Genomic DNA, 115343 nt, shown 5'->3' on the forward strand with positions numbered 1-115343 from the left:
AACGAGAAGACATTCCGTTTCCTTTTCTCGTCATTCTCACCCTAGCTTAACCTTGCTTTGGCTATGGTTATTATGACAAGGATGTGGCTAATACTCCATAGCTTAAGGTGGATAGCGAGGTGGTGTCAGACCGCAATAAACATGCCTAGAAGAGAGATTTATGAGAAGACTCTTATTTTCCGGTGTAAATCAGAAAACACGACAAGTCAGAATGAGAACCACTATAAATAAAAATCAGAATTGGATGACATTAATTTGAGCTGTATCTGATAGAAAAATTGTTTCCATTATCTTAGCATACCCAAAATAATTCGAGTTGCATTGAGGCGGCAAGTGAACGAATCCCGATGAGCTTACGCCAGTAAGTGATTCGGGTGAGTAAATGTAGCCAACAAAAATGCAGCTTGAAGTATGAAGGGTATATAAGGTCTATTCAGCACAGGGAATGGTGGCGACTCAATGGATATATTGTTAGTCAGGCCGTGTTCAATATTAAAAAAGAATTTATCACAATGGTTAAATGGTTATTTTAATGCGCCAATAACAATTACTATAGTTAGCACATTGGCTCATGCCAGAGTAATAACGCAACAGAAGGGATTTGACTTAGTCATGGTGAAGGTTGGGCGAACCCCACGGACAAGTAAAGTATTGCAGACGTTGATTCAAGACTTAGCAACACAGAGTAAAGTGGTCGTCTATGCTGCCGATGACATTTCTGTCGTAGCAGAAAACCCATACCAGCTTCATGCCAATGGGTTTATTTCTATGTGGGAAATTCCTAGCTCATTAGTGCAATGTATTCAGAGAGTGATGCGAGGGTATAGCTACCAAAGCTCGTTGTTTTTATGACTATTTCGATAATGACTTCATCATGTTAACGTGGTGTTAATGGATGTGAGTGCGCGTAATTATCTGGTAAGTGGTGTTTATCAGAGCAGTAAAAATGAGGTATCACCGCCCTCGAATAAGTATCCTTCATGTGTCTATAGTTAAAGCGCTGAGTGTTCTGCACTCAGCGCTTTTTGTTGGTTAATGGAGCATTGAACCTGAGAAGTAAATCATTACACCTAAAGTTAATACCCAAAAAAGTATGCTGACAGTAAGAAAACCAAACCAAGTCAAAATAATTGATAAAAAATTAACATATCGGCGTTGCCATGGGGTGTAAAGCAGCATACTTATTCCATTATTAATTAAAGAGGAACTTATCCTCTGATGAATAACGCTTTTGGTACACCAAAATCTCATTCAAACTGGTAGCACCGGAGCGTTTTAATCCACTTTGCTTATAACGACTTACTGTACGATATGATATTCCCATACTTTTAGCAATCCGATGCGGGCTTTCTCCGTTGAGCAAAGCACTTAATACTGCACGTTCTTGCGGCGAATATACCGTGACGTTGTTTTCTTTCTGACTATTATCCCGAGGGAAGTACATAGTGTAATACAATAGGCTATCTAACGCATTCAATGAGAGTTGCTTACTGACAACGGCATCAAAACCCGCGGTTAAAAACATGTTACGCAGTACGTTTGATGAATTTTCGGTCAATAACACGCAACGACCGGCCTGGATGTGGGGTAGGTTCAGTAACTTGGATATTTCACCTGGATGGTGGTTAATGCCGCATAGCACCATATCTACAGGTTGCTGTATCAATTGACTTTTTAACTGGAAAAATGAGTGCGCAATGCCGACAATATTCCACTCGGCATGCCGCTGGCATAACAATGCCAATCCCTTAGATGAATACGGGCAGCTATCGAATATGATAATGCGTTTTTCTGATTCTTTAACCAATTTATCTAGTGCTGGGATAGGTTGCCTATTCGGACCCGCATCATTTTTTCTACTTGATGGATTCGTATCCATGGCCATGATTTTCCCCTCCTGAGGTTTCCACTGTGGAATGAAGGGTAAGATGCCATAAGATATAGGCATAAATATGCAAGACTGGTCTTTAATCTGGGGGGCAGCTTCCATGATTCTGATATCGAGCTTAAATAAGTAAAAAATGTCACGTTCGGTAGTAAATCAAGACCAGCCTTATATTACCTCCTTGGACTTTTCTGTCAGAATTTTCCCGCTATGACGACTTGGCATAATGAGTGCGGGAAAACCGCTGTTGTGTTGACACACTTTTCTTTTGCCAGCTGTCATTACTCACGATGATGCTAGGCATTTATCTTTTTGTTATGTATCGAAAATATTCTCTTACGTCGATGAAGTGTCTCGGCAGAAGAGAATGTTTGAGATTGATCTTTGACTTAAATCACAAGGCTTATTTTTATGTTCAAATCAGTATTTTTGGTCGCAGTAGTGGCATTGTTATCCGGATGTACAACCGCTAATGGCTCTAAACCAGCGTCTCAACACAAGGAAATGCAAGCCACGGCTAATGTTAGAGCTGCAGCTGACCAAACTGATGGTAAAAGTGTCCGCATCAAGCAGTGTCATAAAGAACTGGATGCGTTGAAGACTTTTAACCCACAATCTTATGCGAGCTTTAAAAATGAGTTCGAACAGGTAAGCAGCAAAACGCAAAAGTACCTGAGTGTGAAAGCCAATATCGGTGATGATGTGAATGATTTGGCAATGCCACATTATCAGTTTGCGATCCGCGATTTGTGCTTCCGTATCCGTACCGAACTGACTAAATCGATGGTAGAACGCGTTTAAGATTTTTATTAACCTCAATAAAAACAGGCCGCACGGATGCGGCCCGAGTTTTTACTCCAGTTCCAACCTTGCGCTTATTTGTGCAATTTCACTCAGCCATTGTTGCTGCAGTTCCAGCTTTTGATGTTTCGGTTTTCTGGCAAGATCTTCGCGCAGTTTATCCTCCAATTCACATAACGCTGCCAACCAGCAGTCTTCATCGTGATATGATTTGTCAGATGTGTTCGCACTAGGTTCAGACGGTGAAGAGGGTAAACGAGTGCCATTGCTCTGTTCCAGAATCTGATACACCCGCTCAAGATCATGATGCTCTTCCAAGCGTTGATTGTTGATCAGCCAATAGCGATTACAACTTTGCTCGATCAGCATGCGGTCGTGTGTCACTAACAACGTCGCACCAGAGAATTCTTGCAGAGTGACTGCCAGTTCCTCTTTGCCTTCCATGTCTAAATGGTTGGTGGGCTCATCCAGTAATAGTAATGAGTAATTCGCCAACGTCAGACCGACAAATAATAAACGTGAACGCTCGCCGCCACTTAAACTGCTTACCTGCTGTTGATGACGAAGATAGGGGAAACCGGCGCTAATTAACGCCATTTTGCGTTGATCTTCGGTCAATGGCGCAAAGTCAGCAATTGCCTGATTCAAAGTATGTTGATCATCCAGTTGTTGCAGGCTTTGATCGTAATACCCTAAACGCATACGGGGGTGGAAAACCATTCCCGGTGTATATGGCTGGGAATATTTTTCCCACAATAGGCGCAGCAGCGACGATTTCCCGCAACCATTACGGCCGATGATGGCAACACGATCGCCGCTTTTGACTTGCAAGTGGTCAAGATTAAACAGCACCGGCGCATTTTCTGACGGACGAACCGCCAGTTGCGACAACGCGAGTACTCGATCGGCTTCTAAGGCTTCGCCCTGTAAGCGCAATTGCCACTGACTCCCTGCGCTAAGTTGGGTTTGTTCCTCTTTTAGCCGGTCGATCTGTTTTTCCATTTGCTTGGCCTTGCGTGCCAAATCTTCGTTATCGTATTCACGCCCCCAAATAGCCAATCGCTTGGCGCTTTTCGCTACGCGATCAATTTCCTTTTGTTCGGCTTGACGGCGATGAGCATCCGCCAAATCTTTCTCTTCCAACGCTTGCCGTGCCTGTGAGCAAGGTAACCGGAAGGATTGCAGCGTTTTATCGCGCAAGATCCAGGTACAGTTGGTCACGTTATCCAGCAAATATTGGTCGTGAGAGACTAGAACGAAACTGCCGGACCAGTTTTTGAGAAACTGTTCTAGCCAGAGTAATGTCGGTAGATCCAGATGGTTACTGGGTTCATCCAGCAGTAACAGATCAGGCTGGCACATCAATGCGCGAGCCAACAACAAACGCGTATGTTGACCCCCGCTCAAGGTACCGGCGGTCAATGACCATGACCGTTCATCAAAACCTAAATCAGCCAACATCACCTCGGCTTGCCAGCGTTCAGCCTGAGGTTGGCTGGCGAGCAGGGCGTCTAATAAGGTGCAATGATGAAGTGACTCTGGCAGATGCTGTTCCACCCGGGCCATTAGACAGTTATGTGACAATGTCACTGAGCCGGAGCTGGCCGCAATATCGCCGCTGAGGATTTTTAGCAGGGTGCTTTTGCCACAGCCGTTATGGCCGATCAATCCGATGTGGTCGCCTTTTTTCAGGCCGAAGGAAACCCCAGCCAGTAAAGGGCCAAATGCATTATCAAAACCGATTGATTGTACAGAAAGTAAAGTGCTCATGTGCTTACTCAAGAGTTACAGGCATCAAAATGCCTATCGTCAAACATCGCTGACGATAACCCGGTAAGCCGGAGGGAAATTCCTAGATTGTCAGTAAACTCCGCTCAAGCTGGGTTATCGCAGCACGATACCGGTAATGCTTGAGCAGCGACGATCGCCAAGGGAATATGAAACAAAAATCATTTCACAAGTCGACATGGTGATCCTCCTTTGATTTCGTTGGTTAATCGGTAAGCGGAGTATATGTGGATTGACTGATTTTTGCCAGCCAACTCAGATTAATGCTCTTCCGAACAAAGAAGCCTTGTTATTATAATTACTATCAATTATTCAGCAGGCGGGTGACATCTATCAGCCCGCCTGTTTTGTTATGCCAAATCACGCCGAGCGCCGCATCTCATGATTAAATCGTTAAAGATTCTCTTTGTTATTTTTCTGCTGCTGGGCGCGCAATTGACGCCGACGTTAGTGATAGCAGCGCAGGGCGCTAGCGAAGAAAGTCAGCCAGATAATGCGACAATGCTGAAAAATTATCAAAAACAATTGGATACCATTAAGCAGCAGGTATCCAAGGCAAAAACAGATAATCAATTAAGCAAACTGTACGATAGCACCCAAATTTTGGCGACGACGGTGGATCAGATGGCGACGGCTTTGCTGCCACAACAAGAACAACTTCAGGCGCAGTTGGATGTTTTAGGACCACAACCGGCTCCTGGCGCGATGGCTGAAACGGGTGCCGTCGTTCAACAACGCAATGCTTTGAATAATAGTAAGAAACAGCTTGATGATGCAGTAACGCGGTCGCAAGCGATTAAAGCGGGTGCCTTGGATTTGGGGCAGCAAATCAGTGACTTGCGACGAGTGGCGTTTAAAGGTCAATTGGCGTTGAATTCAGGTAGCATTCTCGGTACGAAATTCTGGGCACCTGTGATAACCCCCGAAGGCGAAGATTTACAACGGCTCGATCAGTTTACCGGCGCGTTAAAATCAACGTGGGAGGCTAACTGGCAGGAAAATCTGCGTTACGGCACTTTGGGGTTGTTGTTGGCTGCATTGGCTATTTGGTCGTGGGGGCGTTATTTCTCCGAACAGTTCTTGGCATGGGTCAGCATCCGTTTCTTACCGGATGGCCGCTTGCGCCGTAGCTTTATGGCGATAATCACGGCATTTATCACCGTTTTTACCACCACATTAGCATTGAATTTGTTGTATCAGGCGTTTTCACGCGCCGAACCTTTATCGCAAATGTTGGAAGATTTTGCCGAAGGCTTTACCCGCTTGGGGATCTTCTGCGCGCTGATCGCCGGGTTAGGCCGCGCTTATCTTTCTATTAATCGTCCGTCCTGGCGTTTAGCGCCAATGGATGATGCTGTGGCGCGGGGTTTACGTTATTTTTCGCCGCTGTTGGCAGGGCTGGCGATGGCTTTTGGTACCATTGAACTAATCAATAACGTGATTGGTGCCAGTGTCGGAACGACGATTTTCGGCAACGGACTGGTTGCCGCACTGATGGCGTTGGTCGTATTGGCCATGCCACTGCGTGCCCATAAAATCCGTCGCAAGCTTGAAAAGCGGGGTGAGCATATCGAAACCCGCTCGACTCTTGGTGGTTTATTACATATCACGACAGTTGCCGCGTCGTTCGTGGTTTTACTGGCTCTTCTGATCGGTTACATCTCCTTTGCTCGCTTCCTGACCTACCAGATAATCTGGGTTGCACTGGTCGTGATGGCATTCTATTTCTTGGTGTTGTTCGCCACGGATTTGTGCGCTGCGATTTTCTCTTCTCATACCGCCAGTGGTAAGGCGATCAAGCGTTCGTTCAATTTCAACGATCGTCACTTGGAACAGATGTCGATCATCTTTATCGCCATTGCGAAATGCTCGCTGTTACTGCTGATGATTATCGCATTACTTAACGGGACTTTCGGCACCACAACGCCAAATTCACTATTGGAAAAAATCGTTGCCATTATGACCGGTGACGGCTTGAAGAAACTGAATATAGTCCCTGGCAATCTGATTAACGCGGTGATTTGTCTGGCGGTCGGGCTGTATATTCTGCGTGTTACTCAGCGTTGGTTGAGCACGGAATTACTACCAAAAACCATTTCAGATATTGGTATTCGCGCCTCGTTGGTGACGCTATTTAGCAACGTTGGCTATGTACTGTTGATTCTGATTACGTTGGCGGCACTGGGGATTCAGTGGAACAACCTCGCATGGATCGTCAGTGCGTTATCGGTCGGTATCGGTTTTGGTTTGCAGGAGATTGTGAAGAACTTTATCTCTGGTCTGATTTTGTTAACCGAACGCCCGGTAAAAGTCGGCGATATGATTGGTATTGGCGGCGTGGAAGGTGATGTACGCCGCATCAACGTGCGCGCGACCGAGATCCAACTGAGTGATCGCTCCACCATGATTGTGCCGAACTCGCAATTAATCTCGCAGAACGTGCGTAACGCCACAATGGGTAATGCGCAAGGCGTAGTGACGATCGTGCTAACGTTTCCTACCGATATTGATCCGGAGCAGGTGCGTAGTCTGTTGCTCAGTGCGTTTAATGAGCATGAAGCGATTCTGGAAACGCCGACGCCTTATGTTCGTTTCAGTCAATTGGGCCCAGACGGCATTATTCTCAGTGTGACGGGATATGTCACCAGTCCACGCGTGGTGGGGGTAACCAAAAGCGATTTGTTATTCAATATCCTCAAGTTACTACGGCAGGCACAGGTGAGCCTTTCCAGCCCACAAGAAGTGGTGTTTATGAAACAGCAGGCAACTAAACTGGCAGCCGATGAAGAGGCATCTTCTTAAGGACGCGGTGCGTGTTTGACCTTGGCTTGTAAAAAGTCGATAAACACGCGCACTTTTTCCGATACGTGGCGGGTATTCGGATAGAGCGCATAGATCCCTTGTGGTGGAAAACGATGTTCGGGCAACAGATGCATTAACCGACCGGCGGCGATCTCGGTTTGCACCAGCCAAGCGGGAAGTAACGCGACACCCGCACCATTTAGCGCGAAGGCCAATAGTGCCGCAGCGCTGTCTGCCTTACTGGGGTCAGTCTCGTCGCCATGCTTTATCTACAAAATCAATTAGCTATGACGGCGGCGCAGGTGGGCGTTTTAATGTTGCCTTGGTCGATAGCCTCATTTATCGCTATCAGTCTGACTGGGAAATACTTCAATCAATTAGGGCCTCGGCCACTGCTTATTATCGGCTGTCTCGTTCAGGGTATGGGAATGGGTTTACTGACTCAAATCAGCGGATCTATGGATATGAATCTGCAAATTATGGCCTTTGCATTGATGGGATTTGGTAGCAGCTTGTGTAGCAGCAGCGCGCAAAGTTGTGCTTTTATTCAAATCGATGATCGACAGTTAGCCGATGCGAGCGCGCTGTGGAATATCAATCGTCAGCTAAGCTTTTGCTTTGGCGTGACATTGCTTAGCTTGCTACTTAATTCTTTGCTGAGCATTCCGGGATTGTCCCCAACGCAGGCTTATCGCCTCTGTTTTGGACTGGCGGCGAGTAGCGTCGTGATACCTATTTTACTTTGCCTACGCATTGCCAATCGGCATGTGATTACTATGTTAAACAAGGAGATACTATGAACCGTTATTTTCAGGAAGTACTTGATGCCCATCAGCTAATCCGTGCTTGGCTGGGCGATGCCAGTACGCCATCCAGCGTATGTGATCAGCTATTGACCGGTTTCAGCTCTGAATATTCAATGATAACCTTAAGTGGACATCGGTTAGATTTCAATGGATTGAAAGCATTTTTCAGTTCGCAACGCGGCGCAAAACCGGGGTTGGAGATCGCCATTGAGCAGATGGAATTGATAGCTGAAGGTGGCAGCGGGGCGGTTGTCAGTTATCAGGAGCGTCAATGGTTTCCCGGTCAGTCAAACACATTACGCCATTCGACCGTGGTATTTGAAGTGAGCCAGGAAGGAAAAGTGCTATGGCGGCATTTACATGAAACTGCCATAGTGTAAGAAACTAATGCTGAGAGAGGCTAATGACCGCTTTACCCATCCCAACAGAAATTTCATTCCAGCTTACTGCTGCCTGTAAGATTATCAAACGCCATACTTCTAGTGATTTGATATCCATACATTTATTTGGCTCCGCGCTCAACGGTGGCCTAAAACCATATAGTGACATAGATCTGTTGGTTACGGTCAACACCTCGTTAGATGAAGCAAAGCGGCGGACGCTAATGACCGAGTTATTATCGACGTCGGCACCGCCAGGTTCGGAGGTAAAATGGCGTCCGCTCGAGGTAACTGTAATTATATACAGCAATGTAATACCTTGGCATTATCCGGCCAAACGTGAACTTCAGTTTGGTGAATGGTTGCGGGACGATATTCTCAACGGAGTTTTTGAACCGCCGATGTTGGATCACGATCTAGCGATATTGTTAACCAAAGTTAGGCAACACAACGTGGCGTTAGTCGGGCAACCCGCGGAAACATTGTTTGATCCCGTCCCGCAAGCCGATTTTTTGCAATCACTTGCCGATACCATTGTGAAATGGAATGACGCTGATGATTGGCGTGGCGATGAGCAGAATATTATTCTCGCACTCGCTCGTATCTGGTACAGCGCGACGACTGGGTTGATCGCACCAAAAGATGTGGCCGCCGATTGGTTGTTGGAACGCATATCACCGAATCACCGGTCGGTACTTCGTGCAGCGAGAAACAGATATCGAGGATTAACAGAAGATGATTTGGTTACTAATCCAGAACTGGTTACGGAGTTTATCCATTTCGCCAAGAGAGAAATAGGGGGGTTATTAGGCGCTCATGCTTGAAATCTGCAAGGCCATAACAGCCATTGTTCACCAGATTTCACGTAGCGCGAACAGTGGTATTTTAGAGATTTTGATACGTATTTTAATCATCAATAAAGACCACCAACAGATATACTGCGCGCTACTACAAAAGAGAAGGTATCTTCATGTCGGATTTATTTCAGGCCATCGGTTTGGGGCTAATGGTGTTATTACCACTAGCTAACCCATTGACAACAGTGGCATTATTCCTTGGCCTGGCTGGAAATATGAGCAGGCAAGCGCGGAATCATACCGCGATGATGGCATCAATTAACGTGTTCGTTATCATGATGGTGGCATATTACGCCGGTCAGGTGGTGATGAGTACCTTCGGCATCTCGATTCCAGGGCTACGAATCGCCGGTGGATTGATTGTAGCGTTCATCGGTTTCCGCATGTTGTTCCCACAGCAAAAAGCCCATGAATCTCCTGAAGCCACAAGCAAATCAGAAGAACTGAGGAAAGAACCCGAAGCCAATATTGCGTTTGTTCCATTGGCGATGCCAAGTACCGCCGGGCCGGGTACCATCGCGATGATCATCAGTTCTACATCAACCATCAAGCACGGCGTAACTTTTGCTCCGTGGATATTAACCGTCGCACCGCCGCTGATTTTCTTTCTGGTCAGCCTGATTTTGTGGGGAAGTTTACGCAGTTCTGGTGCCATCATGCGTGTAGTCGGCAAAAGCGGAATTGAAGCAATCTCTAGACTGATGGGGTTCTTATTGGTCTGTATGGGCGTCCAGTTCCTGATTAATGGCGTAGTAGAAATTATCAAAACCTGGCCAATGAGTTAATTAACGTTTGGGGTTATGTATGGACACATAACCTTGATGATATGTCCGTCCAATGGTTGTAGTGCCAAGAGAGTTATTTTCCACCTACTTTTAGCATGGTGCGCATAATGTATATTATGTTAAATAAGCGAGAGATAACAAAAGAGCCCTGAACCAACAGCCTCAACTACCCGATTTAATCACCCTCCTCAGTTTTTTGACTGGTTGCACTACGTGAAATCTGCAAACCTGCGGCAGGATTTGCCCACCAGATTTTGACAGGTGTAAAGCTCGGACAGTGTCCGGGCTCTACACTTCGTCAGCTTAATCAGGCATAAAACTATCATTCAGTGCTTCTTTAACCGACCAAGGGCAAACCAAAGGAAATACCTCCAGCTCGCGGCCCGTTTCACGCGCAGCACCATAGCGCGCATCACTATAGGCGTCTTCGGCCAATTCAGATAAAAGTGGTTTCAATGACGGCGATTTTTTAAGTCGGCGTGTAATTCTGTTACGTTGTTCTGCAATAGTCAGCATCCAAGATTGGCCTCGGTGTGTGGGCTGGTAATGCCATTTCAGCAAATGCAAAAACAATACGCCCAGACGTGATTCAAGTTCCCTTTTTTCACTGCCGCCCATATCTTCAATTTCCTCAGCCAAATTCATCACGTCCACCTCTGATAATTTACCTGCACGCAATAGCTCTGCTTGTTGCTGCGTCCACCCGAAAAAATCCTCCCTATAAAGGTCATTACGCATTTTCATTCCTCCTTTATTTTCTGGCCTTAATTGCGTTGAATGCTCTTACTCTGGCATAAAACTATTATCGAGTGCCTGCGCCAATGACCACGGCATATCTTGCGGGAACATGCTTTCATCAAAACCGGTTTCACGCGTAGCAGCAATGATGGCATCACCATAGGCTTCAACTGTCATCTCTGGTAACTCACGTTTCAATGATGGGTTCTTTTCTAGACGCCGGGTAATTTTGCGGCGCTGCTCCTTGATGGTTAATAGCCAGCTTTTGCCTTGGTGCGATGGCTGAAACTTCCATTTAAGCAGGTGAACAAAAAGCACTTCTAAACGTGATTCCAATTCACGGCGCTCGCTGCCTCCCATGCTTTCGATTTCCTCTATCATATTCATCGTATCAAGCTCCGATAATTTACCGGCTCGCAATAACTCTGCCTGCTTCTGCGTCCAGCCATAAAAATCAGTATGATATAAACTCATGATTAGGCCCTCCAGCCTTGGCCATATTTGAGCAACCCGCGCGATTACCCACTGCGCGAACTATACTCATGAATGCTTTAATTCCGGGGTCAATTCCCGGCGATAGCATGCGCATAATCGATTTTGAATTACGGCCTACATCATCAGAAATGGCAATATAGCCGCTCGTTGCTTTTATCATTGTGCGCAACATGCCTTTTGCCGTCTCTACATCCCCCGCTAATATATATTTACATATATCGTTAAAGACCTCTTTTCGGAGTTCTTCATTCTCACTTAATTGCTGTATGAAAAATTTCTCATTTTCCATCAGTGACATGATTATTACTCCCTTATTCTTCTGGTAGCACGTTCTACAACATCCTTTAACGGTAACGCATATGTTACCAGTGGTCAATTGGCATTAAAAAAACAGCGCGCCGGGTTTGGGTTGTATAGTCTAGTTTCGTAGGCTGTCCGCCTGCCTGATAGCATCAAATTGTCTATTATCATCATTGATGGGATCTGGTCTGTTCAGACAACCGATCCCCCAAATACCCCCCGCTTTCCCCTCCTTCTTAGCCGTTTGTCATGTACCTACTCAGGTTACAATTGGTGCTTATCTGTTCAGCAGTATGACAAAAGGTCTTTTGGGCGTGGCAAAACCATTTTTACGCAGCGGTAACTTGGACGACGTGATCGCATTGGGCGAAAATGGGCAACCAGTTTATAGTGTGGCGTTACAGTTACGAGAAACGTTGCGGATCAAACAACATCAGTCCATCGCTGATTGTCTGGCAATCCCCCAACTTAACGACGCGGGCAACCGCATCGACTGGTATTCCCCTATTGCCGGTAAAGTTACCTCGTGGTTGGCGGCCAGCGATGAGCAACGCTCCGCAGCATTACAACAGTTAGAAAACACTCAATCCGCCGCCAATCTCCTGAGTCAACAAGCGCTCGCAACGGCGCACGCTAGTCATAAATTATTTGGTGCGTTATTAGCGAAAGCATTTCAGTTCCCAGAGCAAAACACGGTTTATCTGGTCGATGGCAAACCGGTGCTGACTTTTTGGGGGTTTACCAAACCGAATCAGACAGCGCACGACGATGTTTTTGATTGCCTGCGTCCGGTTATTGAAGTCAAAATACCAGAACCAGAACCAGAACCAGAACCGGTTATACCGGAACCTATACCTGCAACTATAGATCCTGTTATTGCTGAGCCATTACCCCAAACGGCACCAGAACCAGAGCCTGTTGTAGCGCAACTTAACGGATTCCGTTGGTTATGGTTGCTACCGCTGGTCTTGGTCGTATCGCTTATCGCGTGGTTATTATTGCAAAAGCCAGAGCCCACTCCCACCCCAAAACCCGCTCCAGTTGCAGTTAAGCAAAAAGTGATACCTGATCCCACACTCCATTTACCGCTGGGTAAAGCGACATTGCTTCCAGCGCCGCCCATTACCGAAGTGGTGGTTCCTCCCACGGTTCCGATGACAGTCGATAAACGTTCCTTGGTGTTGCCTAGCGAAGCGGTAAAAGTAGGCTCTACTAAATTCCTTAATGGTAAATGGCGTGCCAGCGTGGCGGTCAAAGATCCGATCACTGGGCAATCGCCTAGCCTGCAATATCAACTGAATAACGGTAAAGGCAGCGTGAAAATCGTTTATGGCGACGCCGTGAGTTGTAAAGCCGAGGCTTCAGCCGGATTGATGCAGTCGGGAAATTTGGTGATCAACAGCCGAGGAAAAGCACGTTGTAGCGATAGTTCCCGTTATCAGATGCCAGAAATTGTCTGTAAACAAGGCGAAAACGGCGTGGCTGAATGCACCGCTCGTTACGGTGAAGACAAGCTGTACCCCATCTCTATCAAGCGCGAAGGGAAATAACCGATGCTGATTCCGATAACGGATTACAAACAAAAACTGACATTGATTCAGGACAGCGGCATTCAGTTTTTGGATTTTGCTCTCACTCCCCAATTTGATGAGCAGCGCCCCGCCAGCTTTGTGCGTCAGACGGCTAATGGCCCATTAATGCGTCTGACCTATGAACCACAAAGCGATAAATATTGGCTACCAGCCAACGCCAGTCATCCCGCCGAAGTGGTTAGGCCAGAGTTTAGTTTTGCCCTATCACAGTCGCTCAAACTGCTGGATAAAGTATGGTTACCATTGCCCTTCTTCCGCCTGAACTCATCAGGGAATTTCCTGAGTGGGCCCGACAATTGGGTGCGGATGCGAGTGACGAAGTTGGATCAACCGGATCAAGACGGCAACGAAATACGCGTTACACTGGTATTTGATACCCAAGTCTATCCAGCTGACCATGAACACGCGGCGCTAGCACCAAATATCAGTGATATTCAGTCTGGTTTGGGATTTGCCTTGGCCTATCACAGTAACGATCTGTCTGAGTTTCTCGATCAAACTTGGATCGACGGCTGGTTACGCGAAATCTTTACCCAACAGGCTGGTTTGCTGGAGCAACGCTCTGAAACTGGTATCAATACAGGCTTAAAAGAGTTTGAATATCAGGCACATTACCTGAATTTATTGGGAATGATCGGTAGCCAACTTTCGCTGCCAAGCATCAAAATCAGTTCGGCCACCGAACTAGAACCCGCGATCAATGTCGATTTGATTCTCGATGTTGGCAATTCTCATACCTGCGGTATTTTAGTTGAAGAACATACCGATGAGAGCAACGGTCTAAAACAGACCTATGAACTGCAATTACGCGATCTGGACGAGCCGCAATACCTTCATGACGCGCTGTTCGCCAGCCGTATGGAGTTCATGCCGGCGAACTTCGGTAAACAGAGTTTCTCGTTTGAAAGCGGACGTGATGATGCATTCATCTGGCCATCGATTGTTCGTGTGGGTGATGAAGCTAGCCGCATGGCGTTACTGCGCGAAGGTACGGAAGGTAGCACTGGGATCTCTGGTCCACGTCGCTATTTGTGGGATGACGAAAGTTATGCTCCAGGTTGGCGCTTTAACCGCCCCGGTGAGCCGATGGCCACCGCCGCCCCGCTGACAACCTTGATCAATGATGATGGGCAACCCCTCTCCAGTTTACCGCCAAGCGACCGATTGCCGGTGTTCGCCGCAAACTACAGTCGCAGCTCGTTAATGACATTGATGCTGACCGAGTTGTTGGCGCAGGCGCTGATGCAAATCAACAGCGCAGCGCAACGCCTGAAAATGCGCCACTCGGCGACCCCACGCCAATTACGTAGCATTATCTTGACCTTACCTTCCGCGATGCCGAAACCTGAACGTGAAATTTTCCGTCAGCGTATGCAACAAGCCATTGGTTTGGTCTGGCAAGCCAGAGGCTGGCACCCGATTGACGAGGCGTTCAGCCCAGAAAAAAGCGCTAAACTGGTCCCCGATGTCCAGATGGAATGGGATGAAGCCACTTGCGGACAAATGGTTTATTTGTACAACGAAACCCAAGTGAATTTTGCCGGTCGTACCGCGGATTTCTTCCGCAGTATGGCACGGCCGGATAGCACAGCTAATGCAGGTAAAACGCTGCGTATCGCGTCGATAGATATTGGTGGCGGCACTACCGATCTAGCGATCACTCAGTACTCACTGGATGATGGCATCGGCAATAACGTCAAGATTGTGCCACGCTTGCTGTTTCGTGAAGGGTTCAAAGTGGCAGGCGATGATATTTTGCTCGATATCATCCAGCTCTATCTGCTGCCTGCACTGCAAAACGCTTTGAAAAAGATTGGGTTGACTGATCCTACTTTGCTGCTGGAACATCTGTTCGGCGGTGAGGGACGCATTGATGGTTTTTCTACTCTGCGCCAACAGACAGCGCTGCAATTATTCATTCCATTGGCGCAGCGCATTTTGCAAGCATATGAACAATTCGATCCTCTTGATACCCGCACTGAACTGGCTGCCAGCTTTGGTGAATTGTTGGCGCAGCCGCCAACCGCTAAGGTATTGGCCTTTATCAATCACGCCATTCAACGTGAAGTGAAAGTGGAATTCGATATTCTACAAGTGCCGCTGATCCTGAGCCTCAACGCTCTGCACGGTGAGTTTTTGTCGAACCGAATGACCATCACGCGCAACCTGCGTTCGCTCTCGGAAATCGTGGCGCTTTATGATTGCGATGTTTTGTTGTTGACCGGTCGCCCGGCGCGCTTCCCCGGTATTCAGGCGTTATTCCGCCATCTACAACCTTTGCCGGCAAACCGAATTCTATCGTTGGAAGGCTATCACACCCACGATTGGTATCCGTTTAACCAGCAAGGACGAATTGAAAACCCGAAATCCACCGCCGCCGTCGGCGCGATGTTGTGCCTGTTGGCGACTAATTTGCGCCTCGCGAGTTTTTACTTCCAGGCTGGGGATTTCGAACCTTATTCCACTATCCGTTACTTCGGCATGTTGAGCAGTGACAACACCTTGGCTGACGATAATTTGTATTACCGCGATATCGATCTCGACAGCGCGGATTTCAGCCTACCGGTGGATAGTGGTTTCCAAATGCGAGGTTCATTGCGGCTCGGTTTCCGTCAGCTCGATAACGAACGCTGGCCGGCTTCGCCGTTGTATACCCTGTCGATCGTGGATGTGGAATCAGCGCGCAAAGTGGCGGCCAACGATGTGCTAAGCATTCGGTTAAAAATCGCCGATGCTGAACGTTTCGAACTGGTTGCCGCCACGCTATCTGATGGCACTCGCCTGCCACTGCATCATTTACAGTTTAAATTGAACACGTTAGCCGCCAGAAGCTCCGGGGCGAGCCATTACTGGATCGACAGCGGGAGCGTATTTAGCCAATGATATCCTTAATAAAAAGTATCGAACGCGCAATGGATTGGGTGACACTCACCCGCCCTACGGTTCCTCGTCTTGAAATGGAAGCCGAACGTCTGCTGATTAATCTGCGGCGCTGTCGTTACCGCGCCCAGCAATTGTCGACGGCGACAATGCGGCAAACAACGATCGGTTTTTATGGTCAATCCAGCGAGAGTAAAGCACTGTTAATCAGTTCCTTGGCAGAGAAACCACCGATGGCTATCGACCACGGCTTGGCAATCCGTTACAGCCCTGCGGTGAAAGCCAGTCATGTCGATTATCCGCTACAGCTAAAACTGCTCAATGAAACCGATATCGTCAAAATAATGATGCGACCTGCCGTCATTGACGAACAGGTACTGGCAGAACAGCTGCAAGCATTGCAACGCTTAAAACAACCGATTGAAATGCCGGGTATCAGCGGCGATGAGATGGTGACGCTGTGGGATTATGCTGCTCGTCACCTGAAAAATGCGCCTGCATCATTAAATACGCTGTTTTGGCCGCAGGCCGTGGCCTTAGCGCCCTATCTCAGTATTGACGATCGCGTCAGCCTGTTTTCTGTGCTGTGGGGCGGCGATGTCGAACTCAGTACCAGCTACCGCCAATTGGCGTACAACTTACAACTGTTGGGGAGCGATGAGGTTTTTGCGCAGGCAAGCTTGATGACTCAGGCTTCAGCGTCGGTACAACTGCTCACCGCGCAATCGCAACCACTGACTTTACCGTTAAACGAACTCTTGTTGTTGACCGCCGAGATGGTGGTTCATCTACCCTCGGCTCCGCTGGAATTAGTGGATATTCCCGGTTATCCGCAAGACATAGACGGTTCATTGTCACAAGCCAAACGAATCTATCTATTGGAGCGTTATAGCGAGCGACAGGAATTAGATATTTTGCTGGTCTGCTTGGCCGCCAATCAACGCCAAGCGGTGCTCCCGGTCGGTAATGCCCTAAATCATTGGGTTGAGCAAACACAGAGCGAAAACGAAAAACCTAAACTTATCTGGGCATTAACCCCATTTGATCAGCGAATCAGGCAGCATCAGCATTATGACGATGCAGTACAACGGCAAGTGGGTAGCCCCGGCAAATATTGGGGCAGTCTGCTGGTGATGGATGATAAAGATCGCCTGCGGATGGTGGAGTATTTGATGGCGGAGGCCGGCAGTTCACTCACGACTAATCGCATCAATACCCAGCGCGCAGAATTACAACGGGAACTAACACAACATCTGCTCGGTAATTGGCATCACGTTGTGACTGATCCTCAGCAAAAACAGACTATTGCCGAAACTTTGCTTAAAGCCTTGCAAACACGCGCCGGGATGCACGGTGAGTTACTGGAACGTTTGTTACCGCCAAGAGAAGCCCTACGTCGCCACTGTTTACGCCCTGTTGTCCAACCTCAGTCCTCTGCTTTTGGCATCGGTATTGAGATTGATCTCTTTGCGGATGCGCCAATTCCACAACCGGGCGAAGATAACGATCTCGCTTTGCAGATACAGAGTGATTGGATTAATCACCTGCGTGGCTTAGCCGATAATCGCAAACTGCGCGAACTGCTGGGTATCAGTAAACCGACGCTGACAATGCTTGCCGAAGAGTTGATCACCGCCAGTTTCCGTTTAGATATTGGCTCAACGTTGCGCGATGCTTTAGCAACCAACGACAGCGTGGATCAAAAAGTGACGCAGGTGCTCGCTTTATTGGGTGATTTTGTCGCCTGGTTGGGCTTCCAGCAAATGAACGAAGCCGAGCGCCCTGCCAGCCGCATTCATCCGGGACGTGCCATTTTTGCCAAACCCCCGGCTCCGACGGCTCGCTTAACGCAATTGAGCGCCACGCCCACCAATAATGCTGCCAGTTATATTTACGATTGGTTAGTTGGACTAAACAGTCTGATTGTGCAAAACGCGGGTTACAGCGCTGGGCATGAGCTTAGTGTGGAGCAACGTGCTGAACTTGGGAAAATATTGTCGCTGATGGAATAGACAGTTGGGGTGCAGTCCGATTGAACTGCACCTCATGCGTTGCATCTTTCTGATCAGTCACCAATCTTGATGACGATTTTACCGAACGCACCACGAGAAAGGTGCTTGAACGCTTCCACAGCGTCACTGAAGCTGTAAACCTGCTCAATGACTGGCTTGATATTATGTTTATTGAGGAAAGGATTCATACGATCAAATGACGAACGTGGTGCAACGGCAATGCCACGGATAGTCGTCTGACGGAAAATCAACGGCATCAGATCAAGTTGGGATGTCTGACTAGTCAGGAATCCTACTTGAGCAATAGTCCCGGCAACTTTTGTCGCGGCAACCGACTGGTTAATGCCGTTGCCACCGGCGACTTCCACTGTAATATCTGCTCCTTTACCCCCGGTCAACTCCAGGACTTTGTTCTGCCAGTCTGGACAGGTTTTATAGTTGATCCCGTCATCGGCACCCAAGGACTTAATTCGATCAAGGTTGGCATCATTACTGGACGTCGCAATAACACGCGCACCGTAAGCATGTGCAATTTGTGCAGCAAAAACGGACACGCCGCCCGTTCCTTGCACCAGAACTGTTTGCCCAGGTTGCAGATTGCCGATATCCATCAGTGAATACCACGCAGTTAGTGCTGCGATAGGGAGCGTTGAGGCTTCCTCATCGGTCATACTGTCAGGTGCTCTGACTGCGCTGTCCTCATGGATGATCATGTATTCTGCCAGGCCACCCGGCAGCGGCATACCTATACACCAGGCTGGCTCATCGGCAGCAGGCTCACCATCTAACCAACGGGAATAAAGATGAGAGTTGACGCGATCGCCCACTTCAAAGCGCCTTACGCCGTCACCAACGGCAACTACGCTGCCGGCTGCATCGGAGACAGGGATCAGGGGTTTTGGAACCAAGTGAGGTTCATAAAAACCCTCAACAATCGCCTTATCCCTGAAATTCAGGGAAACTGCGCCCACTTTAACCAACAATTCACCGGGGCCTGGTGTTGGTGTATCAACCTCTTCAAGCTGTAAATTTTCTAGGCCAAAATCTTTCAGTAACCATGCTTTCATTTCATTGAGTCCACTTGATATGCGTAAGAAGCATCAATGGTAAAGACATCGGTGCGTGGCAAAAAGTCACAAAAAAGGACTTCAGTGTTATTGCAGGGGAAACAATCCAGATGGGGTATAATCCGCACTACTTCTGTCTATGGATGCCGAGGCTAAAACTATGCGCTCTAACATGCTTGAATTAATGGGTATTTTCGTACAAGTTGTCGAGCTGCGTAGTTTCACTAAAGCTGCTGACACTTTACAATTGCATCGTCCTGCGGTCAGTAAATCCATACAGCAACTGGAAGATGATTTGGGCGTAAAGCTGCTACACCGCACGACGCGTAGCCTGAGTGTGACAGCTGAGGGTGATGAAATTTATCAGCGAGCCAAAACACTTCTGAGCGACGTTAACGAAATGATGGCTTCAGTTTCTCCGACTCAGCCGCCTCGCGGTCGTCTTCGCATTGATGCGCCGCTGGCACTGACCCACACTATCCTGGTCCCCTCTTTAAGTGAGTTTCAGGCTCTCTATCCCCAAATCGAAGTCGTACTCACAGCTTCTGACCGCTTAACGGATTTGATTTCGGAAGGAATTGACTGTGTTATTCGCTTGGGGGAACTTGCTGACTCCAGTTTTATCTCGCGTCATGTGGGTAACGTTCGTATGGCCACCTGCGCTGCTCCGTCATACCTTGAAAAATACGGTATCCCAATGACGCCGGATGATCTTATACATCACAAAGCCATTAATTTTTTCAGTGAGCATAGCCGTGAAGTGATGGAATGGAAGTTTGCCATGAACGGCGAAGTTATCTCCCGGCGCCCTGGAAGCAATATGCTGGTTAACAACTCAGATGTGCTGCTGTCCTGCGGGCTGGCGGGGCTGGGTATGCTTCATGCGTTACAAACTATGCTGAAACCACACATCCAGTCTGGCACGTTGAAGGAAGTATTAGCCGATTATGCAACCGTCACTAAACCCGTGTCCATTTTGTTCCCTGATCGACGTTACCTTTCACCTAAAGTTCGGGTATTTATAGACTGGTTCTCTGATGTATTTGAAAGGAAGTATCAGCCTTAAAGGCGACAAAAAACCCACAAAGATTAATATTACTTAGTTGACAATATTCCAGCTAAATATTTTTTGGCACAATCACTGGTGAATACTCATCAATTACCAGTTGGAGTCATTACATTTCATAACGCTTTTGAATGATCGTCGTTATTGCTCACATTAAAAAAGAACCTCACTAAAAATAGCAAGGTTCATCATTATTAACAGCGACTATTTCATTATCTCTGTCTAAAAATTAAAACTGATCCACTTTGACGACATTATCAATATCCAGTTTACCGATACGTGGATACGGTTGGCTGATGCCTTTGCCCACCGCAATCATCAACGCAATCTGGTAGTGATCAGGTTTATTGATGATTTTACCGACTTCGTCGAAGTCAAAACCATCCATTGGGCAAGAGTCATACCCCTGCGCTTTTGCCGCTAACATCAACGTTTGGGCGAAGATGCCGCTGCTGCGCATCACTTCATCGCGTTGGGTCTGTGGTTTGTTGCGGTAATAGCTATCAATCGCCGGTAAAATGAATTCTTGTACCGGTTCTGCCGCGTCGCCCCAAATGTTCTTGGCGTTCGACTCCCAACTGGACAGATCACCACATAATACCACCAACATCGAAGCATCTGTCACCTGAGCCTGATTCCAGGCCGCCTCACGCAGTTTGGCGCGTTGCTCTGGCGTTTCGATCAACAAAGGTCGCCAGTGTTGCAGGTTAAAAGCACTTGGCGCATTTTGCAGTGCGATGTTCAATAAGGCTTTTTTCTCATCCAGCGTCATTTTGTGATGAGTGTCGAATTGCTTGGTAGCGCGGCGTTGCTGGATAGCTTCAAGGGTATGCATGGCAAAATCCTTTCAATGTGGGAATCAGTTATTATTGTCAGGATTACCATCCTGTCCAAGTTCTACAGGGAAGGATCGCACAAACCCTTCCCTACAGAAAGCTTACATCTCAACTATCGGAACAAATCCACCGTAGATCATCCGTTTACCGTCAAACGGCATATTCTCGCCGAATTCTTTCATACGAGGATCTTCCATTACTTTTTTATTGGCGGCGTCACGAATTTCTCTTGATGGGTATTCGATCCAACTGAATACCACCGTTTCGTCCTCTGTGGCTTGCACCGCACCATAAAAATCGGTGACTTTGCCTTTAGGGACATCGTCTCCCCAGCATTCGGTGAAACGCGTCGCGCCAAATTCTTTAAATAGCACCGCCGCTTTGGAGGCCAGTTCGCGGTAGGCTGCTTTATTCGCCGTCGGAACGGCGACGACAAAACCATCTACGTAACTCATCGTCGTACTCCTCTAGAGTAAGTACAGCGATTGCTGCACAGGCTAAATTTTAGACGATGGAGTCAACTCCGTCAGGTTTCAACTGTCCTTATGACCCATTCGTGAAATGATGTTGAAGACTTCACCAAAACCGTAAATCACGCCAAGCAGCACGGCCACCATTACCGGTGCCATCACTAAGACGGTTGCCAAACTCGTTAATACTTCAGCCATGATACTCTCCTATTCAGCGGCTAAAACCAATCTGTAACTGTATAAGTCACAGATAAACTGAAGCAATGTAACTTACACAGTTACATAACAGAGTCGCAAAAAATGCTCAGTAAAAAACAGTAATGCCGTTCACTTAAGCCTCACGTGACTTATAGCTGAACGGATATTTAGGTGGAATATAAAGCACTGAACGAGAATATCGTCGGTGCTTTCTTTTTTCCGGAAGAATAAACGCTTTTACATTTTCCCTCATCCCTTTCAGATGCTTAGGGATATTTCCTGCAGCACCTTTACCACTCACCCGAGCCTGTGACACCAGAATGTTTAACGCAGCGACAAAGCTTATTCGTGTCGGTATGACCCCGGCTTCCCCGGCAATATCTACCATTTCTTTTCTCAGCAGATTGTAGGAGACCAGTATCCCCCATAATTCTTGCTTTACGCCCTCTGGAAAGCGGCTCCTCAGGGTGACTTCCCCTTTCAGTTGTCGCCGTTTCAGTTCGCCATAACCCAGTTCAATTTCCCAGCGCTCCCAATAAATACGCAATAAATCTTCTACCGGATAGGCCGCAGGATCGGTCATGGACGTGAGAAATCCGGTGATCTTTCCTTTACCGCCGCCGCTGACATAGCTCACCATTCTTGCCCGCCAGACATCCGGTAGATGCGGAGCCGCCTTACGTGCCTGTGGAGAAACCGGCATCTCAATTAGCATGTCGTAATCGCTGTATCGTTCGATGACCTGATAGCGAAGCTTGCTTTTTACGGGCGTCAGCCAGTGAGTACAGCGTCCCGCCTGTTGCCATTCGATGAAAAAAGCGGCGCTGAAATAGCAACGGTCAAACAGTGTCAGAGTATGGTCTGGAGCAGAAGAAATCAGACGATGAGCCAGCGTTAACTCGCCTTCGGCTACGCCTCCGAACGCGGCATCCAGCAACATATGAGAGTGGGTTGCCATCAGTGCGACCATACGTACTTGAGGGAATGTGCCCGCGGAGGGGTCAATAAAACCAAAAGCCGCTGCGTTATCCGGTGAGTCCGGTGTGCGAAAAAGCGTCCCATCAACACTCAACACACGGAGTCCATGGAAAGTAGCCGGTCCGAGAGCAGCAGGCTGCCATGCTTCATTGCAGGCATGAAAAAGATAGCGAAGCGGTGCTTCCCCCAGTCGTTGGCGTGCAGCGGTTAACACACTGGGTGCGAGGCTTTGGTAGGTGTCATCGGGTTGAAGAACGATATCCAGATGGTGACAGACGTCCTTGATGGATAAGTCTCGCAACAACCCCATCATAAGGATGAGCCATACGGCCTGTTCAGCAGGCAGGCGACGCCTGCGAATACTGGCCTTCTGGCAGGCGGTCAGCGCTTGGTGTATCCAAGCGGGGTCAAGCGAGCGTGAAAAAGCATCCAGCTCAGAAGAAAAAGCATCCAGCTCAGAAGAAAAAGCATCGACGACAAAATCCATATCATGTTCAGACATAAAAAATCCGGGAGCAGAGGGCTGATCCCGGATTGTCTCTTACTGGTAGGATCGTTCAAGTACTCTTAAACGATCGGCATTACAGTAAAAAACAGGGGGATTACAAAAGTTGAGGTGATGATGCACAAGGTGCGAAAGGATGGCCGGCGCAAGTTTCGACTTTAGTGACAATATCCGCAATGGTAGTTTCGGCTAGTGTGGTTTCCATAACTGAACTGATACGGGAAAACTCCTCGGCTAACACCGGAATAATCGCATGACCAACATAGCATTCATCATTAGGTTTTGAGCGATGCAACATAAAATGCGGTTGTTCTTCTACCGCCTTAAACACATCTAACAGCGTGATCTGCTCTGCGGGTTTGGCTAACAGTGCCCCGCCACCTTGCCCCATTTGCGAATGGGTCAGCCCTGCTTCTGCCAACGCACCCAAAATTCTGCGCACCACGGTGGGATTAGTGTTGACGCTTTTCGCAATATCTTCTGAACGCACCGTTTGTCCACGGAATAGCGTGATATTGGTAAGAATATGAATCGCCACAGCAAACCGAGTGGAAGTTGACACGTTGACACCTACTGAAAGTGTGTAATCAAGACGAGCACATACTGGATAGTAGGGGTGATGATGTCAATCGCCCCGCTTCACACTTTTGGTATTTATCGGAACGGTTAAATGGATAACATTTTTACCCGGGTAATATTGACAATTTATTTTACCCGGGTATTATTGGCGTAATTTCAACAAAAGGATGTTTTATGAACAAGATAAAGCTTGCGCCTTATAGCTGTTTCGATGGGCATCAATGCATTGTCAGCGGTGAGTTAGCCGAAGTGGTTTTAGCCTATAAACACGCATTAGAAACCGGGGCTCAAGGGCCCGTACTCATTTTTAATAATAGTAACGGTCGCTCGGTCGATTTCGATGTGCGCGGTAGCGATGAGGAAACTCTGGCTCGCCTGCCGACAGAGGAAACCGAAGGTGAAAACCCGGTACGTGGCCGAGGCCGGCCGAAGCTTGGCGTGGTCGCTCGTGAGGTGACTTTGTTACCCCGCCATTGGGATTGGTTAGCGGGACAACCGGGTGGTGCCTCAATCGCCTTGCGTAAACTGGTCGAAGAGGCTCGCAAAGCCGATGAAAACTCACCGCGCCGTCGTCAGGAGCGCTGTTATCACTTTATTGTTGCCATCGGCGGGGATTTGCCGGGGTTTGAAGAAGTCAGCCGTGCACTGTTTGCCAGTGATGAGAGCCGCTTCCGTGCGTTGAGTGCTCATTGGCCGGAGGATGTACGTCAACACGCGTTACGGCTGGCTTATGATGCCAAGTAAAAGTTAGGGCGGCGATTGTCTGCATTGCTTCATGTTTTCAACTACTCATTGCATTTAGGATTCTAGCAGGTTGTATTTCATGCTTATCCCAGTGCAAAATTCGCCGCAATGTATAAACAGGAGGTTTTTATGAGCACAATGGATAGTGTATTTGAACTTTACAAAGAGAGTATCAATCCAGAGTTAATTGAATCGTTAACTGAACGTTTGGATGATAATTCCGGCAATATTACGCGCTCCCTGTACGGAATGGGAGCTTTGATTTTAAAGCACAGTCGCGAGTATTTGCAGCACAATGACGATACCCGTCGTTTCCGACTACAAGTACGCCAAACACCTATGTTTGAGCTGAAATTCTTGGAAGAAGCTTTCAGCCAATATACTCCGGCACTGCTATCTATCGCATTAGGCAGCCAACAGGCCGACTATACCGAGCGATTTATCTCATCACTAGGGTTAAAAAAAGAGTCAGTTGACCGCCTGTTCTCTGTGGCATCAGCCATTATGTTCGGTCTGTTTGGCCAATACTTACGAGGTCGAACTAATCAATCCTTGTCATTGAAAGGTTGGCTGGATGAACAGGAAAATGATATCGCTGCGGTTCAACCTACATTCTTGTCATCAACGACTGTGTCGCCAGCAAAAAAACCGGCAGTAGGTCGTGTGGGTATGCGAGAGCCTAAAAAAAGTCGCGTCTGGCTGTGGTTACTTTTACTGTTGTTGTTGCTGGCTGCTCTGTTGTTACAACGTAGTTGCTCCAGCAATGCTCCATCGAACACAACGGTAGAAAGCCGTTGGTCACACTTAGGTAAACCGGTTTTCCATAAGTTGGCTGATGGTAAAGATCTGCGTATTCCACAATATGGTGTGGAAAATCGCCTGATTAAATACATTGAAAGTGATGATCTTATCAGTGACAAACTGTGGTTCACCTTTGACCGTCTGTTGTTTAAAACAAACAGTTCTGATCTGGAGCCTGAATCACAGGAACAACTGCAAAACATCGTTGATATTATGACCGCTTACCCGCATGTGAAATTGAAGTTGGGTGGCTATACCGACAATACCGGCCCGGAAGACCTTAATTTGCGTTTGTCACAAGAGCGAGCTGACTCGGTGCGCAATGTGTTGGTTGAACAGGGTGTTGCCCAAGAGCGTATCAGTGCTGAAGGTTACGGTTCCGCTTACCCAGTGGTGCCAAATGATAGTGATGAACACCGTGCACAGAACCGCCGGATTGATATCCGTATATTAGAAAAATAATCCCCTCAAGGCAGTAGCTTTTGCCCCTGTATTTATACAGGGGCCTTTTTTAGCCTTTAATTTTCGACACCACATCTAAGGGTTGGGCATCCGGCAAGATATTCATGTGCTCCAATACCTGCGCCATAATTTTGCCAAACACAGGGCCGGCAACGGAGCCACCGAAGTGTTTACCGGCTTTCGGGTTATTGACCATCACCACGAGTGCTACTTGAGGATCGCTCGCGGGCGCAACGCCTGCTGTGTAGTTGATGTAACCACCGTCATATTTCCCATCGTTCCCCATCTTTTCCGCTGTACCGGTTTTGATGGCTAAACGATATCCCGGTACCGCTGCGCTGACACCACTACCACCGGGCAAGGCATCACTTTCCATCATATGCACCACCGTTTTAACGATGTCAGCCGGCATGATCTGCTGCCCCATCACTGGTGGTGTGACCTTAGTGATCGACAATGGACGGTACACACCAAAGGCACCGATGGCGGCATATTCACGTGCCATTTGTAGCGGTGTTACGCGCAAACCATAACCGAATGAGAATGTCGCACGTTCGATATCAGCCCAACGACTACGATGTGCTGGCAGGTAGCCGCTACTTTCGTTACCAATGCCCAGATCGGTCGGTTGTCCTAGACCAAAACTTTGATACACCTTGGGTAATTCTGTCGCTGGTAGCGCGAGTGCAATGTGTGAAACCGCAATGTCGCTGGATTTTTGTAGCACCCCGGTAATGGACAGTTTTGACCAATGCCCTACGTCTTTGATCAAATGGCCGTTAACTCGATAAGGTGTGGTATCCAATACGGTATCGGGTTTGATCAGATGCTGTTGCAGGCCAACCATCACCACAATCGGTTTCACCGTTGAACCCGGTTCAAAACTGTCACTGCTGCAAATATTGCGGATATCTTTGCTGGGTGTATTTGAATAGTTGTTTGGGTTGAACGAGGGATAACTCGCCATGCCCAAGATCTCACCGGTATTTACTTTTACCAATACCGCGCAGCCCGAATCGGCCTGATTAGCCACTACACCGTCACGAATTTGCGCGTAAAGCACATATTGAATGAATTTATCGATGCTGAGAGTTACGTTCGGTGGTGGTACGGGATCGACATCTTTCAGTATGTTGATCACCGCCCCGCTGCCATCTTTTTGATAGACACGCAGGCCATTTTTACCTTGCAACAGATGGTTAAAGCCCAACTCAATCCCTTCCAAACCTTGATTGTCCTGCCCAACGATACCGATCAATCCGGCACTGTCTTGACCCATTGGATAAAAGCGGCTGAAATCCGGCTCATTGCTCACACCAGTTAGGTGCAATTTACTGATGTAGCTGGCATTATCATCTTCAACTTTACGTGCCAAATACACAAAGCGCTTATGGGCGTTGTCTTGAATCACGCGTTGGATATTCACCAACGGCATTTTCAACACGTTCGCCAGGCTCTGCCAGCGTTCGTTGTTGAGATCGGTTTGACTGTCCAGAATATGTTTGGGGTCTAACACGATATCTTTTGATGCCACGCTCACGGCCAGCGCTTCGTTATTACGGTCAGTGATCATTCCACGGTTGGTTGGCACCACCTGAGTACGTACCGATCGTTGATCGGCTTGATCCGCTAATTGGCGGTGCTCCATTAGCTGGATATAACCGACGCGAACCATCAGCAGCAGCAAACACACCAGGATACCAGCGCATAGCCAGACAAAGCGTGCCGATGAGTAATTGTTAATCTTTTTTTTAATGAGTGGCGCCACTTTAACCCTGCGTTTTTATTCGGATTATCTGATGTGATCAGTCTACTCGCACAAAAATTGCTATAAGATTGCTGTTTGTAACAAAGTAAAAACAAATAGCTCGATTATTGAACATCTGCACTGTCGGTTAACTCGGATTTAACCCCAGACTCAGTTTTTGATACCGCCGCAGGCTCAAAGATATGGTCGAGGATCGCCCTTGCTGTCGGCCCTGCAACCACACCATCACCCCCGCCGTTTTCCAGAATCAACGCCATCGCCACTTTCGGATTTTTATACGGTGCAAACAGTGTGTAGAAAATATGATCGCGCAACCGTACCGGGATCATCTTGGCGTTGTAGACCTGATTCTCTTTCAAGCTGAAGACCTGTGAAGTCCCTGATTTGGCGGCAATCTGGTATGGCGCAGTATGGAACAATTTATACCCAGTCCCATTGGGTAAGTTTGCCATGCCATACATGCCATTACGTACAATGCCCCAATAAGGCGAATTAGGATCGCCAACTTGCGAACTCGGCTGCAATTGTTGATAACGGCTGACATGATTGCCTTGCTGCATGGAATACAGCAGGTGCGGTGTTTTGACCTTGCCGTTATTGAGCAAAATGGTCAGCGCCTTCACCATTTGAATCGGCGTGGCGATCCAATACCCCTGCCCAATACCAACAGAAATGGTATCTCCCTGATACCAACCCTTTTTATGCACTCGCATTTTCCAATCTCGGCTTGGCAGTACACCGCTATATTCTTCATTCAAATCAATACCGGTCGATTGCCCATAACCGAATTTGCTTAACCAAGTATGAATACGATCGATCCCCATCTCATAGGCCACTTGGTAGAAGAAGGTATCGGCAGATTCTTCGATTGCTTTGGTCACATTCAATAGGCCGTGGCCAGTTTTCAGCCAGTCACGGTAATGGCGTTGAGTCCCTGGTAACGTCCACGTCGGCGCACCAAAGAAGGTAGTTTGCGGTGTGATCACCCCGGCGAATAACGCAGACAGCGCCATATAAGGTTTTACGGTTGAAGCGGGTGGATACAGTCCTTGGGTGACGCGGTTGATCAACGGCAGATCGGGATTGCTAAGCAACGATTTATAAGCCTGATAACCAATACCTTTAACGAACGGATTAGGATCATAACTGGGGCTGGATACCATCGCCAAAATACCGCCGTCACGCGGATCTTCTAACACTACCGCCGCTCGTTGCCCTTTCAGCACCGATTCAATGTACTGTTGCAGATGAAGATCGAGCGTGAGATAAATATTTTTACCGGCCTGCGGCGGTTGTTCTTTTAGTAGACGGATGATGCGTCCATGGTTGTCGACTTCAACTTCCTGATAGCCAGTTTTGCCGTGCAACTCAGACTCATAGAATCCCTCAATGCCCTGCTTACCGATGTTGTGGTCAGCGGCATAGTTCTCCGCCACGCCTTCTTTGCTCAGCCGTTTTAAGTCGCTATCGTTAATTTTAGAAACATAACCCACCACATGCGCCAACTGCGCACCATACGGATATTCACGCTGTTGATAGGTATCGACGGTGACTCCGCTAAAGCGATATTGATCGACGGCAAAGCGCGCCACTTCCTGATCGGTAAGTCCGGTTTTTAACGTGACCGGTTTATAGCGACTGTTATGGTACATATCGTCACGGAAACTGGTGATCTCTTCTGGTGTTAAATCGACGATCGGCGTGAGTTCCTGCAATAACGCTGACATATCGGCGATTTTGCTCGGTGTGACCTGAATTTGATACAAGGTGACGTTGCGCACCAACGGAATACCGTTGCGGTCGAATATCAACCCGCGCGTAGGGGCAATCGGCAACATTTTGATGTCGTTTTGATTGGAGCGCGTTTGGTAAAACTGATGTTGTTTGATCTGCAGGCGATACAGGTTAAAAACCAGTGCAGAAAACCCCGCTAACACTAATAACATCGCCACGCTAGCACGGCGGATAAACAACATTTCTTCGGCAGAATGGTCTCGGAGCGTTTCTTTTAATAGGGCCATGCGTGGCGATTTACCTGTCTGACGTCGCACTTCCCTAGGATAAACAAGGGCGTGAAAAAGCCGGCAAGCATAGCGTTATAAATTCACTAGCCAAATAGAAAGGTTGCTAATGATGTGACATAAATGTTTCAGCATGTTGAAATGTTTCCGCTGCGTAAAGGCTGCGGATTGACTCGCTGCTTATCCCCACGCCAGTGACACTAAGGTAAAGGACTGCGGAGCTCCGATTGCCGGAGTGAATGGCTCACCGTGCACCATACGAACTCGCACCGCGTTTGCCATCAGACCGTAATCCATAATTTTTTCACTCAGTCCACTGGTGGCGTCAACATCGATACGTACCAACTGCCCGGTTAAACCTTGCAACTGCCGGTTAACCAAGAAATTTGCCTGTTCGACATTTTCGGCTATCACCGGACCAATGGTGTAACCTTGCCCTGCGCGACGAACGCAGGTAAAGCCAATCGCTTCGCCTGCGCGTTCCAGCAATAACGTGCGTTCGCCGTTTGCCAGTAACTCTTGCCATAACGTTAATCGGTGCATCCCTTGTGCTGCCGTATCTAACGCCAGTAAACGTTCGGCGTCCTGCGCATTGGCTATTCTCAAACTTAATCCATCGGGCAACGGTAACGGCGCGATATCAGTCAAACTGCCGCAATAGTGTTGATTGATGTTGCCCACATCATGGAAACCTAATCTCAGATACAGTTCGCGGCCAGGAGGCGTGGCTACCAAATGTAGGTTGTAGCCCACTAATTCAGCCGCCGCTGCGTTCATCAACTTTTTACCTATTCCGTACCCTTGCCATTTAGGGTCAACAATCACCAATCCAACAGTGGCAATCTCATCGCCCCAACGCCAATACAACGTACTTCCCACCACTTGATTGGCAATTTCCGCGACGACACCAGAACCTAGACTCCAGATCTGCGACCAATCGGCAAGATTATGTGCCCAACCTACGGATTGCGATAATGCGACTCCCGCAGCCAGATCGCTTTCCTTCATCGGGCGCAGAGTAATGATTGAATCGTTTTGTGACAACGTAACCTCCAATGAGAAAAGCTTGTACCAAGTCTTTATATGAACTAAATTCAGTCCATTGTCGTAATAAGGAACAGCAATGAAAGTTGAAACTATCAGTTACGTGAAAAAACACGCCGCCTCTCTCGATCTGTCAGAGCCCATTGTGGTGACGCAAAATGGCGTTCCAGCCTATGTGATCGAATCTTATGAAGAGCGTAAACAACGGGATAATGCCATTATCTTGCTTAAACTTTTAACGTTATCAGAAAAAGATAAACAACAGGGTCAAGTTTATTCTCGCGAACAATTGCTTGCCAGCTTAGATAAGTAATTTGGCAGAAGAAAAATGGATCAGCAATATGAAGGAACCGGTTGATATTGAGTACACTGCCACCGCGAGAAGTACGCTGGAAGATATTATCTATCATCTCAAATCTAATGATATCCCGCCTGCGCCGATTCTTGAGGAGATCCTCAATGAGTTTGAAACTAAAGTTCGCACCTTCCCTATGGGTTGTCAGCTGTGCCCAGAACTATTAAAAATTGGTAGCGACAAATACCGTGAATGTAACACTAGTGGCGGCTACCGCATCCTTTACTCCTACCAAGAGCCACTGATTACGGTGCATGCTTTCCTTTCGCAAAAACAGAGTTTATTCCAGACATTATTCAAACGGCTGATTGAGGTCTAACTCTCTCTACGTCTAAAAGAAAAGGATTCTGTCATGTCGTCCAAAGATATGCTGTTGGCTCTGCTGGTTGTTGTCATCTGGGGTGTGAACTTCGTGATCATCAAAGTTGGCCTGCACGCTATGCCGCCTTTCTTACTGGCGGGTTTACGTTTTGCCTTGGTCGTACTCCCCGCCATTTTCTTTGTTCGCCCACCCCAAATGCCGCTACGTTGGTTACTAGCCTATGGCCTCAGCATCAGTTTTGGTCAGTTTGCATTCCTGTTTTTAGCCATCAATCTCGGTATGCCAGCCGGGTTGGCGTCGTTGGTTTTACAGGCTCAGGCCTTTTTCACCATCCTACTCGGCGCGATGTTGCTGTCTGAAAAACTGAAGTGGAATCATATACTCGGCATTGTGATTGCTGCGGTAGGTATGGCGTTATTAGCGATGTCCGGCATGACGGGACAATCCACCACCGGGATCACGCTGACCACGATGTTACTGACGCTGGCGGCGGCCTTCTGTTGGGGCGTGGGGAATCTCACCAATAAAGTGATCATGCGTGATAACAAAGTGCCGGTGATGTCATTGGTGATTTGGAGTGCGCTAGTGCCCATCATTCCCTTCTTCGCCTGTTCTTGGCTGTTCGAAGGACAAGCGGCGATCGTGCATAGCTTGCTAAACATCCAATTGCCAACGGTGTTAACACTGGTTTATTTGGCATTTATTTCCACCATCATCGGCTACGGCATTTGGGGAAATCTGCTCGGTCGCTACGAAACTTGGCGCGTTGCTCCACTGACATTGTTGGTGCCCGTGGTGGGCATTCTGAGTGCCGCACTGTTGCTGGGTGAAACCTTGTCCGCCCAGCAAGTGTTTGGTGCTGCGGTGGTGATTGTCGGTCTTTTGGTGAATATGTTTGGTGGATTACTTACGCAACCATGGCGTCAACGTCACACCCACTAATAACCCTTCGGGGCTGAGCAAGCGCGTAACGCTTTGCCCCCAAGGTTCTTCGCGATTGTTAATCAGCACCTGATAGCCTTGGTCAATAAGCTTCTGAGTGGCATCTTCCATGTTCCCAACATCAAATTCAATCCACGCTTGTGGAACCGGTAAATCGGTTGGCCATTGCGCCTTACCGAAACAAGACTCCGCCGCTTGTGCCAATGGCCACAGAGCAAAGTGTTTAACACCGTCCAACGCGCCGTGTTCGGTGAGCAGATAGTCGGTGTTACCTTCCATCGGTTTTAACGGTAATCCCAATCCATTTTGGTAGAAAGCCTGACTCGCAGCGGTATCTCGCGTAATCGGGCCAAAACCAGCGATAAACAATACGTCCAGATCGTCGAATTGCTTTTCCATATTCTTCTCCCTATTGACGCCCTTGGCGCATTTGCTGTGGCGTTACACCATAAGCGGCTTTGAAACGGTTGCTGAAATGACTGGCGGAGCTGAAACCGCAATCTAATGCGATTTGTATCAGCGGCAGTGAACTATGGCGCAGTAATCGCTCGGCCAGTCGCAGTCGTGCCTGCATCACAAACTGATGCGGAGCTAACCCGGTACTTTGTTTAAACATACGGGCAAAATGGAATTCACTTAATCCCACCTGATTCGCAAGATCGGCCAACAGCAACGGTTGATCGAGATGACTATCGATATAGTCACAGACCCGACGTAACACCGCTGGCGCTAAGCCACCACGAACCTGCGGTAAACGCCATTGCAATTGCGTGTAGTTCTGAATCAGGTGTGACATCAACAAGGTGCTGGCGCTACTCAACGTCAGTTGGTTGGCCTTCTCTTGCCAATCGCAATTCAGCAGGAAATGGCGGTAGAGCAGCGTAATTTGCGCATCTTCGGCAAACACCCGCTCTTCTATATTGATTGATGCCGGGCTGCGATCCCACGTCTGTTCGACGATTTGACGCAGATGTTGATCGGTGCAATACAAATGGACGAAAGAGAGATCGCTGCGCACATCCCAGGTTGATTCCTGCTGGCGCGGCATAATGCAAAAACGGTCTGGTCCACCGCCATTGCGCCAACCACCGGGAGTTTTGTGATAACACTCATAGCCATCGGCGATATACAGACTCAGCGTGTGGTGATCGGCGCTTTCTTGCGTCACGCGGTCATCGCGGTTAGACCACGCGGCAAGTTCCACGCCAGAGCTCAGCGCCACGTGATTGTGTAGCTGAGCCTTATGCTCCTGCAATGTATCAAACAGCTTGTATCTGGACATCCGTTGACCTGTATTGTTGCAAACTAATTCAGTGTAAATAGACACACAACACCATACCAGCTCACAACGTGAAAAAAAGCGCAAGAATATGCAATAACGCGCAAAGCGCCGCAAGCGGCTGTGCGGCAAATCCGCAATACTGCGTTAGGTCTTTTTTGCTGGAGTGAGATGATGAATGTGCTGTTGTACCTTGCCGTGGTGCTGATTTGGGGCACCACCTGGATTGCCATTACGTTGCAACAGGAAGGATCTGTCGCCATTACGGTGTCGATCGCCTATCGCTTTTTAATTTCGGCTCTAGTGATGTTGGTCGTCTTGCTGTTGGTGCGTCGTTTACGTCGTATTAGCCTACGCGACCATCTGTTTTGCGTGTTGCAGGGCTGCTGTGTATTTGGCTTCAACTTCTACTGTTTTTATCAGGCCGCTGCTTATATCAATAGCGGTCTGGAATCCGTGATTTTCTCGATGGCGGTGCTATTCAATGCTATCAACGGGTTGATTTTCTTCCGTCAGCGCCCTAGCCCGAATCTGTTACCCGCAGCAGCACTGGGTTTGACCGGTATCGTGGCGTTGTTTTGGCAAGATTTGGTCGCCACGCAAATGGCGCCAGAACTGCTGAAAGGCATTGGTTTGAGCGCCTTGGGCACTTTTGGGTTTTCATTGGGTAATATGATCAGTAGCCGCCATCAGCGCCGTGGTTTAGATGTGCTGTCTACCAACACTTATGCCATGAGCTACGGGGCGATATTGATGACGTTGATTGCCGTGGCGCAAGGTGCTTCGTTCCATATCGAATTCAACAGTCGTTACATTGGCTCGCTGTTATATCTGGCGATTTTCGGCTCGGTGATTGCTTTCGCTGCCTATTTCAGTCTGTTGGGTCGCATCGGTGCTGGCGCCGCCGCTTATAGCACCTTGCTGTTCCCACTGGTGGCGCTGAGTATTTCTACTATTTACGAAGGTTATCAGTGGCATTTGAATGCGGTGATCGGTTTATGTTTGATCTTGCTAGGTAATTTGGTGATGTTCTCCAAACCGGGGATGTTCTGGCGACGTCGCACCAGCGTTACGCTGTAACGTTATAAGTATCCATCTACGCAATTAACAACCCCAACACGGCTCCACCCGCCAGTACCCACAGCGGGTGGAGTTTTTTCACCATACCTAACCCTGCCGCGACCAGAATCAACACCGCTAAGCGCCAATGCGTCGCCGAAGCCTGAGCAATCAACAAACCGCTGGCAACCACCAAACCCACCGTCACCGGGATCAACCCAGCCTGTACCGCCCGCCGCCACGGCTTATCTTTAAAACGTTTCCATACGCCCATAACCAAAATGGTAATGATGGAAGATGGGCCGAATTTCGCCACCGAAGAAACCAATAGCCCCGCCCAACCCGCAACGTGCCAACCGATCAACGGCACGATCATCATATTCGGCCCCGGTGCTGCCTGCGCCATAGCGAACAAGGCACTGAATTCTTGTGCGCTCATCCAGTGATGAACCTCCACCACCTGACGCTGCATTTCCGGCAGGATGGTGAAGCCGCCGCCAAACGCCATTAGTGAAAGCTCGGTGAAGATAATCGCTAGTGAGATGAGTACCGCGATCATAGGGATTTTCTCCCAACCAGCAGAATACTCACTGGAGTCAACACCAACATGGTCGGTAACAACGGTAAACGCAGCCAAGCGATGGCTGCCAAGCAAAGAGCGGCAATCAGCAACGCTAACCACTTACCTCGCAATGGGATCAACATTTTCAAGCCGGTGGATAACAGCAAACCTGCCGCCGCTGCCGCTAAGCCGGCGAAAACGTGTTGCACATGCGGATCGTCCTGAAAACGGGCATAAATCACGCCAAGACCCACCACAATCGCCGTCGGCGCGCTGATTAAGCCTAACAAGGCACTGAGTGCCCCGCGTAAACCGCGAAACTCCATACCCACCGCGACCGACATATTGATAATGTTGCCGCCCGGCAGGAACTGACAAAGCCCGAGGAGCTCGGTGAACTGATCGCCACTCAGCCAACGACGGTCTTCAACCAGCATTCGACGCGCCAGTGGCAACACGCCACCGAAGCCCATCAATCCCAACATCAAAAAGCCATAGAACAATTCTCCATTGCTCGGCGGCGCGCTGATTTCCGTGGTTTTTACTGCTTTTAATTCCGACATTACGGCTTCCACATCACTTGTTTTGATGGCTGGTATGATGCGCGTCACCATGCCATGATGTCTAATGCATTTCCAAGTTAGTAACAATACTTTAAAGGTATGGATATGATTGAATTGCGCCGCCTACGGGCGTTTGTCACGGTGGTTGAAGAAGGCAATATCACCCGTGCTGCTGAACGATTGTTTATCCAACAACCGCCATTAACCCGGTTGTTACAAGGGCTGGAAGAGGAGTTTGGCATCCAGTTGTTACAACGCCTCCCTCGTGGCGTACGTACCACTGAAGCTGGCAACGTGCTATTTAACGAAGCGCGAGATTTGCTGGCTAGAGCGGATCATTTGAGCGAAACCATGCGTCGTGCCGGCCGTGGTGAACAAGGTCATTTGGCGATTGGTTTCACCAGTTCTGCCGCGTTGCATCCCTTTGTACCAAATCTTTTGCGTCGTTACCGCGAGATCTTACCGGGGATCACGACATTACTGGAGGAGGATGGCAGTAATGAACTGTTGGACGCGTTGGTCGATGAGCGTTTGGATGTGGCCTTTATCCGTTCGCCGGTCAGCGGTATTCCCGCGTTGACCATTGAGCCGGTGCTGCGTGAACCGATGCTGATTGCATTGCCACCCGGCCATCGCTTGGCGAATAACGACAGCTCGCCATTACCGTTGGCATCGTTAGCTAACGAGCTCTTCATTCTCTACCGCCGCCCAGCAGGACAAGGTTTGTATGACGCTATCTTGGCTGCCTGCCATCAAGCCGGTTTCAGCCCGCGCATTGTGCAAGAAGCTCCGCGCCTACCCGCAACGCTGAGTTTGGTCGGTGCTGGTTTAGGATTATCGATTGTGCCAGCTTCAATGCGCAGAATGGGCGGCGACGGTATTGTTTATCGGGTTATCGATGATCAAGTACAACTCAGTGCCCCGTTGTATCTGGCTTGGCGCACACAGCGCCAGTCAGCGATTATCAGTCGCTTTCGCGAATTACTTGCCGAGGCGGTTCAGGACGAACCCTAAACTGGATCAAAACGTTAAACTGGCACCATCTTCAGGCACGTTCACAACTTCAGCGATGTTCTTTTCACGCGCATAATCACGCAGCTCTTTCCAGTAGCGATGCCACGTTTACCGGTAACTCTACCAATGGGTTACGCAACTCTGCATTTGCCGTACCTTCAAAGCCCGGATAAGCTCCCTTTTTCGCCAACATCGGATCTATCAAAAAGGTTTTACCCGCATAGCGGATCTGTTGCGTCGCATTGCGAATATGCGTGATTTTCATCAGTGTACTCCTCATTAGATCACTGCTAAGCATAGTGATACTTTGGCCTTAAAGTACCGTTTTTGGTATTGCAGATGACTGCCAGTCAATGCCAATAAAGGGAATACTGAGCTCGTACCGCAGCAATGACGCTGCACGTTAATATCAATACGGGACGGTCATGTTATGAGAGGATTACTGATGAAAAGCACACTGATTTTGGCAATGATGGCTTCCGGTTCTGCATTGGCGGCGACCGACGAAAAGCAGGCTCCAACCATTCGTACCCTGAGCGGAGCCCCAGCGACCACTGAGCTTTCAGCTAAAGAAACAGCACTGGTGGTGATTGATATTCAGAATGAATATTTCAGTGGCAAAATGCCGATCCCTGATGGAATGAAAGCCCTGAAAAACAGTAAGAAATTGGTGAATTTCGCCCATCAGAACAATATGCCGGTGTTCTTTGTTCGCCACCTGGGGCCGAAAGATGGCCCACTGTTTGCCGAGGGTTCGGTGTTTGCCGAGTTCCATAAGGATCTGCAACCTGAAGCAAAAGACATTATCATCAGCAAAGCCACGCCGAGTTCGTTTGTGGGTACCGATCTGGATGCACAACTGAAAGCGCGTGGCATTAAGCAGCTAGTGGTCACCGGTTTGATGACTCATATGTGTGTATCATCCACCGCACGTGATGCGGTTCCTTTGGGCTACAATGTGATTATTCCAGAAGATGCGACCGCGACTCGCGATCTAGACGCTTGGGATGGTAGTGTGGTATCCCATCAGACATTGCAAAAAGCAGCACTAGCTGGCGTTGCGGACGTGTTTGCCGAAATCAAAACCACCGACGCTGTAATGAAAATGAAAGTCACACCATAAGTACTACTGGCTTGGCACGGAATAAGGGAGAAGGATGAAATCTTGTATCGCAATTGTGGTCTTTGACGGCATTATCCCTTTCCATCTTTCCGTGCCTTGCGCGGTGTTCGAAAAAGCGGTGACTCCTCAGGGGGAGCCGCTGTATGAATTACTCATCTGCTCAGTCACTCCCGGACCATTACGCACCAACGTGGGATTTTCCATCGTCGCTGATCATCAACTTGCCGATTTGGATCGCGCGGATATTGTTGTGGTGCCGAGTTGGAATGATCCCGATGTCGCCCCGCCAACGGAATTAGTTACCGCGCTGCTAAAAGCCCACCAACGTGGCGCAAAAATCGTGGGTCTGTGCATGGGGGCTTTTGTGCTCGCGGCCTGTGGATTATTAAATGGTCGCCCGGCTACCACGCACTGGCGCTGGACACCTGATTTTATGCAGCGCTATCCGGCGGTGCGAATCGATAAAGACGTACTGTATATCGATGATGGTGATGTAGTAACTTCGGCGGGTACCGCCGCCAGCATCGATTGTTGTCTGCATCTGGTGCGGGAAATGCACGGTGTTGATGTGGCGGTGGCTATCGCACGTCAACTGGTGGTGCCACCGCATCGCCAAGGCGGACAGGCGCAATTCATTGAACAGCCAGTGTATAACACCGCGGGCGGCGATCGTTTTGTCGATGCGCTAAATTGGGCGACGGAAAACCTGACGCAAGAACTCAGTCTCGATCTGTTGGCAGATAAAGCCTGTATGAGCCGCCGCAGCTTCACCCGCCGTTTTACTGCCTCGGTGGGCACCAATTTTTCACAGTGGTTGCTCAATCAGCGTTTGGGGGTGGCTCAACGTTTCTTGGAAAAAACCGATCAACCTATCGATTTGATCGCGGGATATGCTGGTTTTGCCTCATCAACTTCGTTACGCCGTCACTTCCTCAGTAAGTTGAATACCACTCCTTCCCGTTATCGCCGAGAGTTTCGTGGGAGCTAATGCTAACCGCGAGTAATACTTCATAAAAACTACACATCCAAGCCGAATTTTACCGTGAAATACCATTATTAAATACACGGTTAATCTTGTTTTTACATCGTAAAAAAGGCTTTTTACAGCCTAATCCTTGCGCATACTCACATCTAGACTATTTTTAAATCTCCATTCACTGCATAGAAATTGTTAAGGAGTTTTCATGGATAGGACTATTGTATTATCTCTCTTTTTGGGAATGATATCTTTTTCTAGCATAGCCGCTGCAAAAGAGTGCCCCAAACCGGAAAGCATCGTTGCAACGAAGGAAGAAGAAAGTGATGGGATTAAGAGTATGGCTTATTGCTCTCCTTCCGAACAAAGTTGTCAATGGAAAGGTTTTGATCCTATGGCTGATAAAGGAAGTAAAGTCAAAGAGTTATTAAATAAAGATGGTGTTCCTACGGAAAATAATAGCTTAACTTATTGTGATTATAAGTTAGAGACTGGCGACCAGATAAGAATGACGTTAACCCAATAATTGAAGTTGCATCAAGGTAGCAGCAAGCATCGATTTTAACCGTGCTTGCGCGCCCGGAGGTAACATCTTGAGGCTCATGGATGAGCCAATCAAAAATAAAGATCCAACTTCAAGGGTATCGAGTGTATTTCATTGTTTTAAATAATTAATTCACCTGTCCATGAACAGCAATCGCGGCGCTAATATCCAACGTTAACGCATCCAATTGCTCAGTCGTGACATTGGCCAAACTGATACGAATGGCTGGCGTGCTTTTCAAACGGAAAGGTTCACCACTTTGTACTAACCAACCGCGTTGCGCCATGATCTGGCTAGCGACAGCTTCGGAACGAATCGGCAACCAGATATGTAATCCTTCTCCCGCCGGTAAGCGTACGCCTGCCAGAGTAAACAGTTTCTCGACCAGCACTTGCCGCCGTTGTTGGTATTCTTGCCGTGCACGTTGCAACAACTCGACTGATTGTCGCCATAAGTTAGCGGTGATCTGCTGCAAGACATGGCTGACCCAGCGCTCACTGATGTATTGGTCGGCACGCATCGCCTGTAATAGTTCAGGTTTGCCGCAGCAGACCGCAATTCGCAGATCCGGCCCGAGGAATTTACTCACCGACAGCACATACACACCGTTATCGCCACTGAATGGCAGATTGAGCGGTTGTTGCGACAATGGCCCCCAAAAATCATCCACGATCGGCAAACAAGCCGGGTGTTGAGCAAAAAACTCACGCCATGCTTGCGCCCGTGCGGCACTCAGTGTCATGCCCGTGGGATTCTGAGCGCGTGGCGTTAAAATCACCGCGCCCGCTCGTTCGCTGTTCTCTGCCGGTAAGCGGCAACCCTGTTCGTCGATTGGCAATGGCAATGGTTTGAGGCGTAAATGACGTAACAACGTCAACAACGGTGGCCAACAAGGATCTTCTACCCATACTGTATCCCCCGGCTTTAAGTGACAGCGTAACGATTTTTCTATTGCGTCTAATGCGCCAGAGAATACCGCCATGGTCTGCGTATTAACGCCCTGCGTGGCGATCCACTCACTCGCAACTGCCCGCAACGCGGGTAAATCCCCCGCCACGTCGTAACCCGTTTGCTGTGGAAGTAATTCATCCATGCTCAGCGTCAGCCGTGGCAGTAATTTGGCATCTATATTGCCAGAGGCTAGATCGAGCATCCCTTCAGGGACATACAATGCACTGCACACACTGACCATCGGTTTTTCTAACACCACAGTGCCTGCTCGCCCACGAGTGGCAACCCATCCAGCATCACGCAATTTAGCATAAGCACTAGCGACGGTATTCGGGTTAACCCCGATTTCCTTAGCCAGTTGACGTACGGGCATCAATAACTCACCGGCCCTGATTTCACCGTTTTTAATCTGCGCGATGATTTTTTCAGCTATCTGGACAGCACTGCTTCCTTTTGCATACAATGAACTCATACATATCCTCATTTGAACTAATACAAATAAGGCTAGCAAATTTTGGCAACCAAGGTAAGGCCTAAAAATGGAAAAACATTACGTGCTCGATATCCAGTATGCCGGTAAAGCATTTGGCCAATTACATATGCTCACTCCTTGGGCCGCCAGCCAGTTACAACAAGCCCGGGAATTATTCCCTACGGAACAAGGTTATGATTTAAAAATCAATCAGGTAAAAGAACACCGGATTGTTTATCAAAGTGGTTCGCATGGCATTAGCGTGTTGGGTGACTCACTGGTGCTGGAACCCTGCCCAATCAATTCGGAGGTTTAGTCATGGTGAAAAAAGCGGTCGCTATCCGTCACGTAAATTTTGAAAATTTGGGTATTCTCGGCTCAATACTCTCTTTACGCGGCTACCAGCTCGATTATTACGATGCTGGGCGCGATGACATCAACGCAATCGATAATGACAGCACCGATCTGTTAGTGATGCTCGGTGGCCCCATCAGCGCCGCTCAGCATTTTGCTGGGCAGAAGGACTATCCATTTCTGGATGATGAGTTGGCATTAGTACAAAAGAGGCTCCAGCAGCGGCGACCTATTCTCGGCATCTGTTTAGGTGCGCAGGTGATCGCTCAAGCGCTGGGTGCAGAAGTGGTGTCGTTAGGTGTGAAAGAGATTGGTTTCGCTTCAATGCAACTTGCGCCGCTCGATAATAATCCATTAGCCGCGTTGTCAGATGCCGCAGTTCTGCATTGGCATGGTGATATGTTTATGATCCCACCGGGGGCGCAATGTTTGGCCAGTACCGAGATTTGCCACAATCAGGCATTTGAATATCAGGGTTTCGCCCTCGGTTTGCAATTTCATCTCGAAGCCGATCATCATGATATTGAACGTTGGTTAATTGGTCATGCCTGTGAATTGGAATTAGCCGGCATCGCTGCGCAAAAAATTCGTGATCAAGCAGCACGTTATGGCGCAGAATCGGAAAAACGGGCACAGCAAGTTTTTGCACAATGGCTCGATAAAATCGAAAAAAGGAATTAATCCATGCCGCATTCGACATTACGTCCACCGTTAATCGACGTCATTAGTATTCAGTCACAGGTGGTTTATGGCAGTGTGGGTAACGGTATTGCCTATCGTGCTTTGCTGAAAGGAGGGTTGGAAGTTTTGCAGGTTCCTAGCGTGTTATTCGGTTGCCCACCCTATTATGGCGCACTGAGCGGTGGCGTGATCCCTGCAACGTGGTTCCAAGGTTTTTTGACCGATTTGATTACACGCGGTGTGGTACAGCAAACGCGAGCGCTAATCATTGGCTATTTGGGCAATGCGGAACAGTGCCAGATTCTGGCGCAATGGCTGCCACAAGTTCGCGCACTCAATCCGGAGATCCAAATTTATATCGATCCGGTTATGGGCGATTATGGCGAAGGTGTGTATGTTCAGCCCGGCATTGTCGATTGTTATCGTTCCCCTTTTCTGCAAATCGCCAATGGCTTGACACCGAATGGATTTGAGTTGGAGCAACTGAGTGGTCAAACTTTGTCTACCCGCGAACAAACCCTCGATGCCGCACGGGCGTTATTGCACGGCCATACGCAATGGGTGTTAGTCACGAGCGCACCCGGTGTAGCGCAAGACAATGAAATCGGCATGTTATTGGTCAATAAAGAGGAAGCGCTGAGCTTTACTCATACCAAAGTTAAATCGGCAGTAAAAGGCACTGGCGATCTGTTTACCGCGCTACTGGTCAGCCATTTGCTGAAAGGAGAACAAATCGAACAAGCGATCGCGACAACCAGCGATGAGGTGTGTGCGGTATTGGTCGAAGCGGAGCAATGTGGCTGGCAAGAGATCGGCAGTTTGCGCAGATTGCAGTAATTAAATCAACCGGAGGCGCAAGATTGCGCCTTTCCGTTTAACGCTTTTTCTTTTTATTAAAATCCAACTCAAAAGCATATACTGCGCTTTGAATTTTACGCTCGGTAGCTAGGCTTAATTTCAGGAAACGACAAGATAGCCGGGTAAATAGTTGCATGTCTCCACTTTTTTCGTCGATCGTTTGATCGTCATTGATGGCGATTAATTCCATATTGACTTTAAAACAGCCGTAATCCCCTAAATCCAATATCGCCTTTTTGAACAAAAAACCCACCCCCATTGTTGCGGGTAGCGAACTATCGATGTGCAAACCTACACCGCCAGCAGAAAGATCGTGGATACGTAGTTGGTAAACCGAGCCATCAGCATATTCACCGCTGCAAAAAAACTCACGCCAATAGGGGGTTGTGATACGAAGTTGGCGACGGCGTTGAATATAGACCAGTTCTTGCGGTAAACGTGCAGAGTAAGCCGGGCTACCGTGATATTCGGTCAACTCCACAGTTTCAACTGAGAATTCGACTTTCGCATCATGACTTTCAATGACGACATCGAAACCACCCGGGCTATCAAGAGCGGCCTCACTACCATCAAACAGGATCTGATCGGCAGCAACACTCAGTAGCTGGCTGTGGAACTGTTGTTGCTGATTACCTACGCGCAGCGGCGTGCGTTGTTTACAGATATCACGTAATAAAGCCAAAACTTCAAAACGCTCCTGCTTGATAAACAGTCCGTTATCAACGTGCTCCATCGTCTCTCCTGACTTTTTCTATTGACGCAAACTATTTCCCAACAGATATAATCACTGGGACTAATCTTAATGTCAAATAGTAAGCGAATATGATCAGGAACTGACTGGCAATAATAATTAACAGCGATGAACGGCAATATAGCGTTGATAACGCAAAGGTTTAAGCTTTGTTAAATCCACTAAAACTAAGCCATCAATGCAATTATTGAAGGCCGGATCGGTGCCGAAATCGATAAATTGCACTCCACCGGGTTCACAAAGTTCGGTGTATTGTTTATACAATGTCGGGATTGAACACCCGATATTACTTAACAAACTTTTCAGGCGCGTCAAATCCTCTTGATAATCATTACCGATAAATTGCTCGAGTATTTGAGGTAATGAAACCGGGTAAGGTTGACGTGACTGTGCCATTGCATGATCGGGTGAAAAATACAGTCGATAGAAAGCGATTAATAAATCACGCGCGGCCACCGGCATCCCACCGGAGATCGAGACCGGGCCAAATAAGTAGCGATATTGCGGATATTTCGCTAAATAAGCACCGATGCCCAACCACAGATAATCGAGCCCACGTTTTCCCCAATAGGCGGGTTGAATAAAGCTGCGCCCCAGTTCAATACCCTGTTCCAAAATCGGTGCCATGTCACGATCGTAATGGAACAAGCTGTTGCTGTAGATGCTATCCAACCCTTTGTTCTGTATTTGTTTTTTCGTAGGGACAAAACGGTAGGCTCCGACAATATCCAGTTCGCTATCATCCCACAGAACTAGGTGATAATAGTCGTCGTCATAGCTGTCTAAATCGCGACGCCGACCAGAACCTTCGCCTACCGCACGGAAGGCGATTTCACGTAAACGGCCCAACTCACGCAAGATCGGTGAACGCGTTTCATCCCCACGTTGATAGAGATAGATCACCTTACCATCAGGTGTTTTACCTAATAATTCGCAGGCCGCCAGCGCCTTTTTCAGCTCCAAACGATCCTCGGGTAACGCGATCGGTGATTCGCTGGCAAACAGCCCGGTTTTACCCTGCCCCAAACGGTATACATGACGGCGAAAACGCTCAGCTAAATCTTTGGCGCTGGTGTGTCCGTCATGCCAATGGGTGAACGGAATACGCCCACCAACACGTAACTTAATCCGCCCGCCACGCTGTTGGAACATTTCACGTACTAGCAACAACGTCGACAGTGGCCGATAGAGCATAGACGCGCAGTAAAACAGGTTGCTGTTACGGGCGCTGATGTGGATCGGAACTATCGGCGCGCGTGCTTTGGCTGCTAATCTCAAGAAACCCGTATGCCAATGACCATCGCGAATTCCCTTGGCGCTCATACGCGAAACTTCACCGGCCGGGAACACGATAAGCACGCCCTGTTGGTTCAACTGTGCTTGCATGGCTTCAATCTGCTGGCGATTGGTTTTGTAGCCAATGTTATCCACTGGGATAAACAGACTACGCAGCGGTTCGATATAGCTCAGGAGTTGATTGGCGACCACTTTGACATCTGGGCGTACCGCCGCGACCGCTCGCAATAGCACTAATCCATCCAATGAACCGATCGGATGATTAGCCACTAATACCACCGGCCCTTGGCTAGGGATATTCTCCAGATCGCCATCCACCAGTTCACAACTCAGTTTGAAGTAATCCACTACCTGTTCGATCAGATCCAAACCCCGTAAATGTGGATATTCGGCGGCAAACTGTTTGAATTCTTTTTCGAAGAGTAGATTTCGCAGTAGGCTGCGCTGCCATGCGGGAGGATTACGGTGAGGAAAGGCGTCTTGTAGCAAGGTATCCAAGCTAAACATCGGGTTATCTCCTTGGCCTAGTCGTTGCAAACTTAGGCCAAAGTTATGACTGTGATGTGTCAGGTCGATGTCAGAAAAATTAAACCTTGTATTGTGGAAAGCCCGGAAAGAAAAATTAATATCTGGGCTTTCGAATTGAATATCGGGAAAAAAGATCGGCGGTCTGAATTATAACGAATTAACAGGTTTCGGTTTATCAATCGCCATCTTTCGGTTGTGGTTAAAGTGAAAGGTGAGCAATAAATAACTAACTGATAGATATAATTATTTTAAAAAATAAGTGATTGCGTTTCATTGTTTCGTTTGCTGTAATCTCTAACAGACAACGGGAAGTATCATTACCTATTTAGCTATGGCTCCACGCGCCGTGGCGGGGTCTCTATACATCTAAATAAAGAGAGCGCTATTAATGACTAGCACTAGGCATTAATAATCGACTAACTCGATCGGGAAGGTACTTTTAGTCCATTTTTCAAGGAGTTGTTACTATGAATGGTTATTTTTCCTATCAGACGGGTTGGTTGGAACAACATCACGCGTTGCACACCGCCCGCGAGATTTGGCAGCAGCCGGATTTATGGGCCGCACTGCATCAACAATTGCAAACGCAACAAGCACAATGGCAACCGTTTCTCGCCCCATTGCTGGCTAACCCACGCTTACAGATTGTGCTTTGCGGCGCAGGTAGTTCGGCCTTTGCCGGACGCGCCCTCGCCCCTTGGTTACGTGAAAAAACCGGGCGTGATGTGGTGGCTTATGGCACCACTGACATTGTCGCCACGCCGCTGCAATATCTCGATCGAACTCGCCCGACGTTATTGGTTTCTTTCGCTCGCTCCGGTAATAGCCCTGAAAGTGTGGCGACGGTGGAACTGGCGGATCAGTTACTGCCAGAGAGTTATCACCTGATGCTAGTGTGCAACCCGGATAGTCAACTGGCGCAATATGCCCACGGGCGTAGCAACGTCTGTTCGCTGGTGATGCCGCAAGGTTCTAACGATCAAAGCTTCGCGATGACCTCCAGTTTTAGCTGCATGATGTTGAGCGCTGCCCTGTTACTTGGTCCGTATGCTTTGGCCGAAACCCAACAACCGCTGACAGAAATGGTCGAACGGTGCCGTACCCTGCGTGAATCCTTGCAACCACAGGTAAAAGCGTTGGCTGCCAGCGGGTTCCGCCGTTATATCGTCCTCGGCGGTAGCTGCTTTAGCGGTTTGGCGGAAGAAGCCTCGCTGAAAATGCTGGAGCTCACCGCTGGGCAAATCGTCACTCGTTACGATTCATCGCTCGGTTTGCGTCATGGCCCGAAATTTATGGTCGATGGACAAACGCTGGTGCTGTTGATGTTTTCCAGCAATCCGTACACCCGCCAGTATGACCGCGATTTGTGGGTCGAACTGCAACGCGACGGACTGGCGATGCAGATGGTGGGGTTAGGCGATGAGCAACTCGCTTTACATCACGCCTGTGACGATATCTGGCTGTTGTTTCCTAACCTGCTATTCAGCCAAATGCTGGCTTTCGAAAGCTCGCTAGCGTTGGGGTTGACGCCTGATAACCCCTGTCCAACGGGTGAAGTTAACCGAGTGGTCAAGGGCGTCACGATTTACCCTTATCCTTCTTCTGTGCTGTAAGGAGTCTGTTATGTATTTGATATCCAACCGCGAAATGCTGCAAAAAGCGCAACGCCAAGGCTATGCCGTGCCAGCGTTTAACGTCCACAATCTGGAAACCGTGCAAGTGGTTGCTGAAACCGCCGCCGAATTGCGTTCTCCGGTGATTATGGCCGGTACGCCGGGTACTTTCAGCTATGCCGGCGTTGATTATTTGGTCGGTATTTGCCAAGCAGCTGCCCACCGTTACGATCTGCCGTTAGCATTACACTTAGATCATCACGAAGAAATGGATGATATTGAATATAAAGTAAAAAGTGGCATTCGTTCGGTGATGATCGATGGCTCTCATTTTCCCTTTGAGCAGAATATTGCCAAAGTTGCCGAAGCTGTGGCGTTGTGCCATCGCTACGGAGCCAGCGTGGAAGCCGAATTAGGACGTTTAGGTGGACAAGAAGATGATTTGATCGTCGATGCTGCCGACAGTTTCTATACCGACCCTGCCGCCGCCCGTGAGTTTGTTGAGCGTACTGGGATTGATTCGTTGGCGGTCGCTATTGGCTCTGCTCACGGCCTCTATCATGGTGAACCCAAGTTGGATTTTGACCGTTTAGCGTTGATCCGCGAGCAAGTCGATATTCCTCTGGTATTGCATGGCGCTTCTGGTATTCCTGAAGCGATGGTAAAGCGCGCTATCTCCCTTGGCGTATGCAAAGTTAACGTGGCTACCGAGCTAAAAATTGCCTTTGCCGATGCGGTTAAAAGTTATTTTTCCCAACATCCTGATGCCAACGACCCACGTAAATATATCGTACCGGGCAAACTAGCAATGAAAGAAGTGGTGGTGGAAAAAATTCGTATTTGTGGCAGCATCGGTCAGCTATAACCTTTTCAGGTCAAGTGGATATACGGAAGAGGTAGATGTCCGAAATCCGCCATCATTACGAACGATTTAGTGGCATAATCTCTCCATCAAACGTAAGGAGTGACCACTATGCAGACCTTTTTGATCGACCGAATGACAACCCCAGTGGGCGAATTGGTCATCATTGCCGACGAACAGGATCGCCTGCGCGCCGTCGATTGGACCGAGCATGAAGCCCGCTTGATGAAACTGCTAAACACCCACTATCGCGCCGACCGTTTCCAGTTGCAGGAAAAACACAATCCCGGTGGGCTGACTGAAATTATGCAGCGCTATTTTTCCGGTGAATTGGACATCATCAATCAAGTTCCGGTCATGACCGCAGGCACCGAATTCCAGCGCACAGTTTGGCAACAGTTGCGCCAAATCCCTTGCGGTGAAATCATCACTTATGGTGAGTTAGCAAAACGTATTGGTCGCCCTACTGCTTCACGAGCCGTGGGTATGGCGAACGGCTCAAACCCGATCAGTATCGTTGTGCCTTGTCATCGCGTGATTGGTTCGCAGGGCGCATTGACCGGTTACGCGGGCGGCGTTCAGCGCAAACAATGGTTGTTAACTCACGAAGGCTATTTGCCAAAAGAATTAATTTAAAGACAAGGCAGCCTACTGATCCGCAGGCTGCCCATTTCTCAGCGCAAAGCCTGCAAAATATGATATGCGGCTTCTACCCGGATTGGATTGGGGTAATTCTTGTTAGCCAACATCACAATGCCAATTTTCTTCTCTGGAATGAAAGCGATATAGGCACCAAAACCGTTAGTGCTACCGGTCTTATGCACCCAAGAGTTTGGCTGTGCTGGGCGCGGTGGTGTAATCGCCTCAACTTTCAGTGATTTCAACGCAATCTCATTGCCACTGGCAGCAATCACAGCCTGTGGGTTAATCGGCCAGTTATACATTTCCCAGCCCAGCCCTTGGAACATATTTTCAGCTTGGTAATAGCCGGCTTGAGAAGATTGAATCGCTTTTTTCAATACATCTTGAGAGGCAGGCAAGCCGCTCGGATCGATATTCGCCTGCATAAATTTCGCCATATCTTGCGTAGTCGATTTAACACCATAGGCTTGCGCATCTAACATGCCCGGCGTGACTCGCAGCGGCTTACCCTCTTTATATCCCCACGCATAATCCGACATATTCGCTTTTGGAACAGTAATAAACGTCTGCGTCAGTTTTAACGGCTGGAAGACATGCTGCTGCATATAGGATTCAAACGATTGGTTGCTGTTTTTTACTGCCAACAGGCCAAATAAACCAATGCTGGCATTTGAATAATTACGTACTTCTCCAGGTGCCCATTGGGGTTGCCATTGTTGGTAATATTCTAACAATGACTTTTGATTGGTGACCTGATCAGGAACTTGCAGTGGAAGCCCTCCGGCGGTGTAAGTGGCCAAGTTCAACAGGGTAATACCTTGCCACTGACGCCCGGTAAGTTCCGGCATATACCGTGTCGCGGGATCGTTAAGCTTCATGATCCCCGCTTGTGCCGCATATCCGCCAGCAACGCCGGTGAACGTTTTACTCACTGACCCCAACTCAAACAGCGTATTTTCCGTGACCGGGCGGCTGGTTTTTATATCCGCTACACCATAGTTAAAAAAATGGGGTTTCCCGTCATAAAACACCACGACGGCCATTCCAGGAATATCCTGCTTTTTGATCAGCAGCGTCATGGTGCTATCGACTAACGTTGTGAGTTGCTGTTGTGTCAGCGGCGTGGCGGCATAAAGGGGGGAGACAACGAACAGGGTAGACAATAAAATAGAAATCGCAGATTTTTCCATTGGTAAAAAATTTCCATCGGCAGGTGAATAACAAAGGCTTTTTTGCTAGTTTGCCCGAAATATCATGAGTATGCAGTATATCTGGTGACGTTTAGGCACAGAATTGGCTTAAATACCGTCTAATCTTCCTATTGCTACCCTTATCACTTGCGGGAAAAGATGTTAAAATTGACTCATATCAATTATTGCATGAGCGTAATTTATGATCCCGGAAAAGCGTGTGATTCGACGAATCCAGTCTGGTGGTTGTGCGATCCATTGCCAAGACTGCAGCATCAGCCAATTGTGCATTCCTTTCACTCTTAATAGCCACGAGCTAGATCAGCTCGATAATATTATCGAAAGGAAAAAGCCTATCCAGAAAGGACAGACACTGTTCAAGGCTGGCGATGAGTTGAAATCTCTCTACGCGATCCGTTCCGGCACCATCAAAAGTTACACCATTACCGAACAAGGCGATGAGCAAATCACTGGTTTCCATTTAGCTGGTGACTTAGTCGGTTTCGACGCCATTGGTGGTTTGAAACACCCAAGTTTTGCTCAGGCACTAGAAACTTCGATGGTGTGCGAAATTCCATTCGAAACTCTCGACGATCTCTCTGGCAAGATGCCTAACCTGCGTCAACAAATCATGCGTTTGATGAGCGGTGAGATCAAAGGCGATCAGGATATGATCCTGTTGCTGTCGAAGAAGAATGCCGAAGAACGTCTGGCGGCTTTCGTCTATAATCTGTCGCGTCGTTTCGCTCAACGCGGTTTCTCACCGCGTGAGTTCCGGTTGACCATGACGCGTGGTGATATCGGTAATTACCTCGGTTTAACGGTAGAAACCATCAGCCGTTTGCTGGGTCGCTTCCAGAAAAGCGAAATCCTTAGCGTGAAAGGCAAATACATCACTATCGAAAATGTCGACGCCCTATCACTACTGGCCGGCAATCCACGTATCAACGTGGCGGTTAACGCCTAATTTCATTCCGGGTCAATCATTCGCCTGAATTATTGACCCACATCTCCCTCTCGCGCTGTTCTGTTTTTCATTGTTGGGTTACTCTGTAAGTTAACAGACTGTTGATTTACATCTGTAGGAGGCCCTATGGCGAAGTATCAGAATCTTCTGGTGGCTATTGACCCCAATCAGGATGATCAACCGGCGCTGCGCCGGGCGGTATATCTGGTCAAACGAAATGGTGGGCGCATCAAGGCCTTCCTTCCTATCTACGATTTCTCTTACGAAATGACGACGTTGCTTTCGCCCGATGAACGGACGGCGATGCGACAAGGTGTCATCAGCCAACGTGCCGCCTGGATTAACGAACAATGTCGCTTTTATATAGAGGACGCCGTTCCGATCGAGATCAAAGTGATTTGGCATAATCGCCCGTTCGAGGCCATTATTCAGGAAGTCCTTAATGGTAAACACGACCTGCTATTGAAGATGGCTCACCAACACGATCGTTTGGAATCGGTGATTTTCACTCCGACCGATTGGCATTTACTGCGGAAATGCCCTTGCCCTGTGTGGATGGTGAAAGACCAAACTTGGCCTGAAGGGGGTAAAGCGCTGGTGGCGGTGAACCTTTCTAGCGAAGAGCCTTACCACGATCCGCTCAATATCAAATTGGTGCAAGAAACCGTTGAGTTGGCTAATAACGTCAATCAAACGGAGGTTCATTTGGTTGGCGCTTATCCAGTCACACCAATCAACATCGCCATCGAACTGCCCGATTTTGATCCTAGCGTGTATAACGATGCCATTCGTGGTCAGCACCTGATCGCTATGAAAGCATTGAGACAAAAATTCCACATCAATGAAGAATTTACTCACGTCGAAAAAGGCCTGCCGGAAGAAGTGATCCCCGATTTGGCAGAACATCTACAGGCGGGTGTGGTGGTGCTCGGTACGCTTGGTCGTACTGGTATTTCAGCCGCGTTTATCGGTAATACCGCCGAACATGTGATCGATCACCTAAAATGTGACCTACTGGTTATCAAGCCGGAAAACTTCAATTGCCCAATTGAGGCCGATGAAGATGACGAACACGACGACGAAGATTAATTAATGGGGTGCTTGAGAGCACAACACCTGACAGGTGATAGTTTTTAAGGCGGGGCAATATTTGTACCCCGCCTTAATTTTACCTCTCTAGATCACATGCTAATCGTGCCGCAAAATTGGTCTCCCCCTGATTGATATCGACCTCACAAACCCGATCTTTTATCATCCAAACGAATACCAAAATTGTAATACATACAATAACTAACATTGCTATTGCGTATACCTTCGACATGACTTGCCTCCTTGTGAAGAAGAGGCTACCATCACACTTGTCTAGGGTGTGGTGGTAGCCCCAATCTGATTTAAACGTCAGTTTGGGGCTTTAAACTATCCACCTTTTACACCCTTCTCGAGCTTAAGGCAGATAGCCTCAAGCACCCACACGAAATGTAACAGACTATTTCGATTTTAAATATCCCCTATTTTTCAATAGATAAGCATGGAATCATGCCCTTCAAGATATAATATTGAGCCTGTGGGCTGTTTGAATATTATTCATATGTGCAAATTAATTAATCAACAACAGGCAAGAAAGATCATCCTGCGCGTTGATTTTATCGACATAAGTATTCAGTTCTTTTGCCAATGCACCATTATGGTTGTAAATCACGTGGTAGCTGCCAAACAGACGCATCACCTCTTCCACCGTAATTTCTTGCGTGAGTGATCTCACCGACAGAGAGATTTTTAGGTAGAAGTAATCCGCAATCAGCAAATAGAATTTGCGCAGAACTTTGCTAATGTCGTCACCGGGGAATCCACTGTTATAGAGATGATAAAGCACATAATTTTTTAACACGTGTTCTTCAGCCAAACAGGAGTCTTTGGTCAATTCAGCCCAACGAACATTCAATGCGTCGAATTTTGCCGCTAACTCGGCTTCGTCAGCATTTTTCTCACCAAACAAATAACTGGCAATAGCCTGATGGTTTTCCACCATATAGCGTTTATTACGTCTGGTTTGTCGAATGGCATCACCAAAAATGCTCAATAATGCCACTTTAATCGAAGAAGAACCTTTCAACTGACTGCGGAACTCCCCAATTTCACCTTGTGCTAACTGGTTGTTTAGCGAGAGGTAAACGCTTTCTAGGTTCTCGACATTGCTCTCTATTTGATAATCTATCTGTTGCAGATAAATAATGAAGTTCGCCAAAGCAAACAAGTTATCTTCGATCGCCGTGCTATCCGCCATCGCTAAATGACGACAGAACAGGTTAACCAATTCACCAGCCTGATCTCGTGCTAATAGCCGACTTTGTTGGTTGATTTGTTTTGCTTTGTCGGTAACCAACGTAATTTTTTCATCAACCAACATACTGTCCGGTTGGAAAAGTACTTGATTCACCACCTCCGGGCAGGACATGGTCAGGCTGTGTAAGGTTTCGTTCTGGTAATTTTGTGAAAGGCGTGGGAAGGTTTTGCAAGTTACGCTCAGCGCATCGGCGCCCATATTCGCGTGCACCATGCAGAGCTTATCTTCGCTGAGCATTGGGCAAGTGCCGGTATTATCCAAACGGATCTTCGCGTAGCGGTCGTAACCTCGGCGGGTGATAAACAATGCATTCTTGGCTAAAGCTTTGATCTTTTCATCTTGGGTCGATTCGTATTTTTTATAGGTTTTTTTATCGATATAAATATCCCAGCTATGGCAACAGTGATCGATACAGGAGGGTCCAGTGCATTGAAAGCGGGAGTAAAAATTAGGGGTGGTTGTTTTATGTGTTTTCATTACGAAGCCATAGTGATGATTCATTAACCTATAAATTTATCACTTTTCGACCACTTTCAATTTGACGATTAACTGTGTAAAAAGTTGCTAAAAATACCTATAAAAAAACACGGCCATGTCGACCGTGTTTGTTAGCTCGACGGTGAATTACAGCGCGCGCAGAATAGCTTCCACGCTGGCTTTGGCATCACCAAACAGCATTTGAGTGTTCTCTTTAAAGAACAGCGGGTTCTGCACCCCGGCGTAACCGGTATTCATGGAGCGTTTGAAAGCAATAACGTTTTGCGCTTTCCACACTTCCAACACTGGCATACCGGCGATCGGGCTGCGTGGATCTTCCAATGCAGCTGGGTTGACCGTATCGTTGGCACCAATCACCAATACGGTGTCAGTGTCTGGGAAATCTTCGTTGATTTCGTCCATTTCCAACACCACGTCATAAGGTACACGGGCTTCTGCCAGCAATACGTTCATATGACCAGGCAAGCGCCCTGCCACCGGGTGAATACCAAAGCGTACTTTGATACCACGTGCGCGCAGTTTCTCGGTAATTTCGGCTACCGGATACTGAGCTTGTGCCACCGCCATGCCATAGCCTGGGGTGATGATCACTGAGGTCGAATTACGCAGTTGCTCTGCCACTTCTTCCGCTGTGGTTTCACGGTATTCGCCCATTTCTTCCGCATCACCGGTTGAAGAGCCGTCAGTACCAAAACCACCGGCAATCACGCTAATAAACGAACGGTTCATCGCTTTACACATGATGTACGACAGAATGGCACCGGAAGAGCCCACCAACGCACCGGTCACGATCAGCAAGTCGTTGCTCAACATGAAACCTGCTGCTGCCGCTGCCCAACCGGAGTAGGAGTTCAGCATCGACACCACGACTGGCATATCAGCACCGCCGATGGAAGCCACCAAGTGCCAGCCGAACGCCAAGGCAATGATAGTCATGATCAGCAGTGCGAAGACTTGCGTGCCCACATTATCGCTGCTCACGAACATCACCATCAGCAAGAACGATACCACCAACGCAGCCAAATTCAGCTTATGACGATGTGGCAACATCAACGGCTTAGACGAAATAATGCCGCGCAGTTTGCCAAATGCCACAATAGAACCCGTGAAGGTCACCGCACCGATAAAGATACCGAGGAACACTTCGGTCAGATGGATATTTTCCATTATCGCATCCATCGGAGCAGCGCCATGATCCAAGTAGCTGTTAAAGCCTACCAAGACCGCAGCCAGACCGACGAAGCTGTGCAGCACGGCGACCAGTTCTGGCATTTCGGTCATTTCGACTTTCTTCGCCAGATAGATACCGATAGCACCACCGATGACCATCGCAATGATGATCCAACCTACGTTGCCAGAATCTGGCCCGAGGATGGTGGCGATCAGAGCGATTGCCATCCCGGCGACACCGAACAGGTTGCCCTGCTTGGACGTTTCATGGCGTGACAAACCAGCCAAACTGAAAATAAACAGGATCGCGGCAACAATGTATGCAGCTGTAACTAATCCTCCAGACATTTGTTACCCCTTAGTTCTTGCGGAACATCTTCAGCATGCGCTGAGTGACGGTGAATCCACCAAAAATGTTGATGCTGGCGATCAGTACGGCGATAAAGGAGAGGAAACTCACCCAGCCGCCATGACCAATCTGTAATAACGCACCGACCACGATAATCCCTGAGATCGCGTTAGTGACCGACATCAATGGGGTATGCAATGCATGGCTGACGTTCCAAACGACGTAGTAACCCACCACGCAGGCCAGCGCAAACACGGTAAAGTGAGACAGGAACTCTTTTGGTGCCGCGTTTGCCAACCAGCCGAACAGAATAATTGCCAACGCAATTAAACCGTATTTCAGTAGTGGTGAAGTGGGCTTTTTCTCGACCGGAGCGATCGGTGCCGCTGCCGCCGCTTTCGGTTGGGCGGAAACCTGAATCGGTGGCGCAGGCCAAGTCACTTCGCCTTCGCGCACCACGGTAACACCACGGATCACGGTGTCTTCGAAATCGACGTCGATCTCGCCGTTTTTCTCTTTCGACAGCAGCTTCAGCAGGTTCACTAAGTTAGTGCCATACAACTGTGACGATTGCGTCGGCAAGCGACTTGGCAGATCGGTATAACCGATGATCTTCACGCCATTGTCAGTGATCGTCACTTTATCTGCGACCGTCAACTCACAGTTACCGCCAGTTTGTGCTGCCAAATCGACAATCACACTGCCCGGTTTCATGGAGGCCACCATCTCTTTGGTGATCAATTTCGGTGCAGGTTTACCTGGGATCAACGCGGTGGTGACGATGATGTCGACCTCTTGCGCTTGCGCGGCAAAAAGTTCCATTTCCGCCTTAATAAAGGCTTCAGACATCACTTTAGCGTAACCATCGCCACTGCCTGCTTCTTCCTCAAAATCTAGCTCGAGGAATTCAGCGCCCATACTTTGAACTTGTTCTTTTACTTCCGGGCGGGTATCGAAAGCACGCACAATCGCGCCTAGGCTACCTGCAGCACCGATGGCTGCTAACCCGGCAACACCCGCCCCGATAATCATCACTTTCGCTGGCGGTACTTTACCCGCGGCGGTGATTTGCCCCGTGAAGAAGCGGCCAAACTCATGGGCTGCTTCAACAATGGCGCGATAACCGGCGATGTTAGCCATCGAACTCAAAGCATCCAACGACTGAGCGCGAGAGATACGCGGAACAGAATCCATCGCCATCGCGGTCACGTTGCGAGTGGCCAGTTTTGCCATTAATTCTGGATTCTGTGCAGGCCAGATAAAGCTGACCAACGTACTCCCTTCGCGCATTAAGGCAATTTCATCGTCCTGTGGTGCATTAACCTTCAGGATTAGATCCGATTGCCAAACATCGGCAGTGTCAGTAATGGTCGCCCCAGCGGCTTCATAAGCGACATTGTCAAAACTTGCTAGTTTACCTGCATCGCTTTCTATCGCGACGCTGAAACCCAGTTTTAGCAGTTGTTCCACCGTTTTAGGGGTAGCTGCCACACGGGATTCATTGGCCAACCGTTCTCTTGGTACACCAATACGCATAATATTCCCTTCTCACCTGTTTTTGATGATGTTTATTATCTTTCTACCCATAGCAATAGCACTGGCTGACAAGATCAATACTCTCAGCCTGCAAACAAATTAAGGTGCCATCTATAACCTACTGAAAATGTGATCGATGATCCATATTTGCTTACAGCATTTAGGCAGTTTTCACATAAAAATTTACTTAAGGCTATGACAAATCGCAATTTTGCGTGGAAAAGTGGCTCAAGACAGCTATTTTAGCTGCGGTATTGTGGAGTACGGCACATTATCTATTGCAGTATTGATGCGGCTGATGGATATAAAAGTTATAAATATGTGAATAATTAACACTTATGTCATCAAACACTTTATTCTTTAAACTTATAGTGCAATTTATCAAGTCGCTAGAAATTCCAAAGCACGGATTTGTCTCATGGAATCACATAAAATGCTGAGACACTTGCCGAGGTTACATGTCATAATCCACGGCTGAATTACACCTCAACAGTTCAGCACGTTATAAACGTTAATGCGCTAGGCGAAAGGATTTTTTATGAAGCTGAAGACCACGATCATCGCATCAGCCTTGTTATCACTCACCGCGTTATCTGCTCATGCAGCGCAAGAGTTGACACCTGAGAAAGCAGCGGCCATCAAGCCGTTTGATCGCATTACCATTACCGGCCGCTTCAATGCCATCAATGAAGCATCCGAAGCAGTATCCCGCCGTGCAGACAAACTGGGTGCAGACTCCTACTACATTCAGGACATCAATAATAGCAACAATGGCGGCAACTGGCGTGTCACTGCAGACATCTATCATAAAGATGCGCCCGATGTGAGCAAAGATCAGAACTACCGCGTATTCAACGGCGTGAAAGAACTGCCGAAAGAAAGAGCCTATCTGCTGGAACCTTACGATACCGTGAGCGTCAGCGGTTTCTTCCGCAGCCAGCCAGATGTGAATGATGCCATCTCCAAAAAAGCGCAAGAAAAAGGTGCAGACTCCTTCTTCATCGTCCGTCAGGTGGATGCCAATAAAGGCGGCAACCAATATGTGACCGCATACGTTTATAAAGCCGACGCGCCAAAACGTATCGTTCAAAGCCCTGATGCCATCCCTGCTGACTCCGACGCAGGTCGTGCGGCTCTGGCAGCTGGTGGCGCAGAAGCGGCCAAGGTTGAGATCCCAGGCGTTGCCTCTTCCGGCTCACCAAGCCGTGACGTTGGCCGCTTCTTCGAAACTCAATCATCGACGGGTGAGCGTTACACTGTCACACTACCGGATGGCACCAAAATCCAGGAAGTGAACAACGTGACTGCCGCGCAGATGCAACCGTTCGATTCAGTGACCTTCACCGGCCACTACAACAGCATGACTGACGTTTCTACCGAAGTCGCGAAACGCGCAGCTGAGAAAGGGGCTAAGTACTATCACATCACGCGTCAGTGGCAGAACAAGAGCGGCGGCAACCTGACCGTCAGCGCTGATTTGTTCAAATAAGTTCCACGTATTGACTGACTAACGGGCAGCCTTTGAGCTGCCCATTTCTTTGGTTTTTATTGTTAAATCTCAATTGCCTGCTTATTGTGTGGCTATTGCATAGTTTTTTGGCATTTCCGCATATTCACTCATTGCATCTCCCTTCATCCCTCCGTAAAATCTGCGCCACTTTTTAGGTCTATTATTTTGTTACTGTGATGTTAAGCATCAAGTTACTACCGGATAATAGATGTTCAGCAGTTATTTATTCTGCCTTCAGGAACCTTCATTGGAAAAGAAATTAGGTCTTACCGCGCTAACCGCATTGGTACTCAGTTCCATGCTCGGAGCCGGGGTTTTCAGCCTGCCACAAAACATGGCACAGGTCGCAAGCCCGGCAGCGTTGTTACTCGGTTGGGCAATTACTGGCGTGGGGATTCTGTTTTTAGCCTTCGCGATGTTGCTACTTACCCGCCTACGCCCCGATCTGGACGGCGGGATCTTTACCTATGCCAAAGAAGGTTTTGGTGAACTCGTCGGTTTTTGTTCTGCTTGGGGTTACTGGTTGTGTGCGGTGATTGCCAACGTTTCTTATTTGGTGATTGTGTTTGCTGCGTTGAGCATTTTTACCGATCGTGGTGGCGATGTAATCCTCGGCGACGGTAATACTTGGCAGGCATTGATCTGTGAGTCGCTGTTGCTGTGGGTTGTTCATGCCTTAGTACTGCGCGGTGTGCAAACTGCGGCGAGTATTAACTTGGCGGCAACGTTAGCTAAATTGCTACCTTTGGGGTTGTTCGCGGTCTTGGCGGCCATCGCCTTCAAAATGGAGGTATTCACGCTGGATTTCACCGGCATCGCGCTGGGTAAACCGGTATGGCAGCAGGTGAAAGACACCATGCTGATCACCCTGTGGGTGTTTATCGGCGTAGAAGGTGCAGTAGTTCTGTCTGCACGGGCTAAACATCGTAAAGATGTCGGGTTAGCGACTATGTTGGCGGTAATTTCCGCGCTTGGCGTTTACCTGTTGATCACTCTATTGGCGATGGGCGTGGTACCACGCAGCGAATTGGCCGAGATGCGTAATCCATCAATGGCGGCACTGATGGTGAATTTGATTGGTCCTTGGGGGGATGTGATCATCGCCGCCGGGTTGATTATCTCCGTTTGTGGTGCGTATCTGAGCTGGACCATCATGGCGGCAGAAGTGCCTTTGCTAGCGGCACAACATGGCGCTTTCCCGAAAATTTTCTGTAAACAGAATAAAAACCATGCACCATCGGCTTCTCTGTGGCTGACTAACGCCGCGGTGCAGATTGCATTGGTGTTGATTTGGCTAACCGGCAGCGATTACAACTCGCTACTGACCATCGCTTCAGAAATGATCCTAGTGCCTTATTTACTCGTTGGGGCATTCTTGTTTAAGGTCGCGCGTCATCGACAGGATAAGCGTTTGATGTTCGCCGCGATCGGCGCTTGTCTGTACGGTGTTTGGTTGCTGTATGCATCGGGTTTGATGCACTTATTGATGTCGGTGTTGTTATATGCACCGGGTCTGTTGGTGTTTATCTATGCACGTAGTGGACATCATGATGTCAAATTGCTGAATAAACTGGAAAAAGGCAGTATTGCTTTGCTGCTATTGGCGACGATCCCCGCCGGTTGGTTTATGTTGCAGTAATTTAATGAAGAATGACTGGGTGATTTGCCACCCGGTCATTTTTTGCAGAACGTGACCGTCATCTTCTCGCCGTTTTGCGTGAGTGAGATTTTAGCCGCGCAGCGGTGCTGAATTGCCGCCAACTGCTCTTGTTCCAACGCGTAAGGCAGTTGGATATCAAATACCGCCAATCCTTGTCGCTGTGCCAAAGCAATCAAACGGACAATGTTGATTTCATCACTCACCTGAGTTGAAACCACCTGCAATGCCAATTCTTTCAAGTGCTCTTTACAGGTTTGCGTTGGAGCGACACGTGATTTCAATACCATGCCGAAAATTGGCATCACGCCATAAATTGCATCAACAAAACGCCAGTGTTTCTTGCACGATGCGGATAGAAAATCCATGTAATCAAAGCAGATTTTCTCACTGGTCGCAGCGGATGCAAGGTGACTGCTATTCATCGCCTTAACCCCCTAAATTGCCAGTGAATCGGATTCTTACCATTAAGCCGCCTTATAATGGCATAATTCACCCACTGTTTGCCAGTCTGCCCAGGAGCTTTGATTAATGGAACCTCACAACTCGCCCCCCGTGCTAATTACTGGCGGTGCTCGTCGCATTGGACTTGCACTCGCTAAGGCATTGTTACAGCGAGATATCCCCGTCATTATTGCTTATCGCAGCAATTATCCGGCATTGGCAGAATTAAAAGGACTGGGGGCTATTTGCATCCAAGGCGACTTTTCTACTCACGCCGGGATCTACCAGTTTGCAGAGCAGGTTCAACAGGTTGCCCCTAAACTCCGTGCAGTGGTTCATAACGCCAGCGCCTGGCAGGCTGAATCTGCCAATGTGCCGCCGGAACAGGTGATGGCCGCGATGCTGCAAATCCACGTTTACACGCCTTACCTGCTGAACCAGTTGCTGGAACCTAATTTACGTGGTCAAGGGCCAGCAGGCGCTGACATTATTCACATCACTGATTACGTGGTGGAAAAAGGTAGTGACAAACATATCGCCTATGCCGCGAGCAAAGCCGCGTTAGACAACATGACTCGCTCTTTCGCCCGAAAACTGGCACCTGAGGTTAAAGTTAACGCCATCGCCCCGGCATTGATCATTTTTAACCCCGGTGATGACGAAGCCTATCGCCAGCAAGCATTACAGAAATCGCTAATGCAGATTGCGCCTGGGGAAAGCGAAGTGGTCAACCTCGTGGATTATCTGATGGAAAGCCGCTACGTCACTGGCCGCACCCACGGCGTTGACGGTGGCCGACCGCTGCGTTAAGACTAGGTTACAGTTGATTGTGGCGCCGTTTAATTTGGCGCGCTATGCTGAATTCCGTTTACCGGAAAGCCACTGAAAATGCATAAAATTGTTTTTGTAGAAGATGACCCGGAAGTGGGCAAATTGATTGCCGCTTATCTGGGTAAACATGATATTGACGTGTTGATCGAGCCCCGTGGCGACAGTGCTCAGGCACGTATCGAACAAGAACAGCCAGATCTGGTGCTGCTCGACATTATGTTGCCCGGCAAAGATGGAATGACGCTGTGCCGCGATCTGCGCCCTACTTTCCCCGGCCCGATCGTGCTGCTAACTTCGCTCGATAGCGATATGAATCATATTCTGTCACTGGAAATGGGCGCGAATGACTACATATTAAAAACCACGCCGCCAGCGGTATTATTGGCGCGTTTGCGTTCGCATCTGCGCCAGCACAGTCACCAACCGAAAGATGAAACCAGCCAATCACTGACGCAACATAATGCGTTGCACTTTGGCTTGCTGTGCATCGATCCGGTCAACCGACAGGTCACGCTTGGGGAAGAAAACATTGTCCTCTCGACGTCGGATTTTGATTTGCTGTGGGAGTTAGCCACTCACGCCGGGCAGATTATGGATCGCGAAGCGCTGTTGAAAAACCTACGTGGTGTCAGCTACGACGGATTAGACCGCAGCATCGATGTCGCTATCTCCCGCCTACGCCGCAAGCTGTACGACAATGCATTAGAACCTTTCCGCATCAAAACCGTGCGTAATAAAGGCTATCTGTTCGCTCCCAATGCCTGGGAGCAGATACATCAATGAAAAAACTTTTCATTCAGTTCTTCCTCCTGCTGTTCGTCTGTTTTTTGGTGATGGCGATGCTGGTCGGGCTGGTGTACAAAGTCACCGCCGAACGCGCGGGTCGCCAATCGATGGACGATCTGATGAAAAGTTCGTTGTATCTGATGCGCAGTGAACTGCGTGAAATCCCGCTGCGGGACTGGAACAAAACCATCGCCACGCTGGATCTCAATTTGTCTTTCAAGCTGCATATTGAACCGCTCGGTAAACAGAACCTTTCAGCAGAACTGACACAACGGCTGCGTCAGGGAGAAATCATCGCGCTCGACGATCAATACACCTTCATGCAGCGCATCCCGCGCAGTCATTATGTGTTGGTGGTCGGCCCGATTCCTTATCTGTTTTACCTGCACCAGATGCGGATTCTCGATTTGGCGTTGCTGATCTTTATCGGCATGTCGCTGGCGCTGCCGGTATTCTTATGGATGCGCCCTCATTGGCAAGACCTTCTTAAATTGGAAAGCGCGGCACAACGTTTCGGTGCCGGGCATCTCGACGAACGTACCCATTTTGATCCCACATCTAGCCTGAGTCGGCTTGGCGTGGCATTTAACCAGATGGCGGATAACGTCAGCACTTTGATCGCCAGTAAGAAGCAGTTGATCGACGGGATCGCCCATGAACTCCGCACTCCGTTGGTACGTTTACGCTATCGTTTGGCAATGAGCGATAATTTGTCGGAAAGTGAACAACTGGCGCTGAACCGTGATATTGGGCAGCTTGAATCCCTGATTGACGAACTTTTAACTTACGCTCGTTTGGATCGACCACAGGTCGCATTGAATATTGAGCCGCTCGATCTACCCGGTTGGTTGCAAGACAAAGTAGACGATTTGCGACTGTTGCATCCAGAGCGTGAAATCCAGTTGGACATTCCGCATATCGGTGATTTTGGCGGTATCGATCTGCGCTTAATGGAGCGGGTACTGGATAACCTAGTAAATAATGCCCTACGCTATTGCGAGCACCGCCTGCGTATCGGTTTGTGGTTTGACGGTAACGGTGCTTGCCTGCAAGTGGAAGATGACGGTCCCGGCATTCCCCTTGAAGAACGAGAACGCGTATTCGAACCCTTCGTGCGACTGGACCCAAGTCGCGATCGCGCCACCGGTGGCTGTGGTTTAGGGCTGGCGATCGTGCATTCCATCGCTGTCGCTTATCAAGGACAGGTTTATGTGGATGGCAGTTCACTAGGCGGTGCGAGCTTCCGCTTCTGCTGGCCAGTCAAAAACGTATTTCATCATTTAAAAGCCGATCCAGTTTAAGGATCGAGATAATAAGGGAGCAACAATGACATCTGCATACCACGACTTACGCAATCTTTTCACCCGACTGTCGCGCTTCGGTCATCTCTCCGCCATCGCTGGCTGGGACATGCAAACCATGATGCCATCTGGCGGCAGCAAGGCGCGTTCCGAAGCATTGGCAGAACTGAGCGTACTGCAACACCAAATTCTGACGGCGAAAACGACTGGCGATCTCCTTAAACGTGCCGAACAAGAATCGTTGGAAGAAATGGACCGCGCTAACTTGCTAGAAATGCGTCGTCAGTACGACAACGCGGTGTTAGTACCGGAATCTTTGGTTGAAGCCAAATCACTGGCCGGCGCGCGCTGCGAACACGCTTGGCGCTCTCAACGTCCAGCTAACGATTGGGAAGGTTTTTCTGACAACCTGCGTGACGTGGTGAGGTTGAGCCGTGAAGAAGCGCAAATCCGTGCTCAGGCGGCTGGAACTAGCCGCTACGATGCCCTGCTCAATCTGTATGAACCTGGGATGAATAGCCAAGAATTGGATCGTATCTTCGGCGATTTAAAGACTTGGTTACCAGACTTACTGCAAAAAGTGGTTGCCAAGCAAGCTAACGAACCTTGTATCACGCCGCAAGGTCCGTTTGATGTCGAAACCCAGCGCAAACTCAGCCTGAGCGTAATGCAGTTACTGGGTTTCAACTTTGATCATGGCCGCGTAGACGTCAGCGCTCACCCATTCTGCGGCGGTGTGCCGGAAGATGTACGCATCACCACGCGCTACAACGATAAAGAATTCCTCACCGCATTACTCGGTATCGTTCATGAAACCGGCCATGCGCGTTACGAACAAAACCTGCCACGTGATTGGATCGGTCAACCGGTGGCGCAAGCGCGCTCCACCGCAATCCATGAATCACAAAGTCTGCTGTTTGAAATGCAACTGGCGCGGAGTGGTGACTTTATGAAAGTGCTGCGCCCATTGGTCACGGCTCAGTTTGGTGAGCAACCGGCATTGGAAGAAAACAACTTTATTCGCCTGAACCAACGCGTGAAGCCGGGGCTAATTCGTGTTGATGCCGATGAAGTGAGTTACCCGGCACACGTGATCCTGCGCTATGAGATTGAGAGAGCGTTGATCGAAGGTGAGATTGAAGTGGATGACATTCCAGCACTATGGAATGAAAAAATGCACAGCTATCTTGGTTTAGATACCGTGGGCAACTACCGCAACGGTTGTATGCAGGATATTCACTGGACCGACGGCGCATTTGGCTACTTCCCAACCTACACTTTGGGTGCCATGTATGCCGCGCAACTGTTCCAGAAAGTCCGCGCAGATATTCCCCATCTCAGTGAAAGCATTGCGCAAGGTGATCTCAGCGCCCTGTTCCATTGGCTGCAACAAAATATCTGGCGTCACGGTAGCCGCTATCCAACCGAGACGTTAATTGCCAACGCTACTGGCGAAGCGCTGAATCCGCGCTATTTCCGCCAGCATTTGGAAAGCCGTTACTTGTAATTCACCTCTGGCACGGTGTTCGCCGTGCCTTTATCGAATAATGCCACGTGCTGAACGCGAGAAAAAAGAATTAAAGGGATGGAGTGATGGATTCGATGCGCTTAGACTTTGAATTTCTTGCTTTACTTCTTCAATCGCCATTGCCTGGTGATACAACATATTATAAATAGTGCGAATAATGTGCTGTTGTGCCGTATTCATGGAGGTAAAGGCGGGGGCTAACTGGTTGACGCCGTTCGGGGTGGCATGATTACCACTGGCACAAACAAAAGGGGGTACATCCTGAGTGACACCTGATTGATCGGCAATATTGGCATAAGCACCTAGAAGACAAAATTGATGTACAGCACACATGAAACCGAGTTGTACGAAATCGTCCAGTTCAACATGCCCCGCTAATCCCGAGTTGTCACCAATAGTCGTGGCATTGCCAATGACACAATCATGTCCGATGTGGACATTATTTAAAAAATGGTTGTCATTTCCGATGGTTGTCCGTCGAGCCCCTTGAATTGTACCGCGGTGAATCGTCGCATGTTTCCCGATTTTGTTTCTGTCACCAATAACGACATCCGTAACTTCACCATTATATTTTAAGTCTTGGTTCACTTCACCGATCGTTGAAAATTGTCCAATCACGTTATCGCATCCAATGCGGCTGAGACCGTTAATGTGTACATGTGAAGCGACAACCGTGTCATCACCAATTTCAACACCTTCGGCGATGATGCAAAAAGGGCCAATGAACACACGTGCACCGATAACCGCTCCTGGATCGATGATACTGCTACTAGAAATCCGAGCAGAAGGAGAAACTGGCATTGTATTATCCTGAGGCTAGAACGTGATGTTGCAGGCTCGTTGGGTCAATAATGAGTGAATGATTAAGCCAACGTTTAGATTAATCAGAGAATAAAAATGGTGATGAGGTCGGTAAGAAAGAAGTCGAAGTTGGGGAGAATTTTCTTATAGACAGCGATGCAGCATAGAGCACCCTCTTCAAGATAACACTTCTTATTTACCAAAATGCTTCATTTAGGATTTAGAGAAGCGGGAATTTCACCATGTTAGGCATTTTTATACGGTATATGACTTGAATAGTTCCTTGTTACTGAAGGCGACACCCTATATTACTGCCCTTACAATGTATGTTGTAACTAAAATGGAAGAAGAGGCCTTAAAAGAGAATCGGTTTAACCATCATTCGTGGGTTAATGCGTGCCCAATTATCGTTATCATTCTGCAAAAGAAACTGGCTAAACGTTCTCATCTGTCAGCAATGTCACTCTAACCCGTCAGCCATGCGTACATTAGGTTACACGCCGAAACCAATCACTCACTGAACGCCAGCGAGCGTTACCTTAGGATGTCTCTCAACGGCCCCGCAGTGGGGTTGAAACATAAAACATCATTTGAGGATTCAATAATGAAAAAAGTATTAGCTCTGGTTGTTGCCGCTGCAATGGGTCTGTCTTCTGCTGCTTTCGCTGCTGAAACCACCACTACCGCGCCTGCGACCACCACAACTAAAACGGCTCCGGCTCACGTGAAAAAGCATCACGCGAAAAAAACAACGACCGAGCAAAAAGCGCAAGCAGCAAAGAAACACCAGAAAGCCAGCGCTAAAAAAGCCCCAGCTCAAAAGGCTCAGGCAGCTAAAAAACACACCAAGAAAACCAGCCATAAAAAAGCAGCAACTACCCCAGCGGCATAATTGCCACTGATGTGAGAAATCACTCACCGTTATGGTTTGTCCTATTCGACACCCGGTCCGCCGGGTGTTTTTTATCGGGGTGCTCACTATGCTGCGGCGCTATTTGTTCGAAATCATCCTGTTGAGCCTCATCATCTGTGGGATCATTACCGCTTTCTTTTTCCTGTGAAATTTATCGAAAAATCAATCAACACCATCTACAGCAGAGATAAATCAAGCTATAGTTAGCTCACTCTATTGGGTATATCGACGCCCCGTATTTGCCAGGCAAGAGACTTATGCGCATACCTATTTTGTTGCTGTTATGTTCATTTCCACTCGCGTTATCCTTCGCCGCTCGGGCCGACAGCCCTTCTGACGACACACTATCTAGTGAACAAACGCGCCTATTTTTTGGCAAAGATGACCGAATAAAAATAAGTAAAACAGATGAATGGCCTTGGCAGTCCATCGGCCAAATCGAAACCGTCAGCGGTAATTTGTGTACCGCCACCTTAATTTCACCGCATCTGGCGTTAACCGCTGGCCATTGCGTGCTGGCACCGCCGGGAAAGTTGGATAAAGCCATTGCGCTACGATTTATCGCCAACAAAAAAGGCTGGCAATATCAGACCGATAACATCGAAACGTTAGTCGATAAAAAACTGGGGAAAAAACTCAAACCAGATGGTGACGGTTGGATCGTCCCCCCTGCGGCGGCAGCCTATGATTTTGCTTTGATTCGTTTGAAAGATAAAAATCCGTTGCCGATTAAACCGTTACCGTTGTGGCAAGGCGATAGCAAGGCGTTGACAGTAGCGCTGAAGCAAGCCAACCGCTTGATTACACAGGCTGGCTATCCAGAAGATCATCTGGATGATTTATATAGTCACCAAGGTTGTAAAGTGACGGGTTGGGCGCAACAAGGCGTTCTCTCGCACCAATGTGACACTCTGCCGGGCGATAGTGGCTCTCCGCTGCTATTAAATACCGAGGACGGTTGGCGTTTGATTGCCATTCAAAGTTCAGCACCGGCAGCGGAAGATCGTGACCGTGCCGATAACCGAGCACTAGCAGTGCCAGCAATTCGTGATGCTTTGGCAACATTAGCCACTGGCAAATAAAATCTAGGCAGCCGGTTCCGGCTGCCTAAACACTTACCCCGCCAACTGCTCCATTGCCTGCAATATCCGCTTATCCGAGATCGGATACGGTGTGCCCAATTGTTGAGCAAACAGGCTAACGCGCAGCTCTTCGATCATCCAACGGATATCTTTTACATCCTCATCCTGCTGACGTTTAGGTGGCAGTTTGTTTAGCCACTGCTGCCATGCCTGCTGGATTTGATCGACACGAATCATTTGTGCTCGATCACGGTGCGGATCGCTTGCCAATTTCTCTAAGCGGCGTTCAATTGCCTGCAAATAACGCAGCGTATCTGGTAGCCGTTTCCAGCCGTTATTGGTGACAAACCCACGGTAAATCAATCCATTAATCTGGGTTTTAATATCCGACAGCGCTAACGCCAGCGACATATCCACCCGGCCTTTCAACCGTTTATTAATGCTGAATACCATTGTTAGGGTCTGCTCGACTTGCTTAGCAACATCAACTACTGTTTCGTTCAGCTCAGCACGCACCAATTCCTGCAAACGAGCGAAATTTTCCTCTTTCCACACCAAGCCGCCGTGCTCAGCAATCAACTTATCGATACCGCAGGAAATGCAGTCGTCGATCAGATCCAATACTTTGCCATAAGGGTTAAAGTACAACCCAAGTTTGGCTTTATTCGGCAGTTTTTCATGCAGATACTTGATTGGCGAAGGAATATTTAGCAACAGCAAACGCCGCGTTCCGCGCCACATTTCCTGTTGCTGTTCCTGTTCGCTATCAAACAAGCGGATCGCTACGCTGTCTTTTTCATCCACTAGCGCCGGATAGGCTTTGACCGAGTAACCGCCACGTTTCTGTTCGTAGAATTCGGGGAGTTGACCAAAGCTCCAGATATGCAAATTACTTTGTTCTAATCCATCGTCAGCTACCGCAGACAGCGTTTCCTGAACCTTTTCTTTCAGTTGCAGTTTTAACGCCGTCAGATCTTTACCTTCACGTAGGGTCTTGTGTTTTTCCCCAACGATACGGAAAGTGATTTTTAGGTGATCGGGTACCTGATCCCATTGCCAACTTTCACGTGACACCGTCACGCCTGTCATACGGCGTAGTTCACGCTCCAGCGAATCCAACAGCGGCATTTCCAACGCAGTGACTCGCCCAAGGAAAGCTTCGGCATAGTTAGGCGCAGGAACAAAGTTACGGCGAACCGGTTTTGGCAATGACTTAATCAATGCGATGATCAGTTCGCGGCGAACTCCGGGGATTTGCCACTCAAAACCGGCCTCTTCAACCTGATTGAGAATCGGCAGCGGAATATGCACCGTGACGCCATCAGCATCAGTACCTGGTTCAAACTGATAAGTCAGGCGCAGTTTGAGACTACCTTGATGCCAAAAGTTCGGGTAATCCAACGCACTGACTTTGTTGGCTCCGTCTTTAATCAGCATTTCTTTTTCGAAATTCAGCAGATCCGGCTGCTGTTTACTGGTTTTTTTCCACCAGTTATCAAAATGGCGTGCGGATACCACATCGTTTGGAATGCGTTGCTCGTAGAAACTGAACAGAGTTTCGTCGTCGACCAAAATATCGCGTCGACGTGATTTGTGTTCCAATTCTTCGACTTCTGCCCGCAGTTTGAGGTTGTCACGGAAGAACGCATGGCGCGTCTGCCAATCCCCCTCCACCAAGGCGTGGCGAATAAATAACTCACGACACAGCAGCGGATCGATAGTGCTGTAATTCACCGGACGCGCGTTAACGATCGGTAAACCGAATAGAGTCACTTTCTCGGTGGCCATCACCGCACCTTGCGATTTTGACCAGTGCGGCTCGCTATAACTTTGTTTGACCAAGTGCTGCGCCAACGGCTCAATCCATTCAGGATCGATGCGTGCAGCAATGCGTCCCCACAGGCGGCTGGTTTCCACTAACTCGGCTACCATGCCCCACTTCGGCGGTTTCTTGAATAAACCAGAACCGGGGAAAATAGAGAAACGGGCATTACGTGCGCCGGTATATTCTTGTTTATCAGCGTCTTTTTGACCAATATGCGACAGTAGACCGGTCAGCAAGGCGAGGTGAATACTGCGGTAATCCGAAGGCATACTGTTAACCGGAATGCCCAACTCTTTCACCACCTGACGCAGTTGGGTATAGATGTCTTGCCACTCACGTACCCGCAAGTAGTTGAGATAGTCGGTTTTGCACAGGCGACGGAATTGGCTGGAGGATAATGCTTTTTGCTGCTCTTGCAGATAGTCCCACAGATTAACGAATGCTAGAAAATCCGACTCTTTATCGGCAAACCGGCGATGCTTCTCATCCGAGGCTTGTTGTTTTTCCATCGGACGTTCACGCGGGTCTTGGATCGACAACGCCGCGGTGATAATCATCACTTCACGCACGCTACCACTGTTACGCGCTTCCAACACCATGCGAGCCAAACGTGGGTCGATCGGCAATTGCGCTAACTGGCGGCCTTGCGGTGTCAGTTGATAGTGGCCGTTATCGGCGGTGGTTATCGCCCCTAACTCCTCCAGTAGTCGCACGCCGTCTTGAATATTGCGTTTGTCTGGCGCTTCGACAAAGGGGAAGGCTTCGATATCGCCCAGCCCCAACGAAGTCATTTGCAGAATGACCGAAGCCAAGTTGGTGCGCAGAATTTCCGGGTCGGTAAACTCCGGGCGCGACAGGAAATCCTGCTCGGAATACAGACGGATACAGATCCCTTCCGACACACGGCCGCAACGCCCTTTACGCTGGTTGGCAGAGGCTTGCGATACTGGCTCGATCGGCAAGCGCTGTACCTTGGTGCGAAAACTGTAGCGACTAATACGCGCGGTACCCGGATCGATAACGTATTTAATGCCCGGTACGGTTAACGAGGTTTCCGCCACGTTGGTCGCCAACACGATGCGTCGCCCGTGGTGCGATTGGAACACTCGGTTCTGCTCGCTGTTCGAAAGCCGCGCATACAGCGGCAGCACTTCGGTATGCGGCAAGTTCAGTTTGGTTAGCGCGTCGGCGGTATCGCGAATTTCACGTTCACCGCTCATGAAGATCAAGATATCGCCCGGCCCTTCACGACCGAGTTCATCCACCGCGTCAAAAATTGCCTGTAACTGATCGCGATCGGTATCATCCGCGTCATCCACCACCGGGCGATAGCGCAGCTCTACCGGATAAGTGCGACCAGAGACTTCGATAATCGGTGCATCGTTGAAATGTCGTGAGAAGCGCTGCGGGTCAATGGTTGCCGACGTGATGATCACTTTCAGATCTGGGCGCTTCGGTAACAGTTCGCGCAGATAGCCCAGAATAAAATCAATGTTCAGGCTGCGTTCGTGCGCTTCATCGATGATCAGCGTGTCGTACTGCATCAACATGCGATCCTGTTGGATTTCTGCCAGAAGAATACCGTCGGTCATCAACTTCACTAACGTGTTTTCGCTAACTTGATCGTTAAAACGCACTTTATAGCCGACGCTACTACCGAGCGAGGTTTCCAACTCATCGGCGATACGGTTGGCGACAGTTCGCGCGGCCAAACGACGCGGCTGGGTATGGCCGATCAGCCCTTTTATCCCACGCCCCAATTCCAAGCAGATTTTTGGCAACTGAGTGGTTTTACCGGAACCCGTTTCCCCCGCCACAATCACCACCTGGTGATCGCGAATGGCATTCAGGATGTCCTGTTTCTTCTGGCTAACCGGCAGGCTTGCCGGGTAAGTGATGGCAGGCCGTGACGCCACTCGTGATTGCACTTTCTGCAATGCCGTGGCGATATCATTTTCTATTTCGCTTGCCACCGCTTGCTGGGCTTCTGGATTTTTGATTTTTCTGGCGCCCTGCAGCCGACGCTGAAGGCGCTGTTGATCACGGAGCATCAAGTCGCTCAATGGAGCTGACAGTGCCGCGAGCGGAGATTTCACGTTCGGTGTTCCTTGTATCTTCGCTGCCAAATCGAGCTATAGCAACGCTTTGCAATAGGGTTAGTCAATTTTTGACTTTAGCCGCGCAGAATAGCATAAGCCGGTTTTTCCTCATAATTCCTCAATTTAATGTGGAGTTGGTTGTTCAATAAAATCGAACAAGCGCCTCGAAATATTCCACTATCTCTCTTGGAAAAACACGAATAGAGTGTACTCCATGCGAAGGACGACCTGTCCTGATGTCACATTCATAGTGTAAGGAATTAACGATGAGCAAAGTATTGGTTCTTAAATCCAGCATCTTGGCAGGCTATTCCCAATCTAACCAATTGGCCGATTTTTTCGTTGAACAATGGGCTCAAACCCACGGCAACGATACCATCACCGTACGCGATTTGGCTGCGCAACCAATTCCGGTGCTGGATGGTGAACTGGTTGGTGCCCTGCGACCTTCAGACACCCCACTGACTCCACGTCAACAAGAAGCGCTGGCACTGTCTGACGAACTGATTGCTGAGTTGCAAGCCAATGACACCATCGTGATGGCTGCACCGATGTACAACTTTAACATTCCAACTCAGTTGAAAAACTATTTTGACCTGATCGCTCGTGCCGGTGTGACCTTCCGCTACACCGAGAATGGCCCGGAAGGTTTGGTGAAAGGTAAACGCGCTATCGTGTTGACCAGCCGTGGCGGTATTCATAAAGACACGCCAAGCGATCTGGTTGAGCCTTACCTGCGCCTGTTCTTGGGCTTTATCGGCATCACTGACGTTGAGTTCGTGTTCGCTGAAGGTATCGCTTATGGCCCAGATGTCGCCACTAAAGCACAAGCAGACGCTAAAGCCGCGCTGGCTCAAGTCGTTGCTGCTTAATACTCGTTACACCTGCAATAAAGCCTCAAAATAATCCAAGTGTCTGTATTTTGCGCGCCTTAATGGCGCGCTTTTTTACGGTCTTTTTACCCACTGGCCATTGATACCGCGAACATATTCACCGGTTGGCGCTCGTTGCACCAATTTCTGCCCGGCCATTTTCGCCACTTGGTCAAGAGCAAGATGGTTACTGTCCGCCAGCTTCTGGTACTGTTCGGTACGACCGGAGTTGATACGTTTTACCAACGCCAACGTTTCCGCATCCTGTTTAACCGGGGCAATGTAACCGCTCAGAGTTTCACCGACCCGCCCTTGCTGTTTGGCTTCGTCTAGTGTCAGTGCTATTGCTAGGTTGCTAAATAGCCACCCTGCACCGATCAACCATAGATAACGTTTTTTCATGTCGGCTCCTAGAACAAATCGCTACGATCTTTCATCAGGTTTTCCACGTCCTTATCGACTTTGATATTGATTTCGTGCTCGATTTTCACGTTCATATTGATAGTGATCGGGTCTTTTGGCGTCGCCACTTCAATACGCGGTACACATGCGCTCAGCAATAAAGTAGCCAAGACAGCCACGCATGGAGTTCTCATGGTGTTTCCTCTGGTTGAGAGAGGGCCTGTTCTAGCCACTCCTGTAAATTGTCACCGAAGCGCAAACTACGCCACAGTTGGAAGATGTTTTCCTGATGGCTATAGTTCAGGATGATTTCACGCTTAGAGCTTTTTTGCGGATTAACTCCGTCGATCCGCGCTTTCAGCGTCAGTTCGCCCAGATTATCCAGATCGACCGTGGCGCGAGAACGATTGATCTCCATATAGCGCAACCAGTCTATCGCCGCCTCACTCGCCAAATTGTTGCTGCCAATCGCATCGGCCATCTCTTTATCCAAACGTAAGGTCAGCATGCCGGCGTTGGCAATCCAACCGTTGCGCACCAACCATTGTGGATGATTGAGGAACAACGGCAATTCGCCATCAACCTTACCAGACATGGCAAACTGCTTCGGTTTCAACGCGGTAAATAATGCGCTGAGATCCACTTTATCCAATTTCAACACCGCCGCCTGATGTTGCGGCAATCGCAACGCAGATAGACTGATATGTCCGTTCAACGCGTCCATACCGACATTGCTCAACGTCAGCGGTTGTTTCTCACTATAAGGATAGGTGCCTTGTAAATCGGCGCTAATGTTTTGCATTTCAAACAAGTTACGTAGCGATTTAATCCGCAGCATCACCGGCTTTTTCGGGCCCAATTGCCACAAGTGATTTTTCAGACGAAAACCCAAAGCGAAATCCAACCCGCTCACTTCACCATCTTTCAGCCACATGCCACCATCCGTCACCACCCAATGACCGCCGGCTTCAAAACCTTGAACACGCGCGGCAGAGAACGCTGCCTGAGCGTAAAACTCGCCATCACGCAGTTTGATATTTAAATCTGGAGAAATTAGCGGTTGGAATACCGTCAATGGTTGTTTTGGCCACCAGCTTTGACCACGTAGCCGTTCTCCATCCCAGCGCCCACGTAGTGTGATCGGGCCAATCTGCTCAGCCTGTAATTTGCCTAGTATCTGAACGTTATTCGGCTCGGTTCCGTTCAACTGCAAATCCAGCACCGAAGGAGGTAAATAGCCCCCCTCCAGACTCACTTTTTGCGCCACCAGTCGGAGATTACCGTCAAACCGCGGTTTCTTGACGTCACGCTGCCAATGAATCGGTTGGCTTAGTGTCAGTCGCGGTGCGTCTACCTTCATCATGCCGTATTTCAGTTGATCGAACCCGGTAGAGAGACGATCAAGTACGATCAACGAATCCTGCCAATTGCCACTCCCCGCGACATCCCATTTAGCCTGTAATGGCGGCAAATTGCCGTTGCCCCAATAACGCCACTGCCAGTTGCCGTTATCCGGCCAGAAGTCTTGCGCGTTGCCGTCCAGATGCAGTTTGAACTGTCCCCAATAGCTGTCACTGACGTTGATAATCGCCTGTAGTCGTCCGGTGATCCCGGCAGCAGTGACTTTCACCCCAGCTAATGGTAAACGGGCTTCTTCCAGCTTCATTTCTGGTGAGGCACTGCCCCAAGCACGCAGTAGAGAACCCGGTTGTAATACCAATGTTGGGTTGAGGATCGAACCACTGATGATGCCGGGAATCGACGTCGTGACGGAGAAATCCGCCAGATTCGCTTGCCCAGTTAAGCGGAAACTAAGATCGCTTTGCGTTAAGCCCACCTTGCCCGGTCCCAGAACTAATACTGCATTGCCTTTGCCGTTATGCCCCGCGGTAATGACATTCAGTCGAGCACTGACTTCAGTTTCATCCCAACCTTTACTCCAATCATGCAGGGCAATGCTCAAACCCCCGTTGAGCGGCTGTTCAGCATACGGCCAGCGCCATTCACCTTTATTAATACTGAGTTGCTGGGAATCTATCTCCCACGGCAAGGTCGCCAAAGGTTCGGCGTCGCCTTTTTCCGTTAACGTCAATACGCCCTGCTGCTGCTGCCAGCGCACATCCATCAGCAACGGTTTTTCCAAGTAGCCGGTCTGCATTTCCCCTTGCAAAGCTCCTTGCGCAGGCATGCTGTCCAAATTCAACGGAATGGTCACTTTGCCACTCAAATGCAGTGGATCGGGGCTGTTCGGAGGGATGATGTCTAGGCTGTTGAGCGTGAGTTGTTGGTGTGAATCTAGCACCGCAGTCGCACGCAAGTTTTTACCCTGATATTGCAGTTGTTGCTCGGCACCTGAGGATTGTAGCTGCAATTTACCTTCGTAACGCTGCCAAGGAATAATGCTTAGTTGGTTAATCGTGACATCCAGCAACGGCAACTGTTTTTGCAGTTTGTCGAGTGCTAAAGGCGCACTATTGGCATCACTGGCAGGCAGTTTTGACAAGCAGGCAGTATCAACCACCACTTTATCGCCAAGCAGTTGCCAGCGCCCTTGTCGATAGCTCAGGCTAGTCGCCCCGATATTGGCTAACAGACAATCTTGTGCTTTGAATTGCAAACCATTCAGCCGTAGTGCGCCTTGTTGCCAACGCAATGGTGCAGGCAGCACCAATTGGCTACCTTGAGGCAACCAATGTTCAGCGATACGCGGTAACCAGCGTGGCAAGGTTTGCCATAGCGCCGCCAGCAGTATCACGACACCAATCACAGTCCCTATGAATAATTTTAATCGCCTGGTCATTAAGAGATGATTTCATTCCTGAGTGGGGTTTTATGATGGCACAGATTCAGGTTCCGGTGAAGTTAGCAAAGGAATAGCCGATGCTTTTCAACACATATTGCGGAATATTATGCTACAACTGAAGAACTAGCTTACCTATCGATTGCGTGTTTAGTTTGAGAATAATAAAGCGATGATGAAACGGAGTTGGATGTTTAAGGCATTGAGTTGGTTGTTGCTCAGCACGCTTTCTACCCTTGCCTTGATCCAGAATGGACTTTCACAGCAAGAACATCAACGTACTGCCGCCTTCAACACGGTTTATCGTGAGTTAAGCGAAACACTGGCGCAGCACGATGTCATTTTACCGTTGGTGAGTACCGATATTCCTTTGGCACAGTTACAGAAAAAATTTCCGCAGGTACTGGCGTTCCAGGCTATCCCTGTTGTTTTGACGAATAGCGGTACAGTAGTCGATGCAGGAAATGGGCGCTATTGGCTTAATAACCATTATCGTCATCTACAATTGCTGATTGATTTATCACTGCTTGAGCAATCTTTCCCACAAATGAATCAATTCACGCATTTAGCGCTGAAATGGAATGACGCGACGTTGCTAAGTCATGGCGAACCTAGCGGGAAGGACTTCTGGCAATGGAATAAAGCCTTAACCAGTACCACCCAGCCTTTCGTCCTCAGCGCGGGAGGTGATCCTCAATGGCAGCAACTGCCATGGGGATGGAGTATCGCATTCGGTTTACTGTGGGTGGTGTTAATTGCCGCGATTACCCATTTACTACGCCAAAATCATCGCAGCCAAGTGGCCGACCTACGTGCTCGTTTCTCTGAGCTAACCCGCCTGAATACCATGGGCGAAATTACCGCCGGTATGGTGCATGAGCTGAATCAGCCCTTAAGTGCGGTCATGACCTATACGCAAACTGCGCAAAAACTGGTGAAAAGTGAAAAATATGACCGTATTACTCCGGTTCTCGATGCTGCGGTGCTACAAACTCGGCGCATTGCCGATTTATTGGATCAATACCGGCAAAATCTGGCGACGCGTCAATTCCAACTGCAACCGGTTAGTATTCCAACGATTTGGCGACGTGTAGAGTTACTACTGGAAAACGAATTACGAGTCGGTAATATCCACATCACACACCACTTCAGCGAATCCCTACCATCAATTCAATCAGAACCATTATGGATAGAGCAGATCTTCCATAACTTGCTCAGTAATGCCATTCAAGCTCAGCGCCAACAACCACTTGGATGGGTGAAAATTAGCGCTAAGCATGACGATAACATTTGCCAGGTTGATATTATTGATGGCGGCCCTGGTCTCAACGCCAATGAGTTGGAACAAGTCTTTATGCCCTTCTACACTTCGCGTAAAGAAGGATTGGGTTTGGGTTTGACACTGGCGGAAACGCTGGTATTGCGTTTGAATGGTAAAATCTCAGTACAAAACAGCCCCACTGGTGGTGCCTGTTTCACCCTATTGTTTCCCATCCAAGAGGAAGAAGCTTGATGGAACAAGTGATCTATCTGATTGACGACCACGATGCCGTTCGCGAGTCGTTGAGTGTGCTATTGGCGACCATGGGTTGGAAAACCGAAACTTTCGCCAGTGCGCAAGCCTTCCTAGAGCAAAAACAACCGTTAGATACACTCTGTGGTTGCTTGCTGTTGGATATTCGTATGCCCGGTAAAACCGGTTTGACGCTATTAGACGAGCTGCAACAACAGGCTATTCCCCTACCGGTGGTGCTGATGACCGGACATGGTAATATCGAAACCTGCCGTCGGGCGTTTAAAAATGGGGCTTTTGAATTTCTGACCAAACCTATTGATGCAGATTTACTGATCGAAACCGTGAGTGCCGCTTTCGACCATCAACAAAAAGTTTATCAGCAACAATTACAACACCAGCAATTGCAAAACAAATTCGATCAGTTATCCGAACGCGAGCGCGAAGTCATGCAAAGCATCATCGAAGGTAACACTAGCAAGCAGATCGCGAGAATTTTAGCGTTATCGCCGCGGACCGTTGAAGCGCACCGCGCCAATATCTTCAATAAATTGGCAATAACTTCATTGGCTCAACTGGTGAAAGAACATGAAATTCTTAACTTTTTATCCAAGACTAAGTAGTTTTACCTACTCCATTGCGTAATCGACCGAATCGTTTTGCTGAATAATTTTGTTTAACCTGTCCTCATCAAATACACAGTAGGTGAGGACAACCACAATGCGTAAGATTATTTTCTCTAGTGCTTTACTCCTGAGTATGGCAGCACCCGCTGCTTTCGCTGCTAACACGCTGACAGAGCGTAACATTTCCTTAGAGCAAGCTAATCAGCTGGCTACCGCTGCCATTCAGGCATGCCAAAAAGACAACTACAACGTCAGCGTGACCGTTGTTGACCGTGCTGGCGTGATCAAAGCCGTGCAACGCATGGATAACGCAGGCCCGCACACCGTCAAAGCCAGTGAGATGAAAGCTTACACTTCCCTGACGACCAAAAACGCTACAGGCAAAGTGATGGAAGCGGCTCAGGCTAACGCTGGCGCACAAAATATGCGTGATATCCCAGGTTTCTTGCTGCTGGCTGGCGGTTTGCCAATTAAAGCGGGTAACGAAGTGATTGGCGGTATCGGTATCGGTGGCGCACCAGGCGGACACCTCGATCAAAAATGTGCTGAAGTCGCATTGAGCAGCATCACTATCAAATAAAGGAGCTCGAAGAACATGGCATGGAAGAAATCGTTGGTATTAGCAGCGTTGGCTATTCCACAACTCGCATTGGCAGAAGAGCAGACGTTTCATGAAGGTTACTACGGTGCAGCACGTGTAGTTGGCGCACAGGTCAAAGCCCATAATCTGGATCTGACCAGCCCACGCGTACAAAGCCGTATCGCTGATGCGGATACCGATAATAAAGTCGCTCCCGCTATCGCACTGGGTTATTCCTGGGGCAACGGCTGGCGTACAGAAGCTGAATACACCGGTAAAATGCACAACACCTTTACCAGCTATTGGGCACCGTTTGACGCTAACGCCAACGAATTCAACGTAAAAACCGAGCGTTTCATGTTGAATGCGTACCGTGACTATCGCGTATGGCAAGGTCTGTCCCTGTTCGGTATGGCCGGTGTAGGTTTGACTCACTACAACGCCAGCGGTTGGCAGGGTAACACCTCACGCCAGTTCGCTACTAACACCGACACCAACCTGACTTGGTCACTGGGTGCGGGTGCAAGCTATGACATTACCGACTATCTGACGGCTGAATTGGGCTATCGCTACGTCGATATGGGCAACATGGAAAGCGGTTACAACACCTTTGTTAACCGTGTTGCCGAGCGTGACGAGCAGCTGAAAGGCGGCTTGAGCTCAAATGAGTACTACTTCGGTATTCGCGGTAACTTCTAAAATATTATTGGCAAGGGAGTCATTCCCTTGCCTTTCAGTCATTTCCCCCGCTTTATTCACACTCCAATTACATTCATCGTACAAATGTAACTCATTGTCTCGCCTGGTAAAATCTGTTATCTTGATCACAAAATCAAGGTGGAGAAACCACAATGAAACTGGCGATATACAGTACCAAACAATACGACCGTAAATATCTCGAGCTGGTAAACCAACAGTTTGGCTATGAATTGGAGTTTTTCGATTTTCTGCTCAGCAAGAAAACCGCCAAAACCGCCGCGGGTTGCAAAGCGGTGTGTATTTTCGTCAATGATGACGGCAGTCGTGAAGTTCTGGAAGAACTGGCGGCCATCGGCGTAGAGATCCTCGCACTGCGCTGTGCTGGCTTCAACAATGTGGATTTAGACGCGGCAAAAGAATTAGGTATCAAAGTTGTTCGTGTGCCCGCCTACTCACCGGAAGCGGTAGCTGAACATGCTATAGGTTTGATGATGTGTTTGAATCGTCGCATTCACCGCGCTTATCAACGTACCCGTGATGCTAACTTCTCGCTAGAAGGTTTGATCGGTTTCAATATGCATAACCGTACCGTCGGGGTGATCGGCACCGGTAAGATTGGTGTTGCGACCATGCGTATTCTGAAAGGGTTTGGCATGCAGCTGCTGGCTTACGATCCTTATCCAAGCGCTCAAGCATTGGAGTTAGGTGCCGAATATGTCGATCTGCCAACATTGTATAAGCAGTCAGACGTCATCACCCTGCACTGCCCAATGACGCCAGAAAACCATCATTTGCTGGATGCGAAAGCCTTCGAGCAAATGAAAAACGGCGTCATGATCATCAACACCAGTCGCGGTGGTTTGATCGATTCCTCCGCCGCCATTGATGCGCTGAAAAACCAAAAAATCGGCGCATTGGGTATGGATGTATATGAGAATGAACGCGATCTGTTCTTTGAAGACAAATCCAACGACGTGATTCAGGACGATATCTTCCGTCGCCTTTCCGCCTGCCACAACGTACTGTTTACCGGGCATCAGGCGTTCTTGACCGAAGAAGCACTGACCAGTATTTCGCAAACCACGCTGCAAAATATCGATTTGTTGACGCGTGGTGAACACTGCCCAAATATTGTCGAGTAATTGATTTTTATTCTATAACACGCAGGGGCGATTTTTTCGCCCCTTTCTATTGGAGAAAACCGATGAAAAAATCTATCCCACTCGTCTTCATCAGCCTGTTACTGATCGGTTGTAGCTCGGAAAAAAACAGTATCAGCCAGGTGACGGAAAGCGATCTGCTGCATCATAACTTCGTGCTGCAAAGCGTCGACGGCGTGGCTGCCAACGCTAAATTAGGCAACGGCCCAAGCATTGAATTCGGTGAGAAATTGCATATTTCCGGTTCGATGTGTAACCACTTCTCCGGTGCCGGTGAATTGAATAACGGCGTGCTAACCGTCAAAAATTTGGCAGCAACCCGAATGCTTTGCACCGATGCACAACGTAACCAATGGGATCAGGTCATTAGCACCGTTCTTGGCAATGGCGCAACGGTCACGCTCAATGGCCAACAGCTCACTTTGCGTGGCAGTGACCATACGCTGATTTATCAATTGAAAGACTGGGTGTATTAACCGGCCGCCGCGCAGGCACCTTGCCCCAGCGTTCGTTCTTCGCATTGCATGCCATTTGGCATCTGACACATTCTGATCGTATCGCCATTCAAATTGTGGGCGATGGTCGTCACGCCGCCCACACTGGCACAAGGTGCGCTGGTTGGAACGGTATTGATATGAGCGCTGGTGCCCTTCTGTTGTGGCTCTTCGTTACTGCTGCACGCGGCCAGCAGCAACACGGCGCTCGCCAGTAGCCATTTTAATTTTTTCATTTATTTAACCCACGATGCTGTGTAAATCGCCATTACTAATAAACATGCCATTTTATGTTAGGCACGTTGAGCTATCTTTGATGTAAACCTGTTTAATCTATCCTGAAGCTAAAATAATGAAAATACCGTTTAGCTTTTTTTTTGCACAATTCAGAAAATAAGACCGAAAGAGGGGTCGAATATCCCATGATTACCGATTTACTTCTACGCATCGCCCTTGCTGGCGCACTCGGCGGCCTGATTGGTATTGAGCGTCAATTGCGCGCTAAAGAGGCTGGATTACGTACCCACATTTTAGTGGGTATTGGTAGCGCCATGTTTATGATTGTATCAAAATATGGCTTTGATGATTTACTCACTCTATCGCATGTCGATCTCGATCCCAGCCGTGTCGCCGCTCAGGTGGTCAGCGGGATGGGCTTCCTCGGCGCGGGCACCATCATTATTCAAAAGCAGGTCGTGAAAGGTCTCACTACCGCCGCCGGGCTATGGGTGACGGCTGCCATCGGTTTGGTGATCGGTAGCGGTTTATATGAAATAGGTATTTACGGCACGATAATGACGTTGGTGGTATTGGAAGTCTTCCGCCAACTCAGCAATCGCTTATTTGGTCATCACCATTATATTCAGGTTCGCTTGACGTCACAAAGCGTGCCTGCAGTATTGGTGGAATTACAGAAAATGCGTATTCGTCCGGGAAATATTTCCGTTAGCCAACATGACGGAGAAAGTAACGAATGTGAATTATCATTAGACGTGACGTTATCACCGAAAAAACAAATTGCCGAGATTTATCAACAAATCATGGCAGTACCTGGCGTACATACTTTAGATGTTCGTTGATTTTTTCGGCGAGCATTTTTTGCTACCGAATAACGACTCAGTGCAGGCTATGCTAGCTTCGCTAAGCAATTAGCATCCACTGTTTCTCAGTTTAATTTTGCTGAGCTTTTCAACCAGCGCAACGGCAACAGATTGTTACGCTGGTTTTTTTAATAATTCTGACTTTTTATTAATCAGTGTCCCGATGATTTTGACAATAAATTAATCACTAAAACGCCAGCAATAATTAATCCCATCCCGAATATCGCCGGTAAATCCAGTTTTTGTTGGTAAAGAAATACCGCCGCGATCGACACCAAGACGATCCCCATGCCAGACCAAATGGCGTAAGCAATCCCCAGTGGCATGGTTTTCACCACCATAGAAAGCCCCCAAAAGGCGATGCAATAGCCCACAACCACCACCACCGATGGCCACAAGCGCGTAAACCCTTCAGAAGCTTTTAGCATAGTTGTGGCGATAACCTCTGCAATAATCGCCATAAATAAATACATTAATCCCGTCATGCTGTGCGCCTTTGGCATAATAAAACGACCGCTATTATGCCGCTAACCAGCTAAATTGTCGTTAAACGGCAAACAATTTTCACCTGAGGAAATATCAACTTACATCTTGAACTCTGCAAATTGTCATCGCCACACAATCGCGATAAAGAGCCATTCTGACCCTCTGCTAGACTTTATTTATTACTGCGAGCACCTATTTTTCGCAGCTTCATTGAGCAATGAAAGGGTCTATTGAATGATTACTACTGACGGTAATAACGCTGTTGCTTCCGTGGCCTACCGAACCAACGAGGTGATAGCTATCTACCCCATTACCCCGAGTTCCACCATGGCGGAACAGGCCGATGATTGGTCGGGTGATGGTCGTCAAAACATTTGGGGTGACGTACCGCGTGTAGTGGAAATGCAATCCGAAGGCGGCGCTATCGCGACCGTGCATGGCGCGTTGCAAACCGGGGCACTTTCAACCTCGTTCACCTCGTCGCAGGGTCTGTTGCTGATGATCCCAACGTTGTACAAAGTGGCCGGTGAGTTAACCCCGTTTGTATTACACGTCGCTGCCCGTACCGTTGCCACCCATGCGCTGTCGATTTTTGGCGATCACTCCGACGTCATGGCGGTACGCCAAACCGGTTGCGCCATGCTGTGTGCCAGCAACGTACAGGAAGCGCAAGATTTCGCGCTGATTGCACAGACCGCCACGCTCAATAGCCGTATTCCCTTTATTCACTTCTTTGATGGTTTCCGCACCTCTCACGAGATCAACAAGATCGTCCCGTTGAGCGACGACTCATTGCGCCAGATGTTGCCACAAGAGGCTATTGACGCACACCGCAGCCGGGCATTATCACCCGATCATCCGGTGGTGCGCGGTACTTCTGCTAACCCGGATACCTATTTCCAATCGCGCGAAGCGACCAACCCTTGGTACGACAATACTTATCAACACGTCTGTGATGCGATGGAGAAATTCGGCCAGATCACCGGTCGAAACTATCAACCATTTGAATATTATGGCCACCCGCAAGCCGATCGCGTGGTGATCCTGATGGGTTCCGCCATCGGTACTTGTGAAGAAGTCATCGACACCCTACTGACTCGCGGCGAGAAAGTTGGCGTCCTGAAAGCACGCCTGTTCCGCCCGTTCTCCGCCCAACATTTGCTGAGCGTATTGCCTGACAGCGTAGAAAAAATCGCGGTATTGGATCGCACCAAGGAACCGGGCGCGCAAGCAGAGCCACTGTATCTGGACATCATGACCGCCCTCGCCGAGGCCTTTAGCCGTGGCGAACGCACGACATTGCCGCGAGTGATTGGCGGGCGTTATGGTTTGTCGTCGAAAGAGTTCGATCCGAATTGTGTACTGGCGATTTTCCGCGAATTAACGTTAGAGAAACCGCGCCCACGCTTTACCGTTGGGATTTTCGACGACGTGACCGGCTTGTCATTACCGCTAAGCGAAGAAGATTTACCACAGCGTGCCTCGTTGGAAGCGCTGTTCTATGGGCTAGGTAGCGATGGTTCAGTTTCTGCGACCAAAAACAACATCAAAATCATCGGTAACAGCACGCCAATGTACGCGCAAGGTTACTTTGTCTATGACTCGAAAAAGGCCGGTGGCCTGACGGTTTCTCACCTGCGCGTCAGCGAACAACCGATCAATTCGGCTTATTTGGTCAGTCGTGCCGATTTTGTTGGCTGTCACCAATGGCAGTTTATCGATAAATACCAAATGGTTGAACGTCTGAAACCCGGTGGTATTTTCCTGTTGAATACGCCATATAACGCAGAAGAAGTTTGGGCGCGTTTGCCACAGGAAGTGCAAGCCCTGCTACATCAGCGTCAGGCGCGTTTCTATATTATCAATGCGGCGAAGTTGGCACGTGAATGCCAACTCGGCGCACGTATTAACACCGTAATGCAAATGGCGTTCTTCCACCTGACGCAGATCTTGCCGGGTGACATCGCACTACAACAGTTGCAGGACGCCATATCTCGTAGCTACAGCAGCAAAGGGCAAGATATTGTTGAACGCAACTGGCAAGCGCTGGGCGCGACCTTGCAAGCTTTGACCGAGATCCCACTGCAACCGGTTGATAGCCACAGTCCACAGCGGCCACCAGTGGTTTCAGATGCCGCACCGGACTTCGTTAAAACCGTCACTGCCGCCATGTTGGCAGGTTTAGGCGATGCGCTACCGGTTTCCGCTTTCCCGCCGGACGGTACTTGGCCAGTGGGCACTACACGCTGGGAAAAACGCAATATCGCCGAAGAGATCCCCATCTGGCAGCCGGATCTCTGTACGCAATGTAACCATTGTGTTGCCGCCTGTCCGCATTCAGCGATTCGCGCCAAAGTTGTTCAGCCCGAAGCGATGGCAAACGCCCCTGCTTCGCTACAATCGCTGGATGTCAAAGCGCGCGATATGCGTGGTCAGAAATACGTCTTGCAGGTAGCGCCGGAAGACTGTACTGGCTGTAACCTGTGTGTGGAAGTTTGCCCCGCGAAAGATCGGCAAAATCCTGAGATCAAGGCGATCAATATGAAATCACGCCTCGATAATTTGGAAGTGGAAAAACAGCACTTCGACTTCTTCTTGCAACTGCCAGAAATCGATCCCGCGCAGATCGAGCGCATCGATATTCGTACCTCACAACTGATCAGCCCATTGTTCGAGTATTCCGGCGCCTGTTCTGGCTGCGGAGAAACACCGTACATTAAGTTGCTCACTCAGTTGTATGGCGATCGCCTGTTAATCGCTAATGCCACTGGCTGTTCCTCTATTTATGGCGGTAATCTGCCGACAACCCCGTACACCACCAACGCCGAAGGCCGTGGCCCGGCGTGGGCAAACTCTTTATTTGAGGACAACGCTGAATTTGGTTTGGGCTTTCGTTTAACGGTCGATCAGCATCGCCGTCGCGTCTTGCGTCTATTAGACAGCCTGGCACCGCAGTTACCGGAAACTTTGGTTGCGGCATTGCAAATGACAGATATTGCACCCGAACCGCGTCGCCAGCAGATCGCCGAATTACGTCAATTACTAACGGCAATCAATAGTGAAGATGCGCGCCAATTAGCTACCGATGCCGATTATTTGGTGGATAAATCCATTTGGTTGATTGGGGGGGATGGCTGGGCCTATGACATTGGTTTCGGCGGTTTGGATCACGTACTGAGCCTGACGGAAAACGTCAACGTGTTGGTGTTAGACACCCAGTGCTACTCCAATACTGGCGGTCAGCAGTCGAAAGCCACACCCTTGGGCGCCGTGACCAAATTCGGTGAACATGGTAAACGCAAAGCACGTAAGGATCTTGGCGTCAGCATGATGATGTACGGCCATGTGTATGTGGCGCAAATTTCGCTCGGCGCGCAGCTCAACCAGACGGTAAAAGCGATTCAAGAAGCGGAAGCCTATCCGGGGCCGTCACTGATTATTGCCTACAGCCCTTGTGAAGAACACGGCTACGACTTGGCGCTCAGCCATGAACAAATGAAACAGCTCACCGCCACCGGTTTCTGGCCACTGTACCGCTTCGATCCCCGCCGTAGTGAAGAAGGTAAAGCGGCGTTAGCGTTAGACTCGCGTCCACCAAATAGCGATTTGACCGAAACCCTACTGAAAGAGCAGCGTTTCCGCCGTCTGAATGCGCAACAACCTGAAGTGGCTAGCGCGCTATATCAAGCGGCCGAAAAAGAATTGAAGGAGAAATACGATTTCTTGAGTTTATTGGCGGGTAAAGCGGAAAAATCGTCGGCGGAGTAAACTGTCTGAATCAAAGGCTCAAGGACGAGCCGCAGGCAACAACGATGCAGCTTGAAAGACGCAGGGTATAGAAAATTTCTGGCATTCAGCGCCGCAATCCGTACCATACTGCGCAGAGTTGTTGTGGCCCCCTAACATGCAAGAGAAACCAGTGGTAAACCAAAAAGAGCAGTACAACCTGAACAAATTACAAAAACGCCTGCGCCGCAACGTGGGCGAAGCGATTGCCGATTTCAACATGATTGAAGAAGGTGATCGCATCATGGTCTGTCTGTCCGGTGGTAAAGACAGCTACACCATGCTGGAAATCTTGCGCAATCTGCAACAGAGCGCGCCGGTTAACTTCTCATTGATCGCGGTTAATCTCGATCAAAAGCAACCGGGTTTCCCTGAGCATATCTTGCCAGCCTATCTGGAAAGTCTGGGTGTCGAATACAAGATCGTCGAAGAAAATACCTACGGCATCGTCAAAGATAAGATCCCAGAAGGTAAAACCACCTGTTCGCTCTGTTCACGCCTGCGCCGTGGCATTTTGTACCGCACCGCCACCGAACTGGGTGCGACTAAAATCGCCTTGGGCCATCACCGCGACGATATTTTGCAAACGCTATTCTTGAACATGTTCTATGGCGGCAAAATGAAAGGCATGCCACCAAAACTGATGAGCGATGATGGCAAACACATTGTTATTCGTCCGTTGGCCTATTGTCGTGAAAAAGACATTGAACGTTTTGCCATTGCCAAAGAGTACCCCATCATTCCTTGTAATCTGTGCGGCTCACAGCCGAACCTGCAACGTCAGGTGATTGGCGATATGCTGCGCGACTGGGACAAACGCTATCCAGGCCGTATCGAAACCATGTTCAGCGCGATGCAAAACGTGGTGCCGTCTCACCTGTGCGATACCAATCTGTTTGATTTTAAAGGATTGAGGCACGGTAGCGACGTGATTGACGGCGGTGATTTGGCTTTTGATCGTGAAGATATTCCAATGCAGCCGATCGGTTGGCAACCAGAAGAGAGTGACGAAGCTGCCCCGGCGTTAGAACGTCTGAATGTGTTAGAAATCAAATAATACCCTCTCCGCCTGCCAACCGCAGGCGGGACTTTCCCCGCACAAACTTTCCGATCTTGCTCACAACTTCAGCATAATCTGCCTGACATTAGCAATTTTACTCTATACTGTTTATTCATACAGTCAAATGGAGGTTGCCGGTGAATATGAACATTACCCCTTGTTTGTCCCACGTTTCGTTAGGAACCAATGACTTTGATAAAGCTGCGGAATTTTACGATCAAGTGCTTGGTGCATTAGACTGCCGTCGGGTGTTGGAACATCCCGGGGCGATTGGTTATGGCCGTGATTACCCTGAATTTTGGCTGCAAACGCCGATCGACGGTAAACCTGCGGGCACTGCCAACGGTGTTCATGTTGGTTTCTTTGCCACCAGCAAACAGCAGGTCGATGAGTTTTATCAACACGCGATTGCGGCTGGTGCAAAAGATGACGGCGCACCCGGATCGCGTCCACATTATGGTGCGCAATATTATGGCTGCTTTGTTCGCGATCTAGATGGGCACAAGATAGAAGCCAGTTTCTGGGATGAAAGTGCGGCTTGATGTATGACGGATATATACAGGCGAAAAAACAGACGAAAAAAATGCCGGTAATTAAACCGGCATTGTTTGAATCAAATGTGCTATGCAATAATTCTAAAAATAAGAAAGTAAGACAATTATGGAGCGCAACGCCCATCGCTTGACGTTGCATTCACCTGCGAGATAGATAATGCCGCAAAATACAGCGCTAAATCTTGATATCGCTCAATGTTAATAGAGTCTGTTTGAAGAGCGTGGATAATCAGGCGTTACGACCTGCCATCACCCCGCCATCAACGTCCCAGATAGCGCCGGTTACCCAACCCGCTTTGTCAGAAAGCAAGAAGGCTACAGTTTCTGCCACATCAATTGACGTGCCTACACGACCGATCGGGTGGAAGCTGTCGAAACTATCCATCGCCCCTTTAACGTCTTCCTTCGGCATGAAACCTTCATAGATTGGAGTATGTACAACCGCCGGTGACACCGCGTTAACGCGGATACCGTTACCACCTAATTCAATCGCTAGGTTTTTCGTGAGTGCATGCAGGCCAGCCTTTGCCATGGAATATGCCGCGGACGGCGTAGCGCCGATCGCCTGCTGTGCCCACATGGAACCAATGTTGACAATAGAACCCTTGATACCAGCCACGACCATGTTGCGCACGACATCACGAGTGATGAAGAATAACGCGCGGTTGATTCTCATATACATGTCGTAGTCCGAAGTTTCATTCTTAATAAATGCTTTTGGGAAGAATACACCGGCGGCATTAACCATCAGGCTGATATCCTTATGTTCCGCATTAATGGTATCCATAACCTGTTTCATGCCTTCTTCTTTCATTAGGTCGGCAACGATAATGGAAACCGGCCCCATCATCGCCAATAACTGGCGTGCCTGTTCTGCTTTATCTGCACGGTTGCCGACCAACACCACGCTACCACCATTTTCGAGAACCTGTTTGGCCGTCTCAAACCCCATACCGCTAGTACCACCAACAACCAAAAGTTTTTTACCGGAGAATAATGTGCTCATCGTTAACCTCTATCCAATTGAGAGTTTTAGCAAAGGTGCGCCTCGTTCAGTGAGCAAATCATGCCACTGCGGCTTTTTTCTGACGAATGAGAAGAAATAACGAACCAAGAAAGAAAATCTTTCTCGCTTAGGTATACTGGACATGGCTAAAGACAAATTCGATGGAGAGTCACAATGCGATCGCTCAACAGGCTTAAATGGCTTCACGCTTTTGAAGCCACCGCCCGGCATGGCAGTTTTACCGGAGCCGCTGAAGAGTTAGACGTCACTCCTGCCGCTGTCGGGCAACTGGTTAGGGCTCTGGAAGATTGGGTCGGTCATCCACTGTTCCATCGAACTCGTTCGGGCAAAGAACGTCTGACACTGGTATCTGAAGCACAGGCCGCCTTGCAAGACATTACGCAAGGCCTAGACAACTTGGAGTTGGGGCTGAATAAGTTGCGTGGTCGGCGGGCTCGCTCTGTCGTTTTGTTGACCGCGTCCCAAGTTTTAGTGATGAACTGGCTGATGGAACGCCTGAACCGGTTTTCAGAAACCTATGAAAATATTGACCTGCGTTTGAATGTCACAGAAAAACTGATGGATGTTTCGTATGGAGAAGCAGACTTAGGCATCCGTTGTGGGAAAGGAGATTGGCCCGGCGTAGAGAAAACCTGGTTGATGGATGAGGAAGCCGTTTTGGTTTGCAGCCCCAGAATCATTCCGCCGACAAAGGAATACTGCGGCGAGTGGTTGGCATCCCAAAAGCTCATTCGTGATGATACGCCACATCCGGGCGCCAACTTCCCCACTTGGGATGACGTGTTAGCGGCGACCAATGCCCCTCCCGCCAGAGAAAATAGGCTGCATATTAACTCCACATCGGCCGTTATTCTGGCGGCACTTGGCGGACAAGGAGTTGCCATCGTTCGTTTAGCATTGGTAAAGCAACTCATTGCCCTGGGGCAGTTGCAGCAACTCCACCCCGAGCAACGCTGGCCGCTGGCATGGTCGTATTACGTGGTGACTCAACAAAATACAAAAATGCGGGCGGAGGTCAAAATTTTCCACGACTGGCTAATACAGGATGTGCTGTCAGAGCCAGCGCCGGTGTTTAAGCCACCAACCAATCCCCACCACCAGTAATACCAGTAGCATACAGAAAACCACAAAACCGATTTTACTCTCCCCGCCTGGAATGCCGCCAAGGTTGACGCCAAACAGACCGGTTAAGAACGTGGTCGGTAAAAATATCATGGCAAGTAACGACATAGTGTAAGTCCGACGGTTCATTGCATCGGCCATCACGTTAGCAATTTCATCCGTCAGGATTGCGGTGCGTGCAATACTGCCATCCAAATCGTCCAACCCACGACCTAAGCGATCAGCGATATCTTGCATCCGACGGCGATCATCATCACTCATCCACGGTAAACGGTCGCTGGCTAAACGTGAAAATACGTCTCGCTGCGGAGCCATATAGCGACGCAACACGATCAGTTGCTTGCGGATCAACGCTAATTGCCCCCGCTCCGGTACTTGCTGATCCAACAATGCATCTTCTAAATCGATAATTTTGTCGTGCAAATCTTCGATAAACTCGCTGGCGTGATCGGTTAACGCATCAGAAATCTCAACCAACCAACTGCCGCTATTAATCGGGCCATCGCCATGTTGCAGATCTTTAACCACTTCGTCGATTGAATACACTTTGCGATGACGAGTAGAAACGATCAGTTTGTCCGTCATATAGACGCGGAACGTGACTAACTGATCGGGACGAGAATTGGTGTTGAAGTTGATAGCGCGCAAGGTAATCATGGTGCCATCAGCCACGCGGCTCACGCGCGGGCGCGTGCTTTCGCCGGAGAGCGCTTCTCTCACCGCGTCTGGTAACAGCGGTGTGTTATTCAGCCATTCGGTGCTGGCTTGATGTGCGTAATCAAGGTGCAACCAACAAGGTTCTTCACAGCTAACCTGATCGTCATACTCAATCGGCGTAACGCCACCTTTGCCATCGAGCTGATATGCGTACACCGCGTCGGGAACCTGCAGTTCACGCCCTTCAATAACATCCATTGAACACCCCTTTTTCTTTTCTGAGCAAAGTTTAGCGTTAATGCTTTGCAAATCAAAGGGAGACACAGATCGAAAAAAGCCCTCCAGATGGAGGGCTCAGTAGTGACAACAACGTTGATCAATGCTTCACGATATACATCGTCTGGCTATAGGCCACGTCTTCTGGATTGGTGATCGGGTAGCCTTTCACCCACGGTTTAATCAAGCGCCCGTTGGTATATTGATAGATCGGCGCGATCGGGGCTTGATCGGCGATGATCTGCTCGGCCTTGTTATAATCGGCGCTCAAAGCCGCTGGGTTGGTTTCATGTCCGGCCTGCTCCATCAACTTGTCGTAATCCGCGTTGTGGAATTTGGCGATATTACCGGTGTGTGAAGAGGTCAGCAGCGACAGGAAGGTCGAAGGTTCGTTGTAATCGCCGACCCAAGAAGCGCGCACCACATCAAAATTACCGGTATTTCGGCTATCGATATAGGTTTTCCATTCCTGATTTTGCAACTTCACATCCACACCCAGTTTTTTCCACATCGACGCGACAGCAATGGCGATCTTCTGGTGGTTCTCTGAGGTGTTATACAGCAGCGTCAGTTTCAATGGATTGTTTGGCCCATATCCTGCTGCCTGAATCAACGCCTTAGCCTGTGCGTCCAGTTCAGCCTGCGATTGTTGTTGCAGCAAACTGGTTTCTGGTTTGAAACCGGCGGTCACGTCTGGCGTAAAGTGATAGGCCGGTTTTTCCCCGGTACCCAGCACTTTTTCAGCGATAATTTTACGGTCGATGGCATAAGACAGCGCCTTACGCACACGCACATCGTTGGTTGGTGCGCGTTGAGTATTGAATGCGTAGTAATAAGTGCCTAATTGATCTGGGGTATAAACCTGCCCTGGGAGATCTTTGAGTAACTTCTGGTACATGTTTTTCGGGAAGGATTCAGTGATATCAATATCATTAGCCTGATAACGCTTAGTGGCGTTAGATTCCTGATTGATGGGTAAGAAAGTCACTTTGGTCAACACCGTATGGGCATGATCCCAATAGTATTTATTTGGCGTCAGCACTAATTTTTCATTGACTACCCGGTCTTGCAACTGGAACGCGCCGTTACCGACCAGATTGCCAACTTTAGTCCAATCGCTACCGTATTTTTCAATCACTGCGCGAGGGACTGGGAACAGGCTAAAGTTCGCGGTCAGGCTGACGAAATAAGGCACCGGCTTATTCAGTTGTACTTTCAACGTATGATCATCCACCGCAGTCACACCGAGTTTGTCGGTAGGTAACTTACCGGCGATGATCTCTTGCGCATTTTGAATACCGGCCAACTGAGCAAACCAAGCGAATGGCGACAGACTTTTTGGGTCTACCAAACGTTGCCAACTATAAACAAAGTCTTTTGCCGTGACAGGGTCACCGTTTGACCAACGCGCATCTTTGCGCAGTGTGAAGATATAGGTTTGGTTATCCGTGGTTTTCCAACTCGTCGCCACGCCTGGGATCACTTTGCCATTGGCATCCTGATTTACCAAGCCTTCGAACAGATCGCGTGCGACTTGCGCTTCCGGCAGCCCTACCGCTTTGATCGGATCTAATGACGCCGGTTCATCTTTAATATGACGTACAATTTCCTGTTTCTCTGCCAGAACTGTACCGGGCGGCACCTGCGCCGCAATCGCGTTATTGAAACAAGCAACAACCGCCGCTGCACATAAAGCCAAACGCAAACCTTGCTGAGTTTTTATTGTCGTCATCTTTGAACCATCCCAGTTAACCATCTGAATTACTTATCATATAGCACAAGATACTGCACCGAGCAGACAAGATTTAAAAACTGGGGGCTAAACGATAAAAAAATGCCCATGCGACAGCGGCAACATGGGCATTTTTTAAAGAGCAGCGATTAGTCGTAGAGATGAATACTGGTGATCTGATAGCTGAACTCTTCACCTTCTTCTTCATCGGTGATGGTGAAGAAACTTTTTTCGGTTAATGGATTTGAGCTGATATCGGTTTTTTGCCACTGGCGTGATTCGACATCGTCATAGCCATAATCGAGATAGAAAGCGTTTTTCTGGTAATCAATATGCAAGGTAAACGGATAATTGGATTCATCACCACGGCCATCATCGTTTTTCACCACGCCAAACCACTCACCCTGACGGATCTGGTTTTCCTCATCCACACCGCACAGCAGCGTGATGGTATCTTTTTCATTTTCGCTGTAACTGGCAATTATTCTGGCGACTGGCATGTTAAATCCTCTGTATGTTATTGGCTTTGCATTGGTCGTTAGTATATACCCAAAATGGTGACAGGTATTTATTGAGATTTTACGCTGGGAAAGATGCCCAAAAGCGTAATACACTGAATCGAATAACAATCAATCACTGATGGAGCAGCAGCATGACCCAGCATCGACCGCGTAGTGAACGTGGCCAATTGGCAGTTGCAGGTGAGAATTACGGGAGTTCATTATTAGGTGCGCCGTTGTTATATTTCCCAGCGGCAGTCAAAACGCCAGAGACAGGTTTGATTATTGCCGGAACTCACGGCGATGAAAATGCAGCCGTCGTGACGCTATCTTGTGCCTTACGCACTATTACCCCGGAACAACTGCGTCACCATGTGGTGCTAGCGGTGAATCCAGATGGCTGTCAACTCGGGTTGCGTGCCAACGCCAATGGTGTTGACCTTAATCGCAACTTCCCCTCCGCCAACTGGCGTTCCGGCGATACGGTTTACCGCTGGAATAGTGCCGCAGAGGCACGCGACGTCAAGCTCTCTACTGGCGGCCGTCCCGGCTCTGAACCGGAAACGCAAGCGCTGTGCCATCTGATTCATCGTTTGAAACCGCGCTGGGTGGTTTCATTCCACGAGCCGTTAGCCTGTATTGAAGATCCTGACAGTTCGCATCTTGGCGTTTGGCTGGCGCATAAATTTGCTTTGCCACTCGTCACCAGCGTCGGCTACGAAACACCCGGTTCGTTTGGCAGTTGGTGCGCAGATTTATCACTACCTTGCATCACCGCCGAGTTCCCACCGATTTCAGCCGACGCCGCCAGCGAGCAATATCTGGATGCGATGGTGGAATTACTGACTTATCCCAACAGCTAAACAGAAAGATTGATCGCCCCGCAAGAGAAATTCAAACCTGGCTCCACGTCTTGTGCCAGCCAGGTTGGCCCATCGAAATCGACAAAGCGTGCGCCTGGCGCTAACGGTAGAGCGGCATTAATCGCTCGCGAGGTGCAAAGCATACAACCCAGCATAATAGTGAACCCAGCTTCACGCGCCTGCTCAGCCAGTTGCCAAGCCTCGGTCAAACCACCGGTCTTATCCAGCTTGATATTGACCATCTCGTAGCGCCCTTCCAGCTTGGCTAAGTCGGTGCTGGTGTGGCAACTTTCATCGGCGCAAATCGGCAACGGATGGATAAAGTTTGCCAGCGCTTCGTCACTCCCTGCAGGTAGTGGCTGTTCCAACATCGCCACGCCCAAATCCGCCAGCAACTGACAGCGGGCGGCTAATCCTTCGACCTGCCAAGACTCATTGGCATCAACAATCAAAATGGCGTCGGGTACCGCGCTACGTATCGCGACCAACCGCTCGCTGATCAAATGGTCATCCAATTTGATTTTCAGCAATGTGGCACCTTGTTGATTCAGTTTTAGCGCAGCAGCGGCCATTGTCTCTGGTGCACCGATGCTCAGGGTTTGCGCCATCACAATCCGTTCTGGCGCTTCAACGCCGCAACGCTGCCACAGATCTTGCTGATGTAAGTGGCACTCCAGATCCCACAACGCTGAATCGACCGCATTTCGCGCCGCACCCGCTGGCATCAACTGTTGTAACTCTTGCCGTGTCATACCGCGTTCAATATGCGGAGCGATTTCTTTCAACTGCGCCATCACCGAGGCTTCACTTTCGCCATAGCGTGGATACGGCGTGCATTCTCCTACACCGCGAAGCCCTTGCTGTTCAATTTCAACCACCATCACTTTGGCTTCGGTACGGCTGCCACGGGCAATGACAAAAGCCGTATGTAATGGCCAAGCTTCCGGGTAAAAACGCATGTTTCTCATCACTACTCCTGAATGGAAAATACGCATAATGTCAGTCCTATACGCAGGGGTAATCTAATATATACAACTGTTTAGCAAACTTTCTATATCCAAGCCATGAATGTTGCCTTAAACTGGCCGCAGGATGTAAACCTAGTGTTAACTAGGCTTGCGTCCTTGTATAAACATTGGTTAAGGAATTCAATCATGACTCAGACAGTACATTTCCAAGGTAATCCAGTTTCAGTTAAAGGCAAACTACCAGCCGCTGGCGAACAAGCTAAAGCCTTCTCTCTGGTCGCAAAAGATCTGGCCGACGTCGCGCTGAGCAGCTTCGCAGGTAAACGTAAAGTTCTGAACATTTTCCCAAGCGTTGATACCGGTGTCTGTGCTGCTTCTGTGCGTAAATTCAACGAATTGGCTAGCAGTGTAGATAACACCGTGGTGTTGTGCATTTCTGCCGATCTGCCATTCGCCCAGTCTCGTTTCTGTGGTGCAGAAGGCCTGAGCAACGTGGTCACGCTGTCTACTCTACGTGGCGCGGATTTTAAACAGGCTTACGGTGTGGAAATTGCCGAAGGTCCGTTGGCTGGCCTGACCGCTCGCGCGGTAGTGGTGCTGGATGAGCAAGACAAGGTGTTGTACAGCGAGTTGGTGAACGAAATCACCACCGAGCCAAACTACGATGCTGCACTGGCTGTATTGAAGTAAGCTTAACTTCGATCAAAAAGGCCTGATTTGATATCAGGCCTTTGTTTTTATTACTCTTCGCTATCGTCGCTGGCTTTGCGACTACTATTACTCAAACCATATTCCCGCAGCTTGTTAGCAATCGCGGTATGAGAAACCCCCAACCGTTTCGCTAGTTTGCGCGTACTTGGGTAAGTACGATACAAACGCGTCAGCACTGAACGCTCGAAACGTTTGCTGATGTCATCCAGCGAGCCATCCATCACTTCGTCGCCCAACGACATTTCAACCTCAAACTCTGGCAACACAATGTCTTGTGGACGTAGTTCATGGCCTTCGGCTTGGGTCAGTGCGCGGTAAATAGCGTTTTTCAACTGACGCACGTTGCCCGGCCAACCGTATTTGCACAGGAAGTTGTTTAGATCGTTCGCCAGCTTAGGTCGCGCCACACCCTGTTCATCGGCAAAGCGCGCCACAAACAATTCGGTCAACGGCATGATATCCTGCGGGCGTTCACGCAACGGCGGAATACTGATGGTCAGCACGTTCAAACGGTAAAACAGATCTTCGCGGAATTCCCCACGTTGCACCAGTTCGGTCAGGTTTTTCTGTGTGGCACAGATCACCCGCACATCGACATGCATTTCGTGATCTTCCCCGACGCGGCGGAAAGTACCGTCGTTGAGGAAACGCAGCAGTTTAGTCTGCATACGCGGCGACATTTCGCCAATCTCGTCCAACAACACCGAGCCGCCGTTGGCCTGTTCAAAGAAGCCTTTTTTACCTTCGGTCGCCCCCGGATAAGCGCCCGGTGCATGGCCAAACAGTTCGCTTTCTGCCACATCATCCGGCAGCGCGGCACAGTTCAGCGCTAAGAAAGGTTGTTTACCACGTGGGCTGCGTAGATGGCAGGCTCGCGCCAGAATATCTTTACCGGTGCCGGTATCGCCGATAATCAGCAAGGGTGCATCGAGCATTGCCAATTTCCGCGCTTGATCCAACACGTTACGCATTTTCGGGCTAGCGGCGACGATATGGTCGAATTCGGTATCGTCATTGACCGACAGATTCTGCAACTGCCGCCCCATCCGCGCGGTGGATTTCAACATCACCACCGCACCAACGGTCGCACTTTGCTGATTCTCGTCGTCCAGATAGATAGGCGTAATATCCATCAAGAAGTCTTGGCTGCGGATCACCACACGCTCGGAATGTGGAGACGCATTTTCGCTTTCCAACCAACGGCTAAAGTTGTAACTGCTGATCAACCCACTTGCCGTTTGGTTACGGATTTTGTCTTCGGTGAAATTGAATAGATTTTGTGCCGCCGGGTTAGCCAGTTCCACCTTGCCTTTCATATCGATGGAGAACACCGGTTCGGGCATCGACTCCAACAACGCACGCAGCGCGCGATGTTCGCGTTCCGAAGGCATGAAATTCACCGTCCGCACGTCGGTCACACCAGCAATACGGCGAATTTCCACCATCAGGGCGCGGAAGGTATCAAAGTCGAGTTGGGAAAAATTAAGGTAAATGCGGCCAATGGGATCGATTTCGATGCCATGTAAATCAATGCGGCGCAATACCAAAAGATCGAGTAACTCTCGGGTGAGACCGAGGCGGTCTTCGCAAAATACTTCCAAACGCATCAGTATTGGCCTTATCTCTGCAATGTTCTGCATCTACGGGATGACTGGCGACGATGATACTCCCTCATCCCGAACGGAAGAAGCAGTCTGTCAGCAAAAGTTGACAGATCTCTGATTTATCTCTAATCCAGCTGACTCTAAACGCAACTGAATAATACTATTGACGTAATTTTTACTCGTTGCCAGAAATTTATCACAACTCACAAAATAATATTAGTTGATTATAGCGCTTTAGAAGAGAAATCGTCTTTCGTCAACAATCAGTGACGAGCGGGAAACAAAGGCAGGAAACGGCTACGCCCAGTCAAGCGTAGCCGGAGAGAAGATTATGTTTTCTTTTCGCTTTTCTTCATGGTGTCTTTCAATTGGGCAACTAATTGCCCACGGAAGTCACCCAACTTAGGCTTATCGCCATCGAGCCAAGGCAGCGGGCGACACAACTCCATCGCTTTAATACCCAAACGTGCAGTCAATAAACCAGCGCCAATGCCCTGCGCTGCACGGGTTGAAAGACGTGCCGCCAGATCTTGCGACATCCAATCCATCCCCACTTCACGAACCAGTTCCGAAGCACCAGCAAAGGCGATATTCAACAATACTAAGCGGAACAGGCGCAGACGGCTAAAGTAGCCTAGTTCAATGCCATACAGCGCGGCGATGCGGTTAATCAGACGGATGTTGCGCCAAGCGATAAACGCCATATCGACTACGGCCAACGGGCTGACGGCAATCATCAAAGTAGATTCAGCCGCAGAACGACTGATTTCGCGCCGCGCCTGATTGTCCAACACTGGCTGAACCAGTTTGGCGTACAGTTCAACCACTTCACGATCGTTATGGGTTTCATGCAGCGAAGCTTGCCAGCGTTGCAATGCGGGATGCGCTTGATCCAATCCCGCCTGTTGCGCCAGTTTTTCACAAAATTCGCGCCCTTTGCCCAAACCGTGGCTATGCAGTAACTCGCGTGCGACATCGCGTTCTTCGGCACGTTGGCGTAAGCGATATAACCGTCGCCATTCGCTGACCACCGAACCAACACCAGCACAGACGATCAATCCGCCCGCCACACCGCCACCCAATGCAACCCAATCCTGCTGTACCCATGAGGTATGCAACCATTGAACGCCCTGTGCGATAACGCTAACGCCAAACAACGTCAGACCAGCGGTGACCATTTTGCGCCATAGGCTGCGTTTGGGTTTCAGTGCCGCGTTGATAATGCCTTCTGCGCGCCCTTCTTCCTCTTCCTGCTCAAGTTCTGGCGCGGTCGGATAAAACTTCTCTGCTTGCTGTTCGTCAAAGTTCAGACTCCCGCGCAGCACCGGCTCTTGTGGCGGTTGCAGGGGTTCTTCGAAATCGATACGCGGTTTTAACGGCTCGCTCATCGCAATTTATCTCCCAATAAAAACTCCATCACCGCGTCCAGACGAATGTGCGGTAATGGGCTGTCCACGCTCATCGCTTGCGGGCGGAACTCATCAAAGTGGAATCCTTGGCTCTGCCAGAACGTCGGCCCCGGTAATCTAGCCGGAACTTCGCCAGGGAACACCGTCAGCGGTGCGCCGTCGCTCAAGCGGTTGCCTTTCAACGCTGGAATACGTTGACCATGATGATCGACAATCCCGCTTTCGGTGGCCTGTACCGACGCTAAGCCGACACAGTCCATGCTGATACCTTCAAACGCCGCATTCTGCCAAGCTTCTTGCACCAGTTGCTGCAACAGCGAGACCAAATTGGCGTGCTGATCGGCGGTGATGTGATCCGCTTTGGTGGCGGCAAACATCAGTTTGTCGATGGTCGGTGAGAACAGTCGGCGGAACAACGTGCGTTTACCGTAGTGGAAACTCTGCATCAGTTGTGTCAGTGCCAAGCGCATGTCATTAAACGCCTGTGGCCCACTGTTGAGCGGCTGCAAACAATCCACCAACACGATTTGGCGATCAAAACGGACAAAGTGCTCTTTGTAAAAAGCCTTAACGATCGACTGGCAGTAATAATTAAAGCGCGCACGCAGCATGCCGATGTTGGTGTGTTTATCTGCCTGCGCCAGCTTGGCTTCGCTGCTGTCATTGACTTGCGGCCAAGGGAAAAACTGCAATGCAGGAGCGCCAGCCATATCTCCCGGCAACACAAAGCGCCCCGGTTGGATAAAGTGCAGCCCTTCCGCTTTGCAACGCAGCAGATAATCGGTGTACGCCTGCGCGATCGCTGCCAGTTGGTTTTCATCTGCCAGCGCTAACGGATCGAGTTTGTTACACAGTTCCAGCCACGGCCGCGCCCATTCGGCACGATCGCCCTGCAATAAGTGGGTCATCTGCCGCGACCACGCCAGATACTCCTGCTCCAGCATCGGCAAATCGAGCAGCCACTCGCCCGGATAATCGACGATCTCCAGATACAATGTGGAGGTCTCTTTGAAATGGCGCATCAGGGAATCATTGGAGCGATAACGCAATGCCAAGCGAATTTCGCTCACACCACGCGTCGGCGTCGGCCAGCTCGGTGGAGAGCCGTAAAGTTGCGCTAATCCTTCATCGTAAGTGAAACGCGCGATGCCAAGATCACGCTGTGGAATGCGTTTTACGCCGAGCAAACGATCCTCGCGCACAGGCGAAAACAGCGGCATTCGAGCGCCGCTGTGAACATGAAGTAATTGATTGACGAAGGCGGTAATAAACGCGGTTTTACCGCTGCGGCTCAGGCCGGTTACCGCCAAACGCAGGTGCCTGTCCATCCCACGATTGACCAGTGAAGTTAACTCATTTTGTAGTCGCTTCATCTCTATCCTTTATATGACGCCCGAAAACTTTGCCTAGCCCTTTGCGAAATAACGGTTCCAGCACCATCGCTAATAAAATCCGCAGTGGCTTGCGGGCAACGCCGCGCAAAATCCAAGTGGTCGCGCGTGCGGGTCCGTAACTCATTAACGCTATGATGATGACTTTAGACAATGTCTTCAACATTGCACTGGCTCCTGATTGAAAAGTTTGGGATTGGGTCGCATCGAATTTGCTGGCCATGAGTGCCCTCCAGTACCCGTGCAATGCCTGGCCTGCTCGGGTGGCAGGCCGAAGAGATAAAAGTGCTATAGCTTACGGAAACGGCTCTGAACGCCGAAGGTATCGGAGGTGACGTAGCGCTCCACTTGGCGCAGTTGCTGCTCGCCACTGCCTAATTCATATTCCAGTTGATCGAGTAACTGGCGCGGCGTTTTCTGGTGCTCGCCTTCAAAACGGCTGGAAGGTGCTTCATCCAGCACGAAAGTCAAAATGATATAACCCGCGATAGTGAAGAAAAACAGCCCGAAGAACAGCGACAGCACCACGATGACGCGGATCAAACGCACCGGCACATCAAGATAATGAGCCAAACCAGCGCAGACCCCTTTCAGCATGCCTTCTTCCGGCACCCGATAAAGTTTTTTACTGCCCAGTGTATTCGCCATTATGACTGTCTCCAGTTCGGATGTTCTGCGTCGAGGATCTCTTCCAGCGACTGAATACGTTCACGCATGCGTTTCGCATCTTCTGCCAGTTGCGCCAAACGTTGCATTTCTTGGCTGGTCAACTGGATGCCGTTTTGTTGCCGATTGCTGTAATGCAGCCAAAGCCAAATCGGTGCCACAAACAGCACGAAGATGGTCAACGGAATGGCAAGTAATAAAGCACTCATTTCAACTCCTTGTTATTGGTGGCGGCCATCGAGAAATGGCCGCAATTATCTTACTCTGAGCGATTCATTTTGGCTTTCAGCGCAGCCAGTTGCTCGCTGATGGCATCGTCGGCTTTCAGTTCGGCAAATTCTTGATGCAGCGACTTCTTTTTACCAATGCTGATGCTTTCTGCTTCGGCTTCCATGTGATCGATACGACGCTCGAACTGCTCAAAACGCGCCATGGCTTCGTCCAGCTTGCCGCTGTCCAGTTGACGACGTACTTCACGTGAGGAGGATGCCGCCTGATGGCGCAGCGTCAACGCCTGCTGGCGAGCGCGAGTTTCAGTCAGTTTATTTTCCAACTCACCGATTTCGCTCTTCATGCGATCCAGCGTTTCCTGCACCGTCGAGACTTCATTGGTCAGCGTCGTGATAAGGTCTGCCACTTTCTGTTTTTCGATCAGCGCCGCACGTGCCAGATCTTCTTTATCTTTACGCAGCGCCAGTTCGGCTTTGTCCTGCCAGTCGTTAAGCTGGGTTTCACCCTGCTCAATGCGACGCAGCAACTGCTTTTTCTCCGCCAATGCGCGGGCTGAGGTGGAGCGTACTTCAACTAAAGTATCTTCCATCTCTTGAATCATTAAGCGAACCAGTTTCTGTGGATCTTCAGCTTTATCCAACAGAGTGTTGATGTTGGCATTCACGATGTCGGCAAAACGAGAAAAAATACCCATAATCTACTTCCTCTTTAAAGTTGGCGTTTCAATACGCTTCCCTTAGCTATTATCAAAATCCGTGCCAACTTTTATTTCATTGATAGATAACAATTATTTATTTTTGACTCTGTCTCGCGTTGCTGTAAAGTGATTATTTTCACCAACTATTGGCGAATTTTATCATGAGCGAGCAGATAGAAAACTTATTGGGCGAAGCAAACACCTTTATCGAAGTATTGGAGCAAGTCTCGCAACTGGCAAAATTGAATAAGCCGGTGTTGGTGATTGGTGAACGCGGGACGGGTAAAGAGCTAATTGCTCATCGTTTGCACTACCTTTCTAACCGTTGGCAAGGGCCGTTTATCTCGCTCAACTGCGCGGCGTTAAACGAGAACTTGCTGGATTCCGAACTGTTTGGGCACGAGGCTGGCGCGTTTACCGGTGCGCAAAAACGCCATTTAGGGCGCTTCGAACGCGCCGACGGCGGAACTTTATTCCTCGATGAACTGGCTACCGCGCCGATGCTGGTGCAAGAAAAATTGCTACGGGTGATTGAATACGGGCATCTCGAACGCGTCGGCGGCAGCCAACCGTTGCAGGTCGATGTGCGCTTAGTGTGCGCCACCAATGACGATTTGCCGGCCTTGGCCGCGGCGGGTAAATTCCGCGCCGATTTGCTCGATCGTCTGGCTTTCGATGTGGTGCAACTCCCGTCGCTGCGCCAACGCCAGCAAGACATCATGCTGTTAGCCGAACACTTTGCCATTCAGATGTGCCGTGAGCTATCGTTACCGCTGTTCCCCGGCTTTACCGAACACGCGCGCCACACCCTGCTCACTTACGGCTGGCCGGGTAACGTGCGTGAGTTGAAAAATGTAGTGGAGCGTTCGGTCTATCGCCACGGCAGCAGCGACGATGCGCTGAATAACATCATCATCAACCCGTTCGCCCACCATGAAACCCCACCGGTTAGCGAACTTGTGGAACCTGAAGCCAATCTGCCTACTCTGCCGTTGGATTTTAAACACTGGCAGCAGGAACAAGAGAAAACATTACTTGAAGCGGCATTGCGCCAAGGGCGTTTTAATCAGCGCAAAGCGGCTGACTTGCTGGGACTGACCTATCACCAATTACGCGGGATGTTGAAGAAACATGCGTTATTGCAAAATGGGGATGAGTGAAGTGTTAATCACAAAAAGGAGCCCCGAAAGGCTAATGCCGGTCACTTAAGGTGACCGGCATTGTTTTTTAAAGGGTATTTGCCGCGCCTTCCCCTTATTTCTCTGGGATAACTTCGCTCCCGACGCAACGCCAGTACCAGATGCTCTGCCTGTTCATAAAAGTGTTTCATATGGCCCGGTATCGCTCCCGGCGATGTCCCCGGTAGACTGATAAGTAGCCGCCAGATTTCACTCAGTGCTCCACTAAAGCTCAGCTGGTACGGCAGGTAGTCTCCTTTCAGCGTGAAGGCCATTTTTACCCTCTGATAGCGCACCAGGTTGTACGTCAGCAGCACGCCCCACAGCTCCTGCCTGACCATCTCCGGCAGCTTACTGCGCAACAGCCAGCGATTTCCCAGTAAACCTTGTTTTGTCTCCCGGTACCCCAGCTCGATTTCCCACCGATGCGCATAAAGCTCGTTCACGCTCGCCGCCGGATAGCGCATCGGGTCAGTCAGCGACGTCAGCACCTCCCGTGTTTTGCCCCCTATTGTTTTTGTCAACAACCGCGCTTCTATGCTTTCCGGCAACGCAGGCCACTGCTTGCGAGCCTGTGGTGTCGTTTTAATTCGCACCAGCCTGTCCTGTCTGCCCAGTTTGCTTATCACTTCATATTGCGTATTTTTCTTCAACGGCAGCAGCCAGTGGCGATTATTTCCCGCCGTCTGCCAGTGATGTAACAGCCCCACTGAGTAAAAACCTTTATCGAACAACGTGATACTGTTGTCCGGAGTCTTGTCTGTCAGCTCCGCAGCCAGCCGCATCTCATTGACATCGTAGCGGCCAAACGTGCTGGCTGTTATCAGATGGCTGCTCAGTTCCATCAGACAGGCCATCCTCACCTGTGGGTAGCCTCTGTCGCCATGCTGATTTGAGGCCTTACCGAAGGCGACCTCGTTTTCCGGCGTATCCTGTGTTTGCCAGACCACACCGTCCACGGCGAACAGGTTCAGCCCACACCAGGTCGGGTGCCTGGCCTGTTCGTTCCAGTGTCGTTGCGTGATATCGAACAACTCTCTGACAGCAGCCTCGCCGAGGGTCTGACGCCGTTGTATCACCGAACTGGTGGCAATCCAGGGCGTGCCGGAGCGGTCGGCGATGTCCATAAGGTTGACGATATGGGAAAGGGGGCGCTGGTTGAATACGGCCATGCCAATAACCAGCCAGACCATGGACTCCAGCGGGAGTTTGCGTTTGCGCAGAGTGACGGTATCAGTGAGCGTCAATGCCTGTTCAATCATACTGGCGGGCAGGAGGTCAGCCAGTGTATGAATCTGTTCCGGGCAGTGAGATTAATAATGCCAAGTGCATGAGATAATTGCATAAAAAAAGGTCCATGGAAGCCATGAACCTTTTTTACACTAACCACTGGATCGGTCAACCGATCCTTAAACGATCAGCATTACCCCGAAAGGCTCCTTGGTAAATAACTCTCTTCTTATGACGTATGAATGTTACTTAACGCATACATACGCATTATTCGCCCCAAAATTATCATTACGAATGCCAATAGCCGCGTAATCACTGTTGTAATCAGCATAAGTCGTAGCGTTCCAACTATTGAAGACATAATATCTCGCATCGGAAAACTCCCCTGGGACAGCCATACTTTTGAAGTCCTTACCACTCCCAGCAAAGGCCTCAATGTCAGCTCTGTTACCAGCGCTTCCGCCACCAAACTGCGCGCAATATCCAGCAGCAACGCTTTCATTCCCAGTTGGATGGTCAGACAAGAGTGTCCAATAATATTTTCCGTTAGCTTCAAGCACTGCCCGCACCGTTACGTCAACCTTGGTGCTATCTCCTGCCGTCACCGTCGCTGTACCGTTGGTCGTTGCCACATGGAGAGCCGTCAATGTCGCAGTGGCTTTTCCATCTACATCAGTGTCAGACGCCTGGTTAACTGTCCCCATACTCGTGGACCAGTTCACTCTGTAACCTTCGATAGAGTTGCCGTTTGCATCCGTCACCGTTGCCGTCAGCGTCGCGACTTCTTCGTTGGTACCGGTGATTTTTGCTTTGTTTGATACAACGTTATCGACTTTCGCTGTCGCTACATCCGCAATAAATGTCACGACTTCTGCCGGAGATCCAATACCGTTCACCGTCGCGGTCACCGTCGCTTCACCAACCAGAGTATCGCCCAATGTGATTGTTGCGACACCGTTCTCATCCGTGTTGCTGCTCGCACCGCTCAGGTTGCCCTTGTCGGTGGCCCAACTCACCACGTGGTTAGTCACGAGGTTACCATTGGCATCTTTTACAATCGCGGTATAGGTCGCCTTATCAATATTGTTGGCAACTACCGTGGTCGGTGCCACAGTCAAGTCACCAGTACCAATTTGCGCACTGCTACCATCCGCCGTGAAGGTCACCGCTGCCGCCGAGGCCACATTGCCAATACCGGGTTGTGCAGTCACTACCGCCACACCAACTAACGTAGAGCTCAGCGTAATTTGCGCTTCGCCGCTAGTATTGGTGGTGCTAGTCGGACCGCCCAGATCACCGAAATCAGTACCCCACGTAACGGTCATATTGGGCACTGGGTTACCATGAGCATCTTTTACAGTCGCCGTGTAAGTCACCAATTCGGTACCGTTCGCTGTGGCGATAGGTTTATCCGCTACCAGATCTCCGGCACCAATCTGAGCCGAACTATCATCTGCGTTCAATGTCACCTGTGGAGCATTCACCGCGGCACCCGCATTCACTGTCGCCGTCACCTGCGCCACTCCCGCCTGCGTTCCAGTCAGATCTATTGTTGCCTTACCATTTTCATCAGTGTTACTGGTCGTCGCACTCAGATTACCTCGATCTGTCGCCCAACTGACCGGGTGATTCGCTACCGGGTTACCGTTCGCATCTTTTACGATAGCCGTGAAAATAGCGGCATCGATGTTGTTCGCGATAATGTTATTTCTATCTACCGTGAGATCACCGCTGCCGATCTGCGCACTTAATCCATCCGCAGCAAAGTCTACCAATGGAGCATTGACGGCCGGTTTACCCGCCAGCGTCGCCACGACTTGTACCGAACCCGCTTGCGTAGACGTCAATGTCATGATGGCCTTGCCCTGCGTATCCGTCATGCTTGACGTGCCGCCCAGACTACCTTTGTCCGTCGACCAATCAACCTGATGATTCGGGACTGGGTTACCGTTAGCATCCTTCACAACTGCGGTATAGCTCACTTGTTCGATACCGTTCGCAACCGCATTGGTTTTGTCCGAGACCAGATCACCACTACCGATCTGTGCCGAACTGCTATCAGCATTCAACGTCACTTGCGGAGCATTCACCGCAGCACCACCGTTTACTGTCGCCGTCACTTGCGCGATACCAACCGATATCCCCATCAGGCGAATAGTTGCTTCGCCATTATCGTCTGTAATACTCGTAGTTGAGCTCAGATTACCTTCGTCAGTTGCCCAGCTCACCGTCACATTGGGGACTAAGTTGCCGTTCCCGTCCTTCACAATCGCCGTAAATGTCGCTGCATCGATGTTGTTCGCGACAATGTCAGTTTTATCCACCGCCAAATCACCACTGCCGATCTGCGCACTTGCAGCATCCGGCGTGAAGATCACCTGTGGGGCACTTACCGCTGGCTTGCCCGTTAGAGCCGCGGTGACTTGTGCCAGACCCGCTTGTATTGATGTCAAAGTGATAGTGGCTTTGCCATCTACATCACTAACGCTTGACGTACCGCTCAATGTCCCCAGCGATGTCAGCCAGTTCACCGTTTGCCCCGCCAGTACGTTGCCGTTGGCATCCTTCACCACCGCCGTGTAGGTCACATTTTCTACACCGTTCGCTACTACCGTGTTTTTGTCGACGGACAGATCGTTTTGACCGATGCCACCACTGCTGGCGTCCGCCTCAAAGTTGACCACTGGAGCGTTAACCGCTGCCGCACCGTTCACAGAAGCCTGTACCTGTGCAGTGCCAGTGACAGTACTGGTCAGCGTGATGGTCGCTTTGCCATCAGCACCGGTCATGCTGCTAGTACTGCTTAGATTGCCCTTGTCTGTAGTCCAACTCACCTGATGATTAGACACAGGGTTGCCGTTGGCGTCCTTCACAATTGCGGTATAGGTCACCTGTTCGGCACCATCGGCGACTGCCGTCACTTTGTCCGCCTTCAGGTCACCACTGCCGATCTGTGCCGAGTTGCTGTCTGCATTCAGCGTCACCTGCGGAGCATCCACGGCAGCACTACCGTTCACTGCCGCAGTAACCTGCGCCACTCCCGCTTGCGTTCCGGTCAGATTTATTGTCGCTTCACCGTTTTCATTGGTGTTGCTGGTTTCACTACTCAGGTTGCCACGATCCGTTGCCCAACGGACTGGATAATTGGCTACCGGGTTACCGTTGGCATCTTTTACGATGGCCGTGAATGCCGCAGCATCCGTGTTGTTCGCTACGATGTTGTTTTTATCTACCTTTAAGTCACCGCTGCCGATTTGTGCATTAGATGCATCAGCAGTAAAGCTCACTTGAGGAGCATTCACCATCGGTTTACCATCCAGATTTGCCGTGACTTGTGCCAGACCAGCCAGTGTCGACGTCAACAGAATGGTGGCTTTGCCATCCGCTCCACTGACGCTTGATGTGTCACTCAAAATGCCCAAAGAGCTCTGCCAATTTACCGTCTGACCTGCCAGCAAGTTACCGTTGGCATCCTTTACTATCGCCGTATAAGTTACGCTCTCAGCGCCGTTAGCAATCGCTGTAGTTTTGTCTGCTTTCAGGTCATTTTGACCAATGCCACCGCTGCCAGCATCGGCAGCAAAATTAACTTCAGGAGCATTGATCGCTGCTGCGCTACCTACGGTGCCTTGCACCAACACCGAGCCTGCTACCGTGTTCGTTAATACCATGGTCGCTTTACCATCGGCACCGGTCATGCTGCTACCCGCACTCAGGCTGCCACCGTCCGTCGCCCACTTAACCGTAACACCCGAGACTAGGTTGCCATTGGCATCTTTCACCAACGCACTGTAAGTCACTTTATCCGTGCCATTAGCCAACGCGTTAACACGATCTACCGTCAGATCGTTCTGTGATAATGCTGCCGTTGAAGCATCCGCGATAAACATCGCTTCCACTTTCGCACTACCACCGTTTTCCGTCGTCGCAGTAAGCGTTACCGTCTCAGCCACCCTATCGGTAAATGACAAATTGACGTAACCATCTTTGTCACTGACTGCCGTCATACCACTTTCTGTGGCAACTTGAGCCGAGCCACTTAAGGTAAAGGTCACGGCTACACCAGCCACTGGATTGCCAGTGGCATCGGTAACGCGAGCCTGTGCGCGGTTTACTGCGGTGCCATTGGCAACCACGTTATTCAATACAAGTTTCAGATCACCGTCTTTCACCACGGCCGAAGCAGAGTCGCTGATTTGATTAATATCGATAGATTTTAACGCCTGCGAACCCAACATCGGACTGACCGTAGCCACTGCCGGACGAGTGCCGGAAGTCAGGGTTAGAGTGTAATCTCCGTTGCCCGTTTCACTAACACTGCTTAACGTTGTTGGTTTTGCCGGGGTACTTGTTGCTTTAGAAGCCAGTGTCTTACTTTGGCTTTCTTTTAACGTAGCCGTTAGATCCGCGGCCAAACCAGTCACCGGTTGGCCATCTTCGTCCGCCAACGTCATAGTGATAATCGACGTCGCCGCGCCATTGGCAAGAATAGTTTCTGGTGAAGCTACAATGCTGCTTTTCTCCACGTTAACCGCTGGACGAGTTACGCTAACCATCGTAGAGGCTACTTTTGAACTGTTGTTACGTGTATCAACGGCAATACCGCTGAGCGGGTAACTGTTGGTCGTGCCAGCAACATACTTAGGCAAAATCAGTTGATATTTGCCACCGCCTAAGCTCTGCACCTTCCCGCCAGCGGCGACCAAGGTCGCATCATTCCAATCAATGCGTGACAGACCATATTTGGAGGTCAACTGATAGCTGACTGGCACCGTCATGCCGCTAGCACCGGCGATTTCTTTCGGTAAGCGCAGATCAATCAGTTGCTGTTTACGGTATTCCAAGACGATGTTGTTGTTACGTTCGACCAGATCCATACCACTGCCAGAGAGGGTACGCTTCAGGCCAACGCCGGACGGGTCAAGTTGGGATGAAAGAGATTGCCCCAGTTGATAGGTCAGTTGCAGACCGAATGAGGTTTCGTCCTGACTCCCCCCTTTTTTGTGATCGGCCGTTAGGGAAACCAAGGGTACCGGGGTGTAACTCAGGCCAGCGGTGATGGCATCAGGATTTTTTTGACGACGGTCGCTGCCAAACAGAGCAACTTCATCACCGTAGTATTTTTCATACATCAGCTTGCCGCCGATAGCTGGGTATGCTGGCAACCAAGCTTCAGCTCGCAGGTCAAAACCATTGGCAGGACGTGCATCATAATCTTCCACGTCGACCGAGTTTTTCCAACCTGATAAGCGGTAATAGCCATTGCCAGACAGTTTCAAGTAATCACGCCATGCTTCAACACCGGTACCCAAACGTTTGTGGTCGCGACTAAAGTTTTGGTCATAAAAGGCGTTGTAACCCAACATCCAGTCACCAAGGAAGTGGCGCTGACCAAGGCCGAAGTTACCCGTGAATTGACCATCTTTGTTGCGAAGACCATTTTGGGTAAAGAACAGGCGTTCTTCGCTTTTATAGAGTGGAATTAGCACATCTACCGCGCCAGTGTGCGGCTTAAAGCGGTCATCGGTGCCCAATTCAACACGAGCAGTACCGAAGTTCTGTAACCACGACTGGATCTCGGCGCTAGCAGCACCGGCGGCTTGTTGGCTAACGTAGCCATTGAGATTGCCTGATTGCTGCGCTTGTGCAAGGCCGCTGGCATGTTGTGCAGTACCACTGAGCAGGCGGTCATCTTGAGAATCCTTGATGGCAGCTTGCACAGTAGTGGCCCAGAACGGGGTCAGCGCGATACCGACCTGGACAGCGATTTGTGCAACTACGATACGCCGGATCAAGCCTGATGACTTGCCGGCTTTCTCCTGCATGATGTTTTGTTTTTTCATGACTTTTCCCGAGGTTGTCGTTTACGTCAGAGAACTGAGGTTCCCTGCGGTATGTCTCCATCACTGGGTGAATGAAGTGGTAAACGGCAAAGCAGAATGCGGCTAGATCCCATAAGGAAATTGGCCTCGCACGTCCTTGCCTGAAAACAAGGAAAATTCTCAAGGAAAAGTCTCATGACAAATACGGGATGGGTCTTGGTTACAGCTCTGGGATGGGAATTGTCTTAAATATTGTGGTCACACCGAACCTACAATCTGTGCCGGGACGCACTGGTTTTGCGGCATACCTAGAATCACAGACAAAAAAAAGCCAGCACCCAAGCTGGCTAAAAAAATTACTGGAAGCAATGTGAGCAATGTCGTGCCTTCCACAAAGAGCCACAGGGCGTGGCCTTCCGTGAACTGCCAGATAATGATAATAGTTCCCAATATCATCTGTAAAGCTTTTTATTGAGAATTATTCTCATTTTCATAGTAACGTTGTGCATTTAGCATTCAAAACTCATTGCGTAGATTTTGATAACCCCGCACCAGCTCAATGTTTGTCGCCGCCACCTCTTCTGAAAATTGCAACGCGTCGCGATCTACTTGGCGATAAACCGATAAATCACTACCAGCCACAATGCACTCGGTTGAAGGGATATACAGGTTTTCCGGCAGAGTCACTCCATCGACCACCGCGTTGTAGCGTATTACGCAACCCGAATGAATATGACAGTTAAACAACACACTGTTAAAACCGATAAAGACGCTATCGTCGATGCGGCACGGACCATGCACAATGGCACGATGGGCAATCGAGCTAAAACTGCCTATCGTCACAGCAGCACCGCTTTTAGAGTGGATCACTACACCATCTTGAATATTGGTGTGTGAGCCAATCACGATCGGTTCCATATCGCCGCTGGCATTCACTTCATCTGCACGAATCACCGCGTAAGGGCCGACATAAACAAAATCCTCAATAATCACTCGCCCACAGATAATCGCCGTAGGATCGACATAGGCTTTCACCGAGACCTGCGGTAGGTGGCCGCTAGGGTTCTTACGCAGCATCATCCCCCCTTGACCACTTCAGTTGGGCGACGGCGTTATGCGCATGCAAGCTTTCCTGATGTTCGACCCGCACTTCAAAAGCACGATGTTCACATTGGCTGCACAAGGCTTGATATAAACGACGGGTGGCATCTTCACAAAACATCAGATTTTGACCGTTGGCGAAGGCAAACGCCTGTTCATCTACGCGTTTTACCAAGGTTTGTACCGATGTACGAAGTGCATGTTCGATACGATCGATCAACACCGTCACCGGTAGAACAGTTTCTTTATCGTTCAACGTGACAGTCACCCAGGCCCAACTGCGTTGACTGTGCGGTGTAGCGGGCATTCCTTGCTCTCCTAACCAATCCACCACCTGCTGTTGTGTCATGGTTTCGGGCTGACTTTCGAAATCAAACTGAAATTGCTGCTGTGCCAGTTGCCGGCTCAACGCCGCCGAACTTGGGCAAGTTGATGAATATGGCACGCCGACTTGCAGCGTTATCGTCAACTCTTGCGCCAGCACGGCTTCAATGCATAGTGGATACGCCTTCCAACCACGTTGCGAAGTGATCATTGCCGAGCGGGATAACAACAGTTCACCAAAAATAGAGAGATACGCGCGATCGCTATATTCCGGTTGTGAAGACAGGAAGGCGTGCAACGTGGCAGCGATGCGTTGTGGCGTCAGTTCACCTTGAGTCAGTTCATCCAACGCCAGATACAGTCGCGACATATGTATGCCGCGCGTGCCTTGTTGGTTGGCGAGCAGATTAATTCCGGCATTAACCTTAGCAATGAGTGGTTTTCCCTCCAACTCTAACGGCAATGCAATCCCCTGCATCCCCACCCAATCAAGCCCGATGTGACTCATTTCCCCTTGTCCAGCCTGTATATCTGGCAAGCGCTGACGCAGTGGCATTGTCGTTTCCATAGTTCCCCTCGTGTGAAACGGTTTAACGAGGAAACGATATCACGACAATTAATGTTATAACATAACAATTGATGTTAACTATAAGAATGATGGCCAACTCGCAGAAAAATCGACCTTTTTGCTCAAGGAATTGGGCAGATCGTCAGAGTACGGTACACTAAGGTTATTGCTTAATAACCCATGAAGCCTCTATGCGTGGTTTACCCCTTTGGATATTGTCGTTGAGCTGTTTGGCAGGTTCCGCCATGGCCTCAACTCCACCTGCGCCAAGCGCAGAAAAACCGGTGCCAGACATCCGCCAAAGCGGCTTTGTCTATTGTGTCAGTGGCATACTGAATACCTTCAACCCACAGATGGCGAGCAGCGGGTTGATCGTCGATACCTTGGCGGTGCAGCTCTACGATCGCCTACTGGATGTCGATCCTTATACTTATCGTTTAATTCCTGAATTGGCTCAAAGCTGGGAGGTGTTGGATAACGGCGCGGCCTACCGTTTCCATCTACGCAAAGACGTGCCATTCCAGACGACCGATTGGTTCAAACCTACTCGCAAGATGAATGCCGACGACGTGGTATTTAGTTTTGATCGCATGTTCAACCAAAAACACCCTTACCATGACGTCAATGGCGGTGATTACCCGTACTTTGACAGTTTGCAGTTCGGTGACACGGTACAAAGCGTGAAGAAACTCGACAACTATACCGTCGAAATTCGCCTACAAAGGCCAGATGCTTCATTCCTGTGGCATTTGGCGACCCACTACGCACCGATTTTATCCGCCGAATATGCCGATAATTTGACTAAGGCTGGAAACCAAGAATTGATCGACCGCGAGCCGGTCGGGACAGGTCCGTTTCTGTTGAGCGAATTTCGCTCCGGGCAATACATCCGCTTAGCGCGTAACGACGTTTACTGGAAAGGCAAACCACGGATGCCACAGGTAGTCGTCGATATGGGCGCAGGCGGCACTGGGCGACTCTCCAAACTTCTGACCGGTGAATGTGATGTGCTGGCCTATCCCGCGGCGAGCCAGTTGTCGATCCTGCGTGACGATCCTCGCCTGCGGCTGACTCTGCGTCCTGGTATGAATATCGCCTATTTAGCCTTCAATACCCGTAAGCCACCGCTGAATGACGTTAAAGTTCGTCATGCCGTCGCGTTGGCGATTAACAACCAACGTTTGATGCAGTCGATTTACTACGGTACGGCGGAAACTGCGGCGTCTATCTTGCCGCGAGCCTCTTGGGCTTATGATAACGATGCGCAAGTCACAGAGTATAATCCGAAAAAATCACGCGAAATCCTAAAAGCCGAAGGTATCGACCAGCTGCATTTGACCCTGTGGGTACCCACCGCATCACAATCCTATAACCCAAGCCCATTGAAAACGGCCGAGCTGTTGCAGGCCGATTTAGCGCAGGTTGGTATCACCGTCACCATCGTGCCGGTAGAAGGTCGTTTCCAAGAAGCACAACTGATGGAGATGAGTCACGATCTCACTCTCACTGGTTGGTCAACGGACAGTAACGATCCCGACAGTTTCTTCCGTCCGCTATTGAGCTGCGCGGCAATCCGCTCGCAAACCAACTATGCTCACTGGTGTGATCCCAGCTTTGACGAAACCTTGCAAAATGCTCTGTTATCGCAGCAACTGGCACAACGGATAGAAAGCTATCAGAAGGCGCAGAAAATCCTAGAACAACAATTGCCGGTGCTACCGTTGGCGTCCTCATTGCGCCTGCAAGCCTACCGTTACGATATTAAAGGGCTGGTTTTAAGCCCGTTCGGCAATGCCTCGTTTGCCGGGGTATACCGTGAGCCAGCCGAGGAGCCGAAGAAGTGATTATCTTTACGTTTCGTCGTCTGTTGCTGTTGCTGATCACGTTGTTCTTCCTGACGCTGGTCAGCTTCAGTCTGAGCTACTTCACCCCACGCGCGCCGTTGAACGGTGCCGGGTTGTGGGATGCCTATCAGTTTTACTTCACCAGCCTGTTGCACTGGGACTTCGGCGTTTCCAGCATCAATGGTCAAGCGATCAGCGATCAACTTAGTGAAGTGTTCCCGGCTACCATGGAACTGTGCATTTTGGCGTTTACGATGGCGCTGTTTATCGGTATTCCACTGGGGATCATCGCCGGTGTACTGCGGGGGAAATGGCAAGATACCGCCATCAGCACCTTCGCACTGATTGGTTTTTCCATGCCGGTATTCTGGTTGGCGTTATTGTTGATGCTGTTCTTCTCGTTGCATCTGGGTTGGTTGCCGGTATCAGGCCGTTTCGATCTTTTATATCAAGTGAAATCGGTAACGGGTTTTGCCTTAATTGATGCTTGGCTATCTGATTCACCACACCGCGCCGAGATGATCGAAAGCGCGTTACATCATATGGTGTTGCCCATCGCCGCGCTGGCCGTCGCACCAATCACCGAAGTGGTACGTCTAATGCGCATCAGCACCGATGACGTACTCGGTCAGAACTACATTAAAGCAGCGGCGACCCGCGGTTTGTCACGTTTTACTATTATTCGCCGCCATGTGTTGCATAACGCTCTGCCGCCGATTATCCCTAAGTTAGGGCTCCAGTTTTCCACCATGCTAACGCTGGCGATGATCACCGAAGTGGTGTTCAGTTGGCCAGGGCTCGGGCGTTGGTTGATCAACGCTATCCGTCAACAAGATTACGCGGCGATCTCTGCCGGCGTGATGGTGATCGGCACCTTGGTGATCACGATTAACGTGTTGGCCGATATTTTGGGTGCAGCAACCAACCCACTGAAACATAAGGAATGGTATGCCCTTAGATAACGTATACCGCGAAAAGAAAATGCCTAGCCCGCTGTTGTATACCTGGCGGATTTTTTATGGCGATGCGCTGGCGATGATCGGTTTTTACGGTGTGATCGCTTTATTGTTGTTGTGCCTGTTTGGCAGCCTGCTAGCACCTTACGCGCTCGATCAGCAATTTATGGGCTACCAACTGTTACCACCGTCATGGTCGCGCTACGGTAACGTGTCGTTCTTCCTCGGTACTGACGACTTGGGGCGCGACATCCTTAGCCGCTTGCTGACCGGCACCGCCGCTACCTTTGGCTCCGCGCTGTTAGTCACTTTAGCCGCCGCGTTCTTTGGCGTGATCCTCGGCGTGTTCGCTGGCGTCACCCGCGGCCTGCGTTCTGCCGTGTTGAACCATATTCTCGACACCCTGCTCTCCATTCCTTCATTACTGTTAGCCATTATCGTGGTGGCCTTTATCGGCCCGAAGTTAGAACACGCGATGCTGGCCGTTTGGTTAGCGCTATTGCCACGCATGGTGCGTACCGTTTATAGCGCGGTACACGACGAGCTGGAAAAAGAATATGTGGTGGCGGTACGTCTGGATGGCGCATCCACCCTGCAAATTTTGTGGTACGCGGTAATGCCAAATATCGCAGCGGTGCTAGTGACAGAATTCACCCGCGCACTGTCGATGGCGATCCTCGATATTGCCGCCCTCGGCTTCCTCGATCTGGGCGCGCAATTGCCGTCACCGGAATGGGGAGCCATGCTCGGTGACTCGCTGGAATTGGTGTATGTCGCCCCGTGGACGGTGATGTTGCCCGGCGCTGCGATTTTGTTCAGCGTGATGATGGTTAACCTGTTAGGTGACGGCATTCGCCGCGCCATCAATGCCGGGGTGGAATGATGCCGTTACTTGATATTCGCAATCTGACCATTGAGTTTATGACTGCCGAAGGGCCGGTCAAAGCGGTCGACCGTGTCAGTATGACGCTGACCGAAGGTGAAGTGCGTGGGCTGGTCGGTGAATCCGGTTCCGGTAAGAGTCTGATCGCCAAAGCCATTTGTGGTGTGACTAAAGACAATTGGCGCGTTACCGCCGATCGCTTCCGCTTTAACG

The 115343-nt window shown here is 49.4% G+C and carries 105 protein-coding genes and 4 pseudogenes (1 of these 109 running past the window's edge); 57 read left to right on the forward strand and 52 right to left on the reverse strand.

The window, feature by feature from the left end:
• Window positions 1-459: 459 nt before the first annotated feature.
• Window positions 460-852: a hypothetical protein gene (locus AC3ISQ_RS10885; RefSeq protein WP_489346371.1), complete on the forward strand. Its 393-nt coding sequence runs from the start codon at window positions 460-462 to the stop codon at window positions 850-852.
• Window positions 853-1192: 340 nt separating this feature from the next.
• Here AC3ISQ_RS10885 and AC3ISQ_RS10890 read toward each other — a convergent pair whose 3' ends face one another.
• A complete protein-coding gene (locus AC3ISQ_RS10890; protein ID WP_489346373.1) occupies window positions 1193-1885 on the reverse strand; it encodes a response regulator transcription factor in 693 nt (230 codons plus the stop codon).
• A gap of 411 nt (window positions 1886-2296) precedes the next feature.
• Here AC3ISQ_RS10890 and AC3ISQ_RS10895 point away from each other — a divergent pair, with 411 nt between their 5' ends.
• Window positions 2297-2686 (forward strand): hypothetical protein, encoded by a 390-nt coding sequence (locus AC3ISQ_RS10895; protein WP_489346375.1) that lies wholly within the window; start codon window positions 2297-2299, stop codon window positions 2684-2686.
• A 51-nt stretch (window positions 2687-2737) separates the two neighbouring features.
• Here AC3ISQ_RS10895 and AC3ISQ_RS10900 read toward each other — a convergent pair whose 3' ends face one another.
• On the reverse strand, window positions 2738-4456 hold the full coding sequence (locus tag AC3ISQ_RS10900; protein ID WP_489346377.1) for an ABC-F family ATP-binding cassette domain-containing protein: 1719 nt from the start codon (window positions 4454-4456) through the stop codon (window positions 2738-2740).
• A 399-nt stretch (window positions 4457-4855) separates the two neighbouring features.
• On the opposite strand from AC3ISQ_RS10900, the gene AC3ISQ_RS10905 reads away from it, so the two are divergent.
• Window positions 4856-7276 (forward strand): DUF3772 domain-containing protein, encoded by a 2421-nt coding sequence (locus AC3ISQ_RS10905; RefSeq protein ID WP_489346379.1) that lies wholly within the window; start codon window positions 4856-4858, stop codon window positions 7274-7276.
• On the opposite strand, the pseudogene AC3ISQ_RS10910 reads toward AC3ISQ_RS10905, so the two are convergent.
• Window positions 7273-7509: pseudogene (locus tag AC3ISQ_RS10910) on the reverse strand (LysR substrate-binding domain-containing protein); the annotation flags it as partial. The gene AC3ISQ_RS10905 and the pseudogene AC3ISQ_RS10910 overlap by 4 nt on opposite strands.
• 9 nt (window positions 7510-7518) lie before the next feature.
• Here AC3ISQ_RS10910 and AC3ISQ_RS10915 point away from each other — a divergent pair.
• From AC3ISQ_RS10915 to AC3ISQ_RS10930, 4 genes and pseudogenes are all read left to right on the forward strand, one after another.
• A pseudogene (locus AC3ISQ_RS10915) lies at window positions 7519-8076 on the forward strand (MFS transporter); the annotation flags it as partial.
• A complete protein-coding gene (locus AC3ISQ_RS10920) occupies window positions 8073-8462 on the forward strand; it encodes a DUF4440 domain-containing protein (protein ID WP_489346381.1) in 390 nt (129 codons plus the stop codon). The pseudogene AC3ISQ_RS10915 and the gene AC3ISQ_RS10920, both read left to right, overlap by 4 nt.
• A gap of 23 nt (window positions 8463-8485) precedes the next feature.
• The gene (locus AC3ISQ_RS10925) at window positions 8486-9286 is read left to right on the forward strand and encodes an AadA family aminoglycoside 3''-O-nucleotidyltransferase (protein ID WP_489346382.1); all 801 of its coding nucleotides are present in this window, start codon (window positions 8486-8488) and stop codon (window positions 9284-9286) included.
• A 146-nt stretch (window positions 9287-9432) separates the two neighbouring features.
• A complete protein-coding gene (locus tag AC3ISQ_RS10930) occupies window positions 9433-10104 on the forward strand; it encodes a MarC family NAAT transporter (protein WP_489346384.1) in 672 nt (223 codons plus the stop codon).
• 303 nt (window positions 10105-10407) lie between these two features.
• Here the strand turns inward: AC3ISQ_RS10930 and AC3ISQ_RS10935 are convergent, their stop codons facing one another.
• Genes AC3ISQ_RS10935 through AC3ISQ_RS10945 form a run of 3 tightly spaced genes read right to left on the reverse strand, consistent with a single transcriptional unit; the run spans window position 10408 to window position 11635 of the window.
• Entirely contained in the window at window positions 10408-10842 is a 435-nt protein-coding gene (locus AC3ISQ_RS10935) for a DUF29 domain-containing protein (protein WP_489346386.1), read from the reverse strand.
• Between the two features lie 45 nt (window positions 10843-10887).
• On the reverse strand, window positions 10888-11319 hold the full coding sequence (locus tag AC3ISQ_RS10940) for a DUF29 domain-containing protein (RefSeq protein ID WP_489353232.1): 432 nt from the start codon (window positions 11317-11319) through the stop codon (window positions 10888-10890).
• On the reverse strand, window positions 11297-11635 hold the full coding sequence (locus AC3ISQ_RS10945; protein WP_489346388.1) for a hypothetical protein: 339 nt from the start codon (window positions 11633-11635) through the stop codon (window positions 11297-11299). Before AC3ISQ_RS10945 ends, AC3ISQ_RS10940 begins: the two co-directional genes overlap by 23 nt.
• Before the next feature lie 316 nt (window positions 11636-11951).
• On the opposite strand from AC3ISQ_RS10945, the gene AC3ISQ_RS10950 reads away from it, so the two are divergent.
• The 3 genes from AC3ISQ_RS10950 to AC3ISQ_RS10960 are packed head-to-tail and all read left to right on the forward strand — an operon-like array spanning window position 11952 to window position 18121.
• Window positions 11952-13187, forward strand: a complete 1236-nt coding sequence (locus tag AC3ISQ_RS10950; RefSeq protein ID WP_489346389.1) for an SrfA family protein — start codon at window positions 11952-11954, stop codon at window positions 13185-13187.
• A gap of 3 nt (window positions 13188-13190) precedes the next feature.
• Window positions 13191-16112, forward strand: coding sequence for a virulence factor SrfB (locus AC3ISQ_RS10955; RefSeq protein ID WP_489346391.1), 2922 nt, complete (start codon window positions 13191-13193; stop codon window positions 16110-16112).
• On the forward strand, window positions 16109-18121 hold the full coding sequence (locus AC3ISQ_RS10960; RefSeq protein ID WP_489346393.1) for a virulence factor SrfC family protein: 2013 nt from the start codon (window positions 16109-16111) through the stop codon (window positions 18119-18121). The genes AC3ISQ_RS10955 and AC3ISQ_RS10960 overlap by 4 nt, the downstream gene beginning before the upstream one ends.
• A gap of 53 nt (window positions 18122-18174) precedes the next feature.
• On the opposite strand, the gene AC3ISQ_RS10965 is transcribed toward AC3ISQ_RS10960, so the two are convergent.
• On the reverse strand, window positions 18175-19188 hold the full coding sequence (locus tag AC3ISQ_RS10965; protein ID WP_489346395.1) for a zinc-dependent alcohol dehydrogenase family protein: 1014 nt from the start codon (window positions 19186-19188) through the stop codon (window positions 18175-18177).
• 160 nt (window positions 19189-19348) lie between these two features.
• Here AC3ISQ_RS10965 and AC3ISQ_RS10970 point away from each other — a divergent pair, with 160 nt between their 5' ends.
• Window positions 19349-20254, forward strand: coding sequence for a LysR family transcriptional regulator (locus AC3ISQ_RS10970; RefSeq protein ID WP_489346397.1), 906 nt, complete (start codon window positions 19349-19351; stop codon window positions 20252-20254).
• Window positions 20255-20483: 229 nt separating this feature from the next.
• Here AC3ISQ_RS10970 and AC3ISQ_RS10975 read toward each other — a convergent pair whose 3' ends face one another.
• From AC3ISQ_RS10975 to AC3ISQ_RS10995, 5 genes are all read right to left on the reverse strand, one after another.
• A complete protein-coding gene (locus AC3ISQ_RS10975; protein WP_489346399.1) occupies window positions 20484-21089 on the reverse strand; it encodes a nitroreductase family protein in 606 nt (201 codons plus the stop codon).
• A gap of 102 nt (window positions 21090-21191) precedes the next feature.
• Window positions 21192-21545, reverse strand: coding sequence for a DUF1428 domain-containing protein (locus AC3ISQ_RS10980; protein WP_489346401.1), 354 nt, complete (start codon window positions 21543-21545; stop codon window positions 21192-21194).
• Between the two features lie 78 nt (window positions 21546-21623).
• A complete protein-coding gene (locus AC3ISQ_RS10985) occupies window positions 21624-21758 on the reverse strand; it encodes an AcrZ family multidrug efflux pump-associated protein (protein WP_489346402.1) in 135 nt (44 codons plus the stop codon).
• Window positions 21759-21891: 133 nt separating this feature from the next.
• Window positions 21892-23223, reverse strand: a complete 1332-nt coding sequence (locus AC3ISQ_RS10990) for an IS4 family transposase (RefSeq protein WP_489353234.1) — start codon at window positions 23221-23223, stop codon at window positions 21892-21894.
• 115 nt (window positions 23224-23338) lie between these two features.
• Window positions 23339-23803 (reverse strand): Rrf2 family transcriptional regulator, encoded by a 465-nt coding sequence (locus AC3ISQ_RS10995; RefSeq protein WP_489346404.1) that lies wholly within the window; start codon window positions 23801-23803, stop codon window positions 23339-23341.
• A gap of 191 nt (window positions 23804-23994) precedes the next feature.
• Between AC3ISQ_RS10995 and AC3ISQ_RS11000 the strand changes: the two genes are divergently transcribed.
• Complete coding sequence (locus tag AC3ISQ_RS11000; protein ID WP_489346406.1) at window positions 23995-24564, forward strand: DUF2239 family protein; 570 nt, start codon at window positions 23995-23997, stop codon at window positions 24562-24564.
• A gap of 129 nt (window positions 24565-24693) precedes the next feature.
• Window positions 24694-25827 (forward strand): OmpA family protein, encoded by a 1134-nt coding sequence (locus AC3ISQ_RS11005; RefSeq protein ID WP_489346408.1) that lies wholly within the window; start codon window positions 24694-24696, stop codon window positions 25825-25827.
• Between the two features lie 49 nt (window positions 25828-25876).
• On the opposite strand, the gene AC3ISQ_RS11010 is transcribed toward AC3ISQ_RS11005, so the two are convergent.
• The 3 genes from AC3ISQ_RS11010 to AC3ISQ_RS11020 all read right to left on the reverse strand — a co-directional run bounded on the left by AC3ISQ_RS11010 (window position 25877) and on the right by AC3ISQ_RS11020 (window position 30660).
• Window positions 25877-27595, reverse strand: a complete 1719-nt coding sequence (locus AC3ISQ_RS11010) for a penicillin-binding transpeptidase domain-containing protein (RefSeq protein WP_489346410.1) — start codon at window positions 27593-27595, stop codon at window positions 25877-25879.
• A gap of 104 nt (window positions 27596-27699) precedes the next feature.
• Entirely contained in the window at window positions 27700-29616 is a 1917-nt protein-coding gene (mrdA, locus tag AC3ISQ_RS11015) for a penicillin-binding protein 2 (protein WP_489346412.1), read from the reverse strand.
• 180 nt (window positions 29617-29796) lie between these two features.
• Window positions 29797-30660, reverse strand: a complete 864-nt coding sequence (locus AC3ISQ_RS11020) for a GNAT family N-acetyltransferase (RefSeq protein WP_489346414.1) — start codon at window positions 30658-30660, stop codon at window positions 29797-29799.
• Between the two features lie 79 nt (window positions 30661-30739).
• Between AC3ISQ_RS11020 and AC3ISQ_RS11025 the strand changes: the two genes are divergently transcribed.
• Genes AC3ISQ_RS11025 through AC3ISQ_RS11035 form a run of 3 tightly spaced genes read left to right on the forward strand, consistent with a single transcriptional unit; the run spans window position 30740 to window position 32279 of the window.
• Complete coding sequence (locus AC3ISQ_RS11025) at window positions 30740-30973, forward strand: type II toxin-antitoxin system Phd/YefM family antitoxin (protein WP_489346416.1); 234 nt, start codon at window positions 30740-30742, stop codon at window positions 30971-30973.
• 28 nt (window positions 30974-31001) lie between these two features.
• Complete coding sequence (locus tag AC3ISQ_RS11030; protein WP_489346418.1) at window positions 31002-31334, forward strand: type II toxin-antitoxin system RelE/ParE family toxin; 333 nt, start codon at window positions 31002-31004, stop codon at window positions 31332-31334.
• 33 nt (window positions 31335-31367) lie between these two features.
• Window positions 31368-32279: an EamA family transporter gene (locus tag AC3ISQ_RS11035; protein WP_489346420.1), complete on the forward strand. Its 912-nt coding sequence runs from the start codon at window positions 31368-31370 to the stop codon at window positions 32277-32279.
• Here AC3ISQ_RS11035 and AC3ISQ_RS11040 read toward each other — a convergent pair.
• Both AC3ISQ_RS11040 and AC3ISQ_RS11045 read right to left on the reverse strand, forming a co-directional pair.
• Complete coding sequence (locus AC3ISQ_RS11040; RefSeq protein WP_489346422.1) at window positions 32241-32678, reverse strand: VOC family protein; 438 nt, start codon at window positions 32676-32678, stop codon at window positions 32241-32243. The genes AC3ISQ_RS11035 and AC3ISQ_RS11040 overlap by 39 nt on opposite strands.
• Before the next feature lie 10 nt (window positions 32679-32688).
• The gene (locus AC3ISQ_RS11045; RefSeq protein WP_489346423.1) at window positions 32689-33561 is read right to left on the reverse strand and encodes a helix-turn-helix domain-containing protein; all 873 of its coding nucleotides are present in this window, start codon (window positions 33559-33561) and stop codon (window positions 32689-32691) included.
• 171 nt (window positions 33562-33732) lie between these two features.
• Here AC3ISQ_RS11045 and AC3ISQ_RS11050 point away from each other — a divergent pair, with 171 nt between their 5' ends.
• The gene (locus AC3ISQ_RS11050) at window positions 33733-34638 is read left to right on the forward strand and encodes a DMT family transporter (protein WP_489353236.1); all 906 of its coding nucleotides are present in this window, start codon (window positions 33733-33735) and stop codon (window positions 34636-34638) included.
• 16 nt (window positions 34639-34654) lie between these two features.
• Here the strand turns inward: AC3ISQ_RS11050 and AC3ISQ_RS11055 are convergent, their stop codons facing one another.
• Window positions 34655-35176 carry a chromate transporter gene (locus tag AC3ISQ_RS11055; RefSeq protein WP_489346425.1) on the reverse strand — a complete coding sequence of 174 codons (522 nt, stop codon included), beginning with the start codon at window positions 35174-35176 and terminating at the stop codon, window positions 34655-34657.
• A complete protein-coding gene (locus AC3ISQ_RS11060; RefSeq protein WP_489346427.1) occupies window positions 35173-35742 on the reverse strand; it encodes a chromate transporter in 570 nt (189 codons plus the stop codon). Before AC3ISQ_RS11060 ends, AC3ISQ_RS11055 begins: the two co-directional genes overlap by 4 nt.
• 99 nt (window positions 35743-35841) lie before the next feature.
• Between AC3ISQ_RS11060 and AC3ISQ_RS11065 the strand changes: the two genes are divergently transcribed.
• Entirely contained in the window at window positions 35842-36756 is a 915-nt protein-coding gene (locus AC3ISQ_RS11065) for a LysR family transcriptional regulator (protein WP_489346429.1), read from the forward strand.
• 91 nt (window positions 36757-36847) lie between these two features.
• On the opposite strand, the pseudogene AC3ISQ_RS11070 reads toward AC3ISQ_RS11065, so the two are convergent.
• Window positions 36848-37021, reverse strand: a pseudogene (locus AC3ISQ_RS11070) (MBL fold metallo-hydrolase); the annotation flags it as partial.
• Between the two features lie 180 nt (window positions 37022-37201).
• Between AC3ISQ_RS11070 and AC3ISQ_RS11075 the strand changes: the two are divergent.
• The 3 genes from AC3ISQ_RS11075 (at window position 37202) to AC3ISQ_RS11085 (ending at window position 39381) form a co-directional block, all read left to right on the forward strand.
• Window positions 37202-37879 carry a cysteine hydrolase family protein gene (locus AC3ISQ_RS11075; RefSeq protein WP_489346431.1) on the forward strand — a complete coding sequence of 226 codons (678 nt, stop codon included), beginning with the start codon at window positions 37202-37204 and terminating at the stop codon, window positions 37877-37879.
• A gap of 34 nt (window positions 37880-37913) precedes the next feature.
• Window positions 37914-38867, forward strand: a complete 954-nt coding sequence (locus tag AC3ISQ_RS11080) for a GlxA family transcriptional regulator (protein ID WP_489346433.1) — start codon at window positions 37914-37916, stop codon at window positions 38865-38867.
• A gap of 196 nt (window positions 38868-39063) precedes the next feature.
• Window positions 39064-39381, forward strand: a complete 318-nt coding sequence (locus AC3ISQ_RS11085) for a hypothetical protein (RefSeq protein WP_489346435.1) — start codon at window positions 39064-39066, stop codon at window positions 39379-39381.
• Window positions 39382-39526: 145 nt separating this feature from the next.
• Here the strand turns inward: AC3ISQ_RS11085 and AC3ISQ_RS11090 are convergent, their stop codons facing one another.
• Window positions 39527-40822 (reverse strand): aminotransferase class I/II-fold pyridoxal phosphate-dependent enzyme, encoded by a 1296-nt coding sequence (locus AC3ISQ_RS11090; protein ID WP_489346437.1) that lies wholly within the window; start codon window positions 40820-40822, stop codon window positions 39527-39529.
• A gap of 67 nt (window positions 40823-40889) precedes the next feature.
• Between AC3ISQ_RS11090 and AC3ISQ_RS11095 the strand changes: the two genes are divergently transcribed.
• From AC3ISQ_RS11095 to pdxY, 3 genes are read left to right on the forward strand one after another with little or no spacing between them, the layout of a single operon-like run.
• A complete protein-coding gene (locus AC3ISQ_RS11095) occupies window positions 40890-41138 on the forward strand; it encodes a hypothetical protein (protein ID WP_489346439.1) in 249 nt (82 codons plus the stop codon).
• Between the two features lie 5 nt (window positions 41139-41143).
• Entirely contained in the window at window positions 41144-41857 is a 714-nt protein-coding gene (locus AC3ISQ_RS11100; RefSeq protein WP_489353238.1) for a glutamine amidotransferase, read from the forward strand.
• A 3-nt stretch (window positions 41858-41860) separates the two neighbouring features.
• Window positions 41861-42694, forward strand: coding sequence for a pyridoxal kinase (gene pdxY, locus AC3ISQ_RS11105; protein WP_489346440.1), 834 nt, complete (start codon window positions 41861-41863; stop codon window positions 42692-42694).
• A 37-nt stretch (window positions 42695-42731) separates the two neighbouring features.
• Here pdxY and AC3ISQ_RS11110 read toward each other — a convergent pair whose 3' ends face one another.
• Window positions 42732-43448 carry a flagellar brake protein gene (locus AC3ISQ_RS11110; RefSeq protein ID WP_489346442.1) on the reverse strand — a complete coding sequence of 239 codons (717 nt, stop codon included), beginning with the start codon at window positions 43446-43448 and terminating at the stop codon, window positions 42732-42734.
• A 117-nt stretch (window positions 43449-43565) separates the two neighbouring features.
• Window positions 43566-45269, reverse strand: a complete 1704-nt coding sequence (olsF, locus tag AC3ISQ_RS11115) for a bifunctional ornithine lipid synthase OlsF (RefSeq protein ID WP_489346444.1) — start codon at window positions 45267-45269, stop codon at window positions 43566-43568.
• Window positions 45270-45757: 488 nt separating this feature from the next.
• Between olsF and AC3ISQ_RS11120 the strand changes: the two genes are divergently transcribed.
• The 3 genes from AC3ISQ_RS11120 (at window position 45758) to ogt (ending at window position 48401) form a co-directional block, all read left to right on the forward strand.
• A complete protein-coding gene (locus AC3ISQ_RS11120; protein ID WP_489346446.1) occupies window positions 45758-46903 on the forward strand; it encodes an SIS domain-containing protein in 1146 nt (381 codons plus the stop codon).
• 10 nt (window positions 46904-46913) lie between these two features.
• Window positions 46914-47768 (forward strand): tagatose bisphosphate family class II aldolase, encoded by an 855-nt coding sequence (locus AC3ISQ_RS11125; protein ID WP_489346448.1) that lies wholly within the window; start codon window positions 46914-46916, stop codon window positions 47766-47768.
• Window positions 47769-47876: 108 nt separating this feature from the next.
• Window positions 47877-48401, forward strand: a complete 525-nt coding sequence (gene ogt, locus AC3ISQ_RS11130) for a methylated-DNA--[protein]-cysteine S-methyltransferase (RefSeq protein WP_489346449.1) — start codon at window positions 47877-47879, stop codon at window positions 48399-48401.
• Between the two features lie 38 nt (window positions 48402-48439).
• On the opposite strand, the gene ampC is transcribed toward ogt, so the two are convergent.
• A complete protein-coding gene (gene ampC / locus AC3ISQ_RS11135) occupies window positions 48440-49597 on the reverse strand; it encodes a class C beta-lactamase (protein WP_489346451.1) in 1158 nt (385 codons plus the stop codon).
• Window positions 49598-49799: 202 nt separating this feature from the next.
• Here ampC and fnr point away from each other — a divergent pair, with 202 nt between their 5' ends.
• Together fnr and uspE are read left to right on the forward strand one after the other, a co-directional pair.
• Complete coding sequence (fnr, locus tag AC3ISQ_RS11140; RefSeq protein WP_489346453.1) at window positions 49800-50564, forward strand: fumarate/nitrate reduction transcriptional regulator Fnr; 765 nt, start codon at window positions 49800-49802, stop codon at window positions 50562-50564.
• 126 nt (window positions 50565-50690) lie between these two features.
• Window positions 50691-51653 (forward strand): universal stress protein UspE, encoded by a 963-nt coding sequence (gene uspE, locus AC3ISQ_RS11145; RefSeq protein ID WP_489346455.1) that lies wholly within the window; start codon window positions 50691-50693, stop codon window positions 51651-51653.
• A gap of 79 nt (window positions 51654-51732) precedes the next feature.
• Here the strand turns inward: uspE and AC3ISQ_RS11150 are convergent, their stop codons facing one another.
• The 4 genes from AC3ISQ_RS11150 to pntA all read right to left on the reverse strand — a co-directional run bounded on the left by AC3ISQ_RS11150 (window position 51733) and on the right by pntA (window position 56461).
• Window positions 51733-51885: a Hok/Gef family protein gene (locus tag AC3ISQ_RS11150; RefSeq protein ID WP_489346457.1), complete on the reverse strand. Its 153-nt coding sequence runs from the start codon at window positions 51883-51885 to the stop codon at window positions 51733-51735.
• A gap of 276 nt (window positions 51886-52161) precedes the next feature.
• Window positions 52162-53385: a flagellin lysine-N-methylase gene (gene fliB / locus AC3ISQ_RS11155; protein ID WP_489346459.1), complete on the reverse strand. Its 1224-nt coding sequence runs from the start codon at window positions 53383-53385 to the stop codon at window positions 52162-52164.
• Between the two features lie 147 nt (window positions 53386-53532).
• The gene (gene pntB, locus AC3ISQ_RS11160) at window positions 53533-54924 is read right to left on the reverse strand and encodes a Re/Si-specific NAD(P)(+) transhydrogenase subunit beta (protein ID WP_489346461.1); all 1392 of its coding nucleotides are present in this window, start codon (window positions 54922-54924) and stop codon (window positions 53533-53535) included.
• A 10-nt stretch (window positions 54925-54934) separates the two neighbouring features.
• A complete protein-coding gene (pntA, locus tag AC3ISQ_RS11165) occupies window positions 54935-56461 on the reverse strand; it encodes a Re/Si-specific NAD(P)(+) transhydrogenase subunit alpha (RefSeq protein WP_489346463.1) in 1527 nt (508 codons plus the stop codon).
• Window positions 56462-56999: 538 nt separating this feature from the next.
• Between pntA and ydgH the strand changes: the two genes are divergently transcribed.
• Together ydgH and AC3ISQ_RS11175 are read left to right on the forward strand one after the other, a co-directional pair.
• Window positions 57000-57950, forward strand: a complete 951-nt coding sequence (gene ydgH, locus AC3ISQ_RS11170; protein WP_489346465.1) for a DUF1471 family protein YdgH — start codon at window positions 57000-57002, stop codon at window positions 57948-57950.
• A gap of 268 nt (window positions 57951-58218) precedes the next feature.
• Window positions 58219-59610, forward strand: coding sequence for an amino acid permease (locus tag AC3ISQ_RS11175; protein ID WP_489346467.1), 1392 nt, complete (start codon window positions 58219-58221; stop codon window positions 59608-59610).
• Window positions 59611-59645: 35 nt separating this feature from the next.
• Here the strand turns inward: AC3ISQ_RS11175 and AC3ISQ_RS11180 are convergent, their stop codons facing one another.
• Window positions 59646-60053, reverse strand: coding sequence for a hypothetical protein (locus AC3ISQ_RS11180; protein WP_489346468.1), 408 nt, complete (start codon window positions 60051-60053; stop codon window positions 59646-59648).
• 106 nt (window positions 60054-60159) lie between these two features.
• Between AC3ISQ_RS11180 and folM the strand changes: the two genes are divergently transcribed.
• The 4 genes from folM (at window position 60160) to AC3ISQ_RS11200 (ending at window position 64497) form a co-directional block, all read left to right on the forward strand.
• Window positions 60160-60882 carry a dihydromonapterin reductase gene (gene folM, locus AC3ISQ_RS11185; protein ID WP_489346470.1) on the forward strand — a complete coding sequence of 241 codons (723 nt, stop codon included), beginning with the start codon at window positions 60160-60162 and terminating at the stop codon, window positions 60880-60882.
• A 78-nt stretch (window positions 60883-60960) separates the two neighbouring features.
• Window positions 60961-61686, forward strand: coding sequence for a two-component system response regulator RstA (gene rstA / locus AC3ISQ_RS11190; RefSeq protein ID WP_489346472.1), 726 nt, complete (start codon window positions 60961-60963; stop codon window positions 61684-61686).
• Window positions 61683-62990 carry a two-component system sensor histidine kinase RstB gene (rstB, locus tag AC3ISQ_RS11195; RefSeq protein WP_489346474.1) on the forward strand — a complete coding sequence of 436 codons (1308 nt, stop codon included), beginning with the start codon at window positions 61683-61685 and terminating at the stop codon, window positions 62988-62990. Before rstA ends, rstB begins: the two co-directional genes overlap by 4 nt.
• 25 nt (window positions 62991-63015) lie before the next feature.
• Window positions 63016-64497 carry a carboxypeptidase M32 gene (locus tag AC3ISQ_RS11200; protein WP_489346476.1) on the forward strand — a complete coding sequence of 494 codons (1482 nt, stop codon included), beginning with the start codon at window positions 63016-63018 and terminating at the stop codon, window positions 64495-64497.
• A 30-nt stretch (window positions 64498-64527) separates the two neighbouring features.
• On the opposite strand, the gene lpxA is transcribed toward AC3ISQ_RS11200, so the two are convergent.
• Window positions 64528-65319, reverse strand: coding sequence for an acyl-ACP--UDP-N-acetylglucosamine O-acyltransferase (gene lpxA / locus AC3ISQ_RS11205; RefSeq protein WP_489346478.1), 792 nt, complete (start codon window positions 65317-65319; stop codon window positions 64528-64530).
• Between the two features lie 604 nt (window positions 65320-65923).
• Between lpxA and asr the strand changes: the two genes are divergently transcribed.
• The 3 genes from asr (at window position 65924) to AC3ISQ_RS11220 (ending at window position 67314) form a co-directional block, all read left to right on the forward strand.
• The gene (gene asr / locus AC3ISQ_RS11210; RefSeq protein ID WP_489346480.1) at window positions 65924-66211 is read left to right on the forward strand and encodes an acid resistance repetitive basic protein Asr; all 288 of its coding nucleotides are present in this window, start codon (window positions 65924-65926) and stop codon (window positions 66209-66211) included.
• A gap of 88 nt (window positions 66212-66299) precedes the next feature.
• The gene (gene ydgU, locus AC3ISQ_RS11215; RefSeq protein ID WP_489353240.1) at window positions 66300-66380 is read left to right on the forward strand and encodes a small membrane protein YdgU; all 81 of its coding nucleotides are present in this window, start codon (window positions 66300-66302) and stop codon (window positions 66378-66380) included.
• A gap of 109 nt (window positions 66381-66489) precedes the next feature.
• On the forward strand, window positions 66490-67314 hold the full coding sequence (locus AC3ISQ_RS11220) for a trypsin-like serine peptidase (RefSeq protein ID WP_489346482.1): 825 nt from the start codon (window positions 66490-66492) through the stop codon (window positions 67312-67314).
• Between the two features lie 33 nt (window positions 67315-67347).
• Here AC3ISQ_RS11220 and hrpA read toward each other — a convergent pair whose 3' ends face one another.
• On the reverse strand, window positions 67348-71235 hold the full coding sequence (hrpA, locus tag AC3ISQ_RS11225; RefSeq protein WP_489346484.1) for an ATP-dependent RNA helicase HrpA: 3888 nt from the start codon (window positions 71233-71235) through the stop codon (window positions 67348-67350).
• 269 nt (window positions 71236-71504) lie between these two features.
• On the opposite strand from hrpA, the gene azoR reads away from it, so the two are divergent.
• Window positions 71505-72110 (forward strand): FMN-dependent NADH-azoreductase, encoded by a 606-nt coding sequence (azoR, locus tag AC3ISQ_RS11230; RefSeq protein WP_489346486.1) that lies wholly within the window; start codon window positions 71505-71507, stop codon window positions 72108-72110.
• Between the two features lie 75 nt (window positions 72111-72185).
• Here the strand turns inward: azoR and AC3ISQ_RS11235 are convergent, their stop codons facing one another.
• From AC3ISQ_RS11235 to AC3ISQ_RS11245, 3 genes are read right to left on the reverse strand one after another with little or no spacing between them, the layout of a single operon-like run.
• Window positions 72186-72512 (reverse strand): YdbL family probable chaperone protein, encoded by a 327-nt coding sequence (locus tag AC3ISQ_RS11235; RefSeq protein ID WP_489346488.1) that lies wholly within the window; start codon window positions 72510-72512, stop codon window positions 72186-72188.
• Window positions 72513-72520: 8 nt separating this feature from the next.
• Window positions 72521-72706 carry a YnbE family lipoprotein gene (locus tag AC3ISQ_RS11240; protein ID WP_489346490.1) on the reverse strand — a complete coding sequence of 62 codons (186 nt, stop codon included), beginning with the start codon at window positions 72704-72706 and terminating at the stop codon, window positions 72521-72523.
• Window positions 72703-75312 carry a YdbH family protein gene (locus AC3ISQ_RS11245; RefSeq protein WP_489346492.1) on the reverse strand — a complete coding sequence of 870 codons (2610 nt, stop codon included), beginning with the start codon at window positions 75310-75312 and terminating at the stop codon, window positions 72703-72705. Before AC3ISQ_RS11245 ends, AC3ISQ_RS11240 begins: the two co-directional genes overlap by 4 nt.
• Window positions 75313-75502: 190 nt before the next feature.
• On the opposite strand from AC3ISQ_RS11245, the gene AC3ISQ_RS11250 reads away from it, so the two are divergent.
• The 6 genes from AC3ISQ_RS11250 to hslJ all read left to right on the forward strand — a co-directional run bounded on the left by AC3ISQ_RS11250 (window position 75503) and on the right by hslJ (window position 80366).
• Window positions 75503-76825, forward strand: coding sequence for a sensor histidine kinase (locus AC3ISQ_RS11250; RefSeq protein ID WP_489346494.1), 1323 nt, complete (start codon window positions 75503-75505; stop codon window positions 76823-76825).
• A complete protein-coding gene (locus tag AC3ISQ_RS11255; protein WP_489346496.1) occupies window positions 76825-77448 on the forward strand; it encodes a response regulator transcription factor in 624 nt (207 codons plus the stop codon). The genes AC3ISQ_RS11250 and AC3ISQ_RS11255 overlap by 1 nt, the downstream gene beginning before the upstream one ends.
• 97 nt (window positions 77449-77545) lie before the next feature.
• Complete coding sequence (locus tag AC3ISQ_RS11260; RefSeq protein WP_489346498.1) at window positions 77546-78031, forward strand: GlcG/HbpS family heme-binding protein; 486 nt, start codon at window positions 77546-77548, stop codon at window positions 78029-78031.
• A 15-nt stretch (window positions 78032-78046) separates the two neighbouring features.
• Window positions 78047-78730, forward strand: a complete 684-nt coding sequence (locus tag AC3ISQ_RS11265) for an outer membrane protein (protein ID WP_489346500.1) — start codon at window positions 78047-78049, stop codon at window positions 78728-78730.
• Between the two features lie 152 nt (window positions 78731-78882).
• Entirely contained in the window at window positions 78883-79872 is a 990-nt protein-coding gene (locus tag AC3ISQ_RS11270; RefSeq protein WP_489346501.1) for a 2-hydroxyacid dehydrogenase, read from the forward strand.
• Between the two features lie 62 nt (window positions 79873-79934).
• Window positions 79935-80366, forward strand: a complete 432-nt coding sequence (hslJ, locus tag AC3ISQ_RS11275; RefSeq protein ID WP_489346503.1) for a heat shock protein HslJ — start codon at window positions 79935-79937, stop codon at window positions 80364-80366.
• On the opposite strand, the gene AC3ISQ_RS11280 is transcribed toward hslJ, so the two are convergent.
• Window positions 80363-80620 carry a DUF333 domain-containing protein gene (locus tag AC3ISQ_RS11280; RefSeq protein WP_489346505.1) on the reverse strand — a complete coding sequence of 86 codons (258 nt, stop codon included), beginning with the start codon at window positions 80618-80620 and terminating at the stop codon, window positions 80363-80365. The genes hslJ and AC3ISQ_RS11280 overlap by 4 nt on opposite strands.
• A gap of 186 nt (window positions 80621-80806) precedes the next feature.
• Here AC3ISQ_RS11280 and AC3ISQ_RS11285 point away from each other — a divergent pair, with 186 nt between their 5' ends.
• Window positions 80807-81463: an MgtC/SapB family protein gene (locus tag AC3ISQ_RS11285; RefSeq protein ID WP_489346506.1), complete on the forward strand. Its 657-nt coding sequence runs from the start codon at window positions 80807-80809 to the stop codon at window positions 81461-81463.
• A gap of 173 nt (window positions 81464-81636) precedes the next feature.
• Here the strand turns inward: AC3ISQ_RS11285 and AC3ISQ_RS11290 are convergent, their stop codons facing one another.
• On the reverse strand, window positions 81637-81969 hold the full coding sequence (locus AC3ISQ_RS11290) for an SMR family transporter (protein ID WP_489346508.1): 333 nt from the start codon (window positions 81967-81969) through the stop codon (window positions 81637-81639).
• A gap of 235 nt (window positions 81970-82204) precedes the next feature.
• Here AC3ISQ_RS11290 and nifJ point away from each other — a divergent pair, with 235 nt between their 5' ends.
• The 3 genes from nifJ to AC3ISQ_RS11305 all read left to right on the forward strand — a co-directional run bounded on the left by nifJ (window position 82205) and on the right by AC3ISQ_RS11305 (window position 87358).
• Window positions 82205-85738 carry a pyruvate:ferredoxin (flavodoxin) oxidoreductase gene (gene nifJ, locus AC3ISQ_RS11295; protein WP_489346510.1) on the forward strand — a complete coding sequence of 1178 codons (3534 nt, stop codon included), beginning with the start codon at window positions 82205-82207 and terminating at the stop codon, window positions 85736-85738.
• A gap of 136 nt (window positions 85739-85874) precedes the next feature.
• Complete coding sequence (gene ttcA, locus AC3ISQ_RS11300; RefSeq protein ID WP_489346512.1) at window positions 85875-86813, forward strand: tRNA 2-thiocytidine(32) synthetase TtcA; 939 nt, start codon at window positions 85875-85877, stop codon at window positions 86811-86813.
• Between the two features lie 146 nt (window positions 86814-86959).
• On the forward strand, window positions 86960-87358 hold the full coding sequence (locus AC3ISQ_RS11305) for a VOC family protein (RefSeq protein WP_489353242.1): 399 nt from the start codon (window positions 86960-86962) through the stop codon (window positions 87356-87358).
• Window positions 87359-87599: 241 nt separating this feature from the next.
• Here AC3ISQ_RS11305 and AC3ISQ_RS11310 read toward each other — a convergent pair whose 3' ends face one another.
• Complete coding sequence (locus AC3ISQ_RS11310; RefSeq protein WP_489346514.1) at window positions 87600-88376, reverse strand: SDR family NAD(P)-dependent oxidoreductase; 777 nt, start codon at window positions 88374-88376, stop codon at window positions 87600-87602.
• Between the two features lie 174 nt (window positions 88377-88550).
• Here AC3ISQ_RS11310 and AC3ISQ_RS11315 point away from each other — a divergent pair, with 174 nt between their 5' ends.
• Window positions 88551-89501 carry a LysR substrate-binding domain-containing protein gene (locus AC3ISQ_RS11315; RefSeq protein ID WP_489346516.1) on the forward strand — a complete coding sequence of 317 codons (951 nt, stop codon included), beginning with the start codon at window positions 88551-88553 and terminating at the stop codon, window positions 89499-89501.
• On the opposite strand, the gene zntB is transcribed toward AC3ISQ_RS11315, so the two are convergent.
• The 3 genes from zntB to AC3ISQ_RS11330 all read right to left on the reverse strand — a co-directional run bounded on the left by zntB (window position 89451) and on the right by AC3ISQ_RS11330 (window position 92684).
• Window positions 89451-90434, reverse strand: coding sequence for a zinc transporter ZntB (gene zntB / locus AC3ISQ_RS11320; RefSeq protein ID WP_489346518.1), 984 nt, complete (start codon window positions 90432-90434; stop codon window positions 89451-89453). The two genes, AC3ISQ_RS11315 and zntB, sit on opposite strands and share 51 nt — an antisense overlap.
• A 118-nt stretch (window positions 90435-90552) precedes the next feature.
• Window positions 90553-92184 carry a peptide ABC transporter substrate-binding protein gene (locus AC3ISQ_RS11325; protein WP_489346520.1) on the reverse strand — a complete coding sequence of 544 codons (1632 nt, stop codon included), beginning with the start codon at window positions 92182-92184 and terminating at the stop codon, window positions 90553-90555.
• Window positions 92185-92333: 149 nt separating this feature from the next.
• Window positions 92334-92684: a hypothetical protein gene (locus AC3ISQ_RS11330; RefSeq protein WP_489346522.1), complete on the reverse strand. Its 351-nt coding sequence runs from the start codon at window positions 92682-92684 to the stop codon at window positions 92334-92336.
• 152 nt (window positions 92685-92836) lie between these two features.
• Between AC3ISQ_RS11330 and mpaA the strand changes: the two genes are divergently transcribed.
• Window positions 92837-93547: a murein tripeptide amidase MpaA gene (mpaA, locus tag AC3ISQ_RS11335; RefSeq protein ID WP_489346523.1), complete on the forward strand. Its 711-nt coding sequence runs from the start codon at window positions 92837-92839 to the stop codon at window positions 93545-93547.
• Here the strand turns inward: mpaA and ycjG are convergent.
• Window positions 93544-94515 carry an L-Ala-D/L-Glu epimerase gene (ycjG, locus tag AC3ISQ_RS11340; RefSeq protein ID WP_489346525.1) on the reverse strand — a complete coding sequence of 324 codons (972 nt, stop codon included), beginning with the start codon at window positions 94513-94515 and terminating at the stop codon, window positions 93544-93546. The two genes, mpaA and ycjG, sit on opposite strands and share 4 nt — an antisense overlap.
• Window positions 94516-94701: 186 nt before the next feature.
• Here ycjG and tpx point away from each other — a divergent pair, with 186 nt between their 5' ends.
• Window positions 94702-95205 (forward strand): thiol peroxidase, encoded by a 504-nt coding sequence (gene tpx, locus AC3ISQ_RS11345; RefSeq protein ID WP_489346527.1) that lies wholly within the window; start codon window positions 94702-94704, stop codon window positions 95203-95205.
• 50 nt (window positions 95206-95255) lie between these two features.
• Here tpx and tyrR read toward each other — a convergent pair whose 3' ends face one another.
• From tyrR to pspA, 7 genes are all read right to left on the reverse strand, one after another.
• Window positions 95256-96833 carry a transcriptional regulator TyrR gene (gene tyrR / locus AC3ISQ_RS11350; RefSeq protein ID WP_489346529.1) on the reverse strand — a complete coding sequence of 526 codons (1578 nt, stop codon included), beginning with the start codon at window positions 96831-96833 and terminating at the stop codon, window positions 95256-95258.
• Window positions 96834-97159: 326 nt separating this feature from the next.
• Window positions 97160-98218, reverse strand: coding sequence for a TIGR01620 family protein (locus tag AC3ISQ_RS11355; protein WP_489346531.1), 1059 nt, complete (start codon window positions 98216-98218; stop codon window positions 97160-97162).
• Window positions 98215-99612: a YcjX family GTP-binding protein gene (locus tag AC3ISQ_RS11360; protein ID WP_489346533.1), complete on the reverse strand. Its 1398-nt coding sequence runs from the start codon at window positions 99610-99612 to the stop codon at window positions 98215-98217. Before AC3ISQ_RS11360 ends, AC3ISQ_RS11355 begins: the two co-directional genes overlap by 4 nt.
• On the reverse strand, window positions 99593-99853 hold the full coding sequence (locus AC3ISQ_RS11365; RefSeq protein ID WP_489346535.1) for a phage shock protein PspD: 261 nt from the start codon (window positions 99851-99853) through the stop codon (window positions 99593-99595). Before AC3ISQ_RS11365 ends, AC3ISQ_RS11360 begins: the two co-directional genes overlap by 20 nt.
• A 65-nt stretch (window positions 99854-99918) precedes the next feature.
• Entirely contained in the window at window positions 99919-100278 is a 360-nt protein-coding gene (gene pspC / locus AC3ISQ_RS11370) for an envelope stress response membrane protein PspC (RefSeq protein WP_489346537.1), read from the reverse strand.
• The gene (gene pspB, locus AC3ISQ_RS11375) at window positions 100278-100505 is read right to left on the reverse strand and encodes an envelope stress response membrane protein PspB (protein ID WP_489346538.1); all 228 of its coding nucleotides are present in this window, start codon (window positions 100503-100505) and stop codon (window positions 100278-100280) included. Before pspB ends, pspC begins: the two co-directional genes overlap by 1 nt.
• Window positions 100506-100555: 50 nt before the next feature.
• Window positions 100556-101221, reverse strand: a complete 666-nt coding sequence (gene pspA / locus AC3ISQ_RS11380) for a phage shock protein PspA (RefSeq protein WP_489346540.1) — start codon at window positions 101219-101221, stop codon at window positions 100556-100558.
• A gap of 164 nt (window positions 101222-101385) precedes the next feature.
• On the opposite strand from pspA, the gene pspF reads away from it, so the two are divergent.
• Window positions 101386-102384, forward strand: a complete 999-nt coding sequence (gene pspF / locus AC3ISQ_RS11385) for a phage shock protein operon transcriptional activator (protein WP_489346542.1) — start codon at window positions 101386-101388, stop codon at window positions 102382-102384.
• A gap of 41 nt (window positions 102385-102425) precedes the next feature.
• On the opposite strand, the pseudogene AC3ISQ_RS11390 reads toward pspF, so the two are convergent.
• From AC3ISQ_RS11390 to folE2, 4 genes and pseudogenes are all read right to left on the reverse strand, one after another.
• A pseudogene (locus tag AC3ISQ_RS11390) lies at window positions 102426-103747 on the reverse strand (IS4 family transposase).
• Window positions 103748-103877: 130 nt separating this feature from the next.
• A complete protein-coding gene (locus tag AC3ISQ_RS11395) occupies window positions 103878-109475 on the reverse strand; it encodes an Ig-like domain-containing protein (RefSeq protein WP_489346544.1) in 5598 nt (1865 codons plus the stop codon).
• Window positions 109476-109970: 495 nt separating this feature from the next.
• Window positions 109971-110531: an LbetaH domain-containing protein gene (locus AC3ISQ_RS11400; protein ID WP_489353244.1), complete on the reverse strand. Its 561-nt coding sequence runs from the start codon at window positions 110529-110531 to the stop codon at window positions 109971-109973.
• Window positions 110521-111447: a GTP cyclohydrolase FolE2 gene (gene folE2 / locus AC3ISQ_RS11405; protein WP_489346546.1), complete on the reverse strand. Its 927-nt coding sequence runs from the start codon at window positions 111445-111447 to the stop codon at window positions 110521-110523. Before folE2 ends, AC3ISQ_RS11400 begins: the two co-directional genes overlap by 11 nt.
• Before the next feature lie 191 nt (window positions 111448-111638).
• Here folE2 and sapA point away from each other — a divergent pair, with 191 nt between their 5' ends.
• The 4 genes in view from sapA to sapD are tightly spaced (each overlapping or abutting the next) and all read left to right on the forward strand, a layout consistent with a single transcriptional unit that may run on beyond the window.
• Window positions 111639-113291, forward strand: a complete 1653-nt coding sequence (gene sapA / locus AC3ISQ_RS11410) for an ABC transporter substrate-binding protein SapA (protein WP_489346547.1) — start codon at window positions 111639-111641, stop codon at window positions 113289-113291.
• Window positions 113288-114253, forward strand: coding sequence for a putrescine export ABC transporter permease SapB (gene sapB / locus AC3ISQ_RS11415; protein ID WP_489346549.1), 966 nt, complete (start codon window positions 113288-113290; stop codon window positions 114251-114253). Before sapA ends, sapB begins: the two co-directional genes overlap by 4 nt.
• Window positions 114240-115130 (forward strand): putrescine export ABC transporter permease SapC, encoded by an 891-nt coding sequence (gene sapC, locus AC3ISQ_RS11420; protein ID WP_489346551.1) that lies wholly within the window; start codon window positions 114240-114242, stop codon window positions 115128-115130. Before sapB ends, sapC begins: the two co-directional genes overlap by 14 nt.
• On the forward strand, window positions 115130-115343 hold the 5' end (the start) of the coding sequence (gene sapD / locus AC3ISQ_RS11425; protein ID WP_489353246.1) for a putrescine export ABC transporter ATP-binding protein SapD. 779 nt of this gene lie beyond the right edge of the window; only the first 214 of its 993 coding nucleotides appear in the window; the start codon lies at window positions 115130-115132; its stop codon lies beyond the right edge, outside the window. The genes sapC and sapD overlap by 1 nt, the downstream gene beginning before the upstream one ends.

It is taken from the genome of Serratia sp. KH_031 (assembly GCF_057839655.1).

Coding starts and splice junctions, on each gene's coding strand:
- AC3ISQ_RS10885 (WP_489346371.1), top strand. CDS start 460: ATGGATATATTGTTAGTCAGGCCGTGTTCAATATTAAAAAAGAATTTA.
- AC3ISQ_RS10890 (WP_489346373.1), bottom strand. CDS start 1,885: ATGGCCATGGATACGAATCCATCAAGTAGAAAAAATGATGCGGGTCCG.
- AC3ISQ_RS10895 (WP_489346375.1), top strand. CDS start 2,297: ATGTTCAAATCAGTATTTTTGGTCGCAGTAGTGGCATTGTTATCCGGA.
- AC3ISQ_RS10900 (WP_489346377.1), bottom strand. CDS start 4,456: ATGAGCACTTTACTTTCTGTACAATCAATCGGTTTTGATAATGCATTT.
- AC3ISQ_RS10905 (WP_489346379.1), top strand. CDS start 4,856: ATGATTAAATCGTTAAAGATTCTCTTTGTTATTTTTCTGCTGCTGGGC.
- AC3ISQ_RS10920 (WP_489346381.1), top strand. CDS start 8,073: ATGAACCGTTATTTTCAGGAAGTACTTGATGCCCATCAGCTAATCCGT.
- AC3ISQ_RS10925 (WP_489346382.1), top strand. CDS start 8,486: ATGACCGCTTTACCCATCCCAACAGAAATTTCATTCCAGCTTACTGCT.
- AC3ISQ_RS10930 (WP_489346384.1), top strand. CDS start 9,433: ATGTCGGATTTATTTCAGGCCATCGGTTTGGGGCTAATGGTGTTATTA.
- AC3ISQ_RS10935 (WP_489346386.1), bottom strand. CDS start 10,842: ATGCGTAATGACCTTTATAGGGAGGATTTTTTCGGGTGGACGCAGCAA.
- AC3ISQ_RS10945 (WP_489346388.1), bottom strand. CDS start 11,635: ATGTCACTGATGGAAAATGAGAAATTTTTCATACAGCAATTAAGTGAG.
- AC3ISQ_RS10955 (WP_489346391.1), top strand. CDS start 13,191: ATGCTGATTCCGATAACGGATTACAAACAAAAACTGACATTGATTCAG.
- AC3ISQ_RS10960 (WP_489346393.1), top strand. CDS start 16,109: ATGATATCCTTAATAAAAAGTATCGAACGCGCAATGGATTGGGTGACA.
- AC3ISQ_RS10965 (WP_489346395.1), bottom strand. CDS start 19,188: ATGAAAGCATGGTTACTGAAAGATTTTGGCCTAGAAAATTTACAGCTT.
- AC3ISQ_RS10970 (WP_489346397.1), top strand. CDS start 19,349: ATGCGCTCTAACATGCTTGAATTAATGGGTATTTTCGTACAAGTTGTC.
- AC3ISQ_RS10975 (WP_489346399.1), bottom strand. CDS start 21,089: ATGCATACCCTTGAAGCTATCCAGCAACGCCGCGCTACCAAGCAATTC.
- AC3ISQ_RS10980 (WP_489346401.1), bottom strand. CDS start 21,545: ATGAGTTACGTAGATGGTTTTGTCGTCGCCGTTCCGACGGCGAATAAA.
- AC3ISQ_RS10985 (WP_489346402.1), bottom strand. CDS start 21,758: ATGGCTGAAGTATTAACGAGTTTGGCAACCGTCTTAGTGATGGCACCG.
- AC3ISQ_RS10990 (WP_489353234.1), bottom strand. CDS start 23,223: ATGGATTTTGTCGTCGATGCTTTTTCTTCTGAGCTGGATGCTTTTTCT.
- AC3ISQ_RS11000 (WP_489346406.1), top strand. CDS start 23,995: ATGAACAAGATAAAGCTTGCGCCTTATAGCTGTTTCGATGGGCATCAA.
- AC3ISQ_RS11005 (WP_489346408.1), top strand. CDS start 24,694: ATGAGCACAATGGATAGTGTATTTGAACTTTACAAAGAGAGTATCAAT.
- mrdA (WP_489346412.1), bottom strand. CDS start 29,616: ATGGCCCTATTAAAAGAAACGCTCCGAGACCATTCTGCCGAAGAAATG.
- AC3ISQ_RS11025 (WP_489346416.1), top strand. CDS start 30,740: ATGAAAGTTGAAACTATCAGTTACGTGAAAAAACACGCCGCCTCTCTC.
- AC3ISQ_RS11030 (WP_489346418.1), top strand. CDS start 31,002: ATGAAGGAACCGGTTGATATTGAGTACACTGCCACCGCGAGAAGTACG.
- AC3ISQ_RS11035 (WP_489346420.1), top strand. CDS start 31,368: ATGTCGTCCAAAGATATGCTGTTGGCTCTGCTGGTTGTTGTCATCTGG.
- AC3ISQ_RS11040 (WP_489346422.1), bottom strand. CDS start 32,678: ATGGAAAAGCAATTCGACGATCTGGACGTATTGTTTATCGCTGGTTTT.
- AC3ISQ_RS11045 (WP_489346423.1), bottom strand. CDS start 33,561: ATGTCCAGATACAAGCTGTTTGATACATTGCAGGAGCATAAGGCTCAG.
- AC3ISQ_RS11050 (WP_489353236.1), top strand. CDS start 33,733: ATGAATGTGCTGTTGTACCTTGCCGTGGTGCTGATTTGGGGCACCACC.
- AC3ISQ_RS11055 (WP_489346425.1), bottom strand. CDS start 35,176: ATGATCGCGGTACTCATCTCACTAGCGATTATCTTCACCGAGCTTTCA.
- AC3ISQ_RS11060 (WP_489346427.1), bottom strand. CDS start 35,742: ATGTCGGAATTAAAAGCAGTAAAAACCACGGAAATCAGCGCGCCGCCG.
- AC3ISQ_RS11065 (WP_489346429.1), top strand. CDS start 35,842: ATGGATATGATTGAATTGCGCCGCCTACGGGCGTTTGTCACGGTGGTT.
- AC3ISQ_RS11075 (WP_489346431.1), top strand. CDS start 37,202: ATGAAAAGCACACTGATTTTGGCAATGATGGCTTCCGGTTCTGCATTG.
- AC3ISQ_RS11080 (WP_489346433.1), top strand. CDS start 37,914: ATGAAATCTTGTATCGCAATTGTGGTCTTTGACGGCATTATCCCTTTC.
- AC3ISQ_RS11085 (WP_489346435.1), top strand. CDS start 39,064: ATGGATAGGACTATTGTATTATCTCTCTTTTTGGGAATGATATCTTTT.
- AC3ISQ_RS11090 (WP_489346437.1), bottom strand. CDS start 40,822: ATGAGTTCATTGTATGCAAAAGGAAGCAGTGCTGTCCAGATAGCTGAA.
- AC3ISQ_RS11095 (WP_489346439.1), top strand. CDS start 40,890: ATGGAAAAACATTACGTGCTCGATATCCAGTATGCCGGTAAAGCATTT.
- pdxY (WP_489346440.1), top strand. CDS start 41,861: ATGCCGCATTCGACATTACGTCCACCGTTAATCGACGTCATTAGTATT.
- AC3ISQ_RS11110 (WP_489346442.1), bottom strand. CDS start 43,448: ATGGAGCACGTTGATAACGGACTGTTTATCAAGCAGGAGCGTTTTGAA.
- olsF (WP_489346444.1), bottom strand. CDS start 45,269: ATGTTTAGCTTGGATACCTTGCTACAAGACGCCTTTCCTCACCGTAAT.
- AC3ISQ_RS11120 (WP_489346446.1), top strand. CDS start 45,758: ATGAATGGTTATTTTTCCTATCAGACGGGTTGGTTGGAACAACATCAC.
- AC3ISQ_RS11125 (WP_489346448.1), top strand. CDS start 46,914: ATGTATTTGATATCCAACCGCGAAATGCTGCAAAAAGCGCAACGCCAA.
- ogt (WP_489346449.1), top strand. CDS start 47,877: ATGCAGACCTTTTTGATCGACCGAATGACAACCCCAGTGGGCGAATTG.
- ampC (WP_489346451.1), bottom strand. CDS start 49,597: ATGGAAAAATCTGCGATTTCTATTTTATTGTCTACCCTGTTCGTTGTC.
- fnr (WP_489346453.1), top strand. CDS start 49,800: ATGATCCCGGAAAAGCGTGTGATTCGACGAATCCAGTCTGGTGGTTGT.
- uspE (WP_489346455.1), top strand. CDS start 50,691: ATGGCGAAGTATCAGAATCTTCTGGTGGCTATTGACCCCAATCAGGAT.
- AC3ISQ_RS11150 (WP_489346457.1), bottom strand. CDS start 51,885: ATGTCGAAGGTATACGCAATAGCAATGTTAGTTATTGTATGTATTACA.
- fliB (WP_489346459.1), bottom strand. CDS start 53,385: ATGAAAACACATAAAACAACCACCCCTAATTTTTACTCCCGCTTTCAA.
- pntB (WP_489346461.1), bottom strand. CDS start 54,924: ATGTCTGGAGGATTAGTTACAGCTGCATACATTGTTGCCGCGATCCTG.
- pntA (WP_489346463.1), bottom strand. CDS start 56,461: ATGCGTATTGGTGTACCAAGAGAACGGTTGGCCAATGAATCCCGTGTG.
- ydgH (WP_489346465.1), top strand. CDS start 57,000: ATGAAGCTGAAGACCACGATCATCGCATCAGCCTTGTTATCACTCACC.
- AC3ISQ_RS11180 (WP_489346468.1), bottom strand. CDS start 60,053: ATGAATAGCAGTCACCTTGCATCCGCTGCGACCAGTGAGAAAATCTGC.
- folM (WP_489346470.1), top strand. CDS start 60,160: ATGGAACCTCACAACTCGCCCCCCGTGCTAATTACTGGCGGTGCTCGT.
- rstA (WP_489346472.1), top strand. CDS start 60,961: ATGCATAAAATTGTTTTTGTAGAAGATGACCCGGAAGTGGGCAAATTG.
- rstB (WP_489346474.1), top strand. CDS start 61,683: ATGAAAAAACTTTTCATTCAGTTCTTCCTCCTGCTGTTCGTCTGTTTT.
- AC3ISQ_RS11200 (WP_489346476.1), top strand. CDS start 63,016: ATGACATCTGCATACCACGACTTACGCAATCTTTTCACCCGACTGTCG.
- lpxA (WP_489346478.1), bottom strand. CDS start 65,319: ATGCCAGTTTCTCCTTCTGCTCGGATTTCTAGTAGCAGTATCATCGAT.
- asr (WP_489346480.1), top strand. CDS start 65,924: ATGAAAAAAGTATTAGCTCTGGTTGTTGCCGCTGCAATGGGTCTGTCT.
- ydgU (WP_489353240.1), top strand. CDS start 66,300: ATGCTGCGGCGCTATTTGTTCGAAATCATCCTGTTGAGCCTCATCATC.
- AC3ISQ_RS11220 (WP_489346482.1), top strand. CDS start 66,490: ATGCGCATACCTATTTTGTTGCTGTTATGTTCATTTCCACTCGCGTTA.
- azoR (WP_489346486.1), top strand. CDS start 71,505: ATGAGCAAAGTATTGGTTCTTAAATCCAGCATCTTGGCAGGCTATTCC.
- AC3ISQ_RS11235 (WP_489346488.1), bottom strand. CDS start 72,512: ATGAAAAAACGTTATCTATGGTTGATCGGTGCAGGGTGGCTATTTAGC.
- AC3ISQ_RS11240 (WP_489346490.1), bottom strand. CDS start 72,706: ATGAGAACTCCATGCGTGGCTGTCTTGGCTACTTTATTGCTGAGCGCA.
- AC3ISQ_RS11245 (WP_489346492.1), bottom strand. CDS start 75,312: ATGACCAGGCGATTAAAATTATTCATAGGGACTGTGATTGGTGTCGTG.
- AC3ISQ_RS11250 (WP_489346494.1), top strand. CDS start 75,503: ATGTTTAAGGCATTGAGTTGGTTGTTGCTCAGCACGCTTTCTACCCTT.
- AC3ISQ_RS11255 (WP_489346496.1), top strand. CDS start 76,825: ATGGAACAAGTGATCTATCTGATTGACGACCACGATGCCGTTCGCGAG.
- AC3ISQ_RS11260 (WP_489346498.1), top strand. CDS start 77,546: ATGCGTAAGATTATTTTCTCTAGTGCTTTACTCCTGAGTATGGCAGCA.
- AC3ISQ_RS11265 (WP_489346500.1), top strand. CDS start 78,047: ATGGCATGGAAGAAATCGTTGGTATTAGCAGCGTTGGCTATTCCACAA.
- AC3ISQ_RS11270 (WP_489346501.1), top strand. CDS start 78,883: ATGAAACTGGCGATATACAGTACCAAACAATACGACCGTAAATATCTC.
- hslJ (WP_489346503.1), top strand. CDS start 79,935: ATGAAAAAATCTATCCCACTCGTCTTCATCAGCCTGTTACTGATCGGT.
- AC3ISQ_RS11280 (WP_489346505.1), bottom strand. CDS start 80,620: ATGAAAAAATTAAAATGGCTACTGGCGAGCGCCGTGTTGCTGCTGGCC.
- AC3ISQ_RS11285 (WP_489346506.1), top strand. CDS start 80,807: ATGATTACCGATTTACTTCTACGCATCGCCCTTGCTGGCGCACTCGGC.
- AC3ISQ_RS11290 (WP_489346508.1), bottom strand. CDS start 81,969: ATGACGGGATTAATGTATTTATTTATGGCGATTATTGCAGAGGTTATC.
- nifJ (WP_489346510.1), top strand. CDS start 82,205: ATGATTACTACTGACGGTAATAACGCTGTTGCTTCCGTGGCCTACCGA.
- ttcA (WP_489346512.1), top strand. CDS start 85,875: ATGCAAGAGAAACCAGTGGTAAACCAAAAAGAGCAGTACAACCTGAAC.
- AC3ISQ_RS11305 (WP_489353242.1), top strand. CDS start 86,960: ATGAACATTACCCCTTGTTTGTCCCACGTTTCGTTAGGAACCAATGAC.
- AC3ISQ_RS11310 (WP_489346514.1), bottom strand. CDS start 88,376: ATGAGCACATTATTCTCCGGTAAAAAACTTTTGGTTGTTGGTGGTACT.
- AC3ISQ_RS11315 (WP_489346516.1), top strand. CDS start 88,551: ATGCGATCGCTCAACAGGCTTAAATGGCTTCACGCTTTTGAAGCCACC.
- zntB (WP_489346518.1), bottom strand. CDS start 90,434: ATGGATGTTATTGAAGGGCGTGAACTGCAGGTTCCCGACGCGGTGTAC.
- AC3ISQ_RS11325 (WP_489346520.1), bottom strand. CDS start 92,184: ATGACGACAATAAAAACTCAGCAAGGTTTGCGTTTGGCTTTATGTGCA.
- AC3ISQ_RS11330 (WP_489346522.1), bottom strand. CDS start 92,684: ATGCCAGTCGCCAGAATAATTGCCAGTTACAGCGAAAATGAAAAAGAT.
- mpaA (WP_489346523.1), top strand. CDS start 92,837: ATGACCCAGCATCGACCGCGTAGTGAACGTGGCCAATTGGCAGTTGCA.
- ycjG (WP_489346525.1), bottom strand. CDS start 94,515: ATGAGAAACATGCGTTTTTACCCGGAAGCTTGGCCATTACATACGGCT.
- tpx (WP_489346527.1), top strand. CDS start 94,702: ATGACTCAGACAGTACATTTCCAAGGTAATCCAGTTTCAGTTAAAGGC.
- tyrR (WP_489346529.1), bottom strand. CDS start 96,833: ATGCGTTTGGAAGTATTTTGCGAAGACCGCCTCGGTCTCACCCGAGAG.
- AC3ISQ_RS11355 (WP_489346531.1), bottom strand. CDS start 98,218: ATGAGCGAGCCGTTAAAACCGCGTATCGATTTCGAAGAACCCCTGCAA.
- AC3ISQ_RS11360 (WP_489346533.1), bottom strand. CDS start 99,612: ATGAAGCGACTACAAAATGAGTTAACTTCACTGGTCAATCGTGGGATG.
- AC3ISQ_RS11365 (WP_489346535.1), bottom strand. CDS start 99,853: ATGGCCAGCAAATTCGATGCGACCCAATCCCAAACTTTTCAATCAGGA.
- pspC (WP_489346537.1), bottom strand. CDS start 100,278: ATGGCGAATACACTGGGCAGTAAAAAACTTTATCGGGTGCCGGAAGAA.
- pspB (WP_489346538.1), bottom strand. CDS start 100,505: ATGAGTGCTTTATTACTTGCCATTCCGTTGACCATCTTCGTGCTGTTT.
- pspA (WP_489346540.1), bottom strand. CDS start 101,221: ATGGGTATTTTTTCTCGTTTTGCCGACATCGTGAATGCCAACATCAAC.
- pspF (WP_489346542.1), top strand. CDS start 101,386: ATGAGCGAGCAGATAGAAAACTTATTGGGCGAAGCAAACACCTTTATC.
- AC3ISQ_RS11395 (WP_489346544.1), bottom strand. CDS start 109,475: ATGAAAAAACAAAACATCATGCAGGAGAAAGCCGGCAAGTCATCAGGC.
- AC3ISQ_RS11400 (WP_489353244.1), bottom strand. CDS start 110,531: ATGCTGCGTAAGAACCCTAGCGGCCACCTACCGCAGGTCTCGGTGAAA.
- folE2 (WP_489346546.1), bottom strand. CDS start 111,447: ATGGAAACGACAATGCCACTGCGTCAGCGCTTGCCAGATATACAGGCT.
- sapA (WP_489346547.1), top strand. CDS start 111,639: ATGCGTGGTTTACCCCTTTGGATATTGTCGTTGAGCTGTTTGGCAGGT.
- sapC (WP_489346551.1), top strand. CDS start 114,240: ATGCCCTTAGATAACGTATACCGCGAAAAGAAAATGCCTAGCCCGCTG.